This is a genomic window from Pseudomonas sp. FSL R10-2189, from assembly GCF_009600325.1.
GTDB lineage: Bacteria > Pseudomonadota > Gammaproteobacteria > Pseudomonadales > Pseudomonadaceae > Aquipseudomonas > Aquipseudomonas helleri.
Genome location: NZ_WIVZ01000010.1, coordinates 1 through 115,343, shown reverse-complemented (window position 1 = coordinate 115,343; position 115,343 = coordinate 1). Strand labels below are relative to the sequence as shown.

General features: G+C 57.8%; 99 protein-coding genes, 2 pseudogenes and 1 riboswitch (1 of these 102 running past the window's edge). Of the genes and pseudogenes, 45 read left to right on the top strand and 56 right to left on the bottom strand.

The window, feature by feature from the left end:
- The 3 genes from aspS to GHO32_RS10400 form a co-directional block, all read right to left on the bottom strand.
- Positions 1-984, bottom strand: the 5' portion of a protein-coding gene (aspS, locus tag GHO32_RS10410; RefSeq protein WP_048370563.1) for an aspartate--tRNA ligase. The gene continues 792 nt to the left of window position 1, outside the view; 984 of the gene's 1,776 nt are visible here — the first part of the coding sequence; its start codon is at positions 982-984; its stop codon lies beyond the left edge, outside the window.
- 109 nt (positions 985-1,093) lie between these two features.
- On the bottom strand, positions 1,094-1,315 hold the full coding sequence (locus GHO32_RS10405) for an FmdB family zinc ribbon protein (RefSeq protein WP_048370564.1): 222 nt from the start codon (positions 1,313-1,315) through the stop codon (positions 1,094-1,096).
- A gap of 178 nt (positions 1,316-1,493) precedes the next feature.
- Positions 1,494-1,856, bottom strand: a complete 363-nt coding sequence (locus GHO32_RS10400; protein ID WP_123749924.1) for a ribbon-helix-helix domain-containing protein — start codon at positions 1,854-1,856, stop codon at positions 1,494-1,496.
- A gap of 821 nt (positions 1,857-2,677) precedes the next feature.
- On the opposite strand from GHO32_RS10400, the gene GHO32_RS27055 reads away from it, so the two are divergent.
- Positions 2,678-3,280 carry a cold-shock protein gene (locus tag GHO32_RS27055; RefSeq protein ID WP_048370568.1) on the top strand — a complete coding sequence of 201 codons (603 nt, stop codon included), beginning with the start codon at positions 2,678-2,680 and terminating at the stop codon, positions 3,278-3,280.
- A gap of 66 nt (positions 3,281-3,346) precedes the next feature.
- Here GHO32_RS27055 and GHO32_RS10390 read toward each other — a convergent pair whose 3' ends face one another.
- Together GHO32_RS10390 and GHO32_RS10385 are read right to left on the bottom strand one after the other, a co-directional pair.
- Positions 3,347-3,553 (bottom strand): SlyX family protein, encoded by a 207-nt coding sequence (locus tag GHO32_RS10390; protein WP_123749923.1) that lies wholly within the window; start codon positions 3,551-3,553, stop codon positions 3,347-3,349.
- Positions 3,550-3,981, bottom strand: a complete 432-nt coding sequence (locus tag GHO32_RS10385; protein ID WP_368668474.1) for an HIT domain-containing protein — start codon at positions 3,979-3,981, stop codon at positions 3,550-3,552. The genes GHO32_RS10390 and GHO32_RS10385 overlap by 4 nt, the downstream gene beginning before the upstream one ends.
- Positions 3,982-4,769: 788 nt before the next feature.
- Here GHO32_RS10385 and GHO32_RS10380 point away from each other — a divergent pair.
- Positions 4,770-6,050, top strand: a complete 1,281-nt coding sequence (locus GHO32_RS10380; RefSeq protein ID WP_048370573.1) for an OprD family porin — start codon at positions 4,770-4,772, stop codon at positions 6,048-6,050.
- A gap of 263 nt (positions 6,051-6,313) precedes the next feature.
- On the opposite strand, the gene GHO32_RS10375 is transcribed toward GHO32_RS10380, so the two are convergent.
- Positions 6,314-7,156, bottom strand: coding sequence for a mechanosensitive ion channel family protein (locus GHO32_RS10375; RefSeq protein WP_153338262.1), 843 nt, complete (start codon positions 7,154-7,156; stop codon positions 6,314-6,316).
- A gap of 211 nt (positions 7,157-7,367) precedes the next feature.
- Positions 7,368-7,853, bottom strand: a complete 486-nt coding sequence (locus tag GHO32_RS10370; protein WP_153334973.1) for a YajQ family cyclic di-GMP-binding protein — start codon at positions 7,851-7,853, stop codon at positions 7,368-7,370.
- Positions 7,854-8,027: 174 nt separating this feature from the next.
- Between GHO32_RS10370 and GHO32_RS10365 the strand changes: the two genes are divergently transcribed.
- From GHO32_RS10365 to GHO32_RS10355, 3 genes are read left to right on the top strand one after another with little or no spacing between them, the layout of a single operon-like run.
- Complete coding sequence (locus tag GHO32_RS10365) at positions 8,028-8,909, top strand: putative 2-dehydropantoate 2-reductase (protein ID WP_256665562.1); 882 nt, start codon at positions 8,028-8,030, stop codon at positions 8,907-8,909.
- Between the two features lie 47 nt (positions 8,910-8,956).
- Positions 8,957-10,993, top strand: a complete 2,037-nt coding sequence (locus GHO32_RS10360; protein ID WP_153334971.1) for an ATP-binding protein — start codon at positions 8,957-8,959, stop codon at positions 10,991-10,993.
- Between the two features lie 2 nt (positions 10,994-10,995).
- Positions 10,996-11,574 (top strand): cob(I)yrinic acid a,c-diamide adenosyltransferase, encoded by a 579-nt coding sequence (locus GHO32_RS10355; RefSeq protein WP_153334970.1) that lies wholly within the window; start codon positions 10,996-10,998, stop codon positions 11,572-11,574.
- Between the two features lie 157 nt (positions 11,575-11,731).
- Here GHO32_RS10355 and GHO32_RS10350 read toward each other — a convergent pair whose 3' ends face one another.
- The 3 genes from GHO32_RS10350 to secA form a co-directional block, all read right to left on the bottom strand.
- Complete coding sequence (locus tag GHO32_RS10350; RefSeq protein ID WP_368668475.1) at positions 11,732-12,676, bottom strand: Nudix family hydrolase; 945 nt, start codon at positions 12,674-12,676, stop codon at positions 11,732-11,734.
- Between the two features lie 113 nt (positions 12,677-12,789).
- Positions 12,790-14,007, bottom strand: a complete 1,218-nt coding sequence (gene argJ, locus GHO32_RS10345; protein ID WP_048370587.1) for a bifunctional glutamate N-acetyltransferase/amino-acid acetyltransferase ArgJ — start codon at positions 14,005-14,007, stop codon at positions 12,790-12,792.
- 114 nt (positions 14,008-14,121) lie between these two features.
- Positions 14,122-16,875, bottom strand: a complete 2,754-nt coding sequence (gene secA / locus GHO32_RS10340; RefSeq protein WP_153334968.1) for a preprotein translocase subunit SecA — start codon at positions 16,873-16,875, stop codon at positions 14,122-14,124.
- Positions 16,876-17,182: 307 nt separating this feature from the next.
- Here secA and GHO32_RS10335 point away from each other — a divergent pair, with 307 nt between their 5' ends.
- Positions 17,183-17,635: a DUF721 domain-containing protein gene (locus GHO32_RS10335; RefSeq protein ID WP_153334967.1), complete on the top strand. Its 453-nt coding sequence runs from the start codon at positions 17,183-17,185 to the stop codon at positions 17,633-17,635.
- Between the two features lie 63 nt (positions 17,636-17,698).
- On the opposite strand, the gene GHO32_RS10330 is transcribed toward GHO32_RS10335, so the two are convergent.
- On the bottom strand, positions 17,699-19,177 hold the full coding sequence (locus tag GHO32_RS10330) for a helicase HerA-like domain-containing protein (RefSeq protein ID WP_153334966.1): 1,479 nt from the start codon (positions 19,175-19,177) through the stop codon (positions 17,699-17,701).
- Between the two features lie 195 nt (positions 19,178-19,372).
- On the opposite strand from GHO32_RS10330, the pseudogene GHO32_RS27190 reads away from it, so the two are divergent.
- Both GHO32_RS27190 and GHO32_RS27185 read left to right on the top strand, forming a co-directional pair.
- A pseudogene (locus tag GHO32_RS27190) lies at positions 19,373-20,404 on the top strand (cache domain-containing protein); the annotation flags it as partial.
- Between the two features lie 18 nt (positions 20,405-20,422).
- Positions 20,423-21,262 carry a methyl-accepting chemotaxis protein gene (locus GHO32_RS27185; RefSeq protein ID WP_372239793.1) on the top strand — a complete coding sequence of 280 codons (840 nt, stop codon included), beginning with the start codon at positions 20,423-20,425 and terminating at the stop codon, positions 21,260-21,262.
- Positions 21,263-21,275: 13 nt separating this feature from the next.
- Here the strand turns inward: GHO32_RS27185 and GHO32_RS26455 are convergent, their stop codons facing one another.
- Together GHO32_RS26455 and purU are read right to left on the bottom strand one after the other, a co-directional pair.
- Positions 21,276-21,449, bottom strand: coding sequence for a hypothetical protein (locus GHO32_RS26455; RefSeq protein WP_173430627.1), 174 nt, complete (start codon positions 21,447-21,449; stop codon positions 21,276-21,278).
- A gap of 135 nt (positions 21,450-21,584) precedes the next feature.
- Positions 21,585-22,433, bottom strand: a complete 849-nt coding sequence (purU, locus tag GHO32_RS10320) for a formyltetrahydrofolate deformylase (protein WP_048370599.1) — start codon at positions 22,431-22,433, stop codon at positions 21,585-21,587.
- 348 nt (positions 22,434-22,781) lie between these two features.
- Between purU and mvaT the strand changes: the two genes are divergently transcribed.
- Positions 22,782-23,159, top strand: coding sequence for a histone-like nucleoid-structuring protein MvaT (gene mvaT / locus GHO32_RS10315; RefSeq protein ID WP_048370601.1), 378 nt, complete (start codon positions 22,782-22,784; stop codon positions 23,157-23,159).
- A gap of 76 nt (positions 23,160-23,235) precedes the next feature.
- Here mvaT and sbcB read toward each other — a convergent pair whose 3' ends face one another.
- The 3 genes from sbcB to GHO32_RS10300 all read right to left on the bottom strand — a co-directional run bounded on the left by sbcB (position 23,236) and on the right by GHO32_RS10300 (position 25,742).
- A complete protein-coding gene (sbcB, locus tag GHO32_RS10310; protein ID WP_368668476.1) occupies positions 23,236-24,687 on the bottom strand; it encodes an exodeoxyribonuclease I in 1,452 nt (483 codons plus the stop codon).
- 105 nt (positions 24,688-24,792) lie between these two features.
- Entirely contained in the window at positions 24,793-25,152 is a 360-nt protein-coding gene (locus tag GHO32_RS10305) for a PilZ domain-containing protein (protein ID WP_123749911.1), read from the bottom strand.
- A 215-nt stretch (positions 25,153-25,367) separates the two neighbouring features.
- Positions 25,368-25,742: a tol-pal system YbgF family protein gene (locus GHO32_RS10300; protein ID WP_123749910.1), complete on the bottom strand. Its 375-nt coding sequence runs from the start codon at positions 25,740-25,742 to the stop codon at positions 25,368-25,370.
- A gap of 154 nt (positions 25,743-25,896) precedes the next feature.
- On the opposite strand from GHO32_RS10300, the gene pyk reads away from it, so the two are divergent.
- A complete protein-coding gene (gene pyk / locus GHO32_RS10295) occupies positions 25,897-27,348 on the top strand; it encodes a pyruvate kinase (protein ID WP_123749909.1) in 1,452 nt (483 codons plus the stop codon).
- A 151-nt stretch (positions 27,349-27,499) separates the two neighbouring features.
- On the opposite strand, the gene GHO32_RS10290 is transcribed toward pyk, so the two are convergent.
- On the bottom strand, positions 27,500-28,438 hold the full coding sequence (locus GHO32_RS10290; RefSeq protein WP_368668477.1) for an iron-sulfur-binding ferredoxin reductase: 939 nt from the start codon (positions 28,436-28,438) through the stop codon (positions 27,500-27,502).
- Between the two features lie 305 nt (positions 28,439-28,743).
- Between GHO32_RS10290 and GHO32_RS10285 the strand changes: the two genes are divergently transcribed.
- The gene (locus GHO32_RS10285; RefSeq protein ID WP_153336322.1) at positions 28,744-30,267 is read left to right on the top strand and encodes a fumarate hydratase; all 1,524 of its coding nucleotides are present in this window, start codon (positions 28,744-28,746) and stop codon (positions 30,265-30,267) included.
- A gap of 184 nt (positions 30,268-30,451) precedes the next feature.
- On the opposite strand, the gene yiaY is transcribed toward GHO32_RS10285, so the two are convergent.
- Complete coding sequence (gene yiaY, locus GHO32_RS10280) at positions 30,452-31,600, bottom strand: L-threonine dehydrogenase (RefSeq protein WP_153336321.1); 1,149 nt, start codon at positions 31,598-31,600, stop codon at positions 30,452-30,454.
- A gap of 148 nt (positions 31,601-31,748) precedes the next feature.
- Here yiaY and GHO32_RS10275 point away from each other — a divergent pair, with 148 nt between their 5' ends.
- The 4 genes from GHO32_RS10275 to GHO32_RS10260 all read left to right on the top strand — a co-directional run bounded on the left by GHO32_RS10275 (position 31,749) and on the right by GHO32_RS10260 (position 37,134).
- On the top strand, positions 31,749-32,774 hold the full coding sequence (locus GHO32_RS10275; protein ID WP_153336320.1) for a DUF4917 family protein: 1,026 nt from the start codon (positions 31,749-31,751) through the stop codon (positions 32,772-32,774).
- Between the two features lie 199 nt (positions 32,775-32,973).
- Entirely contained in the window at positions 32,974-33,513 is a 540-nt protein-coding gene (locus tag GHO32_RS10270) for an RNA polymerase sigma factor (RefSeq protein WP_153336319.1), read from the top strand.
- Entirely contained in the window at positions 33,510-34,460 is a 951-nt protein-coding gene (locus GHO32_RS10265) for a FecR domain-containing protein (protein WP_153336318.1), read from the top strand. Before GHO32_RS10270 ends, GHO32_RS10265 begins: the two co-directional genes overlap by 4 nt.
- Positions 34,461-34,581: 121 nt before the next feature.
- Entirely contained in the window at positions 34,582-37,134 is a 2,553-nt protein-coding gene (locus GHO32_RS10260) for a TonB-dependent receptor (RefSeq protein WP_153336317.1), read from the top strand.
- Between the two features lie 219 nt (positions 37,135-37,353).
- Here the strand turns inward: GHO32_RS10260 and GHO32_RS10255 are convergent, their stop codons facing one another.
- The 7 genes from GHO32_RS10255 to GHO32_RS10225 form a co-directional block, all read right to left on the bottom strand.
- Positions 37,354-37,665, bottom strand: coding sequence for a ribbon-helix-helix domain-containing protein (locus GHO32_RS10255; RefSeq protein ID WP_048370622.1), 312 nt, complete (start codon positions 37,663-37,665; stop codon positions 37,354-37,356).
- A gap of 15 nt (positions 37,666-37,680) precedes the next feature.
- The gene (locus tag GHO32_RS10250) at positions 37,681-38,262 is read right to left on the bottom strand and encodes a DJ-1/PfpI family protein (RefSeq protein ID WP_048370625.1); all 582 of its coding nucleotides are present in this window, start codon (positions 38,260-38,262) and stop codon (positions 37,681-37,683) included.
- 117 nt (positions 38,263-38,379) lie between these two features.
- The gene (locus GHO32_RS10245; RefSeq protein ID WP_153336316.1) at positions 38,380-39,597 is read right to left on the bottom strand and encodes an SAM-dependent methyltransferase; all 1,218 of its coding nucleotides are present in this window, start codon (positions 39,595-39,597) and stop codon (positions 38,380-38,382) included.
- 218 nt (positions 39,598-39,815) lie between these two features.
- Positions 39,816-40,625, bottom strand: a complete 810-nt coding sequence (locus tag GHO32_RS10240; protein WP_153336315.1) for a hypothetical protein — start codon at positions 40,623-40,625, stop codon at positions 39,816-39,818.
- A 3-nt stretch (positions 40,626-40,628) separates the two neighbouring features.
- Complete coding sequence (locus GHO32_RS10235) at positions 40,629-41,213, bottom strand: 2OG-Fe(II) oxygenase (RefSeq protein ID WP_323370175.1); 585 nt, start codon at positions 41,211-41,213, stop codon at positions 40,629-40,631.
- The gene (locus GHO32_RS10230; RefSeq protein WP_048391811.1) at positions 41,194-41,745 is read right to left on the bottom strand and encodes a hypothetical protein; all 552 of its coding nucleotides are present in this window, start codon (positions 41,743-41,745) and stop codon (positions 41,194-41,196) included. Before GHO32_RS10230 ends, GHO32_RS10235 begins: the two co-directional genes overlap by 20 nt.
- 50 nt (positions 41,746-41,795) lie before the next feature.
- Positions 41,796-42,023 (bottom strand): LuxR C-terminal-related transcriptional regulator, encoded by a 228-nt coding sequence (locus tag GHO32_RS10225; protein WP_082158194.1) that lies wholly within the window; start codon positions 42,021-42,023, stop codon positions 41,796-41,798.
- A 561-nt stretch (positions 42,024-42,584) separates the two neighbouring features.
- Between GHO32_RS10225 and GHO32_RS10220 the strand changes: the two genes are divergently transcribed.
- Together GHO32_RS10220 and GHO32_RS27180 are read left to right on the top strand one after the other, a co-directional pair.
- Positions 42,585-47,336, top strand: coding sequence for a dermonecrotic toxin domain-containing protein (locus GHO32_RS10220; RefSeq protein ID WP_153336314.1), 4,752 nt, complete (start codon positions 42,585-42,587; stop codon positions 47,334-47,336).
- A complete protein-coding gene (locus GHO32_RS27180) occupies positions 47,305-47,400 on the top strand; it encodes a DUF1589 domain-containing protein (protein ID WP_153336313.1) in 96 nt (31 codons plus the stop codon). The genes GHO32_RS10220 and GHO32_RS27180 overlap by 32 nt, the downstream gene beginning before the upstream one ends.
- A gap of 2 nt (positions 47,401-47,402) precedes the next feature.
- Here the strand turns inward: GHO32_RS27180 and GHO32_RS10210 are convergent, their stop codons facing one another.
- From GHO32_RS10210 to GHO32_RS10195, 4 genes are all read right to left on the bottom strand, one after another.
- On the bottom strand, positions 47,403-48,131 hold the full coding sequence (locus tag GHO32_RS10210; RefSeq protein WP_153338292.1) for a hypothetical protein: 729 nt from the start codon (positions 48,129-48,131) through the stop codon (positions 47,403-47,405).
- Positions 48,132-48,349: 218 nt separating this feature from the next.
- Complete coding sequence (locus GHO32_RS10205) at positions 48,350-48,964, bottom strand: TPM domain-containing protein (RefSeq protein WP_153337021.1); 615 nt, start codon at positions 48,962-48,964, stop codon at positions 48,350-48,352.
- 30 nt (positions 48,965-48,994) lie between these two features.
- Positions 48,995-49,738 (bottom strand): YgcG family protein, encoded by a 744-nt coding sequence (locus GHO32_RS27050; RefSeq protein ID WP_153338291.1) that lies wholly within the window; start codon positions 49,736-49,738, stop codon positions 48,995-48,997.
- Positions 49,739-49,851: 113 nt separating this feature from the next.
- Positions 49,852-50,460: a LemA family protein gene (locus GHO32_RS10195; RefSeq protein WP_048370634.1), complete on the bottom strand. Its 609-nt coding sequence runs from the start codon at positions 50,458-50,460 to the stop codon at positions 49,852-49,854.
- 264 nt (positions 50,461-50,724) lie between these two features.
- Between GHO32_RS10195 and bglX the strand changes: the two genes are divergently transcribed.
- Both bglX and GHO32_RS10185 read left to right on the top strand, forming a co-directional pair.
- Positions 50,725-53,016: a beta-glucosidase BglX gene (gene bglX / locus GHO32_RS10190; RefSeq protein WP_153335766.1), complete on the top strand. Its 2,292-nt coding sequence runs from the start codon at positions 50,725-50,727 to the stop codon at positions 53,014-53,016.
- Positions 53,017-53,713: 697 nt separating this feature from the next.
- Positions 53,714-56,587 carry a ribonucleoside-diphosphate reductase subunit alpha gene (locus tag GHO32_RS10185; protein ID WP_048370638.1) on the top strand — a complete coding sequence of 958 codons (2,874 nt, stop codon included), beginning with the start codon at positions 53,714-53,716 and terminating at the stop codon, positions 56,585-56,587.
- Between the two features lie 106 nt (positions 56,588-56,693).
- Here the strand turns inward: GHO32_RS10185 and GHO32_RS10180 are convergent, their stop codons facing one another.
- The 6 genes from GHO32_RS10180 to GHO32_RS10155 all read right to left on the bottom strand — a co-directional run bounded on the left by GHO32_RS10180 (position 56,694) and on the right by GHO32_RS10155 (position 61,870).
- Complete coding sequence (locus GHO32_RS10180) at positions 56,694-57,653, bottom strand: hypothetical protein (protein ID WP_153335765.1); 960 nt, start codon at positions 57,651-57,653, stop codon at positions 56,694-56,696.
- Positions 57,637-58,647, bottom strand: a complete 1,011-nt coding sequence (locus tag GHO32_RS10175) for an HEXXH motif-containing putative peptide modification protein (RefSeq protein WP_153335764.1) — start codon at positions 58,645-58,647, stop codon at positions 57,637-57,639. Before GHO32_RS10175 ends, GHO32_RS10180 begins: the two co-directional genes overlap by 17 nt.
- Positions 58,648-58,660: 13 nt before the next feature.
- Entirely contained in the window at positions 58,661-59,587 is a 927-nt protein-coding gene (locus tag GHO32_RS10170; RefSeq protein WP_153335763.1) for an acetamidase/formamidase family protein, read from the bottom strand.
- Entirely contained in the window at positions 59,571-60,170 is a 600-nt protein-coding gene (locus GHO32_RS10165) for an ATP-dependent Clp protease proteolytic subunit (protein WP_153335762.1), read from the bottom strand. Before GHO32_RS10165 ends, GHO32_RS10170 begins: the two co-directional genes overlap by 17 nt.
- A gap of 29 nt (positions 60,171-60,199) precedes the next feature.
- The gene (locus GHO32_RS10160) at positions 60,200-60,748 is read right to left on the bottom strand and encodes an FkbM family methyltransferase (protein ID WP_153335761.1); all 549 of its coding nucleotides are present in this window, start codon (positions 60,746-60,748) and stop codon (positions 60,200-60,202) included.
- A gap of 852 nt (positions 60,749-61,600) precedes the next feature.
- Complete coding sequence (locus GHO32_RS10155) at positions 61,601-61,870, bottom strand: short-chain dehydrogenase (RefSeq protein WP_153335760.1); 270 nt, start codon at positions 61,868-61,870, stop codon at positions 61,601-61,603.
- A 639-nt stretch (positions 61,871-62,509) separates the two neighbouring features.
- On the opposite strand from GHO32_RS10155, the gene codB reads away from it, so the two are divergent.
- The 4 genes from codB (at position 62,510) to GHO32_RS10135 (ending at position 67,374) form a co-directional block, all read left to right on the top strand.
- Entirely contained in the window at positions 62,510-63,760 is a 1,251-nt protein-coding gene (gene codB, locus GHO32_RS10150; RefSeq protein WP_153335759.1) for a cytosine permease, read from the top strand.
- On the top strand, positions 63,757-64,980 hold the full coding sequence (locus tag GHO32_RS10145) for a PucR family transcriptional regulator (protein ID WP_153335758.1): 1,224 nt from the start codon (positions 63,757-63,759) through the stop codon (positions 64,978-64,980). The genes codB and GHO32_RS10145 overlap by 4 nt, the downstream gene beginning before the upstream one ends.
- Complete coding sequence (codA, locus tag GHO32_RS10140; RefSeq protein ID WP_048370657.1) at positions 64,977-66,218, top strand: cytosine deaminase; 1,242 nt, start codon at positions 64,977-64,979, stop codon at positions 66,216-66,218. The genes GHO32_RS10145 and codA overlap by 4 nt, the downstream gene beginning before the upstream one ends.
- Before the next feature lie 127 nt (positions 66,219-66,345).
- A complete protein-coding gene (locus tag GHO32_RS10135; protein WP_153335757.1) occupies positions 66,346-67,374 on the top strand; it encodes a hypothetical protein in 1,029 nt (342 codons plus the stop codon).
- A gap of 95 nt (positions 67,375-67,469) precedes the next feature.
- Here GHO32_RS10135 and flgE read toward each other — a convergent pair whose 3' ends face one another.
- The 6 genes from flgE to GHO32_RS10105 all read right to left on the bottom strand — a co-directional run bounded on the left by flgE (position 67,470) and on the right by GHO32_RS10105 (position 72,989).
- Positions 67,470-68,798 carry a flagellar hook protein FlgE gene (gene flgE / locus GHO32_RS10130; RefSeq protein ID WP_153335756.1) on the bottom strand — a complete coding sequence of 443 codons (1,329 nt, stop codon included), beginning with the start codon at positions 68,796-68,798 and terminating at the stop codon, positions 67,470-67,472.
- Between the two features lie 10 nt (positions 68,799-68,808).
- A complete protein-coding gene (flgD, locus tag GHO32_RS10125) occupies positions 68,809-69,534 on the bottom strand; it encodes a flagellar hook assembly protein FlgD (RefSeq protein ID WP_153335755.1) in 726 nt (241 codons plus the stop codon).
- 15 nt (positions 69,535-69,549) lie between these two features.
- Positions 69,550-69,993, bottom strand: coding sequence for a flagellar basal body rod protein FlgC (gene flgC, locus GHO32_RS10120; RefSeq protein ID WP_048370663.1), 444 nt, complete (start codon positions 69,991-69,993; stop codon positions 69,550-69,552).
- A 3-nt stretch (positions 69,994-69,996) separates the two neighbouring features.
- A complete protein-coding gene (gene flgB / locus GHO32_RS10115) occupies positions 69,997-70,404 on the bottom strand; it encodes a flagellar basal body rod protein FlgB (RefSeq protein WP_153335754.1) in 408 nt (135 codons plus the stop codon).
- 779 nt (positions 70,405-71,183) lie between these two features.
- Complete coding sequence (cheR, locus tag GHO32_RS10110) at positions 71,184-72,011, bottom strand: protein-glutamate O-methyltransferase CheR (protein WP_153335753.1); 828 nt, start codon at positions 72,009-72,011, stop codon at positions 71,184-71,186.
- 45 nt (positions 72,012-72,056) lie between these two features.
- Positions 72,057-72,989 (bottom strand): chemotaxis protein CheV, encoded by a 933-nt coding sequence (locus GHO32_RS10105; RefSeq protein WP_153335752.1) that lies wholly within the window; start codon positions 72,987-72,989, stop codon positions 72,057-72,059.
- 75 nt (positions 72,990-73,064) lie between these two features.
- Here GHO32_RS10105 and flgA point away from each other — a divergent pair, with 75 nt between their 5' ends.
- The 4 genes from flgA to GHO32_RS10085 all read left to right on the top strand — a co-directional run bounded on the left by flgA (position 73,065) and on the right by GHO32_RS10085 (position 75,649).
- Entirely contained in the window at positions 73,065-73,835 is a 771-nt protein-coding gene (gene flgA / locus GHO32_RS10100) for a flagellar basal body P-ring formation chaperone FlgA (RefSeq protein ID WP_178113871.1), read from the top strand.
- 140 nt (positions 73,836-73,975) lie between these two features.
- Entirely contained in the window at positions 73,976-74,305 is a 330-nt protein-coding gene (gene flgM, locus GHO32_RS10095) for a flagellar biosynthesis anti-sigma factor FlgM (protein ID WP_048370670.1), read from the top strand.
- Positions 74,306-74,354: 49 nt separating this feature from the next.
- Complete coding sequence (locus tag GHO32_RS10090) at positions 74,355-74,822, top strand: flagella synthesis protein FlgN (protein WP_048370672.1); 468 nt, start codon at positions 74,355-74,357, stop codon at positions 74,820-74,822.
- Positions 74,823-74,956: 134 nt separating this feature from the next.
- Positions 74,957-75,649 carry a flagellar brake protein gene (locus GHO32_RS10085; protein WP_153335768.1) on the top strand — a complete coding sequence of 231 codons (693 nt, stop codon included), beginning with the start codon at positions 74,957-74,959 and terminating at the stop codon, positions 75,647-75,649.
- Between the two features lie 63 nt (positions 75,650-75,712).
- Here GHO32_RS10085 and GHO32_RS10080 read toward each other — a convergent pair whose 3' ends face one another.
- On the bottom strand, positions 75,713-77,056 hold the full coding sequence (locus GHO32_RS10080) for an MFS transporter (RefSeq protein WP_153335750.1): 1,344 nt from the start codon (positions 77,054-77,056) through the stop codon (positions 75,713-75,715).
- Positions 77,057-77,302: 246 nt separating this feature from the next.
- On the opposite strand from GHO32_RS10080, the gene GHO32_RS10075 reads away from it, so the two are divergent.
- A complete protein-coding gene (locus GHO32_RS10075; protein WP_048370819.1) occupies positions 77,303-77,569 on the top strand; it encodes a hypothetical protein in 267 nt (88 codons plus the stop codon).
- On the opposite strand, the gene GHO32_RS10070 is transcribed toward GHO32_RS10075, so the two are convergent.
- Entirely contained in the window at positions 77,563-78,324 is a 762-nt protein-coding gene (locus GHO32_RS10070; protein ID WP_048389530.1) for a FadR/GntR family transcriptional regulator, read from the bottom strand. The genes GHO32_RS10075 and GHO32_RS10070 overlap by 7 nt on opposite strands.
- A 268-nt stretch (positions 78,325-78,592) precedes the next feature.
- On the opposite strand from GHO32_RS10070, the gene GHO32_RS10065 reads away from it, so the two are divergent.
- The 9 genes from GHO32_RS10065 (at position 78,593) to GHO32_RS10025 (ending at position 87,325) form a co-directional block, all read left to right on the top strand.
- Positions 78,593-79,333 carry an SDR family oxidoreductase gene (locus GHO32_RS10065; protein ID WP_153335749.1) on the top strand — a complete coding sequence of 247 codons (741 nt, stop codon included), beginning with the start codon at positions 78,593-78,595 and terminating at the stop codon, positions 79,331-79,333.
- Between the two features lie 133 nt (positions 79,334-79,466).
- Positions 79,467-80,315, top strand: coding sequence for a fumarylacetoacetate hydrolase family protein (locus GHO32_RS10060; RefSeq protein ID WP_153335748.1), 849 nt, complete (start codon positions 79,467-79,469; stop codon positions 80,313-80,315).
- 13 nt (positions 80,316-80,328) lie between these two features.
- Complete coding sequence (locus GHO32_RS10055; protein WP_153338290.1) at positions 80,329-81,606, top strand: L-fuconate dehydratase; 1,278 nt, start codon at positions 80,329-80,331, stop codon at positions 81,604-81,606.
- A gap of 33 nt (positions 81,607-81,639) precedes the next feature.
- Positions 81,640-82,503 carry an amidohydrolase gene (locus GHO32_RS10050; RefSeq protein ID WP_153335746.1) on the top strand — a complete coding sequence of 288 codons (864 nt, stop codon included), beginning with the start codon at positions 81,640-81,642 and terminating at the stop codon, positions 82,501-82,503.
- Entirely contained in the window at positions 82,500-83,276 is a 777-nt protein-coding gene (locus tag GHO32_RS10045; protein ID WP_153335745.1) for an SDR family oxidoreductase, read from the top strand. The genes GHO32_RS10050 and GHO32_RS10045 overlap by 4 nt, the downstream gene beginning before the upstream one ends.
- Positions 83,277-83,400: 124 nt before the next feature.
- Positions 83,401-84,627: a sugar MFS transporter gene (locus tag GHO32_RS10040; protein WP_153331591.1), complete on the top strand. Its 1,227-nt coding sequence runs from the start codon at positions 83,401-83,403 to the stop codon at positions 84,625-84,627.
- Between the two features lie 49 nt (positions 84,628-84,676).
- Positions 84,677-85,993, top strand: coding sequence for an MFS transporter (locus tag GHO32_RS10035; RefSeq protein ID WP_153335744.1), 1,317 nt, complete (start codon positions 84,677-84,679; stop codon positions 85,991-85,993).
- Positions 85,994-86,224: 231 nt separating this feature from the next.
- Positions 86,225-86,332, top strand: a riboswitch (cobalamin riboswitch).
- 27 nt (positions 86,333-86,359) lie between these two features.
- Positions 86,360-86,572 (top strand): CbtB-domain containing protein, encoded by a 213-nt coding sequence (locus tag GHO32_RS10030; protein WP_048370696.1) that lies wholly within the window; start codon positions 86,360-86,362, stop codon positions 86,570-86,572.
- Positions 86,573-86,587: 15 nt separating this feature from the next.
- Positions 86,588-87,325, top strand: a complete 738-nt coding sequence (locus GHO32_RS10025) for a CbtA family protein (RefSeq protein WP_153335743.1) — start codon at positions 86,588-86,590, stop codon at positions 87,323-87,325.
- Positions 87,326-87,394: 69 nt separating this feature from the next.
- Here the strand turns inward: GHO32_RS10025 and GHO32_RS10020 are convergent, their stop codons facing one another.
- The 6 genes from GHO32_RS10020 to GHO32_RS09995 all read right to left on the bottom strand — a co-directional run bounded on the left by GHO32_RS10020 (position 87,395) and on the right by GHO32_RS09995 (position 98,414).
- Positions 87,395-88,810, bottom strand: a complete 1,416-nt coding sequence (locus GHO32_RS10020) for an efflux transporter outer membrane subunit (RefSeq protein ID WP_153338289.1) — start codon at positions 88,808-88,810, stop codon at positions 87,395-87,397.
- A complete protein-coding gene (locus tag GHO32_RS10015) occupies positions 88,807-91,935 on the bottom strand; it encodes an efflux RND transporter permease subunit (protein ID WP_153338288.1) in 3,129 nt (1,042 codons plus the stop codon). Before GHO32_RS10015 ends, GHO32_RS10020 begins: the two co-directional genes overlap by 4 nt.
- A 5-nt stretch (positions 91,936-91,940) precedes the next feature.
- The gene (locus tag GHO32_RS10010; protein ID WP_153336780.1) at positions 91,941-95,006 is read right to left on the bottom strand and encodes an efflux RND transporter permease subunit; all 3,066 of its coding nucleotides are present in this window, start codon (positions 95,004-95,006) and stop codon (positions 91,941-91,943) included.
- A 10-nt stretch (positions 95,007-95,016) separates the two neighbouring features.
- Complete coding sequence (locus GHO32_RS10005) at positions 95,017-96,153, bottom strand: efflux RND transporter periplasmic adaptor subunit (RefSeq protein ID WP_368668485.1); 1,137 nt, start codon at positions 96,151-96,153, stop codon at positions 95,017-95,019.
- Positions 96,154-96,379: 226 nt separating this feature from the next.
- On the bottom strand, positions 96,380-97,435 hold the full coding sequence (locus tag GHO32_RS10000; RefSeq protein WP_153336781.1) for a hypothetical protein: 1,056 nt from the start codon (positions 97,433-97,435) through the stop codon (positions 96,380-96,382).
- 40 nt (positions 97,436-97,475) lie between these two features.
- Positions 97,476-98,414, bottom strand: a complete 939-nt coding sequence (locus GHO32_RS09995; protein WP_153442827.1) for a DMT family transporter — start codon at positions 98,412-98,414, stop codon at positions 97,476-97,478.
- 370 nt (positions 98,415-98,784) lie between these two features.
- Between GHO32_RS09995 and GHO32_RS09990 the strand changes: the two genes are divergently transcribed.
- Positions 98,785-99,186, top strand: coding sequence for a VOC family protein (locus GHO32_RS09990; protein WP_153336783.1), 402 nt, complete (start codon positions 98,785-98,787; stop codon positions 99,184-99,186).
- Between the two features lie 40 nt (positions 99,187-99,226).
- Here the strand turns inward: GHO32_RS09990 and GHO32_RS09985 are convergent, their stop codons facing one another.
- Positions 99,227-100,498, bottom strand: a complete 1,272-nt coding sequence (locus GHO32_RS09985) for an MFS transporter (RefSeq protein WP_153336784.1) — start codon at positions 100,496-100,498, stop codon at positions 99,227-99,229.
- Positions 100,499-100,624: 126 nt separating this feature from the next.
- A complete protein-coding gene (locus GHO32_RS09980; RefSeq protein WP_153336785.1) occupies positions 100,625-101,581 on the bottom strand; it encodes a LysR family transcriptional regulator in 957 nt (318 codons plus the stop codon).
- 98 nt (positions 101,582-101,679) lie between these two features.
- Between GHO32_RS09980 and GHO32_RS09975 the strand changes: the two genes are divergently transcribed.
- The 7 genes from GHO32_RS09975 to GHO32_RS09945 all read left to right on the top strand — a co-directional run bounded on the left by GHO32_RS09975 (position 101,680) and on the right by GHO32_RS09945 (position 109,885).
- The gene (locus GHO32_RS09975) at positions 101,680-102,420 is read left to right on the top strand and encodes an SDR family oxidoreductase (protein WP_153336786.1); all 741 of its coding nucleotides are present in this window, start codon (positions 101,680-101,682) and stop codon (positions 102,418-102,420) included.
- Between the two features lie 106 nt (positions 102,421-102,526).
- On the top strand, positions 102,527-103,375 hold the full coding sequence (locus GHO32_RS09970) for an ureidoglycolate lyase (RefSeq protein ID WP_153336971.1): 849 nt from the start codon (positions 102,527-102,529) through the stop codon (positions 103,373-103,375).
- 39 nt (positions 103,376-103,414) lie between these two features.
- Positions 103,415-104,386, top strand: a complete 972-nt coding sequence (gene denD, locus GHO32_RS09965) for a D-erythronate dehydrogenase (RefSeq protein WP_153329106.1) — start codon at positions 103,415-103,417, stop codon at positions 104,384-104,386.
- A gap of 140 nt (positions 104,387-104,526) precedes the next feature.
- A complete protein-coding gene (locus GHO32_RS09960) occupies positions 104,527-105,903 on the top strand; it encodes an MFS transporter (RefSeq protein WP_153336972.1) in 1,377 nt (458 codons plus the stop codon).
- On the top strand, positions 105,900-106,784 hold the full coding sequence (locus tag GHO32_RS09955) for an NAD(P)-dependent oxidoreductase (RefSeq protein ID WP_153338286.1): 885 nt from the start codon (positions 105,900-105,902) through the stop codon (positions 106,782-106,784). Before GHO32_RS09960 ends, GHO32_RS09955 begins: the two co-directional genes overlap by 4 nt.
- 22 nt (positions 106,785-106,806) lie before the next feature.
- Positions 106,807-108,591 (top strand): IlvD/Edd family dehydratase, encoded by a 1,785-nt coding sequence (locus GHO32_RS09950; RefSeq protein WP_153336840.1) that lies wholly within the window; start codon positions 106,807-106,809, stop codon positions 108,589-108,591.
- Between the two features lie 112 nt (positions 108,592-108,703).
- A complete protein-coding gene (locus GHO32_RS09945) occupies positions 108,704-109,885 on the top strand; it encodes a fumarylacetoacetate hydrolase family protein (protein ID WP_153336839.1) in 1,182 nt (393 codons plus the stop codon).
- Between the two features lie 99 nt (positions 109,886-109,984).
- Here the strand turns inward: GHO32_RS09945 and GHO32_RS09940 are convergent, their stop codons facing one another.
- The 5 genes and pseudogenes from GHO32_RS09940 to GHO32_RS09920 all read right to left on the bottom strand — a co-directional run.
- Positions 109,985-110,212, bottom strand: coding sequence for a hypothetical protein (locus GHO32_RS09940; RefSeq protein ID WP_153336838.1), 228 nt, complete (start codon positions 110,210-110,212; stop codon positions 109,985-109,987).
- Positions 110,209-111,397, bottom strand: a pseudogene (locus GHO32_RS09935) (colicin E3/pyocin S6 family cytotoxin). The gene GHO32_RS09940 and the pseudogene GHO32_RS09935 overlap by 4 nt, the downstream one beginning before the upstream one ends.
- A 206-nt stretch (positions 111,398-111,603) precedes the next feature.
- Positions 111,604-112,953: an MFS transporter gene (locus GHO32_RS09930; protein ID WP_153336842.1), complete on the bottom strand. Its 1,350-nt coding sequence runs from the start codon at positions 112,951-112,953 to the stop codon at positions 111,604-111,606.
- A gap of 166 nt (positions 112,954-113,119) precedes the next feature.
- Positions 113,120-114,775, bottom strand: a complete 1,656-nt coding sequence (locus tag GHO32_RS09925; protein ID WP_153336837.1) for an ABC transporter ATP-binding protein — start codon at positions 114,773-114,775, stop codon at positions 113,120-113,122.
- Positions 114,772-115,343, bottom strand: a 572-nt coding sequence (locus tag GHO32_RS09920) for an ABC transporter permease (RefSeq protein ID WP_153338285.1), incomplete at its 5' end; no start/stop codon positions are given. The genes GHO32_RS09920 and GHO32_RS09925, both read right to left, overlap by 4 nt.

The following is a 115,343-nucleotide window of genomic DNA, read 5'->3' as shown; positions in this document are numbered from 1 at the left end:
ACCCGGCACACGCAGGGCGGCAATACGGCATTTAGGGTCGTTGGCCGGGCCGCTGAACACCTTGAAGTCCACTTCTTTGAGCTGGTCGGCAACGTCAACCAGTTCCAGCGGGTTACGCAGGTCTGGCTTGTCGGAACCGTAGCGACGCATGGCTTCTTCGAAGGTCATGTGCGGGAATTCACCGAACTCCAGATCCAGCACTTCCTTGAACAGGTTGCGGATCATGCCTTCGGTCAGGCCCATGATGTCTTTTTCGTCGAGGAAGCTGGTCTCGATGTCGATCTGAGTGAACTCAGGCTGACGGTCGGCACGCAGGTCTTCGTCACGGAAGCACTTGGCGATCTGATAGTAACGGTCGAAACCGGCCACCATCAGCAGCTGTTTGAACAGTTGCGGCGACTGCGGCAAGGCGAAGAAAGAACCGGCGTGGGTACGGCTTGGCACCAGGTAGTCACGCGCACCTTCAGGGGTGGCACGGGTCAGGATTGGTGTTTCAACGTCCAGGAAGCCGTTTTCGTCCAGGTAGCGACGAATGCTGGTGGTCATGCGCGAACGCAGACGCAGCTTGTCGAGCATCTCTGGGCGACGCAGGTCGATAAAGCGATAACGCAGGCGGGTTTCCTCGCCAACGTCAGAGAATTCGTTCAATGGGAACGGCGGAGTCTCAGCTTCATTCAGGACTTCCAGCTCGTAACCCAGCACTTCGATCATGCCCGAGGCCATGTTGGCGTTCACAGCACCGGCCGGACGCAGGCGAACCTTGCCGGTCACCTTGACAACGTACTCGCTGCGCACGCGGTCGGCAGCAGCGAAGGTCTCAGCACGATCCGGATCGAACACAACCTGCGCCAGACCATCACGATCACGGATATCGAGGAAAATCACCCCACCGTGGTCACGGCGACGATGAACCCATCCGCAAAGGGTAATTTCCTGGCCTTCCAGGCTTTCGTTCAATTGGCCGCAATAATGGCTGCGCATCATGGTAGTGGTTTCACTTCTCGTAATTCGTCATTCGGTGGAGGTCTTGCGCACCGTCGGTGCTGGTGTGACTGCAAGATCCCGCTTGTGTTCAGAGGGCTTTCGCTCAACCTCAGTCGGACTTGTCGCCGCCTGCCAGATTCTTTTTCGCGCCCGTCTTGAAGTCTGTTTCATACCAGCCTGTTCCGCTTAGGCGAAAGCCAGGCATGGACAGCAGTTTCTTCAGCTCAGGCGCCTGGCAGGCAGGACAATCAACCAGTGGCGAGTCACTGATCTTTTGGATGGCTTCCAGCTGATGACCACAGGAAGCACATTGGTAATCGTACATGGGCATTGGCGTGTCTCGACAATCCGTTAGCGGCAACCCGTCAGGGGCCACACAGCAAAGCGCGAGATTATATCTGGTAAATCGAGCCAATGCAGCCGCATGAGCAGCCTTAACACCTCAAAGAAAGCCTGAATATAGAAAGATTGCAAGCCACTGAACACTTAATGACGCCCAACACCGCACATCACCCTACCCATATCTGTTCTGGCAGCACTCCCCGGGCAGAGCGACCACCCTTCATCAGGTGCATCACACAAACCACTCGAATCAGGCCGCTGAAATTCTTCACGCCACCGTGACGCAAATGAATCTCTCTATCGATATACGACAGCAATGCATTGATTGAGCAATGGTTACACTGAGAAATATCTGACAGCACTTCCCAGTAAATCTCTTCTAGTCGCAAGCAGGTCGCAAAACCATTTAACCTGACAGACTTCGACAGTGGCTGAGCCGAGCCCATACCAAAGTCCAGAATCACCGGATCAATTCTAGCTCTCTGCAATAAGCGCCCACCACCACCTGCTTGCCGTATTAAACGCCCCATATATAAAAGCCTCCATCACAACGCCTAAGAAATAATTAATAGCGATTCAACATGAACACACCCTCATAAAACATTATGCAAAACTTCTTATCCAGCAGACTTAACCCGCATCTCTGTAGGAGCACTCTCGGCAACCATCCTGAATCCGCCCCCACCCTTCCTGCACGCCCCTGAAATCAAGCCCCTGCACTGCAGCCCTCGGTCGTACGGACACAGCCAGGACCCTTGAAATCCTGTATACCCACACATTCAGATACCTTGCCTTGAGGACAATAAAGGACTGCACAACAATGATTCATACCCACTAGCACTTCCATTCAACGATATTTAAATAGTACAACCAGACACCCATACACAATCCTTTATAGGAACTTGCCCCACCCCTTAACAACAATCCATTAACAACGCACACCCTTATTACAGATAACCTACATGTCATAAGCCACGTTCAATACTTTATCGACCCACAAAAAAATCGACCAACGGTCATTGGCTCTCGGACATTTGCCTCCAATTTTAAGTTTGACCCATTCCAACACGACACAAAGAAGTGGACTACAGCGCTCTAGAACAAGGCCTTCGCCATTAGTACGCATTTTCCGGGCCTTCTCGTGCAAACACTGCGCTCGACCTCTCAATACGCTTAATTTGAGAAGGCCCAAGCTTTGCTGTTAAATAGGCAGCGTGTCGCCTTCGCCAAGCCTCTGGCGACGGTGCATAGGCTGATATCACGTGCGTGTCCAGCGCCTCCATTTTTTTCAGAAGCGAACCGCGCGCTATCAGCTCTTCCTTGCGATCCGTCTTAACGTGAGTTAATTGAAATGTTGAAAATCGTTCACCTACTAACGGGCGCAGCTGCTTTGCTGCTGTCCTTCATTCCCAGCCTGCAATCCGATGCTGTCCCTTACCTCCAACACGCTGATGCTCTTTACCTGGCTTTTCTTGGCCTGCTTAACCTGGCACTGGCGCCAGTCATTCCATACTGGAATAAAGGCCCACGCCATCAACTGCAAAACCTGGTCAGCGCCTTGCTGGTGCTCTCTGTTGTCCTGCAAACCCTCACCCTGTTCGGCCTGCTGCTGCCGATCGGCGACCAACCAGCGATCTTGATCAGCCTGGTACCTGCTGTGATTGCTGTAGCCCTGCACTTGATCGTGAGCTTCTACAAATCGTCACCTTCGTCCACTGCACAAACCTACGACATGACCAACCGCGATACAGGCACTGTAAAGTGGTTCAACACCTCCAAGGGTTTCGGTTTTATTTCCCGAGATTCCGGCGATGACATTTTTGTCCACTTCCGCGCCATCCGTGGCGAAGGCCACCGTGTATTGGTGGAAGGGCAACGTGTTGAGTTCTCGGTGATGAACCGTGACAAAGGCCTGCAAGCTGAAGATGTGATCGCAGCATTACCGCGCCGCTGATTTCAGCCTGAAAAAAAACCGCGAGCAGCCTGGCTGTTTCGCGGTTTTTTTATGCCTGCTGAACACTCAGTAGTGCGGTGGTGGCGCCTCGTCCTCAAACGCCTCGAATTGCCCGCCCATTTCTTCCTGGCGTTTGAGCAAGGCCGCTATCTGCAGTTGCAGTCGATCAACCGCGTTTTGCTGCGACACCAGCACATCATTCAATGCCTGAATGGTGTCGTCCTGAAATGCCAGGCGGCTCTCCAGATCCATCACTCGCTCTTCAAGGCTCACTGCTTACCCTCCACAAACGTGAAATCAGCGTCCAGGACCGCTTTAAGCTTGTCCCGGATCACTTGCACATCAGCCTCACTGTAAGGTTTGGCAGGGTGCTTGCCCCATACCGGGCCTGGCCAAGCCGCATCCGACGCGTACCGGGCAATCACATGCATGTGTAACTGGCTGACCACGTTACCCAATGTGGCCACGTTCATTTTGTCAGCCGTGAAAAGCTCTTTAAGCACGCCAGCCAGCGCAGTGGTTTCAGCCCACATCAATGGCTGATCAACGTCATCCAATTGAAACAGCTCACTGATACCCTCGCGGCGCGGCACCAAAATGAACCAGGGGTAATTCGAGTCATTGGAAAGCAACAAGCGGCACAAAGGGAAATCCCCAATCAGCCAGGTATCCTCTTGAAGGCGTGTATCCAAAATGAACACGGGGTGCTCTCCTGTTTAACAAATAAATTAAGCTCCACTCAAGGCCGGGCCAGACCCGCCTGCCCTGCGAGCGTCAGATGTGCAGGATACCCTTGATTGCCTTCAGCATCACACCGCCCTCGTCCCGGTACGCAAGCCGATGGCCGACGGGCACTGTCCCTGACCCAAGCATTCTCCAGACTCTCACGCACCAAAACGGCACAGACCGAGTGGTTTTAGTGCACCTAAACGTCACCTGCTACCCACACCGGGGTGAAGCGGTAACATTTTGCACATCTTTGGGGCTGCAACGCCGCCTCCGGGTGCATGCAACGCGCCCTTCAAAGCAGGCCAGCGCTAACCTCAACCTCGCTAAACCGGGCCTGTCAGCCCGCCAAATGCCAGATAATTTTTTTTCATGCTCAAAACCTGACTTGAGCATGCTTGTTGCATATACACGGTACAGGTCGACAGGGGCGCGGCAGGGGAGCTGCGACCCGACGATAAATAACAAAAAGTTGAGCCGTCAAAAAGGGGAGCTTGAATAAGGGGCCAGCAGACTATTTGGCTGTCCCGTTCAGAAAAACAGCTTGAGCAACCTGCGAGGCACGACACATAGCTGCCAAAGAGCGACATGTAGAGTGTATTTCGTGACTTAGCTGTAAAGAAGCTGAAAGCTTTTGAAGGCAACTATAGCCAATAGGGTCGGCGTGATATAAGTTTGCGCCGACACAAAAAGAAAGAGCCGCCCAGATAATAATTCAGGTGGGACGGCAGTACTCTTCCTAAAACCAAAGGAGCAAATCACGATGCGCGTGATGAAGTGGAGCATGATCGCCCTGGCTGTTTCAGCCGGAACTACACAGTTCGCAATGGCTTCGTCCCAGGACGATTCCAAAGGTTTTATTGAAGACAGCACGCTGACTTCCAAAACTCGCATGTTGTACATGAACCGTGACTTCAAAAATGGCGCTGGCAACATTGCCAAACCAGGTGGCGGCTACAAAAGCGGTTACCGTGAAGATTGGGGTCTGAGCGAACTGCTCAACTACTCTTCGGGCTTCACCCAAGGCACCATCGGTGTCGGTGTTGATGCATTCGCCATGGGCACCCTGCGTCTGGACGGCGGTGCTGGTCGTCAAGGCAACGGCCTGTTCGCTTCCAAGAGCGACGGTTCGCCAGAAGACACTCAATCCAAGGCCGGCGGCGCTATCAAATTCCGCCTGTCCGACACCGTCCTGAAGTACGGCAACCAGTTCGTTGCAAGCCCGGTTTTCTCTACCGATGACAGCCGTTTGCTGCCTGAAGTGGCGACCGGTACTTTGATTACTTCCCACGAAATCAAAGGCCTGGAACTGAGCGCAGGTCGCTTCACCGCCATCAGCTCGCAGACCGGCATGTACCATGACAGCCTGCACCTACCAGCGGCCAACATCGCTGGCGCGACCTATCAGTTCACCGACAACTTCGTCGGCGGCCTGGCAGCGTCGGACGTTGATGACTACTTCAAGAAGCAGTACATCAACCTGAACTACACCTTCCCGATCGATGATTCTCAAGCCCTGAACTTCGACTTCAACGGCTACAGAACCTCGAGCCAAGGCCAGGAACTGGCAGGCAACGTTGACAACAAAATCTGGAGCTTGGCAGCGGCCTACAGCATCGGCGCTCACAAGTTCACCCTGGCTCACCAGCGCTCTACCGGTGACAGCGGTTACTACTACGGCGTAGACGGCGGCGGCACCATTTTCCTCGCCAACTCCGTGCAATACTCCGACTTTAACGGCAGAGACGAGCGTTCATGGCAGGCTCGCTACGACCTGAACATGGCCACCTATGGCGTGCCAGGCCTGAGCTTCATGGCTCGCTACGTTAAAGGCGACAACATCAACACCGACACGGGCGAAGGTAAAGAACACGAGTTCAACTTCGAGAGCAAATACGTGATGCAAGAAGGCCCGGCCAAAGACCTGTCCTTCCGCCTGCGTAGCGCTGTTTACCGCAACAACGGTAACTACCACGCAGACAGCGGCAACACTGACAACAACGACGTTCGTATCATCGTTGAATACCCACTGAACATCTTGTAATAACCGCCTTCGGGCAGTCATTACCCGCATTGTTCAGTAAAACCCCGCACCTGTTCAGGTGCGGGTTTTTTTATTGCCTGAGGGTTAAGCTTATATATAGGAAGCTAACTAACAAGCATAAATGCAAGCAATTATCACTCACTTAAAGCTGACTTCCGAGTCCACCATCAGATATGTCTTACTCCCCCCAGAAACAATTAAAGGGACCGAAGTCCCCTTAATTATTTTTGTGCCTATTAAATAGCTGACTATCGAATTAACAATTAGCCCGCAGACACTTCCTGCACAACGCGAACGACACGTTGCGGAAACGGAATATCAACACCCTGCGCTTTTAAACGGTCGCGGGCATGTTCGTTAAACATGAACAAGACATCCCAGTAGTTGGGCGTATCGACCCATACACGCAGCGACATGGTGATTGCACTGTCGCCCAAAGCGGTCACAACCACGGCTGGCGCAGGCTCTTTCAGCACCCTAGGGTCATCAGCCAGGGCCAGCAAGACCTCACGCACCTTCTGCAAATCTGCCTCGTAATCGACACCCACATCAAACACCACCTTGCGTGTCGGCTGGCGGTTGTAGTTGGTGATGATGCCGTTGGACAGGTTACCGTTGGGCACGATAACGGTTTTGTTGTCACTGGTGCGCAGCACTGTGTGGAAGATTTGAATGCTGTCGACGGTCCCGCTCACGCTTTGCGCTTCGATCCAGTCACCGATCTTGAACGGGCGGAACAGCAATATCAGAACCCCGCCTGCAAAGTTGGCGAGACTGCCTTGCAGCGCCAGGCCAATGGCCAGGCCGGCGGCACCGATAGCGGCTACAAATGAGGTTGTCTGGATACCAATCATCGAGGCAACGCTGACGACCAGCAGCACCTTGAGAATGATGTTGACCAGGCTGCTGATAAAGCCTTGCAGCGCCAGGTCAGCCTTGCGCAACGCCAGCAACTGCCCCAGCTTGGCGGTCAAGCGGTTAATCAACCACCAACCTATCGCCAGGGTGACCAGCGCCAGCAGCACACGGCTGCCGTATTCCATGATCATTGGAATCCAGGCCTGCGAGGTCTTGATCAAGTGATCAAATTCAGCGTTCAGATCCATTTATCTCTCCTAATACCGATTTCCGGTGACGTTATTCAGGTTCTGTACCCAATGTTTCCATGTTCAGTGATGCCACAGGCCGGTGCCGCACCTGCGCGTCACTTGAAGACATGTCGTACAGACCCAAACGATTGAACGCTCACGCTCAATCGTTTAAGCCGCGCCCAGGAAAATCGGACGTCGATGATCGCCACAGGTTCCCTGGCAGTGATCAGTCGCGGAAGTTATTGAACTGCAGCGGCATGTCAAACGTCTTCGCACGCAGGGCAGCAATGGCTTCTTGCAGGTCATCACGCTTCTTGCCGGTGATACGAACCTGCTCGCCCTGAATGGCTGCCTGCACCTTCAACTTGGCGTCTTTGACGTGAGCAACGATCTTTTTCGCCAGCTCTTTATCAATGCCTTCCTTGAGCACCGCTTCTTGCTTCATCAGCTTGCCCGATGCGTAGGCATCCTTGACTTCAAGGCACTGCACGTCGATTTTGCGCTTGACCAATGCCAGCTTGAGGATCTCAATCATGGCTTCGAGCTGAAAATCCGCCTCAGCGGTCAGACTCACCGTAAGGTCTTTTTCTTTGAACTCAAAGCTGCCTTTGCCTTTGAGGTCATAACGACGGTCCAGCTCCTTGACGGCGTTCTCGACTGCGTTGGTGACTTCGTGTTTGTCCAGTTCGGATACCACGTCGAACGACGGCATGTAATTTCTCCACTCTAAAGGGCGCGCGCAACACAGATGGAGCGCGCCTGACCTGACAGTTAAAATGCGCGGGCATTATAGCGGTTCTTCCACGTCATTCACTTGCGAGCACACATGCCATCTTTTAACTGCGGATCAGCCCCTACTCGCTGGCACATTCTGGGTGCTGGCAGCATGGGCACACTGTGGGCCGCCCGTCTGGCGAGAGCGGGTTTGCCGGTTACGTTGATCTTGCGCAACGCAGCGCGCCTGCACGCCTACGAAGCCGCCCACGGTTTAACTCTAGTTGAAGGCGAGCAAACCCACCTGCTGCCCGTCACCGCTCAGTTACCTGAGGCAGACGAGCCGATTGAGCGTTTGCTGCTCACCTGCAAGGCGTATGACGCCGAACACGCCATCGCACAGATTGCCCACCGGCTTAAACCCAGTGCCGATGTGGTGTTGTTGCAAAATGGCCTGGGCAGCCAACAAGCGGTGGCAGCCAGCGTGCCCCAGGTACGCTGCATTTTTGCCTCCAGCACGGAAGGCGCATTTCGCGAGAACGACTGGCGCGTGGTGTTTGCCGGAGCAGGCCACACCTGGCTGGGCGATAACAGCCAGGGCGACGCACCGCACTGGCTCGAAGACCTGCAACGCAGCCACATCGCCCACGAATGGAGCCCGACTATTCTCAGCCGCTTGTGGCGAAAGCTGGCGCTCAACTGTGCGATCAATCCGCTGACGGTGCTGTACAACTGCCGAAATGGCGGCTTGCAGGCGCACCGCGCCGAGGTCGACACCCTGTGTGACGAGTTGGCTGCCTTGCTTAAGCGCTGCGACCAGGCCGAGGCGGCAGACAATTTGAATACCGAGGTGCATCGAGTGATCCAGGCCACGGCCAACAACTATTCGTCAATGCACCAGGATGTCGCCCAAGGCCGGCGCACCGAAGTCAGCTACTTGCTGGGTTACGCCTGCGAAGCGGCACACCAGCGACAGTTCGCCGCGCCGCATTTAAACGCCCTGCATCAGCGACTGATCGACCACCTGAAGCAGCGCGGATTGCCCTGCAACTGAGGCCCGCGCTACCCTGCGACTTCGTTCTTCTTTATGCGGTTAATGCGATGCCCTTGCGCCAGCGCCTCGAAAACCTTCCGGTCGGCCAGAAGTTGCTGGCCGCCCTCCTCGTCCTGCTGGCGACCGTACTGGTGGTGGCCAACTTGACCTTCATCACCGCCGCGTACTGGATTTCACACGAAAGCACCGCCCCGCAGGCCTTGCAAACCCTGGGGCGGCTGGCGTCCAACCCCAATCTGATCCTTGAATCTCTGGACTCTGCGCAACAGGCTGATGCGCTGCTCGATGAAATAGGCAGCTACGCGCCCCTGCGCGCTGCGGCCATTTACGACAGCTCAGGGCATTTGCTGGCACAACTTCAACATGGCGAGCACCTGCCACTGCCCGAGCACTACCGCCAGCTTGAAGCCTGGAGCCTGACCGAGCTGCGCAGCCATTTGATTACGCGCTTGCACCACGGCGATAAACCCGCAGGGCACTTGTTGCTGATCGCCAGCAGCGAATTACCCGCCGCGTTTTACACCGGCACACTCACCGCGAGCCTGGGGATTTTGATCTTCAGCATTTTGCTGTGGCTGGTAGTTTCACGGCAAATCAAGCGGCTGATCACCCACCCCATCCATCGCCTTGAAGAGCTCTCGCGCCAGGTCACCCGCGAAGAAAACTACGCCTTGCGCGCAGCACCGGGCAATCACGATGAAATCGGCAGCCTGGCGGAAGCATTCAACACCATGCTGTCGCGTATCGAAGCGCGCGAACAAGAGCTAAAACGCGCCCGCGACGAGGCACAGGCGGCTTACGACCAGGCCCAGACCCTGGCCGAAGAAACACGCCACACCAACCGCAAGCTGGAGCTTGAGGTACAGGTTCGGAGCAAAATCGAGAAAAAACTGACGGGGTTCCAAAACTACCTCAACAACATCATCGACTCGATGCCCTCCGCCCTGATTGCGCTGGACGACCAGCTCTACGTCACCCAGTGGAACCAGGAAGCCAGCGCCCTGTCCGGTACAAAACTGGATGAGGCCATGAACCAGCCGATCTACCTCGTCTTCGAACCACTCAAACCTTTTTTGCCGCAGCTTAAAGACACCATCGAAACCCATCGCGTGGCCAAGATCGAACGGGTGACCTGGACCCAGAACGACGAAGTGCGCCACTATGCCCTGACTTTTTACCCGCTGACCGGCAGCAGCGGGCGCGGTGTGGTGATCCGGATCGACGACATTACCCAGCGCCTGTCACTGGAAGACATGATGGTGCAGTCGGAGAAAATGCTATCGGTGGGCGGACTTGCGGCCGGCATGGCCCACGAAATCAACAACCCCCTGGGGGCGATTCTGCACAACGTGCAAAACATTCGCCGGCGCCTGTCCAGTGACCTGCCGAAAAACCTGGAAGTTGCCGAACAGACCGGCATTACCCTGGATGCAATCAGTCACTACTTGCAGGCCCGCGAAGTACCGCAGTTGCTCGACGGCATACTGCAGGCAGGCGCCCGCGCAGCGAAAATCGTCACCCACATGCTCAGCTTCAGCCGCCGCAGCAACCGACAAATGAGCCCGTGCGATTTATCGGCGTTGATTGATCAGGCCATAGACATTGCCAGCAATGACTTTGACCTGGCCCTGGGTTTTGACTTCAGGGGCCACGACATTGTTCGCCAGTTCGACCCCGAGCTCGGCCCCGTGCCCGGCATTCCCAACGAACTGGAGCAAGTGCTGCTCAACCTGCTGAAAAACGCAGCCCAGGCCATTCATCAGCGCCCCGCCAACACCGAACCCGGGCGCATCATTTTGCGCACCAAACTCAATCCGCCCTGGGCGGAGATTCAAGTGGAAGACAACGGCATCGGCATGCCCGAACAGGTACGTAAACGTATCTTCGAGCCGTTTTTCACCACTAAAGAGGTCGGCCAAGGCACCGGGCTTGGCCTGTCCGTTTCGTATTTTATTGTCACCAACAACCATAAAGGGCAGATGGAAGTGCACTCCACATTAGGCCAGGGCACCTGTTTTACCCTGCGCCTGCCACTGGCGGGCAACCTGCTGCCTTCTCACGAATCAACCACCGTGGAACTGTAAACATGGGTTTTCGCTTGTCAAAGATCTACACCCGCACCGGCGACAAAGGCGAAACAGGCCTTGGCGACGGCCGACGCGTGCCCAAGGATCACCCGCGGGTAGAAGCCATCGGCGAAGTCGACACGCTCAACAGTCAGTTGGGCCTGCTGCTGGCCGGGCTCAGCGCCCATAGCGTCGAGTGTTCGGGGCTAAATGAGGTGATAGAAGTGCTTGAACCTTGTCAGCATCGACTGTTCGACCTGGGTGGCGAACTGGCCATGCCGGTGTATCAGGCGCTCAACAGCGCTGAAGTCGAGCGTTTAGAGGCGGCGATTGACCGCTGGAATGAAGAGTTGGGCCCGCTGGAAAACTTCATTTTGCCCGGCGGCTCCACCTTGATCGCTCAAGCCCACATCTGCCGCAGCCTGGCCCGCAGCGCCGAACGCCGCTGCCAGCAACTCAATGCACTGGAGCCATTGGCGGGGATGGGTCTGGCGTACATCAACCGGCTGTCAGACCTGCTGTTCGTGGCCGCGCGTTTGATTGCCAAACGCCAAGGGATAGCCGAGATCTTGTGGCAGGCGGCGGCCAAGCCCGCCTGAGGCACGCACGCCTTCATTGTGTAGCCGCTGCCGAGGCACGAAGGCTGCGATCTTTTTACGGCTGCTTCGCACCCGGACGTAGCCTCGCAAAGCTCGTCAACTGCTACAGAGATCACGTGCCCCGCACGATCTTTTGATCTTCAACGTCGCACAGAAGTTAATCCTGCGGCCAGAACGCGCGGATTCCGGCAACGCCTTGTGCGCCGATGCTCCATGCCTGCTGGCGATCGTCCGGCCCCAACCCGCCCAGCAAAAACACCGGCTTGTTGAAGTTGGCGATCAACGCCTGCGCCTGCTCCCAGCCCAAAGGCTGCGTATCCGGGTGGGTCTGGGTCGGTAATACCGGCGACAAGGTCACAAAGTCCACGTCCATCTGCTCAGCCAACGCCAGTTCTTCTGCGTTATGGCAGGAAGCCGCCAACCAGCGCTCTTTGGCCAACGGCCGGCCTTTGGCGGCGTATTTGCGCAATTGCGCCGCGGTTAAATGCCAACCCGCCGAAGGAAAATCACCCAGCCATTCCAGCGGACCTTTGAGCATCAGTTGCGCCTTGCCCGCACACAACCCGGCCGCATCCACCGCCAAATCGCGGTACTTGGGATCGTAACCATTGGGCGCACGCAATGAAACCAGCTTGATACCGCCTGCAATGGCCTTCTGCAAACCGCGCAACAACTCCGGCGTTTCCAGCCCGTCCGGGGTAATCAGGTATTGATCCGGCAAACGCGCAGCCGCCACTATCGGCTGATTCGCTGCCGGGAACTCATAACTGGCCAAGTCTCGCGCCGAAGCCCACGCCAATGGCTGACCTTCTGCGCCATGAGGCTCGCCCGTGAATTGCGAAACTTCCCACACATCAAGCAGGACCTGCTTGTCCGGGTAATCATGCTGAACCTTGATCAACGGTCGCGCAGCGCTCACCGTAATCCCCAGTTCTTCTTGCAGCTCACGATTCAACGCAGCCTCGACCGACTCCCCTGCCTCGACCTTGCCGCCAGGGAACTCCCAGAGCCCGCCTTGATGCTGAGTATCAGCGCGACGGGCAATCAGTACCTTGCCGCCTTCGCCACGGATAACGGCCGCAGCCACATGAATTCGTTTCACCCTTGTACTTCCTCTAATCCGGCCTGTTGCCAGGCTTTAAACGCCAAGCCTTGGTATCTGCTCCCTCCAATGATCGACGCGAGCATGGCCTGCATGCTCGCGCAGAACAGTGATCAGGTACGGTATTCAGCGTTGATTTTCACGTACTCGTGGGACAAGTCTGTGGTCCAGATGGTTTCGCTGGCGGTGCCGCGACCCAATTCGATGCGAATGGTGATTTCTTCACGGGCCATCACCGCCGAACCTTGCTCTTCGGTGTAAGTGGCTGCGCGTGCGCCGCCGCTGGCAATGCACACTTCGCCGAGGAACACGTCGATTTTGCTCACGTCCAGGTCCGGCACACCGGCACGCCCAACGGCCGCCAAAATACGGCCCCAGTTCGGGTCAGAGGCAAACAGAGCAGTCTTGATCAACGGCGAGTGAGCCACGGTGTAACCGACGTCCAGGCACTCCTGGTGGTTACCGCCGCCATTCACTTCAACGGTGACGAACTTGGTCGCACCTTCGCCGTCACGCACGATGGCCTGGGCCACGTCCATGCACACTTCAAACACCGCCTGCTTCAAGGCCGCGAACAGCGGGCCGCTGGCTTCGGTGATTTCTGGCAGGTTGGCTTTGCCGGTAGCAATCAGCATGCAGCAATCGTTGGTCGAGGTGTCGCCATCGATGGTGATGCGGTTGAACGACTTGTTGGCACCGTCAAGCAACAGGTTTTGCAGGACATCACGGGACACTTTGGCGTCAGTCGCGATGTAACCCAGCATGGTGGCCATGTTCGGCCGAATCATGCCCGCACCTTTGCTGATGCCGGTGACGGTGATGGTCACGCCTTCATGCTCAAACTGACGGCTCGCCCCTTTAGGCAAGGTGTCTGTGGTCATGATGCCGGTGGCTGCTTCGGCCCAATGGTTTTCCGACAGGTCGTCCAGCGCGGCTTGCAAAGCGCCTTCGATTTTCTCAACCGGCAGCGGCTCGCCGATCACACCGGTGGAATACGGCAGCACTGCGCTGGCATCTACACCCGTCAGTTCAGCCAGCTTGGCGCAGGTGCGTGTGGCCGCGATCAGGCCCGGCTCGCCGGTACCGGCGTTGGCATTGCCGGTATTGGTCAGCAGGTAGCGCACAGGCCCCTGAACACGTTGCTTGGCCAAAATCACCGGCGCGGCGCAAAAAGCATTCAAGGTGAACACGCCTGCGACGTTCGAGCCTTCAGCGCAGCGCATGACCACGACATCCTTACGCCCAGGACGCTTGATACCGGCGCTAGAAATACCCAGCTCAAAACCGGCCACCGGGTGCAAAACAGGCAAAGGACCAAGACCAACAGCCATGACGCGCTCCTACATAGAAATGACAGTTCCGCCAATGGGCGGGAATTCAATGGTAAAACGCCGCGACGGCTAAAGCCGGTCGCGGCGCAGGTGTTTCAGCAAATGAAGCGGGCTTTAGTTGATTTGCCCGTGACAGTGCTTGTATTTCTTGCCCGAACCGCAGTAGCACAGCTCGTTGCGGCCCAGCTTCTGGTCATTGCGCACCGGCTCGGACGACGTCTCGACATCAGCGATGTCTGCACCTTCAAGCACTTGGGCCATGGCATCAGGCTGATCAAGGCCTGGCGCTTCGGCGTGCTGGAACTGCATGCGCGAAGCCAGCTCTTCAGCTTCTTGACGCAGACGGGCTTCTTCTTCAACCGGGTCTTCGCGACGAACCTGTACGTGGGACAGTACACGGATCGAATCACGCTTGATCGAATCAAGCAGCTCGGAGAACAGGTTGTACGACTCGCGCTTGTACTCTTGCTTCGGGTTCTTCTGCGCATAGCCGCGCAAGTGGATACCGTGACGCAAGTGGTCCATGGTCGACAGGTGGTCTTTCCACAGGTCGTCCAGAACACGCAGCACAATTTGCTTCTCGAACGTGCGCAGGGCTTGCGCGCTGGCCTGTTCTTCTTTCTCGTTGTACGACGCCAGCAGCTCGTTCAGCAGCTTCTCACGCAGGGTTTCTTCGTACAGGTGATCGTCTTCGTCGAGCCATTGCTGGATCGGCAGTTTCACGCCGAAGCCGCTTTCGATGGCTGCTTCCAGACCGGCAATGTCCCACTGCTCAGGCAACGATTGCGGCGGGATGTGCGCGCTGACGGTGCTGTCGAGAACGTCCTTGCGGAAGTCAGCAATGGTTTCGCCGATGTTTTCAGCCGCCAGCAACGTGTTACGCATGTGATAAATCACTTTACGCTGTTCGTTGTTAACGTCATCGAACTCCAGCAATTGCTTACGGATGTCGAAGTTGCGACCTTCAACCTTGCGCTGAGCCTTTTCGATCGCGTTGGTCACCATGCGGTGCTCAATCGCTTCGCCAGACTGCATGCCCAGGGCCTTCATGAAGTTCTTCACTCGATCAGAAGCGAAGATACGCATCAGGCTGTCTTCCAGCGACAGGTAGAAGCGGCTGGAACCGGTATCACCCTGACGACCGGCACGACCACGCAACTGGTTGTCGATACGGCGCGATTCATGGCGCTCGGAAGCGATGACATGCAGACCACCCGACTCCAGCACTTGCTGGTGACGTTTTTGCCAATCGGCTTTGATCTGGGCAATTTGCTCTGGCGTCGGGTTTTCGAGCGAAGCCACTTCGACTTCCCAGTTACCGCCCAACAGGATGTCGGTACCACGACCGGCCATGTTGGTGGCGATGGTCAGTGCGCCCGGACGACCGGCCTGGGCAATGATTTCAGCTTCTTTTTCGTGGAACTTGGCGTTCAGTACCTTGTGCTCGATGCCTTCCTGCTTCAGCAGGTTGGACATGTGCTCAGAGGTTTCGATGGTGGCAGTACCGACCAGTACCGGGCGGCCTTTTTCCATGCAGTCCTTGATGTCGGCCACGATGGCGGCGTACTTCTCGTCTGCGGTCAGGAACACCAGGTCGTTGTAGTCTTTACGCGCCAGCGGCTTGTTCGGCGGGATAACCATCACCGACAGACCGTAGATCTGGTGGAATTCGAACGCTTCGGTGTCTGCCGTACCGGTCATGCCGGACAGCTTGTTGTACAGACGGAAGTAGTTCTGGAAGGTGGTCGATGCCAGGGTCTGGCTCTCTGCCTGAATGTTCAAGCCTTCCTTCGCTTCAATCGCCTGGTGCAGGCCTTCGGACAGACGACGACCCGGCATGGTACGGCCGGTGTGTTCGTCGACCAACAATACCTGACCGTCTTCAACGATGTATTCGATGTTGCGATGGAACAGCTTGTGAGCGCGCAGAGCAGCGTACACGTGGGTCAACAGGCCCAGGTTGTGCGCCGAGTACAGGCTTTCGCCTTCGGCCAGCAGACCGATCTGGGTCAGCATGTCTTCTACAAACTGGTGACCGGATTCGTTCAGCTCGACCTGACGGGTCTTCTCATCGATGGTGTAGTGGCCAGGCTTGGTGACTTCGCCTTCCACTTCTTCGATGTGTTGTTCAAGACGCGGGATCAGCTTGTTGATTTCGGTGTACAGCTTGGAGCTGTCTTCGGCCTGACCCGAGATGATCAGCGGCGTACGCGCTTCGTCGATCAGGATGGAGTCGACTTCGTCGATTACAGCGAAATTAAGCTCGCGCTGGAATTTTTCTTCCATGCTGAAAGCCATGTTGTCGCGCAGGTAATCGAAGCCAAACTCGTTGTTGGTCCCGTAGGTGATGTCGGCGGCGTAGGCTTCACGCTTTTCCTGTGGTGGCTGGAAAGGCGTAACAACACCGACCGAAAGCCCCAGGAACTCATAGAGCGGGCGCATCCAGTTGGCATCTCGACGTGCCAGGTAGTCGTTCACAGTGACCACATGCACGCCCTTGCCGGACAATGCATTGAGGTAAACGCCCAGGGTTGCTACCAGGGTTTTACCTTCACCGGTACGCATTTCTGCGATCTTGCCTTCGTGCAAGGTCATGCCACCGATCAGCTGTACGTCAAAGTGACGCATGCCCATGATGCGCTTACCGGCTTCACGGCAGACCGCGAACGCTTCAGGCAACAATTGATCGAGGGTCTCACCTTTAGCTATGCGGGCCTTGAACTCTTCGGTCTTGGCGCGCAATTGCTCATCACTCAGAGCAACCATTTGCTCTTCGAAGGCATTAACGACCTGTACCGTCTTGAGCATGCGTTTAACTTCGCGCTCGTTCTTGCTTCCAAAAAGTTTCTTTAACAAAGGCGCAAACATATCGGCAGGATCTTCCACACATAGGGATGGAGGGCGGCCCCGAGAGTCGCCCGAGCAGCCCTGATGGCCGCATGCGAGCGAGCATTCTACCCGGAAACGGCGGTGAGGAAAGTGGCGTTATTCCACGATACTGGTACAGCGTTGTGACGGGGCCTGACTAAAATAAGCCCTTTTTGCGGAACTTCAACCCATGCGGTGCAGAAGTTACCTATTGATTTTGCAAATAAACTTAACCGTTTCAGGTCTGTGTCGAGGGAAATGGCGGTTTCTGCTAGGATTGCCATTCAGTTTTCTCAGGTGTTTGATCATGGCATTTCGCCCACACCCAGCACGTGCACCCGCCGTTCTGCTCCGCGAGGCCAAGCCCCTAAAAGCCATTTTCGGCCATGCCAAGCGCCTTGCGCACCTGCAACGTCTGCTTGAAAGCCAGCTCCAGCCTGCCGCCCGCGAACATTGCCACGTGGCGTCCTGGCGTGAAGGCAGCTTGTTGTTAATCGTCACCGATGGCCATTGGGCCACGCGTTTGCGCTACCAGCAAAAACGCCTGCAACGTCAATTGCAGGCCTTTGACGAGTTCGCCAGCCTTACCCGGATTTTGTTCAAAGTGCAGCCGCCGACCGTGCAGGCCAAAGTCGGCGGGCACACCCATGACCTGTCAGTGGATGCCGGGCAAACCATCCAGGCCACCGCCGAAGGCATCAACGACCCGGCCCTGCGCGCAGCCCTTGAGCGCCTGGCCAGCCACGCCCGCCCCAAGTAAATGCAAAAAACCGTAGTCGCTGACGAGGAACGAGGCTGCGATGCGGGCCGCAGGACCGCCGCTTCATTTACGCTTGCCATTCCCCAGCAACGACCCCAATAACCCGCGCACCAATTGACGGCCCATCTGGCTCGCGGCCTGGCGTGCCATCGATTGCAGGGCTTTGCCGGTACTCGTCCCCAAAAACTCACCGGCCTGATCCAGCAAGCTCGGTTCATGGGGCGCCGCCGGGGCTTGCCCTTCTGGCGCCTGACCTTTGCGCGCCTGCAGCACTTCGTAGGCCGATTCGCGGTCTATCGGTTTGTCGTAACGCCCCTGCAACGGCGAACTGGCAATCAAGGCCGCCCGCTCGGCCTCACTCAGCGGCCCGATGCGCGACTGCGGCGGCGCAATCAATACGCGCTGAACCATCGCTGGCGTGCCCTTTTCTTCGAGCATGCCCACTAACGCCTCGCCCGTACCCAGTTCGGTCAACACCGCCAACGCACTGAATGCCGGGTTCGGGCGAAACCCGTCGGCCACCGCCCTCAGCGACTTTTGCTCTTTGGCGGTGAAAGCACGCAACCCATGCTGGATACGCAAGCCCAATTGCGACAGCACGGTGTCAGGCAAGTCCGCCGGTGATTGCGTGACAAAGTACACGCCTACCCCTTTGGAACGAATCAACCGAACCACTTGCTCCAAACGGTCTTGCAGCGCCTTGGGCGTATCGGCAAACAACAAATGCGCCTCGTCGAAAAACAGTGCCAGCAAGGGCTTGTCGGCGTCGCCACGCTCCGGCAATTGCTCAAACAGCTCCGCCAACAGCCATAACAGAAAGGTCGCATACACCTTGGGCGCTTCGTGCACCAGGCGGCTAGCATCCAGCAAATGGATGCGACCACGACCATCGCTGGCAGGCTGCAAGAGGTCTTCGAGTTGCAGCGCAGGCTCACCAAACAACGACTCGGCACCCTGCTGCTCCAACGTAGCCAAACGGCGCAATAACGCCTGGCTGGATCCTGTCGTCATCAACGCTGCGTCTTCGCCCAGCACGTCCGGGTTCTCACGCAGATGCCCGAGCAGCGCCTTGAGGTCTTTGAGGTCCAGCAGCAACAAGCCTTCGCGATCAGCCACTTTAAACGCCGCGTACAGCGCAGACTGCTGGCTGTCGGTCAGTTCAAGCAAACTGCCCAGCAGCAGCGGCCCCATTTCGCTCAAGGTTGTGCGCAACGGATGGCCCGTTTTGCCCTGGATGTCCCACAGGGTGACCGGGTACGCCTTGGGCTGATAATTCAGCCACGGCATGCTGGCAATGCGCTCTGCAATTTTGCCTTGGGGATTACCCGCCGCGCCCAGCCCACACAGGTCGCCCTTGATGTCGGCGGCAAATACGGCAACCCCCGCATCGCTGAATTGCTCAGCCAAACGTTGCAGGGTGACGGTTTTACCTGTCCCCGTGGCACCCGCCACTAAACCATGGCGATTGGCCAAACGTAATGACTGAGCAATGGGCTGGCCCGCAAGGTCAGCGCCGAGTACAAGAGCAGAAGAGTCAGGCATTTTGCCACCTTTGATTAATCTTTCACGGGTCCGCGTCGATACCCTCTTAATGCTAGACCAGAAAATTCCTGATTTAGCGTAGGAAAGCCCACTTATAAATACTCAAATCGCTTCTGTTCTAGCCGTGATTTGTAGAGTGCGCGTTTTACAGCGTGTAGGCCTCACATTTATAGAACTTAGCGGACCCTTCTAGCCATGAATAAAAACCTGCGTTTCAGTCATAAAATCCTGCTGGCTGCGTCCCTGATTGTCATAGCCGCGTTCTCGCTCTTTGCCTTGTACAACGATTACTTGCAGCGCAATGCCATCCGCAACAACCTCGACAACTATCTGCATGAGATGGGCAGTGTCACCGCCAATACGATTCAGACATGGCTCGGCGGGCGGATTCTGCTGGTCGAAAACCTCGCACAATCGTTGGCCATCAACCCCGAGCCCGCCCAGGCCGCCAGCTTGCTGGAGCAGAAGGCGCTGACCAGCACCTTCATGGCCGATTACTTTGGTGATAACCAGGGCGCTTTCACCATTCGCCCTGACAGCAAAATGCCCGACGGTTTCGACCCGCGAACCCGCCCTTGGTACAAAGACGCCGTCAACAGCAGCAGTGCCAGCCTGACCGAACCGTACATTGATGCGGTCACCGGTCAGATGATCATCTCGATTGGCAGCGCCGTGAAAAAAGCCGGGCAGACACTGGGCGTGGCCGGGGCTGACCTGAGTCTGCAAACCATCACGGACACCATCAATGCCTTGAACTTTAATGGCCTGGGCTATGCCTTTCTGATCAGTGGCGACGGCAAGGTCCTGGTTCACCCGGACAAAACCCTGGTCACCCAGTACCTGAAGGATATTTACCCGCAGGACACGCCGCCTATCAGCAGCGCGTTCAGCGAGATCCAGGCCAACGGCAAAACCCGGATCGTGACCTTTACACCGGTCAAAGGGCTGGGGAACGTCAACTGGTCGATCGGTCTGTCCGTGGACAAAGAAAAGGCCTTTGCCGCACTGAACACATTCCGGACATCGGCAGTGATTGCCACGGTGATCGCCGTGATTTCGATCATCGCCCTGCTCGGCCTGTTGATCCGCTTGCTGTTGCAGCCCCTGCACATCATGACCCGCGCCATGCAGAACATTGCCGAAGGTGAAGGCGATTTGACCCGCCGCCTCGACGTAACCTCCAACGACGAATTCGGCACCCTGGGCAGTGCGTTCAACGACTTTGTAGAGCGCATTCACACCTCCATGCGCGAAGTGTCCTCGGCCACCGCGCAGGTTAATGAAGTGGCCCTGCGCGTGGTCAGCGCCTCCAACTCGTCAATGCTCAATTCTGACGAACAGGCCAGCCGCACCAACAGTGTTGCCGCTGCCATCAACGAGCTGGGTGCTGCCGCCCAAGAGATTGCCCGCAACGCCGCCCAGGCCTCGCAACAGGCCAGCGACGCCCGCGGTCTGGCAACCGAAGGCCAGCAAGTGGTTGAACGCAGCATCAGCTCCATGCAGCAACTGTCGCAAATGCTCGGCACGTCCAGTGGCCATATCGAGTCGCTCAACGGCAAGACCGTGAACATTGGGCAGATCCTCGAAGTGATCACCAGCATCTCGCAGCAAACCAACCTGCTGGCCCTCAACGCCGCCATTGAAGCGGCCCGCGCCGGAGAAGCCGGACGCGGTTTTGCCGTGGTGGCCGATGAGGTGCGCAACCTGGCACACCGCACTCAAGAGTCAGCACAGCAAGTCCAGGCGATGATCGAAGAGCTACAAATCAGCGCCCGCGCCTCGGTCAGCACCATGGATGAAAGCCAGCGCCACAGCGAAGACAGCGTCGAGATCGCCAACCTGGCCGGTGAGCGGCTGGTCAGCGTGACAGAGCGTATTGGCGAGATTGACGGCATGAACCAGTCCGTGGCGACCGCAACCGAAGAGCAAACCTCGGTGGTTGAGTCGATCAACATGGACATTACCGAGATCAATACGCTGAATCAGGAAGGGATTGAAAACCTGCAGTCCACCTTGCGCGCCTGCACCGACCTCGAACAACAGGCCGCTCGCCTCAAGCAATTGGTGGGCAGTTTCCGTATCTAAGCAATAAATGGACTTACGGCTTGGGGTCAGCTTCAGCGTCTTGCTGTAGTTGCTCCCAAAGCCTGGCGGCGTCAGGAAAATCAGTGCCATCCTCGGGGCTGAGGGCGTCCGGGTCGTAACGACTCAAACAGCCCTCACCCACCGTGGCCGGGGCGCTGGAGGTAGCCTTGTCGAGTGGATCAGTCATGGCGAATCCTCCAGCGTCCAATCTGTAGAAAATCCGTGGGAGCGGGCTTGCTCGCGATGCAAACGACTCGGTTTGTCAGACGCACCGGGCAGACACTATCGCGAGCAAGCCCGCTCCCACAAAAACCTTCTCGCATCAAAACACGACGGTTTTGTTGCCGTGTACCAGAACGCGGTCTTCGAGGTGATAACGCAGGCCACGGGCCAGCACCATCTTCTCGACGTCACGGCCGAAACGCACCATGTCTTCAATGCTGTCACTGTGGCTGACACGAACCACGTCTTGCTCGATGATCGGACCTGCGTCCAGCTCTTCGGTGACGTAATGGCACGTCGCGCCGATCAGCTTCACACCGCGCATGGACGCTTGGTGATAAGGCTTGGCACCCACGAAAGACGGCAAGAAGCTGTGGTGGATGTTGATGACTTGACCGGCGTATTCGCTGCACAGGTCGGGCGGCAGAATTTGCATGTAACGCGCCAATACCACGACTTCAGCCTCGTGGTGTTTGACCAGACGCGAGACTTCGGCAAACGCCGGTTGCTTGTCTTTCGGGTCAACCGGTACGTGGTAAAACGGAATGCCGTGCCACTCCACCATGCTGCGCAAGTCATTGTGGTTAGAGATAACGCACGAAATATCGCAGTCCAGCTCATCGCTGTGCCAGCGGTGCAGCAAGTCTGCCAGGCAGTGAGATTCACGGCTGGCCATCAATACCACGCGTTTTTTCTGCGCAGTATCGGTAATACGCCACTGCATCGAAAACTCTTCAGCGATCGGGGCAAATGCCTCGCGAAACGCCTCAATGCCAAACGGCAAAGAGTCGGCACGAATTTCGTGACGCATAAAGAACCAACCGCTTTGGTCGTCCGAGTGGTGGCTCGCTTCAGTGATCCAGCCATTGTGGGAGGCCAGGAAATTACTGACCTTGGCGACAATGCCGACGCCGTCGGGGCAGGCGATCACCAACCGAAAAGTGCGCATGAGGGGAAAACTCCAAAACTTTACTAAGGCCGCCATTCTAGCGAGTGCGCAGCAAAACTACAGTATTCGTTGAGCCTTATTGCCTGTGCTACGGGGTCGCGGTGCAAAAGCGTCGGCGCCAACAGCGCCGTGGCCTGCATTGAATTTATCGATCCGTTGATACTATTTATTAATGACTTTGATTAAGCCTGGGTATCGACCTATTTAACCGGCTACATAGTGCAGACAGACAAAAGTTAATGAATAAAAATTTAAATTAATCTGACATTGGATATTTACTTGCTGAAACTGTCTGACTATTATTGCGCCACTGTCTCCCTGTCACCACTTCAGCATAAGGTAAGCCTCATGTCCTTGATCAACGAATACCGCGCTACAGAAGAAGCCATCAAAGAACTGCAAGCTCGCCTGAAGAACCTGTCGGAAGACGACAAACTTCAAACCGAGCTGGAATTTGAAGGCAAACTGCGTACGCTGATGGGCGAATACCAAAAGTCGCTGCGTGACATCATCGCGCTGCTGGACCCAGAAGCCAAAGCAAGCAAAGCACCACGTGGTGTTGTTAAAACCACCGGCACCAAACGTGCCCGCAAGGTTAAACAATACAAAAACCCGCACAACGGCGAAGTGATTGAAACCAAAGGTGGCAACCACAAAACTCTGAAAGAGTGGAAAGCCAAGTGGGGCAGCGACGTGGTTGAAGGCTGGGCAACTTTGCTCGGCTAAGTGATTGCGAACACCTCGCGTGTTCAGCAGCACCCATAAAAACGCCAGCTTGCTGGCGTTTTTTATTGCCCGGCATTTAGTCTGTTTCAGTGGCCGGAGTTACCAGCCCTACTCGCCGGCTCACGTCCTGGGCGTAACGCTGCCATTGCTCCAGCAGCCTCAGTTGCGCAGGTGTTGCGCTGCGTGCCAGGCCTTCTACGGCCTCGTTGAACTGGCTCAGGGTCAACGGCGCGCCAAAGGCCGGATCCGTCAAACGCTGTTGGCAAAACAATTGCCAACGCTCATGTTCTTGCTCACTCAAGGTCGCTGGAAAGTTTCGCGCACGGTAACGGAATAATAATTCGGGCAACCGCTCGTCATCAAAAGGCCACGTATCTTTACCCAACTGCTCCGGATCACTTAAGCGTACTTGCTCACACAACCGGCGATCGCGATCACCGAGAAAACCGTCATACAGTTGCTGCTCCGGGTCCTCACTGGGAGTGAAGTCTTCGCGGGCATAAATAACATTTAACTTTTGCTGCCAAACTTCCTGAGCCTCTGTCAGCACCCGGGCACGTGCTTGATAATCCGCCATGTCCAACTGCAAACGCTGCTGGTCCTGTGCACGCACAACAGTTAACGGGGCGACGACCGGACAACGATTAACGTGAATCAGCTTAAGTCCAATGGGTAATTGACCTTCGGCTAATTCTTCGCGCCGCGTATAAAGCAGTGCACGAAGCGATTCAGCCTCCAGGTCCATTAAAGGCTGCGGATCAAAATGCAGGTCATAGACAATCAATGCATTACGGTTTTTGGGATGCCAGGCCAAGGGTAAAACCACACCGATATAATGCCGCGCCGCCGAAAAACGCCCCGAGATATGCACCATGGGTTGCAACAATCGAACTTGATCCAGCACCCGTTGTTTAGTTCGTAGTTGAAATAACCAGTCATACAGTTTCGGTTGTTTTTCACGGATCAGACGCGCCAATGCGATGGTTGCACGCACATCGGACAGCGCATCGTGTGCCTGGCCGTGATCAATGCCGTTGGCGGCCGTCAAACGCTCAAGCTTGAGCGTCACCCGCCCGTCTTCTTCGGGCCACACAATGCCTTCAGGGCGTAGCGCATACGCCGCACGCACAACATCAATCAAATCCCAACGACTGTTGCCGCCTTGCCATTCACGCGCGTAAGGATCGAAGAAGTTGCGGTACAGACTGTATCGCGTGACTTCGTCATCAAAACGCAAGGTGTTATAGCCCGCCCCGCAGGTGCCTGGCTGCGCCAATTGCGCATGGGTGCGAGTCATGAACTCGGCTTCGCCCAGGCCTTTGTCTTCCAGAACGCCCGGCGTAATGCCGGTGACCAGACAAGCCATGGGGTGCGGCAGGATATCGTCGCTGGGCTGACAGTACAGATTGAGCGGCTGGTCTATCTCATTGAGCGCAAAGTCGGTGCGGATCCCGGCAACCTGCACCGCACGATCATTGCGCGGATTGATGCCGGTGGTTTCGTAGTCGTACCAAAAAATGGAAGTCACGGGGTGTTCCTGAGCAGTATTCCCGCTCAGTCTAGGCGTTCAACGCCAGGCAAGACCAGCCCGAAGCCATCAGGTCAAGCCGCTGGTCTTGCCTGCGCCAGCCCGTCAGGCAGAGGCTTGTCTGGGGTGAAAGCTGAAATAGTGGTGCAAGTCGTCGATCAGCGCGAGGTACTCCTCAGGCGGCTGATAGAGGATAAAACCGGAGTCATAGACGTTGGGCGTGACATCTTCCCGGCACCACAGGCATCGGGCAACAAGGTCGATCAAGTGCACCTGGCCATCACTGCCGGGCAGCTTGAAGCGCAGCTGAAAGTCGGCCTCGACCAGCAGAGGCAAGTGGCTGATCAACACCAGACCGCCCTCGGAGGCATTGCCCAAATACCCCATGGGCTTGTCCGTGAAGCGATTGAAGACCTTCAGGAAAGATGTCAATTCGTGACGCTGGATGCGACGCTCAGTAACCATATTGGATTCACTTGTAAAGGCCCGGGGTAACTGCCCGGAAGGCCGCACACCAAAGGGCTGCCGACCAGGCACTGAGTCTTACGGTGCTGCGTACCGATTCAGGTAAAGCATAGTCAATAAATAATCGAGTGATAGCCATGCGCCATCAATTGCCGCCAAGATCCCGGCACGCAGGGGTTATGGCCCTGTGGCGCGCACTCAACACTCAACACGCCTCAGATCTTCGCCGGCAGGGCTTGAGCCTGACTGGGGCCAGGAATGAACTTGAGAATACGCAGCGTTTCGATCCGAGCCTTGGCTCGATAGGCGTACTCGCTCTTCGGGAACTCGTTGATGATGTATTGATAGGTCTGGGCGGCATCCAGGTAAAACTTTGTACGCTCAAGACACAGCCCGCGCAACATTGCCGTTTGCGGCCAGATATAAGGACGGCTGCGGCTGTCACGGTCTACTTCTGACAGCTCAAGCATCACCGCTTCACAATTACCGCGGTCATACGCCCGGTAGGCATTGTTCAAATGATGGTTCATTGACCAGCGGGTACAGCCAGCAACACAGCTGACTGCCACTAAAATAAGTAAAAAGCGCATGGGCATCTCCTGTTCTCAACAGTGTATCGACCCCTGCGCCAAATTCTTCATAGCCTGTGCACCACAACTTAAGTCGAAAGTAGTGCAGAGGAACAATGACTACAGCCAAAGACCATAGTAGCCTTTGGCAGCGCTTGAACTCAGGAGTCTTTGCATGTCCGTTCGTCGAACTAAAATCGTTGCCACACTTGGCCCTGCCAGCAATTCCCCGGAGATGCTTGAACAGCTGATCCTCGCTGGCCTGGACGTCGCCCGTCTGAACTTTTCCCACGGCACTCCCGATGAGCACAAGGCTCGCGCCAAGCTGGTGCGTGACATCGCTGCCAAGCACGGCCGCTTCGTCGCGTTGCTGGGTGACCTGCAAGGCCCGAAAATCCGTATCGCCAAATTCGCCAACAAACGCATCGAACTGAAAATCGGTGATCGTTTCACCTTCTCCACCAGCCACCCGCTGACCGAAGGTACCCAAGACGTTGTTGGCATCGATTACCCGGATCTGGTCAAGGACTGCGGCGTCGGTGACGAACTGCTGCTCGATGACGGTCGCGTGGTCATGCGCGTTGAAACCGCCACGGCAGACGCCCTGCACTGCGTGGTATTGATCGGCGGCCCGCTGTCGGACCACAAAGGCATCAACCGCCGCGGTGGTGGCCTGACCGCCCCTGCGCTGACTGAAAAAGACAAGGCGGACATCAAGCTGGCTGCCGAAATGGAAGTCGACTACCTCGCCGTGTCGTTCCCGCGTGACGCCGCTGACATGGAATACGCCCGTCAACTGCGTGACGAAGCCGGCGGTACCGCCTGGCTGGTGGCTAAAATCGAACGCGCTGAAGCCGTGGCCGACGACGAAACCCTCGATGCACTGATCAAAGCCAGTGACGCGGTCATGGTTGCCCGTGGCGACCTGGGCGTTGAAATCGGTGACGCCGAGCTGGTGGGCATCCAGAAAAAAATCATCCTGCACGCACGTCGCCACAACAAGGCGGTGATCGTTGCGACCCAGATGATGGAGTCGATGATCCAGAACCCGATGCCAACGCGTGCCGAAGTGTCCGACGTTGCCAACGCCGTTCTCGACTACACCGACGCCGTGATGTTGTCGGCCGAAAGTGCTGCCGGTGCTTACCCACTGGAAGCCGTGCAGGCCATGGCGCGTATTTGCGTCGGCGCTGAAAAGCACCCGACCAGCAAAACCTCCAGCCACCGCATCGGCAAGACCTTCGAAAGCTGCGACCAGAGCATCGCGCTGGCGGCCATGTACACCGCCAACCACTTCCCTGGCGTAAAAGCGATCATCGCCCTGACTGAAAGCGGTTACACGCCGTTGATCATGTCGCGCATCCGTTCTTCGGTGCCGATCTACGCGTTCTCCCCGCACCGCGAAACCCAGGCCCGTGCGGCCATGTTCCGTGGCGTCTACACCGTACCGTTCGACCCGGCTTCGTTGCCGCCAGAACAAGTCAGCCAGGCCGCTATCGACGAACTGCTCAAGCGCGGCGTCGTAGAGAAAGGTGACTGGGTCATCCTGACCAAGGGCGACAGCTACCACACCATCGGTGGCACCAACGGCATGAAGATCCTGCATGTCGGCGACAAAATGGTGTAAGCCCTAACCGGCCCCACACCCAAAGCCCCGCTCGAGCAATCCGGCGGGGCTTTTTTATAACAACCCGCACCGTTCCTGTGTAGGAGCGAGCTTGCCTCGCGATCTTTTGACCCTAAAATATCTCAGCCTTCGCGCCTCGACAGCGCCTACGTCAGCTGCGGGTCAAAAAGGCATCGGCCAACAGTTGATTGCGCGAAAGCCCGGCCAAAAACAGCCGTTTGGCAAACGCTTCAACCGTGTCCGGATGGCCGCAGACCAAGGCGTGGGTCTGCCGCGCTACCACACGCAATTGCAACAGATAGTCTGCCAACTCGCTGCGCAGCACCCACTCAAGCGTCAGGTTGGCATGTTCCGCCGCCAATGCTTGCAACTGCGCCCTGAGATAAAACTCGCTGTCATCGCGGGCCACGTGCACCAGCCGGATCGGCCCTTGATGATCCTGGCGCAGCGCCTCGCGCAGCACGCCAAACAGAGGCGCCAGCCCGGTACCCGCCGCCATTAGCCACAGCGGTTGCTCTTGCCAGTCCGGGTCGTAACGCAACGCCCCGCCCCGCAATTCGCCCAAACGCACAGGGTCACTCACCTTGAACTGGCGGGCCGCGTCGGCAAATTCGCCGGGGTGCGCGCAATCGACATGGAACTCCAGAAAGCGGTCTTCATCAGGCAGGCTGGCCAACGAATAAGGCCGGGCGATGCCGCCGGACGTCCACAGCACCACATGCTGCCCCGCTCGATAGCGCACAGGGCGCTGCGCCACCAAGCGCAGGCGCAACACCGTGGTGCTGAGCCAGTCGACTGCCGCCACCTCGGCGGGCAGGCCGTCGCGTTGCGGGTCGAAGGCTTCTATATGCAGGTCAGCGCTCACCTGGCACTGGCACGCCAGGCGCCAGCCTTGCTCACGCTGGGCACGGCTCAGCGCCTCGGGCTTGAGGTCAAGGGGCTCACCCTGCACACAACGCACCAGACAGGCATGGCAACTGCCCGCCCGGCAACTGTAAGGCACAGACACGCCCGCCTGATTCAAGGCATCCAGCAAATTGCAGCCATCAGCAACTGACCAGTGTTTGTCAGCGACGTGTAACTCGGGCACTTCTGGCCTCCTGTGGGTAATTAGTCTTATAGACGCTAGGGCCGGGCGAGTCGCTTGACCCACCTCAGTGCGCCCAGCCCCCGAAAAGCGAAGGTCCTGCGGCCCTTATCGCAGCCTTCGGCAGCGGCTACAAGTTTTGCCTGCTCAGGTGTAACAAAGACAGGGGCGGGTTATACTGCCGCGCCTTTTTTGTACCGGTCATGCGTGCCCGGTACATCTCTCAAGTTGTTTACGACAGACCGAAACACCCAGGTCGCAAACACCTTATTGATTGAATGTTCCCGTCTTATAGAGGAGCGCGACCCATGACCGTGATCAAGCAAGACGATCTGATCCAGAGCGTTGCTGACGCCCTGCAATTCATTTCTTACTACCACCCCGTTGACTTCATTCAGTCCATGCACGAAGCCTACCTGCGCGAAGAATCGCCAGCGGCCCGTGACTCGATGGCGCAAATCCTGATCAACTCGCGCATGTGTGCCACCGGCCACCGCCCGATTTGCCAGGACACCGGCATCGTCACCGTGTTCGTGCGTGTAGGCATGGATGTGCGCTGGACCGGCGCCACCATGAGCCTGGACGACATGATCAACGAAGGCGTGCGTCGCGCTTACAACCTGCCAGAAAACGTCCTGCGTGCCTCCATCCTGGCCGACCCGGCCGGTGCTCGCCGCAACACCAAGGACAACACCCCGGCAGTCATCCACTACTCCATCGTCCCGGGCAACACCGTGGAAGTGGACGTGGCGGCCAAGGGCGGCGGTTCCGAGAACAAGTCGAAAATGGCCATGCTCAACCCGTCCGACTCGATCGTTGACTGGGTGCTCAAGACCGTTCCGACCATGGGCGCGGGCTGGTGCCCACCGGGCATGCTCGGCATCGGCATCGGCGGCACGGCTGAAAAGGCGGCAGTGATGGCCAAGGAAGTGTTGATGGAGTCCATCGACATTCACGACCTGATCAAGCGCGGCCCGAGCAACCGTATCGAAGAGATGCGTATCGAGCTGTTCGAGAAGGTCAACCAACTGGGCATCGGCGCCCAGGGCCTGGGCGGTCTGACCACCGTGCTCGACGTTAAAATCATGGACTACCCGACCCATGCCGCTTCCCTGCCGGTGTGCATGATCCCGAACTGCGCGGCCACCCGCCACGCACACTTCGTGCTCGACGGTTCCGGCCCTGCCGAACTCGAAGCGCCACCGCTCGACGCCTACCCGGAAATCGTCTGGGAAGCTGGCCCGTCGGCGCGCCGTGTCAACCTCGACACCCTGACCCCGGAAGACGTACAAAGCTGGAAGCCGGGTGAGACCGTATTGCTCAACGGCAAAATGCTCACCGGTCGCGACGCGGCGCACAAGCGCATGGTCGAAATGCTCAACAAGGGCGAAACCTTGCCGGTCGACCTCAAAGGCCGCTTCATCTACTACGTTGGCCCGGTTGATCCGGTAGGCGACGAAGTAGTGGGCCCGGCAGGCCCGACCACCGCTACGCGGATGGACAAATTCACCCGCCAGATCCTCGATCAAAGCGGCCTGCTGGGCATGATCGGTAAATCCGAGCGCGGCCCGACTGCCATCGAAGCGATCAAGGAACACAAAGCCGTGTACCTGATGGCCGTGGGCGGTGCAGCCTACCTGGTTGCCCAGGCGATCAAAAAATCGCGCGTGGTGGCATTTGCCGAACTGGGCATGGAAGCGATCTACGAGTTCGACGTTAAAGACATGCCAGTGACCGTGGCAGTCGACAGCAAAGGCGAGTCGGTGCACATCACCGGCCCGGCGATCTGGCAACAAAAGATCCACGACAGCCTGGCCGTAGAAGTGCAATAAGCACGTCCACGCTAGACACAAAAACGGCCGGGTGAATAACCCGGCCGTTTTTTTATGCGCGCCTCCTTGTGGGAGCGGGCTTGCTCGCGATTCAAGCGATACGGTTTGCCTGATGAACTGCGGCGACGCCTTCGCGAGCAAGCCCGCTCCCACAGGTTTTCAACAGTCCAAACCCGCCCTGCGCTTAAAACGCGTTACGGAAGATCTCTTCAATCTGCGCCTGATCAGCCTTGCGCGGGTTAGTGAAGCCGCACGCATCTTTAAGCGCATTGGTGGCCAGGACCGGGATGTCATCCAGTTTGGCGCCCAGATCACGAAGGCCCGCCGGGATTTCTACGTCCTTGGCCAAAGTACGAATTGCCGCAATGGCCGCCTGTGCGCCCTCTTCCGGGCTCAGGCCGCGCACGTCGGCGCCCAGCGCGTGGGCCACGTCCGTCAGGCGCTGCGCACAAACATTGGCGTTAAAGGTTTGCACGTGAGGCAGCAACACCGCGTTGCACACACCGTGCGGCAGGTCGTAGTAACCGCCCAACTGGTGCGCCATGGCATGCACAAAACCCAGCGACGCGTTGTTGAACGCCATGCCCGCCAGGAACTGCGCATACGCCATGTTTTCACGCGCTACCAGGTCTTTGCCGTCACGTACCGACTGACGCAGATTGTGGCTGATCAACTCCATGGCCTTGATCGCACAGGCATCGGTGATCGGCGTGGCCGCCGTCGACACATAGGCTTCAATGGCGTGGGTCAAGGCGTCCATGCCAGTAGCGGCGGTCAGGCCTTTAGGCATCGCCACCATCAATTCAGGGTCATTGACCGACAACAGCGGGGTCACGTTACGGTCCACGATGGCCATTTTTACGTGGCGCTCTTCATCGGTAATGATGCAGAAACGCGTCATCTCACTGGCCGTGCCGGCCGTGGTGTTGATCGACACCAGCGGCAATTGCGGCTTGGCCGACCGATCGACGCCTTCATAATCACGGATATGCCCACCGTTAGTGGCACACAGGGCAATGCCCTTGGCGCAGTCATGGGGCGAGCCGCCGCCCAGTGACACCACGAAATCACACGCGTGCTCCTTGAGGACTTTCAAACCGGCTTCGACGTTAGCAATGCTCGGGTTGGGCTTGGCCCCGTCAAAAATCACCGATTGCACGTCCTGCAACGCCAGCTTTTCAGCAATCAACGTCGCCACCCCGGCCTTGGCCAACCCCGCGTCCGTAACAATCAACGCCTTGCGAAAACCATAATTGCGAATCGCGGCCATGGCTTCGTCCAGACAGCCGTTGCCCATGATGTTTACCGCAGGGATGAAAAAGGTGCTGGTCATCGAGAGTCCTCAGCGCGGGCACTGCCCGCAACGCTTGTTGTGTCGGTGAGGGTAGCTTCCTCCAATCAAATGGCGCAGATGTTGACTTGGCTCAACGGTTGAGCGTGATAAAGTCCCGCACCGCCCCAGTATCGAGACACAAACAGACATGACCCCCTTCCAGGAATTTGATGCCGAACTAGAAGACTGGAACACGCTCAGCGCCAGCCAGCCTTGCAGCGGGTTGCTGCTGGGTAACGGCGCGAGCATGGCCGTGTGGCATGACTTTTATTACGACTCATTGTTTGAGAAAGCCAAAAGCGTCAGCGAAAAGCCCCTGTGCCAGACCGAACTCGGCGTGTTCGAGGCCTTGGGCACGCGCAACTTCGAGCACGTGCTCAGCGCCCTGAAAACCGCGAGCAAGGTCAACAAAGCGCTGGCGATCAACTCGGCCTCGCCGCGCAAACGCTATTACGCTATCAAAGAAGCCCTGATCAACTGCACCCAGGACATACACATCCCGTGGCGTTTGATGCAGGCCGACACCTTACGCTGCTGGCAGCAGGAACTGGCCCGCTACGCCACCGTGTACTGCTCCAACTACGACCTGCTCACCCCGTGGGCGGTGATGCAGGCGCCCAAGCAGTTCAATGACCTGTTTGACAACCCAAGCGCCACCTTTGAGTTGGGCAACGCCCTGGGCAAAGGCAAAGCCACGCGGGTGCTTTACCTGCACGGTGCCATGCACCTGGTAAAGAACCAGGAAGGCAAGGCACGCAAACTCAACACAGACGAAGCCACCTTGCTCAGCAGCTTTGCGGTCAACCATTCGATCAGCGCCCTGGATGATGTGCCGCTGTTTGTCAGCGAAGGCAGCAGTGATGACAAGCGCAAATCCATTCGCTACTGCGACTACCTGAGCTTTTGCCACGAACAACTGATGGCCCACAAAGACGCGCTCTGCCTCTTTGGCCACAGCTTGAGCGAGCAAGACCAGCACCTGATCAACGCCCTGCGCCAGGCGCCGCTGAAAACCCTGTGCATCTCGATTTACCCGCGCAGCGAAGCGTTTATCCGCTTCCAGAAAAACCACTACGCGGCGCTATTTGCCGACAAAAAGCTGACATTGCGCTTCTACAATTCAAAAACTCACCCGCTCGGCTCCAGCAAACATTCAGTCCCGGTGGAACACTGAGTTCCCTGTAGCCGCTGCCGCAGGCTGCGATGGGCTGCGCAGCGGCCCTGTTTTTTCACCCACCACGAAGGTCCTTCTGCCCTTATCGCAGCCTGCGGCAGCGGCTACAGAGTGTGCGGTATTTAAAAAATCGAGACAAATAGCAATAATTCTCGATACCATTCGCGACTTACTGCATCGTTTTCCTACAGGGATGTATATGTCTCGCCTCAAACCCGACCCGCTGGCGGCCGAATCCTTTCGCGAGTTCTATACGCAAATTCTGCACTTCCTGCGCAAGCGTACCGACAACGCCAGCGATGCCGCTGACATGACTCAAGATGTGTTCACGCAATGGCTGGGTTATCAGGACCGGGCCAAGGTCGAGCAACCGCGGGCGTTTCTGTTCCAGGTGGCGCGCAACCTGCTGCGCGATCACTGGCGTCGGCAGCAGGTACGCCATGAGGCACACAGCGAGCACCTGCAACCAGTAACCGAGCCTTTAAGCGACGAGAGGGATGAGCCCATGGCCGCTGCCCAGCGCCTGCAACGCCTTGAGCAACTCAAAAGCGTACTCGCCGAACTCTCGCCCAGACGCCGCGAAGCCCTTATGCTGCACCGCTTTGAAGGCTTGAGCCAAGCACAGATAGCCGAACGCATGGGGATCTCCGTCAGCATGGTGGAAAAACACATTGCCTTTGCCTTGTTGCACTGCAAGCAGCATTTACACCGGGATAGCGGCAAGGAACAGCCAAAATGAGCCCTTTTCACACGAGCGACACCGACAGCATCGACGCGCAAGCCGCCCTGTGGTTTACCCGTAACCGTGACGCGCACAACGCCCCCGTAGACCCGGCGTTCAGCACCTGGCACGCGGTCCCGGCGCATGCCCGGGCCTACGCTGAATTCGAAGCCTTGTGGGCCGACCTGGGTGAACTTGAACACCTGAACAAGCCCGTGCCGTTGCCCGTCAAAAAACCTTCACGCACCGGTTACGGCTTCGCCATGGCCACGGCGGCCGCGATTTTATGCGCCCTCTTCGCCCTCAATCTCGGTGCGCCGGTTGCGCTTTATCAACAACAAGTGGCCACGTACCGCGAAGGGGCAAAAACCCTGCTGCTGCCCGACGGCAGCACGCTGAACGTCAACGCCAATACCCAACTGCGAATCGATTTCACCGCTCAGGTGCGCAACATTTACCTGGAGCAAGGCCAGCTCTACATCGACGTTGCGCCTAACAAAGAACATCCGCTGGTGGTGCATGCCGGTGACGCGCAGATCAAAGTGGTGGGCACCGGCTTTGATGTCCGTCGCAGCCAGCGCCAACTGGAAGTCAGCGTCGCCCATGGCCAGGTGGCGTTTATGCCCGATGCCAAGACCTCGACCTTGCTCGGCGCCCAACAACAAGCCACCTACGACTACGCCAAAGGCACCCTGCAAACGCACACGTTGAATGCCAATGACGTGGGCAATTGGCGCAGTGGCCACTTGTCCTTTCGCAATCGCGAGCTGGCCAGCCTGGTGGATGAACTGGATCTGTATCGCCCCGGGGTCATTGAATTGGCGAGCGGGCCACTCGAACATTACAAGGTCTCGGGCAACCTCAATACCGCCGACCCACTGGCGCTGGTCAAAGCCCTGCCCGCCCTGATCCCGGTGAAAACCGTGCTGCTGGACAGCGGAAAAATCAGCATCGAACCGCGCTAAAAAAATAACTGCGAATATTTTGCATTCGCATATGTGGTTTTTCATGCCTGCCGCGTCTTCCTCCGGTCTGCGTTGCTAACGCACGCCTTTTTTGGCCTTTGTTGCCGCTCTGGGGGATTTCATGTTTCGCGCACCACATCACTTCTCGTATTTGTGCACCCGCCCGACCTTGCTCGCCGCGTGCATGACGTTCAGCCTGTATGCCCAAGCCGACTCGATCCAACTGCAACTGCCTGCGCAATCGCTGGCCAGTTCGTTGAGTGACATCGCGCAACAAGCGAACATCGCCTTACTGTTCGACGAAGCGCTGCTGCGCAACATCAAAGCCCCGGCACTGAGCGGCGACTACAGCCCGCAAGACGCCATCCAGCGACTGCTCAAAGACACCGATTTCAACCTGATCCTGGTGGACAAAACCTACGTGGTGCAGCCCAAAGAGCAAGGCACCACCACCAGCAACAGCCTCGAACTCGGCGCGCTCAGCGTGGTGGGCAGCGGTAACGAGGTCGACTCCAGCAACGTCGGCAAGTCGACCATGACCCAGACCGAAATCAACCGCTACCAGGCCAATAACATCCCGAGCCTGCTGTCCACGTTGCCCGGCATCTACCTCGGCGGCTCGCTCAAACCTGGCGGCCAGACCATCAATATCTGGGGCCTGGGCGAAGCCGAAGACGTGCAATTGACCGTCGACGGTGCGACCAAAAGCGGCTTTGAGCGCTACATGCAAGGCACGATTTTTGTCGAGCCCGAGCTGATCAAGCGCCTCGAAGTCGAAAAAGGCCCCCACGACGTACGCACCGGCAACGGCGGCTTTGCCGGTGCGGTGCGCATGATCACCAAAGATGCCCCGGACCTGCTCGAAGACGGCAAAAATACTGGTGGCATGCTCAAGTACGGCTACAGCAGCAACGACCACCAACAGGTGTACAGCGGCGCCGTGTACGGGCGCACCGACGATGGCCGCGCCGATGCGCTGGTGTATTACACCAAGCGCGACGGCGACGACATGAAGCTGGCAGGCCACATGCCCGACCCGAACAACAACTACCCGGTCAACCCCAAACGCCTGCCCAATACCGCCCAGGACCTGGACGCGCAACTGCTCAAGGTCAACCTGCACTTCAACGAAGAACACAGCCTGGGAATGACCTACTCCCATGTGAACAATGCGCTGTGGGTGCCCTTCTCGGCGATCAGCTACCCGACCCCGCCCAGCCAGGCCAACATCGACAAATACGGCTATGACGGCGCCACCCGCAGGTTTTTGTCCAACCGTTCGACCATCGACAACACCTGGACGAGCCAATACAAGTACCAGCCCGTCAACAATCCGCTGATTGATCTGGAAGTGAAGCTCTCGCACTCCAAAACCGAGCAGACCGACAAGCGCGGCGAAAACGCTTTCTTCCAGCCCGCCAGCGGCGGTCGCAAGATGGACACCGCCTACACCGACAACATGCTCCAGATCGAAAACGTCAGCCTGATCCCCACCGGCCCGCTGAACCATGCGGTGACCACTGGCGTGCAAGTGCGCAAGCACACGCGCGACGTCGACATGTGGATGCCCGGCGGGATTTACGAGTCCGAGAAATACAACTACGGCCACTACCAGCCAGGCTTTATGCCCAAGGGCAAAGTCGACACCAACAGTTTTTATGTTCAGGACGCCATTACCTGGGGCGATTTCACCCTGACACCATCGCTGCGTTACGACCATGTACGCAACCGTGGCCAGGAAAACGACGCGCCCCTGTATAACCAGGCCGATTTGGGCCACGACTACAGCAACCAGACCTACACCGGTTGGTCCCCGCGGCTGTCAGCCTTCTGGAAAGTCACCCCCAATACCGCCTTGTTTGTCGACTACAGCAAGACCTGGCGAGCACCGGTGATTGATGAACAGTATGAAGTTCAAGGCACGGGCAACCGCACCACCACCAGCCTGGACCTCGACCCTGAGCGCATCACCGGCTGGCGTGCAGGCAATATCACCAACTTCGATCATATTTTTAGCGACAGCGACCATGCGCTGATCCGCACCACGTTGTTTCGCAACAAAATCGACAACGAGATCTTCAAGGCCACCGGCGTCGGCTGTGCCCAGCAAACCACCGCAGGCGGCATGTCCAAGGAATGTGCAGGCATGCTGCCCATGTCCAACTACCGCAACATCGGCAGCGTGACCATCAAGGGCTTTGAAATTGAGAGCTTTTACGACTCGACCTACGTTTTTGGATCGCTGTCATACGCCTGGATGACCGGCAAACACGAAGGTGCTTACACCAACCCGTGGGGGCCTGATGTGTGGGCGCGGGACATTCCGGCACCTAAATGGATTGCGGTGCTGGGCACCAAAATCCCGAGCCTCGATGCTCGCGTGGGCTGGAAAGGTGAGTTCGTGCGCAAGACCGACCGCCTGCCAAGCGACAAATACGGCCCTGGCCCGCTGACCGCTCTGGGGGACAGCTACTACAACCAATACGCCAACGACGACTACAACGTGCAGGGCCTGTTCGCTGAGTGGAAACCCCAGCAACCGTACCTCAAAGGCACCGAAGTCAACTTCACCCTGGACAACATGTTCAACAAAAGCTATCGCCCGATGCTCAGCGGCGCCAACGCCTACAGCCAGGGCCGCAACGCCAAAATCAGCATCACGCGGTTCTTCTGAGCCATCCAGACCTCGCGATCTTTTGATCGTTAAAAGATCGCGAGGCAAGCTCGCTCCTACAGCCCCGTCGATGTACCCCAACCTGTAGTCGTTGACGAGCCTGCGAGGCTACGTCCGGCTGCGCACAAGATCAAAAGATCGCGAGCAAGCTCGCTCCTACAATTGCGTGCACACCCCAACGCCCGTAGCACGGCTGCGCAGCAGTCGTAAACCGGTGCTCTACGCATGCCCGCTGCTGCGCGGCACCACCGTCAATTCCGGGGCTTGCACCCGGCGCTGGCTCAAATAACGTGTGCAACTGACCCGCAAGAACGAGGCGAAATTGACCACTTCGCCGCGATAATCCATCACTTCTTCATACAGCTTGGCCACCAATTGGTTGGTGGTCAGGCCATCCGCTTCTGCGATTTCGGTGAGGATGTCCCAAAACTGGTTTTCCAGGCGCAAGGTGGTGACCACGCCACAGATACGCAATGAGCGCGAGCGCGATTCATACAAGATCGGGTCGGCTTTTACATAGAGCTCACACATGGTCACGCCCTCTTCTTACAAAGTGATCCGGGTGCCCAACAACCCCAGAAAAGCCGCCAGCCAGGTCGGATGCGCTGGCCAGGCCGGTGCCGTGGCCAGATTGCCCTGCACATGGGCCTTGGTCACGTCGATATCAATGTAAGTCCCACCCGCCAGACGCACTTCTGGCGCGCAGGCCGGGTAGGCGCTGCATTCACGGTCTTTGAGCGTGCCTGCGGCAGCGAGCAATTGCGCACCATGGCAGACCGCAGCAATCGGTTTGCCCGCCTTGTCGAAATCGCGCACCAGTTCCAGAACCTTTTCGTTCAAGCGCAGATACTCCGGCGCACGGCCGCCCGGTATCACCAGCGCGTCATAGTCGCTGGCCTTGACCTTGTCGAAATCAAAATTCAGGGCAAACAGGTGACCTGGCTTTTCGCTGTAGGTCTGGTCACCCTCGAAATCATGGATTGCGGTGCGCACGGTCTGGCCAGCTGTTTTACCGGGGCATACGGCATGCACCTGGTGACCGACCATCAACAGCGCCTGAAACGGCACCATGACTTCGTAGTCTTCGACGTAATCGCCAGCCAGAATCAGAATTTTCTTTGCCGCCATGGTGCGTGCTCCTTACAGGTAAGACCTTGGGCCAATAAGAGTAGCCAAGGTAAACCCTATGCGCCTGCACGGGTAATAGCCAACTACTACGTACCCGAGCAGACGCTTCGCGCACGCTTACTTCAACAAGCCATCAGCCTGCAGCAAGGTTTCAAGGCAGTGCTCTTGAATGGTGTAGAACGCCTTGAGTTCCTGAATTTTCACCAACAACTGCGCCGGGTCTTGAGGTTCGGCACGTTTGACCGCGAGGATCATTTTGTTTTTGTTGGTGTGTTCCAGCGAGATGAACTCAAACACCTTGGTTTCATAGCCGCAGGCTTCAAGGAACAACGCACGCAGGCTGTCGGTGACCATTTCGGCCTGCTGGCCCAAGTGCAAGCCGTATTGCAGCATCGGCTTGAGCAGCGCCGGGCTCTGGATTTGCAGGCGGATCTGCTTATGGCAGCACGGCGAACACATGATGATCGCGGCCCCGGAACGGATCCCCATGTGGATGGCATAGTCGGTGGCAATGTCGCAAGCATGCAGCGCGATCATCACGTCGATCGGGGTCGGTGCAAAACTGCGCACGTCGCCGTGCTGGAAGCTCAGGCCCGGGTGCTCCAGACGCCGGGCAGCGTTGTTGCACAACGTGACCATGTCTTCACGCAATTCAACCCCGGTGACCAGGCCCTCAGCTTGCAGGCTGTGACGCAGGTAGTCGTGGATGGCAAACGTCAGGTAACCCTTGCCTGAACCGAAATCCACCACTTTGACCGGCTGATCGAGCTTGAGCGGCGAGCTGCTCAAGGCGTGGGAAAACACCTCAATAAATTTGTTGATCTGCTTCCACTTGCGTGACATCGCCGGGATCAGCTCTTGCTGCTTGTTGGTGACGCCAAGGTCCGCCAAAAAAGGCCGTGTCAGGTCCAGAAAGCGATTTTTCTCACGGTTATGCTCAGCCGACGGCACTTCCCGCGCTTGCTGGCTTTTGCCTTTAAACAACGAGCTTTTGCCTTTTTTGCTGTACTCCAGCTGCACTTCGTCGGTCAGCGTCAACAAATGCGCATTTTTGAACGCTTCTGGCAACAACCCGGCAATCGTTGCAACGGCCTCGTCGAGGGCAAAGTTCTTGGTGATGTCACGGGTTTTGTAGCGGTACACAAACGACAGGCAAGGCTGATCCTTGACCGTGACTTGCTTGATGATGACCCGCTGCAACTCGGCCTCCGGGCCGACATATTTGGCCAGCACCAGCTTGATAAACGAGTTTTGCGCCAGGCCGGTTTCCAGCAGGTTCAAAAATTGCGCACGATGGTCCGGCACAGACGGGGCGGTGGTAGCAGTCACTGACATTGAAAAAAGTGCCTCGAGGGGTGCAGGAGGGGGGGGATCAAAAAAACAATAGCGCTATTTTAGGCGGGTTGGCGCTTGAGGGCACGGGATAATTTATGGTGCAGGTCGTCGAAGAAACAGAAAGTATCGGAGCGTCGGGCTTAACACGTACGATGTTCGCAGAGGCTCCAAAAAGTATTAATTATATTAATTTATGCATTGCTCAATTAAACAACCCACTACATATAACCGTCACTTGTACCCGTGCAACATCCGTACTGATCCCCCGCATCGTATGTATTTCCGTCAACAATAATACTGATCCCCACATTTGCCACATCATGAGGAGGCGGAATAATAACAGGCCCCGACGGAGCGGGAGTGCCTCCGGACGCAGTGCCACCAGCACCAGCACCAGCACCTAGATCGGAAACGGCCACTGGATAGGGTAACAGCTCGTCAGTATCTGATATCCAATGACAGGAGAGCATCATATTGGCGTAGGCCATCCTGATCGTGTTTCGATCAACAATCTTCATGTCTGGGGCACACATATAGTCGAGGTAATTATCGGAAGGGTTATTACTGAAAAAGTTCTCAGCAGCAGTAACTATCTGATTAAATGTATTCGACTTATGTATTGATAGCAAGCCAGTACCAACGCTCACTATTGCAGCTCCTCCAACAAGCACCCCCCCTGCACCCGCCAAAAATGCTACAGTTCCAATAATACCTGCAACGTTACCTATCAAACTATAGACATCCCCCCCTTCAATTTCACGACCATCTCTTACATCTATTCCGAGCTTTAGAAACGTGATTGTACCTGCAACAATATTGGCGGGCATACTAATAATGGGCACATAGGGCCCAGCCAATTTCGTCACAGACATTACACTTGCTATAACAGCACCTGTTTGCGCTGTCTGGCTAACCATTACCATCCCTTGATTATTCGTTACGAACTGATCTGAAATTGCAGTTGCTCCAGAAGCAACTGTAACACCATCATTGATCACACCCACAATCACTTCAGCCTTTCCTGCCATATCCTACTCCTTGATTATTGTTTTAAAAGCAAGTGTCATCCTGACCTGATCACATTTGATAGAAGGCGAACGTGCAGCATGGGGAATTCTCCCATCAAAAATTACTGCCCTCCGCGATTTTGGAAGTACCGCTCTCACGATATGTTCTTTAGCATCATCGTAAAACACTAACTCGCCACCCCAGGATGTCGGCCAATACTCATTGCAAAAAATAATAACAGTTAACCCTGGATGAACTTTATTATCTCTATGAATAATCGTATCTTGACCGAAGGTTTGTCCGTTCGCGTACACACCTAGCAAGGTAGTTTTAAATGTGTGCAGCTTCAGAAATCGCTCCCAAACGCCGTTCAGAAAACACCAAGGTTGATTGCCATTTAATTCTTCGAGGCTTGACTGCCCCAGAGGACGACCTTTACCCGCAATAAACACATGCCAGCAAGGTCTTATAAACGGTAGTGCTTCGTAGTTAGGCCAATTGTATCTCCACACCGCTCCCTTAAGTTGTGCATTGACTTCTACCTCTTCAGCCTCTGTCAAAAATCCATCAACCACATAAATACAATCATCAACTTTTTCTATCTCCACTAACCACCCCTCTATATAAGTATCTATTCCATACCTCACGCACCAAAAAATACAGACAACCTATAACACACAGGCCAAACCAAAAAGCCATAAAGTAATACCCGCCATTGATATATCGCTGCCCCCATTCAATCTGCTGCCGGCTGACTAATAATTTAAGCCCATCATCATAGATACCCCAAACAAAGGGATTACTGCTCTCAGCGTCTAAGGCTACCCATATGCTGTCACCCTTGCGAACATTTGAATGCATTACATTTTTATGCACCATTTCCAGCCTGTGCTTGTAATCTCCATCATCTGAACTCACACGCAAGTACAAATCAACCTGCCCTCTGGAAATATAGAGAGGTTGGGTAACCTGCGCACTTCGCAACACTAAACGCTTGGGCACAGGGGGGATATCCACTATCGCATTCCACGTAAAAATAGCGACACCTGCCAATGCCAAACCCATCAAGAAAAAGACAATCAGTTCAGCAGGCTTCGAAACATACGCCACAGGCGGCATATAAAAAGAAAACTTTTTCACTTCACCCTCATACCACAATCACTTTAAACCATTCAACTGCAGCGACAACCCTACGAGTGTAGGGGGTCCTGCAAACCCAGACACCCAACAGATAAATACCCACTGACCACCATCAGCCGCATGCGGTTCTCCACCCCATATTTAAGAAGCAGAGATGAAACATGATCCCTCACTGTAAAATCACTGATACATAAGGACATCGCAATTTTTTTATTTGAATACCCCTGCACCAACAAACCCAGAACGTCTTTCTCCCTACATGTAAGCTCTACTTCCATCTCCCAACCTCACGCTTTAAACAGACAGAACCTAAAACCTCCGAGAACTACCACAACAACAAAACCCGGCACACATTAAATCTACCAACCTACGCTATCCATCATTTCGAAAAATGACAACAAGAAAAATGACACTAACTAAAAGCCAGGCGTATAACCAGCACAAACTAAAGACACAAAGAATAAACTTACATAAAAACCAGAAAACCCATATGAGTTTTAGCGCGCAAGCCTGGAACCACCTAGGAAACTTCAGACTTGCAATTATTCGCTTACAACCCACTACAACACCACTCACCGACTCGGCAAATGATTAAGCGTACCGGTTTGGGGTTTGGTGCAGTTTCTGTTCAAGAAACTGGAGCAGCGCCAGGTTGCTGGCTCGCCAGTGACGAATCCGGACCGGGATCAAGGGGCACGTTTTTTTTCGCAATCCGGGCCGTGCATAGCTATGTACCGCGTCTGTGCCCCGGCCATTGCGTTAAATCAAGGCCTCGATCTTCGCCGGATAAATCCCGGCGCAGAAGCCTTGTTTTTTGATCCCTGACGCAATGGCACCTCATGAAAACACTCTCATCGACACCCGATTTCCTGGCGCGTTTTGTCGCCCTTGGCAGCTTCCCTCAAGACCAGTTTTTACCGCGCCCAACCTTTAAAAACGTGGTCGCCGAAGCCTTCAAGCAGGCCATGCTGGAGGCATACCCCGGGCTCAAGGCCGATGTGTCACACGCGCACATTAGCCAATCACTGCCCTCGGCCGATGCTCAACCCGCCCCGGCACCCGATCCACCCAGCACCTGGCGACTGATCGCGCCATCGACCCTGCTGATTCAAGGTTTTATCGATCAGCGCACACTCAACCTGTCAGCGGACAGACACCGCCTCACCATTGATCAGAAAGTCGAAAATCCCGCGCCCTTGAGCGTGAGCATGGCAACCCTTGAGAAGCTGCTCAATGAGTGGGCCCCTCAGGTGATCGATGTTTTCGCCCAAGCCTTGATCCATTTCTGGAGCACCCCCTCACCCGCCGGTGTCAGCCCCTGGCTATGGTTGAGCCGGGTGCTGCAAGTCGGCTTGAGCGCCACCCACAACGACACCCATCGCCAGCCCGCATTGACTCAGGAACAGTCAGCCGGGCTGGGCGCCTTGTCAGGCTTCGCGGACAAAGAGCAGCGATTGAAGCTCACGATGGAAACCCCGCTGCACGCTTATCTGGTCAACATCGACACCACCGATGCCCAAGGTCCGCGGCGCTTGCAGATCCCGGGGCTGGCACTGATTACCCGCAGTATCGGTGAGCGCCTGATCGTCATGGCCTGGTCACTGGCCGACGGTGTTGAACTGTTTGACTCACTGCAGGACTTCGCCCTGTCACTGCCCCGGCGCATACCGGGCCTGGCAGATGACAGCCCGGTGGTCTGGAGCTTGTATGAACCTGAAGGCCATTTTTTTCAGGCGTTGGCCCACACCCTGCTCGACAAGACCCTGCACACACTCACGCAATTGGGCGAGACCGCCCGGGCAGAACGCTGGAGCGCAGCCCGACTGGCCCAAGCGCTGGATGAAGAGGCGCTCATGTTTCATTTGTTCAGCCCGCAAGAGTCCACAGATTTTCAGCAACTGCTCAACACTCTCCCCCAATGGTTGACCACCGCATCGCGCTCAGACATTCGCGCCTACAGCCACCTGCTGGCTGATCAAGTGGCGCAACAACAGATTGCAGAGGGCAAAACCTTCCTCGATGACATTCCCTCGCTGCTGGATTTCGCAGTGCAAACCCTCACTGCACGGCTCAAGCAAAACCACCCGGACGACCCTATAGACGTCGCCAGCATCGACATCCACGATATTGCCATCCAGGACCTGCAAATGGCCTGGCTAACAGAAGACGTCATGCCGCTGGCCGAGTTCGCACTGACCTACGTGGGCGGTAAACCGGCGGCGTTTATCGAAGTCAAAGAACGTAGCGGCCGGCCTTTGCCCACTTGGCTGAACGCCAGCTACATCAAAAATCTGCTGGAAGAAATCGACATCGGCTCGCTGTACATCAGCCTGCTTAAAGCCAACCTGGTGGACGATACGGCGCAAGTGACCCGCCGCCTGACACTGTTCAAGTCTCAGTTAAAGGCGCAACTGCCGCTGCTGGCACTGGAGCATAAAATTCGCGGCACTGGCGGGTTCACGGAGGCTGGCTGGCACCTCGTGGCACGTCTGATGGGGTCTAATGCCGTGCCACGCAACAACCTGGACTGCATTCGACAACTGGCTTTCACCTTGTACGACGGCGCCTCTGCCAACCTGGTCAGCAATATGTTTGTACTGGGCTCCAGAGATCTGAGCGCCGGGCCTTTAGTGCTGTTTCGCCCGTTCGCCACCGATTCACTGCTTGAGTTTGCCAGCCGCGAGGCGCTGATGACGGCCATCCAGCAACCCGGCGAACTCCAGGATCTGACCTTGGCCTGGTTATCTGACTCGGTGCGCAGTTACTACGCCGATGGCGGCTTTGAACGCCCACATCTCGAAAGCGTGGTCAATCAGGGCTTTCTCGCCTTGTTGCCACGAAGCCCTGCCCAACTGGTAGATCTGATAATTCAGGGCGACCCGCTGGCTTATGCCTTCGACAGCCACGTCGAGGCCCTGATCACGCTGTCGGACAAACAGACCGTGTCCAGCTCCGAGCGGCGCTGGATTCTGTTCAAGCGCTACGCCTGGATGCTGTTCAACGGCCTGACGTTTTTTGTCAGCGGCCCGTTGCAAAAAGCCGCCTGGGTTTTCCAGACCCTGGTCAGCATCGACGAAACGCTGCAAGCCCGAATCGAAAGCGACCCCGAGGCGGCCAAACAAAGCGTGATCAGCCTGCTGCTCAATCTGAGCCAGGCGCTACTGCACGAAGGGCTGAGTTTTCACGCAGCCCTCAATGCACGCTCGCGCCTGCAAGCGGCCCCTGACCTGCCCATGCCAGCGCCTCTGAAACTGCCCACCACATCCGTCCTGAAAGCCCCGCCAGCCAACACGCCGAAACAGGCCGTGAGTCGAAAAACCGGCCCTGATCCTGATGCCCAGGCCGTCAGGTCCTATTCGGCACTGGACTTCTCCTGGTTCAACGCTCAACCCCGCCCATCAGCCAGTCAACGTGCCGCCCTGGACACCTTCATCAGCGATCTCGAGGTGAGCAGCGGCACGGCCATTGAAGTCGGTCCGCTAAAAGGCCTGATCAACTTCGAGAACAACACGTACGCCGTCATCGATAAAAAAACCTATCGCGTCAGCCGTCAGGATGATGGCGTAGTTATTCAGGACGCCAAACAACCGACCCGCTTGGGACCCTGGTTGATGAGCGATGACACCGGCCACTGGGACTTCGACCTGCGACTCAAACTGCGCGGCGGAGGGCCTAAAAAGCGCATTGCTGTCATGCGCGAAGAAAAAAAACAGGCACTGATGCAATTGATCGCCGAAGAAGCTCGACTGATGACTGAAAAACAGACCCGTGACCGGGTACTGACGCTCACTGAAAAACTGATGGCAACGCCCACCGGTCGCGAAGCAACCTTCTTCGAGCGATATGAAACAGAGTTCACGCAATGGAGTAGCAGCGCCCGTGAGCTGATCAACGTTATCCAAAAGATGAACGACATCACCCCCGTCCCCTCCTTTGAGACCAAAATACAGGCGTTGTGGGGCGAACTGACCCATAAACTATTCAAGATGCAAAACTTCCTCGAAGACCAGCGCAAGGAACTGCCACTTACGGCATTTAGTGAACTGTTCAAAACCCGGCTGGACGATGCCATTACGCAATTGGGGACAAATAATCAGCAGCCTTATCTGGAGATCATCGAACATCTCAAAAAAGCCGAAATACTCGAACGCAAAGCGTTTGATATCGCAGTTCAGGAATCAGAAGGGATAGAAGAAGTCAGTAAATATCCCATACCGCGCAAGTGGCGGATGGCAGACCTGTTTCAGGAGGAGGACAAGTTTTTTTTCGACCGTCACTGGTCTGTCATTTATATGCAAACGCTGCTGGAACTGGTCTTGAACCGCGCCGCCAGCGACCTCAACGCCGAAGAACTGCACGCCTTCAACTACCTGAACACCGATGCCTTCGTCAATATGGGCTGGTCACAGTTAAGGCTGCGCCTTCAGGAGGGGCAGGTCAGCGACGAGCATATCGAGTTTTACGAGTCGGCCATCACCCTCTACCAAGGTTTGACGGCAACCTGCGAAAACCTGATCGCGCTAAAATCGGAACATTTTCGCAACGAATACCTGCCTTCCTTAGTGGCAGCAATCAAACCGCTGAAGACGTTTGCCGAGATGCAACTGTCAAAGGTGATATGGGAGTCTGAAAGCTCAAGCTCAAGCTCAGAGTCTGATGAGCCGCAACCCGGCCCCAGCTGGAAAATCACACTACCCACCGTCAAGGCAAAAGCCGGCGCCCTTCAGCAAAAAGTCTTCAAGACCACAGAAAAACAAGTGCTGGTGGGGGTGGTCCGCGAGCCCAGCCCTGACGATCCAACCGAAATTGTCGATGTGGTCGATGCCTTCAGCCAGATGAAAGTCAGTTCTTACCGGCGCGGGGCGAGCGATGAATGGGAGCAAATCGAAAACCTCAGGCCTGCCACCCCCTCCCTGATTTCTCACGCCAAATCCCTTGCCCGACTGGAAGCCGACGCCATCAAATTGCTGGGCCGAGTCGAGGCCAGCATTCAACAGGCCCGTGCGTTTGCCAAAACCTCGAAAATCCCGATTGAAATCGAAGAAATACTCGAATTCAAAAGCCAGTCACTGGACGAAACCGCGAAACACATGCAAACCCTGCTGTCGGCTGAAGGACCGGACGTCGAGCCGCTGTCGCACAGCCAAAGGGGGATCGCCAATGGGCTGATTGCTCAACTAGAGCTCAATTCAGTGCGACTACGCGCTGAAGGTAAACGTTTGCGTATCAGCCTGATTACCGACTTGCCCCCCACTGCGGCGAATATTGACTACCTCAAAGCCCAAGACCAGGTGGAGATTGTGCGGCTGGGTAAACGTCGCCCGATGAGCGGGCCAAGAAAGGATTACGTGCAGGAATATGAGGTCCGCAGTCGCGATGGCAAAGCGTTGTGGTACGCGCACTTTCATTACAGCTCGCCGGATACTCCCCCAGCAGCCTTTACCGCCGCGCATTTGAAATCGGAGGCGCAGCGCTTTATGAGTGCGCAGGCCTTGTATGCGCAGGCAGGGTCAACGACCGATGTGATTCAAATTTACCGCAGCAAGATCACCCTGGTGCTTGCGGAAAAACTGTTTCTGGCGGTCCAGTAAACGTAATGAAGGCGCCGTACTGGCGCCTTCACGTTGTTACGGCACAGCAAATATGGACAGTTAAACTTATTTTTTTGGAAGCTTAAACGTGAGGAAGACTGTCTTCACACTAACGGTATCGGCACCACTAAGCACCTGCGCTGTAACATGGCCCACGCCTTGTTCTCCAGGACGCGCATTATTGACTGCAGTACATGTTGCCTTGCCATGAGCGTCTGTGCGTTCAACTGGAGACTTAGTAGATATTGATAGGCTTTCTACTCCCCAGCTTACCTGTGCATCAACCAATGGGGCGCCCGATAATTTATATGCATGAAGCGTGCATTGAATTTCTCCATCGTGTTCCACCGTTTCAGCGGACACAGTTATATGGGTGACACCATTAAAGGCCTCAAGAACAACATTATCGATCGTCACTGCACGCTCTGAAGTGGTAAAGACTAAATCCACCTTGGTCACTCCGGTGACTTGATGATCGACACTTTTGACGAACGTCTCACCGTCAGAAACAGTTTCCAGGCTATCGATGCGTTTCCCATTTACCAAAACATAACCGTCGTTGACTCCTTTACGCCGGACTCTATAAGAAAATGTCAGTTTGTAATTTTCGCTTGGTGACAGCCCTTTCACTATTTGCATTGCACTGTGTTGGTTGGCTGCCGAAAGAAGTAGCAGCCCATCCACTACCCGTACTTCCCCCCCGGTATTCGAGGCCCACCCCTCAGCACCCGCAGAAAAATCACCGTTGGTAATAAGGTTAACGGCTGTGTGTTTACTTGCTTTCGGCTTCTTCATTTTACTTGCGCTCCGCATGCTTTAATAGTGACAGCGAGCGCTCAATCTAGCAGCCGCCTCGGATGCTAACTACTGTCACAAATAACAGTTCCGAGCGAATTAAATGGCCGTTGGTCGCCTGCCATTGTTACCAGCGTCTGCTAACAAAACGGTAATTAGTACCCCGTTAAACATCGCCGCCATTAATATTAATTGTCGGCGATGTTCTGACTGGCGTACTACAGCACCACTAACCGATTCGGCAATTGATTACGTGTGCCGGTTTTGGGGACGTGTTTCTCGAGCAGTTCAGCACTGGCTTCGATACAGGCGATGAAGCCCTCTGCGGTATGGCCGAGTGCAACGCGGCGCACGAAATCGCTGACGATGCTGCCCCAATCGCTGTTGTCCAGGCGCTGGGAAATGCCTTCATCAACGATGATCTCGACGTAGCGCTCGGCTTCACTGACAAAAATCAGCACACCGGTACGGTCTTGGGTGTGGTGCAGTTTTTGTTCAAGAAACTGGCGCCGCGCCAGATTACTGGCCCGCCAGTGGCGAACCCGCGCCGGGATCATAAACGTGGTCAGCACCGGGATGCGGAAGATCAAACTGAGAAAGACAAAAGTGGCCCATTGCAGCATGAGCAATGTGTAGATCGTCATGTCGCTGTCTATAAAATGCACCAGCGCCGGTACCACCAGAGCGATCAAGCTGGCCCAGAGTAAGGGGATGTAGCTGTAATCGTCGGCGCGCGGTGCGAGCACGGTGACGATTTCGGCGTCGGTGCGCTGTTCAGCGCGTGTCACGGCCTCTTCAACCTGCCGTTTTTGCTCTTGCGTGAGTAAAGCCATAGGTGTCGATGCCCGTTTTAAAAAAATGAATTACCAGCCGCCCGAAGCGCCGCCGCCACCAAAACTGCCGCCGCCTCCACGAAAGCCACCGCCGCCACCGCCACGTCCAAAACCACCGCCGCCAAAGCCGCCGGAACGCGAGCCGCCACCTCCCCCGGAGTTGCAAATGCCATAGAACTGGCACGCCGCGACCACCACGACGAACGCTAAAAACAACAGCAGCACCACACCGGGATGTTCAGCCAAAAAGTCATCGCCGCCGCCCTGCCCGCTGGCGTAAGCAGGCTCAGCCAACGGCGCGCCGCCCAGCACCTGAAGCATGGCCGCCACGCCGTCGCTGATGCCCTGGCTGAACTGTCCGGCTTTAAACGCCGGGGTGATCACCTGGTTGATGATGACCGACGCTTGCGCATCGGTGAGGCGGTCTTCCAGGCCGTAGCCGACTTCGATGCGAAGTTTACGGTCATCCCGGGCGACGATCAGCAACGCGCCGTTGTTTTCATCCTTTTTGCCAATGCCCCAGGCGCGGCCCAATTGGTAACCAAAGTCTTCGATGGGCTCGCCTTGCAGGTTTGGCACCGTGACCACCACCACTTGCTCGCCGGTGGCTTTTTCGTGGGCTTCGAGGGTCTGTGTCAGTTGTTGACGCGTGGCGGGGTCGAGCATTTGACCGTCGTCCACCACCCGCCCGCTCAGTGTCGGAAAAGTCAGCGCCTGTGCGCTGGCTATAAATAGCCAAAGCAGCAGGCCCACGCCCAGTTTTGATACGCGCATCAGCACCTCGTGTGGTTATTGATACGGTAGGAGCGAGCTTGCCTCGCGATCTTTTGATCTTTAAAAGCAAAAGATCGCGAGGCAAGCTCGCTCCTACAGTAGGGGGCAAGCTGTTAGAACTTCACCTCGGGGGCTTTGTCGGCATTCGGGGTGGTGGCTTCGAAGGTCGCACGCACCGGCAAATCGCTGTACATCACCGCATGCCACAGGCGGCCAGGGAAAGTGCGGATCTCGGTGTTGTAGCGCTCAACCGCGAGAATAAAGTCCCGACGGGCCACGCTGATGCGGTTTTCAGTGCCTTCAAGTTGCGACTGCAACGACAGGAAGTTCTGGTTGGACTTGAGGTCCGGGTAGCGCTCAGACACTACCATCAAACGGCTCAAGGCCCCGGTCAGTTGGTTTTGCGCGTCCTGGAACTGCTTGAGTTTTTCCGGGTTGTCCAAAGTACTGGCATCGACCTGAATCGAGGTGGCCTTGGCCCGCGCCTCAATCACTGCCGTGAGGGTCGCCTGTTCTTGCTTGGCCGCGCCCTTGACCGTCTCGACCAGGTTGGGGATCAAGTCGGCACGCCGCTGGTACTGGTTCTGCACTTGCGACCAGGCCGCCTTGACCTGCTCATCCAGCGTCGGGATGGTGTTGATCCCGCACCCCGCCAGCACGCTGCTGAGGGCCAGCAATGCGACAACCTTCCAGCCCATCCGTTTTACGCTCTGTATGTGCATGCATCGACACTCCGTTTTAATTCCATTGCGTTCATTGACCCGCCAACCCGCTTAAAACTCCCTGACAGCGCGCCAATATCTCCCGGCACCACTGGATTGCGCACGGCGAATCAGCTAAAAGACTGCATCCTGCGCAGGAATACTCACTTTAACGATAGGATATTTCCTTAAGTTGAGTAGCTCATGCGCCTTTCCCAGAACAATATCGCTACGAAAGCGCGGGCCTCCCTTCGCGTTAACCAAGCGGCCGCGTAGAAGAATCTCATGAGAAACCTGTGTTTGCTGGGCCTGGCCATCAGCCTGGCCAGTCCTTCGGTATGGGCCCAAACCCCGACAGCGCCGCTCCCGCCCAAAGACGTTTTTGTCGCAGACCTGATGAAGCAAATGACCGAAGCCGAAAAAATCGGCCAGTTACGCCTCATCAGCATTGCCACCGACATGCCGCGCGAACTGATCCGCAAGGAAATCGCTGCCGGGCACATCGGCGGCACCTTCAACTCGGTGACCCGCGACGAAAACCGGCCCATGCAAGACGCTGCCATGCGCAGCCGCCTGAAGATTCCGATGTTTTTTGCCTACGACGTGATTCACGGCCATCGCACGATTTTCCCGATCAGCCTGGCCCTGGCGGCCAGTTGGGACATGGACGCCATAGCCCTGAGCGGGCGTGTTTCTGCCCAGGAAGCCAGCGCAGACGGCATCGACATGACTTTTGCGCCGATGGTCGACATTGCCCGCGACCCGCGTTGGGGGCGGACCTCGGAAGGTTTTGGCGAAGACACTTATCTGGTCTCGCGCATCGCTGACGTCATGGTTAAGGCTTATCAGGGCCTCTCCCCCGCCCTGCCCGGCAACATCATGGCCAGCGTTAAACACTTCGCGCTGTACGGCGCTGTTGAAGGTGGACGGGACTACAACATCGTTGATATGAGCCCGACACGCATGTTCCAGGATTACCTGCCGCCCTATCATGCCGCGATAAAAGCCGGGGCTGGCGGGGTGATGGTGGCGCTCAACTCGATCAACGGCGTGCCGGCCACCTCCAACATGTGGCTGATGCAAGACCTGCTGCGCAAAGACTGGGGTTTTAAAGGCGTGGCCATCAGCGACCACGGCGCGATTATTGAGCTGATCAAGCATGGCGTGGCCAAAGACAACCGCGAAGCTGCCAAGCTGGCGATCAAGGCCGGTATCGACATGAGCATGAACGACAAGGCCTACGGCGAAGAGCTGCCGGGCCTGCTGAAGTCAGGCGAAGTGCCGCAGAGCGATCTGGACAATGCCGTACGTGAAGTGCTCGGGGCCAAATACGACATGGGCCTGTTTGCCGACCCGTACCTGCGCATCGGCAAGGCCGAAGATGACCCGGCCGACACCAACGCCGAAAACCGCCTGCACCGCCAGGAAGCCCGCGATGTGGCACGCAAGAGCCTGGTGCTGCTGAAAAACAACAACCAGACCCTGCCGCTTAACAAGCAGACACGCATTGCCCTGGTCGGCCCGCTGGCCAACTCCAAGGTCGACATGCTGGGCAGTTGGTCCGGCGCCGGGGTGCCTGCGCAATCGGTGACCGTGTATGAGGGCCTGCAAAAGGCCATGGGCCAGCAAGGCTCGGTCACCTATGCGCGGGGCGCGAACATCTCCGACGATCCAAAAATCGCCGAGTACCTGAACCACATCAATACCGGCGGGATCGACGTCAAAGACGACCCGCGCCCGGCCCAAACAATGATCGACGAAGCGGTCAAAGCCGCGCAGCACGCTGATGTGGTCGTCGCCGTGGTGGGTGAGTCGCGAGGCATGTCCCACGAGTCATCGAGCCGCACCTCGCTGGACATTCCTGACAGCCAACGCGCCTTGATCAGCGCACTCAAAACCACCGGCAAACCCTTGGTCCTGGTGCTGATGAACGGCCGCCCGCTGTCGATCGAGCAAGAACAGGCGCACGCCGATGCCGTGCTGGAAACCTGGTACAGCGGCACCGAAGGCGGCAATGCGATTGCCGACGTACTGTTCGGTGACTACAACCCGTCTGGCAAGCTGCCGATCACCTTCCCACGCTCTGTTGGCCAGATTCCTAGCTACTACAGCCACCTGAGCATTGGCCGCCCCTTTACGCCGGGCAAGCCGGGCAACTACACCTCGCAGTACTTCGACGCCGAGAACTCACCGCTGTACCCGTTCGGCTATGGCCTGAGCTATACCGACTTCAGCCTGTCGCCAGTCACGCTGTCGTCGAAAACGTTGAAGCCCGGGGGCACCCTCACCGCCAGCGTCACGGTCAAAAACACCGGCAAGCGCGATGGCGAGACGGTGGTGCAGTTGTACCTGCGTGACGTCACCGCCTCCATGGCCCGCCCGGTCAAGGAGCTGAAGAACTTCGAAAAAGTCATGCTCAAGGCAGGCGAGCAGAAAGTGGTGCGCTTCACCCTCAGCGAAGACGACCTGAAGTTTTACAACGCGCAATTGAAGTACGCCGCCGAGCCGGGCGAGTTCGACGTGCAAATCGGTCTCGATTCACAAAACGTGCAGCAAAACAGCTTCGAATTGTTGTAACCACACGCAATAACCGAAAAGGTCTGCAAGGGCCTTTTCGGCCCCTCTTTTAAGCATTTTGTGCTTGACCTTTATGATCTTTGCGCCCGCCTGAAAATGCGTTCGGACAGGGCTGTTTTTTGTGGTAGGGTTCGCGCCCTCAAAATTCAGACGGCTCGATTGGGTGCTGCAAAATTCAGTGACAAGCGGTTCACTCCAGCGTCTATGCGGCCTACATGGTTTATCAACCCTTCATACACACTTTACGCACAGAGTTATCCACAGGTCGTACATTGCACAGCGCCACTAAAACGCATATCTTGTATCTGTCGCGCCAAAAACACCTACATATAGGGTTTTAGGCCAATAACCCAACACAACTCAGACGAGAATTTCAAGCCCTTTTCTCGCGCCTGTCGGGTTAAACCAAACGCAGTTCTCAAAGTCCAAACCGCTCATGCGGATGGCAACCGTTTTCCGGCTCCACAGCAGGAAAGCGGCCCGGGTGTTGCAGTAAAAATACTGTCACCCACGAGGAATACGGTTTGAGGCTGCACGCACAGACCAAGACTTCGGCACGGAAGCGGCTTAACCCCCCCTTTCTGTACGTCCCGAGGTTGTTATGCCCGGTTCATGATCGGTTGTAGTGCTTCAGGACGGAACGGTGGGCCCCCAAAAGGAGCCCAAATAAACATAGAGAATGTGGAGACACCCCCCCATGCAAACCGACACAGCTCGCGAGAACTCGCAGGGTTCCGATTCAAATCTGGATCTGTCTGCGACCGCGCCAGGCCAATTGCGCGTGATCAAACGTAACGGAACCGTAGTTCCTTACACCGACGACAAGATCACCGTCGCCATCACCAAAGCGTTTCTCGCAGTTGAAGGTGGCAATGCTGCTGCCTCGTCACGAATCCACGACACCGTTGCGCGCCTGACTGAACAAGTCACCGCGACCTTCAAGCGTCGCATGCCATCGGGTGGCACGATCCACATCGAAGAAATCCAGGACCAGGTTGAACTGGCCCTGATGCGCGCCGGCGAGCAAAAAGTCGCGCGTGACTACGTGATCTACCGCGACTCGCGCGCCAAAGAACGCGCCACTCGCGCCCCGGCCGAAAGCGCCGTGGTTGCTCACCCGACCATCCGCATCACCCGCGCCGACGGCACGTTCGCGCCGCTGGACATGGCCCGCCTGAACACCATCGTCAGCGAAGCCTGCGAAGGCCTGGCAGAAGTCGATGGCGACCTGATCCAGCGCGAAACCCTGAAAAACCTGTACGACGGCGTGGCCCTGAGCGACGTCAACACCGCCCTGGTGATGACCGCCCGTACCCTGGTTGAGCGTGAGCCCAACTACTCGTTCGTGACCGCCCGCCTGCTGATGGACACCCTGCGCGGTGAAGGCCTGGGCTTCCTGAACGTTGCCGAAAGCGCTACCCACCACGAAATGGCTGACCTGTACGCCAAGGCACTGCCGGCTTACATCGCCAAAGGTATCGAATTCGACCTGCTGAACCCGGTGCTGGCCACCTTTGACCTGGAAAAACTGGGCAAGGCGATCAATCACGAGCGCGATCAGCAGTTCACCTACCTGGGCCTGCAAACCCTGTACGACCGTTACTTCATCCACAAGGATGGCGTGCGTTTCGAACTGCCGCAGATTTTCTTTATGCGCGTGGCCATGGGCCTGGCGATCGAAGAGAAGCAAAAAGAAGACCGCGCGATCGAGTTCTACAACCTGTTGTCGTCGTTCGACTACATGGCCTCGACCCCGACCCTGTTCAACGCCGGTACTCAGCGTCCTCAGTTGTCCAGCTGCTACCTGACCACCGTGCCGGACGACCTGTCGGGCATCTACCACGCGATCCACGACAACGCCATGTTGTCCAAATTCGCTGGCGGCCTGGGCAACGACTGGACCCCGGTTCGTGCTTTGGGTTCGTGGATCAAAGGTACCAACGGCAAGTCCCAGGGCGTGGTTCCGTTCCTCAAGGTTGTGAACGACACCGCCGTCGCCGTCAACCAGGGTGGCAAGCGCAAAGGCGCTGTCTGTGCCTACCTGGAAACCTGGCACATGGACATCGAAGAGTTCATCGAGCTGCGTAAGAACACCGGTGATGACCGTCGTCGTACCCACGACATGAACACCGCCAACTGGATCCCTGACCTGTTCATGAAGCGCGTCTTCGATGACGGCAAGTGGACCCTGTTCTCGCCGTCCGAAGTACCGGACCTGCACGACCTGACCGGCAAGGCCTTCGAAGAGCGTTACGAGTACTACGAAGCCCTGACCGAGTACCCGGGCAAGGTCAAACTGTTCAAGACCATCCAGGCCAAAGACCTGTGGCGCAAAATGCTGTCCATGCTGTTTGAAACCGGCCACCCATGGCTGACTTTCAAAGACCCGTGCAACCTGCGCAGCCCGCAGCAGCACGTGGGCGTGGTTCACAGCTCGAACCTGTGCACCGAGATCACCTTGAACACCAACAAGGACGAGATCGCTGTATGTAACCTGGGCTCGATCAACCTGCCTAACCACATCGTGGACGGCAAGCTGGACACCGCCAAGCTCAAGCGCACCATCGACGTCGCCGTGCGCATGCTCGACAACGTGATCGACATCAACTACTACTCGGTGCCGCAAGCGCGCAACTCGAACTTCAAGCACCGCCCGGTAGGCTTGGGGATCATGGGCTTCCAGGACGCGCTGTACCTGCAGCACATCCCTTACGCCTCGCAAGCCGCTGTTGAGTTTGCCGACAAGTCGATGGAAGCAGTCAGCTACTACGCGATCCAGGCGTCCTGCGACCTGGCGGACGAGCGTGGCGCTTACGAGACATTCCAGGGTTCGCTGTGGTCCAAAGGCGTGTTGCCACTGGATTCGCAACAGATCCTGATCGAGCAGCGCGGCCAGAAGTACATCGACGTTGACCTGAACGAATCCCTGGACTGGGCACCGGTTCGCGCCCGTGTACAAAAAGGTATTCGTAACTCCAACATCATGGCCATCGCACCGACCGCCACCATCGCCAACATCACTGGCGTGTCGCAGTCGATCGAACCGACGTATCAAAACCTGTACGTGAAATCCAACCTGTCGGGCGAATTCACCGTGATCAACCCGTACCTGGTTCGCGACCTCAAGGCTCGCGGTCTGTGGGATTCGGTCATGATCAACGACCTGAAGTACTACGACGGTTCCGTGCAGCAGATCGAACGCATCCCGCAAGAGCTCAAAGAGCTGTATGCCACCGCGTTTGAAGTCGACACCAAGTGGATCGTTGACGCGGCCAGCCGTCGTCAGAAGTGGATCGACCAGGCTCAGTCGCTGAACCTGTACATCGCCGGCGCATCAGGCAAGAAACTCGACGTCACCTACCGCATGGCCTGGTACCGTGGTTTGAAAACCACCTACTACCTCCGTGCCCTGGCGGCGACCAGCACCGAGAAGTCCACCGTTAACACGGGCAAGCTCAACGCAGTATCGAGCGGCAAAAACAGTGAAGACGTAGCAGCAGCGCCTGCTGGCCCGGCCCCCGTGCCAAAAGCCTGCGCGATTGACGAGCCGGATTGCGAAGCTTGCCAATAAGCTGAATGGCCAGGCGGCTTGACCGCCTGACTAAAAACCCCCGTTAAGCCCTGGATACAGTTGGGTTTGGCGGGGGTTTTGTTTTTTGGGGTTGTCACCCAAGCTATTAACGGCTAGCACGCTTAACATGCTTACGTTGTTCAACGGTAAGAACTATCAACACACAGGCATTAAAAAAAATAACCGAAGCTACGATGCTATCGACTGTTATTTTAAAAAAAACACTTTGGATAAGCACCGCAAACGCGGGTGCTGCAGATAAACCTATTGTAGTGAGCGATGCACCTAACCACGCAATTGCGAACTGCAAGGCAACCTGAATCAAGAACATAAAAGACGATAGCAACACCACATCAACCCAAGCGACCTCGATCGTTGAAAACAAATCAAATTTTAGACACAGACCAAAACAGCAGAACACCACCAAAATACTCCGTAAAGCATTAACCTTTATTGGAGACTGCTTGAGAACACCGAGCCTCGCTGACACGCGCGTGTTTATATAGATAGATATACCGCACAGTATAGACAAGACAATACCAGCATTAATACCAGCCCCGTAACCACCTGCTCCGGAGACTGCAATACCACCTCCAGCACTGGCTATAAAAACGGCACTTAAAACGACAAGAATCGAAAGCAAGATATTGAGTACACTCAACCGAACACCCTGCGTAAAGGGCAATATTATCGCCCCCACAGAGACCGCAATTGAGGAAAAAGCCCCCGGAAGCAAATATTTGATAGCCCAAAAACCAGACACCCAGCTTAGCAGCGTAAAAAAATTTATTAATCCATACAAATAGACACAACGAATAAAGCCTGGACGCTGCCTAAAATCGGTAAACACACAACTGAATTTAACGCCTGAGCGCAGCCAGTCCTTCAGCATCAAACCCGCCATAAAAATCAATGACAGCAACGAGAAGCAAAACATCAAAACAAACGGATCAATCTCACGATACAAGAAATACGCTGAATAGATCATCCTAAAAGCATCGCCGCTTAAAAATACTAACAACGCGACTACGCCTCCCACCACGCCACCTTTAAATTGTAATCTCACATCCCTCTACCATTTCCTGACACGATTTAATTAACGACTTCCCATAGACTGTAAGCTCTGCATGTTCATAGACAACACCCAGCGTCTGGAAAAACTTATCCTTAAATGAAGCCTCATTACCACGCTCATTATAATTTGTTCTAACTTTACTAAAATCCAAAGCACTTGGATCAGCTTTATATATCTTTTCAAACACATAAATAGTTCGTGCCAGCACAAAGGCAGCATGATAAATAGCGCTGAGTGGTCTAGCCTGTTTGCGAAAAGGGGTCGGATACAATCTGTCATTATGATTTTCAAAAAGCGGATCATGCACCCAATGCGCATATAATAAATTGTGTGCTGACTCGTGAACCACGTGCTCTATGTACCTAGAGACAGTATCGCGCACTGAACACGAACCCACATAAATCATACCCAAGGCATTAAAATTAGTTCCCGCCCGACAGTATCCAGACTGAAAAATTCTAATCTCATCTACGACCTGCGTCATTTCAGCATACAACGCATCGTCCGCACGCCTAATGATATCAAGCGCATGAATCATCAAACTCCTGGATACCAGAAATTCGCTCTCACTACCAATCTCCTTTGGCAAAGCAACATTGGCATCCGCGTCATCATAAGTCTTTCTAATATCTGAATAGACGACAGAACTGCATATTTCATTTTGCAACCCCGACGACATTAAAAAGGGAAGTACCTCTAGATTAGAGTGGCGCTCGATACTTGAAAAATATAATAACCTTTCACTTAAACTCTTGCTAACCTCCTCTCCACGCACGTAGTAACTCATCAACGTTTCATGGGCTGCAAAAAAGAAAGGAGGCGCTTTAGGGCAGTTACGATACTCTGAAATCAACCCAAAAAAACAGCTGTCTTCCTGACCAATAGATCTCAACAAATATTCAAAACTTGCCCACAACCTCGCCGAAACATTTTCGAACAGTGTAGTCGCCACCTGCACATCAGGAGCAGCACTAATAGTGTACATCGCGGACACCTCTTTATTTTTTTATAAAAACCGCCGATTCAACACCCACCACTACAACATTCGGGACGCCCAATTTCATCACGTGCAGCGAAGCACAATGCCCAAGTAAAAGCCGGGCAACAGACTCTGCCATACCATTACCGAGCAGCGCCTCAAATGCATATCCATAGGCAAGACGAACACTGGCATTAAAATTTTCGTTCACGCCCAAAAAATAAATGAAGCCCCCAACATCAATATGCAAGCAACTGTGCAGCGGCTGACTGCATTTATCTACAGAAAATACAATTTCACCGGACACTTCAATACCCGAGCCGCCCACCTCACCCATACCCTGATTAAAATGAATATCTCCCATATAAAAGAACGCGTTGTCATGGGCAACAGGTAAAAACAGGGTGGCTCCCTTTTTAAAAAAGGTGCAGTCGACGTTGCCGCCATATTCATCAGCGTCAATCGATGACAAACCCTCCCCCTTGCCCACTGGGTCAGAGCAACGAATACACCCGATCATCAACTCTTGCCTGACTGAAAGCAGGCTCAACCCTGTGTCGCTCTGGCTCACAGGAATGCCACGATCTCCAGTGATCTGCCAACAAATGACCTCCTCTCCCACCACAGGCTGGCTGTATTTTTCATTTATAAACTCTGGCAATATGCCTTGCGAAGACAACCCAACATTCCGAGTAATTCGGATATCCAAGACCGTTATAGCAAGCACATCACCACACTTGCTTCCCTCTAAGAAATACGGACCTGACAACGGATTAAAGTAAGTGCTGACACGATCCAGGCACTCATCAAACCCTAAGTTATCAATCGTTCTCGTCGCGTACGCACGGCCTGGTTTCAAAGAATAGAAATCACTCTCTCGCCCTGAAAACGACTGATAATATTTTTTCTGCCGTGGCAGATCGTCTACTTCACTTATTAATTTCATTTTCCTTTACGACAATTGAGTGAACGAGCCCATACTCAACAGCCTCTTCTGCACTCAGCCAAAAATCCTTATCCGTATCAATTCTGACTTTTTCTATAGGCTGCCCTGTTGCGTCAGAAAAAATCCTGTTAAGTCTTTCTTTCATCTCTATAATTTCTTTTGCATACGCTTCAAAATCCATCGCTTTACCTTGAAAACCACCTGAGGGTTGATGAAGTAAAAAACGGGTATTGGGCAATGAATAGCGATTTTCTTTATCCGCAGCAACATAGATAAGTGCACCCGCACTTGCCACCCAGCCCGAGCCAATGGTGATGACCACCGGCTTAATAAAGCGTATCGCATCAAATATCATATCCCCTGACTCTACATGCCCCCCAGGCGAGCTAATAAAAACAATAATTGGCTCATCACTCATATAGGCAAGCGCATGCAGTTGCTGCACGGCATCCTTGGCCATTTTGGTATTTATCTCTCCTGTAATAAATATTTTTCTTGCCGCAATCGTGCTGTCTAACAACTTGGAACTTAACGAATCCATCCCTCCCGACTCACGATCCTTCTTCTCACTTAAATGGGGCATCACACATGACCTCTCAGGAAAAATCACTGTCAGATAAGACTCAATTTTTTAATCATGCCGTCCATTATCCATTCACTGTCTTCCCCCTCCTCAACATCAACACCCATCTCCTGCAAGTAACGCACATACTCATGACAATAAACGCTCCCGCCCAACTGATCGCAGCGCTTTAATGCATGCACGGCAAAGTCATACGACTTGTAAACACAATGGAAAATACAGGCCAACTTAACCAGACGATTCGAAACACCCCAAAATTCATCATCATCGAGCCGATGAAAATAAAATGCATCAGCCCATAACCATTGATTGATTCCATTTACCGAACTGCCGTCTACTTTCACACCACGAGGTGATCGAGTACCGTAGCCGGTAAAACAGTGAAACGTGAAGTCGCGCTCAGCTAAAAAAACATCTACATCACGAAACAAAGGCTGCCCTACATATTTTTCTACAAAAGAAACTTCTATATGTATACCCAAGAGATTTTTTATATTTCTACCTCCTGACTTTAAGACTTCCAACTCATACCCTTGCACATCGATATCAAGATAATCGAAATGTGCATCAGAAAACACAACATCGAACCCATAGGTCTTAATAGTTTTATCTTCTCAACCCTATAAAAAAACTCCATGCCGGAATAGAACTCCAGACATGCTTTATTGGGAGCCAACATCGATGAACACGAGGCTAATTGACAGACATGCATCTCATGGATACCCCCATCGCCGATCGCCACATTGTGGATCTTATCGATTGCTCTATTCGTCAACCACTTATTAGCCTTAGCATCCGGCTCCACTGCCGTTACGACACAGGCATTACTATCTACTAACGCCTCATAATGAAACCCCTCCGGAACAGCGCGGGCACCTACGTCAATTATTTTTATCTTGTTTGCGGACAGGTCAAACGGAAATTTCATAAAGGGCCTCATATACGGAAACATGCAGGCGTGCCTGCCTCATAAAAGACACGCCTGCAAACCATGAGAAGGACTTGTACTAATTTGTCACTGCCAGAACGACCTTTCCATTTTTCCCATTCAACCCAAATATTTTTTTCAGGTCAATTTCTTGAACAGCGGGTACTTTTTTGCTTTTACATTTGCTAGCCATAACGCACCTCATAAATTTTAGTTATGCAGCGGTACATTTACGCAAATTACAAATAAAGCTATAACTCACTATGCAAGCAAGGTCAAAATATCATGACCAATTTCAGACATTTCCTACGCTCACACTTACCCACTCAACTTCAAGACAGAGGTTAAATTTCTTACAGAAAAATCTCACCCCCCTCATGAAATATAGTTAACCATCACCCTAAACCCTTATAGCTCTTGCCTTTAATACAACTCTTTATGAAATCTTTTATTAAACGTACAAGAGCCGAGCTACTGCGATGGTATTTACGCAGCCTTTTGTTCAGGCAGGCTGCAAACGCCAGCTCACCACATTCATCAGGTCGCAGCCATCACGCAGCAAGAGCATGGCCGTGGTTGCCAGGTGTTTGAGGTCGACCGCGTCGGCCTGCTCCATCTCGCGGCTGGAAAAGGTTTCCATCAATTGGGTAACCGCCAGCACACGGGCCATGGCGTTGGCATGCAACACATCCAGCGGCGCGTTGCGGTCAATCAGTAGGGCGGGAATGGTGCAGTCGATAGCAGTTAACGGGATGTAGGGGGATGCAGTCATGAGTAAAGCTCCTTGTTGCTGATTGGAGCCACCCACATTCGTCGCCAAACAAAGGTAGGTGGCAGCTGTACGCAGGTTGGCGAACCGGTAGAACAAGGAATACCGGCAGATCCAAAGATCTCCCACGCACAGCTGCCATAAAGCAGCGCGATGCAAAATACACGCTCTGCCATATATCACAACAACTACACGCAACCATTGTTCATTCCCAAGTCGCCAAACCCGGTCGCCAAACGGCGAGCAACGACTATAGGCGTCGCCCCCTCGGCCCGGCAATTGGCAAACCTGTGCGAAACATCCGGGAAAATCGTGAGCCACGTAACCCTGCCACCTCCTGTAGGAGCGAGCTTGCCTCGCGATCTTTTAAAAAAGATCAAAAGATCGCGAGGCAAGCTCGCTCCTACCGGGGGGGTTACCTTTCTCCCCGCCTAAAACAGTGCACGCGCGCTTCAAAATAAAGCAAAATGCACACCATCCTTATAAAAATACAACTCGGTATGTGCACTTTGAACACCCTTCATTATTACTTCTGCCCGCTTTTATTCAGCATGTTGCCACCTAGTAAAATAGGCCCGGTAATTGCTTTGGCCCAGCCAGGCCACGGACCACGGCCAACCCACTAAAGGCGGAGAAAATCTCATGAGTTCACACGGTGAATTTGCGTTGAGCGAAGCACCCAGCACTGCTCGCAAGGGCCTGCTACCGATATCGATGGTGTTGTTCAGTTTTACCTTTTTCACCGGCACGATGTTCGCCGGCGGCAAGTTGGGCATGGCGTTCAATTTTGTCGACATGCTGTGGATTGCCGCTATCGGCAATGGTTTGCTGGCCCTGTATGCCGCTGCGCTGGCGCTGATCGCATCGCGCAGCGGGCTGAACACGGTGTTGATGGGGCGCTTTTGCTTTGGCGAGGCCGGTAGCCGTCTTTCGGACTTTATCCTGGGGTTCGCCGAACTGGGCTGGTACGCCTGGGGCGCGGCGACGGTGGCGATTGTGCTGGTCAAAATGCTCGGCCTGGCCGAAGGCTTTACCGTCCCGCTGATGATCGTGTTTGGCTTTGGCTTCAGCATCACCGCCATCATCGGTTTTAAAGGCCTGGATGTGCTGTCACGCATTTCAGTGCCGTTGATGCTGGTACTGATGATTGTCTCGATGGCCCTCGCCACCCAGCACGTCGGCGGTTTCAAGGCGCTGGCAGCGGTGATCCCGCATGAAACCATGACCTTCTCGGCCGCGATCACCATGGTCTTCGGCACCTTCGCCAGCGGCGCCACACAAGCCACCAACTGGACGCGCCTGTCGCGCACCGGGCGCATTGCGGTCATCGCCAGCGTGGTCAGTTTTCTGCTCGGCAACGGCCTGATGGTGGTCGCCGGTGCCTGGTGCGCCATCGTTTACCAACAGGCCGATATCGTTGAAGTGATGATGCTGCAAGGCTTGTCGTTTGCCGCAGTGATTATGCTGTGCCTCAACTTGTGGACCATTCAGGGCCCGACCATCTACAACGTGTCGGCCGCCGCCTGCCACTTGGTGCGCACTGAACGTCGCCGCACGATGACCCTGATTGCCGCCGCCATCGGCGTGGTGCTGGCCATCGGCGGCATGTATGAAATGCTGATTCCGTTTCTGGTGCTGCTCGGCTCGGTGATCCCGCCCATCGGCGGCGTGATCATGGCCGACTTCTGGTATCGCCATCACGGCAAGTACCCGCAACTGGCCTCGGTCAGCCTGCCACGCTACAACCTGCGGGGCCTGGTGTCGTATGCCGTGGGCGCCGTGCTGGCCTACTCATCGCCCTGGATCGCGCCGCTGGTGGGCATTGCCGCCTCGGCCCTGTGCTACGTGGTGCTGCTTGAGATTGGCAAACACCGCACGCAGGAGGCGGTTTGAGCCTCACCGTTGAAGAAATTCTGGCGCTGCCCGGCCTTGAAGAAATGGCCGTTCGGGCGGGTGCCCGCAACCTGCATCGCACCGTGCGCTGGTCGTACGTGGCCGAGAACGAAAGCATTGGCGAGTGGGTGATGGGCGGCGAGTTGGTGTTTGTCACGGGGATCAACCACCCCCGCGATGAAGCCAACCTGCTACGCCTGGTGCACGAAGGTGATGCCAGCGGCATTGCCGGGCTGGTGATTCTGACCGGCGAGGCGTTTATCCGGCGCATCCCCCAGGCCGTTGTAGAACTGGCCGAGCACTATGGCTTGCCGCTGATAGAGCAGCCGTACCTGCTGAAGATGGTCATCGTCACGCACCTGATCGGCACGGCGCTTGTGCAAATGGCCCAGGCCAAGCGCTCGCGCCATGACATTCTGGCGCAGTTGCTCAGCGGCGATTACCCGAGCCTCGCCACCGCCCGCCAACGTGCCGCGCATTTAAAGCTGCCGCTGGACAGCCCGCGACGCCTGGTAGCGTTGCGCCTGTCGGCGGTTGCTACGCTGTTTGACAGCCACGCCCCGGATGAAGCCGAGCGCTTGCTGCAACTGATTCGTCAGGGCGTCCAGGACCACCTCGACGCCTGGAGCCGTGCCCTGCCAGATGCGCTGCCAGTGGTGGTGCAAGGCGATCTGTTTATCTTGCTGCTGGCCGAGCACGACAACGTACGCGCCGACCTGGCCCGCCTCTCTCAGCAGTTGCAACCGGTGATCGGTGACCTGGCGCTGTTTATGGGGCTGGCAAGCAAGGTCGACGCCTGTGAGCACTACCCTCAAGCCCTCAATCAGGCCCGTCAGGCGCTGGACGTTGCCGAGAACCTGCGCCCGGCCACCGGCCTGTGCGACTTCAACGAACTGGGGGTGCTGCGCTTGCTGCAGGCCATTGGCGATCGCTCGGTGATCGACCTGTTCGTCAAGCAAACCCTCGGGCGAATGATCGAAAGCCGCCGCAAACAGCCCAACAGTTTGATCGACACCCTGGACGCCCTGCTCCAGGAAAACGGCAACGCCCTCAAGGCCGCGCAGCGTTTAACCATCCACCGCAACACCCTGAACCAACGGATTCAACGTATCGAGCAGCTCAGCGGGCAATCGCTCGATGATCCACTTTTTAGAATGAACGCTTCGGTCGCCCTGCTGGTATGGCGCATGACCGAAGCCCAACGACAGGACCGACCATGAACATCATCAACGCCACCTTGCGCAAAACCCCAGGCCTGTACACGGTCAGCTGTGAAGGCGAGCGCATCAGCGCCATCACCCTGCAAACCGGCAGCGTCGCGGCACAACCCGGCGATATCGACGCTCAAGGCCAATTGGTGATCGCACCGCTGGTTGAGCCGCATATCCATCTGGATGCAGCGCTCACCGCCGGCCAACCCGAATGGAACCTCAGCGGTACGCTGTTCGAAGGCATCGAGCGTTGGGCCCAGCGCAAAGAAACCATCACCCACGAAGACACCAAGCAGCGCGCCCACACCACCATTCGCATGCTGGCCGAAAACGGCATTCAGCACGTGCGCACCCACGTCGACGTCACCGACCCGACGCTCGCAGCGCTCAAGGCCATGCTCGAAGTGCGCGAAGAAGCGCGCCACCTGATCGACCTGCAAATCGTGGCCTTCCCCCAGGAAGGGATCGAGTCGTATGCCAATGGCCGCGAACTGATGACCCGCGCCGTGGAGATGGGCGCAGACGTGGTGGGCGGGATTCCGCACTTTGAAAACACCCGCGATCAGGGCGTCAGCTCGATCAAGTTTTTGATGGACCTGGCCGAGCGCACCGGTTGCCTGGTGGACGTGCACTGTGACGAAACCGACGACCCGCACTCGCGCTTTCTCGAAGTGCTGGCCGAAGAAGCTCGCGTGCGCGGCATGGGCAGCCGGGTCACGGCCAGCCACACCACCGCCATGGGTTCTTACGACAACGCTTACTGCTCCAAGCTGTTTCGCCTGCTCAAGGCCTCGGGCATCAACTTTGTCTCGTGCCCGACCGAAAGCATCCACTTGCAGGGCCGTTTCGACACCTTCCCCAAACGCCGCGGCGTGACCCGCGTGGCCGAACTGGACCGCGCCGGCATGAACGTCTGCCTGGGCCAGGACTCGATCAAAGACCCGTGGTACCCGCTGGGCAACGGCAACATCCTGCGCGTGCTGGATGCCGGTTTGCACATCTGCCACATGATGGGCTTTGAAGACCTCAAGCGCTGCCTGGACCTGGTCACCGACAACAGCGCGCGCACCCTCAACCTGGGCGAAGGCTATGGCATTGCCGTCGGCCGTCCGGCCAATCTGGTGATCCTCGACGCAGAAAATGATTACGAAGTGTTGCGCCGCCAGGCCAAGGCTCGCGTCTCGATCCGCGCCGGTAAGGTGCTGATGAACCGCGTTCCTGAGCGCGTTGAGCTGATCGGCGCCTGATCAAGTCCTGCCAGCCGCCGCCCCGGGGCAGCGGCTGGCGGGTTATCGAGCCCTGCACGTTTACGGCATAATGTGCACCGCTGGACAACCCGACCTTGGGCTAACGCACACTAAAAAGCATGGATGTATGGATTCCTCCCACCTTTTGTATCTGCTGTACGGCGGTAATGCCGTTTACCGCCAAGAAGCCAAACTCAGCATTCTGTCGGCCCTGCGCGAACGCCGCGTGCCCGACAGTTTCACCATCACGTTAATGACCGACGAGCCCCAGACCTTTGAAGGCTGGCCCGTCACAGTCATCGCCCTGAGCACCGAGACACTGGCACAGTGGAAAGGCGCCTACGGCTACACCCATCGCCGCAAAGCCTGCGCTATCGCCGCTGGGGCCAAACTCGCGGACAAAACCATCTTCGTCGACACCGACACGGTGTTTTTCAAAGACCCGGCCCTGCTGTTTGAACGCATCAGCGATCAGCAGTACTTAATGGATGAATTTGAGTGGGAGTGGGCTGAGGCCAAGTTGCGCGCCGACTACGTGGCGTTTTCAGATGAGCTGATCGCCAACGGCAAAGCCCCTGCCGACAGCCTCAAGCTGTATAACAGCGGCATTTGCGGCATGACTCGCGCCAATGCCGGGGCGCTGGACAAGGCCATCGCGCTGATTGATGAATGGAACCGGCATTACGCCAAGCTGCACACCATCGAGCAGATCGCCGTGTCCTTTGCCATGGCCGGCACGAACGTGGTGACTGCCAATGACTGCATCCACCACTACTACTCCAAAAAACGCTATCACCACACGATGAACCAAGGGTTCTTCGAGCATCACGGTGAAAGCTACCACGCCGAACTGCCAACGCTGGCAGCCACGGTGCCGGTGCACTTCCCCAAGCCGTCGTTGCTCGCCAAGGTCAAGGCGCAACCGCGCCTGATCGCCGTCAGCAAGGCGTTCAGGCCAGCGGCCAAGTTGATGATTCAGGGGCAAAAAGTGGCCACGGCGGAGTATCTGCAACCTTATTGCCGCAAAGCCCTGTGGGTCAGGGCGATTGAGTTGCTGCAGCAAAAGCACGCAACCGCCCGGCAAATCGAGCATTTGATCAAGATCTGCATCGCCCCGGCGCATCAGGCCGAGTTCAGGGCGTTGCTTAACGGCTAGAGCTGTAAACCCCTGTAGGAGCGAGCTTGCTCGCGATCTTTTGATCTTTTAAAAGATCGCGAGGCAAGCTCGCTCCTAAGGTTTGCCGGCGGTTATCAGGTCATCTGGATGATGGTCTGCATGATGGTGCTTTGGGTCGAGATGGTTTTGGCGTTCGCCTGGTAGTTGCTCTGAGCCTTGATCAAGTCGACCAGTTCGTTGGTCAGGTTGACGTTGGAGTCTTCCAACGAGTTGGAGGCAATGGCGCCCAATGTACCGGTTTTCGGCACGTCAAAACCGGCCTGGCCCGAGGCGTAGGTTTCTTTCCAGGCGGTGCCGCCCACTGGCTGCAATCCCTGCTCGTTGGTAAAGCTGGCCAGGGAGATCTGGCCAATGGCACGGCTCTGGTTGTTGCTGAAGTTGGCGAACATCACGCCCGAACCATCAATGGTCAGGTTGTTGATATGGCCGGTCGCGTAGCCGTCCTGGGTCGGCGGGTTGCGGGCGGTGTCGGTGTTGTACTGAGTGGTATTGGCCATGTTGATGGCAATGCCCTTGTCGTTGGCCGCCGCACCATTGGACACCCACGCACCGTTCACGGTCGCGCCCGGCATCCAGTTACTGATGGTCAGCGTGCTGCTGACGATCGGGTCCTCGCCCGCCACCGGGTTTGGCGTGGTCACACTGACCAACCCGCCGCTGGAATCAAAGGTCATGGTCGAAGCCACGGGCGCCTTGGCGTTTTCGCCGGTGGCTACGCTGCCATCGGGGTTGCGGCCGTCAATCAGGGTGTAGGTGTTCCAGGTGTTGGAGCCGGTCTTGACCATGTACTGATCCATCGGGTGCGGGTTGCCCTGGGTATCGTAAATGGTGGTGCTGAATTTTTTGCTGTAGGACGACGTCTCATTCGGGTCGAACGGCGTGGTGGTCTGGTTGATCACGTCCGACGTGGAGTTCAGGTTGATCGTCGAGTCCACTTTGCTGCTGGCCTTGGGGGCCAGGTTCGAGGTGTCGATGCGCAGATCGGTCAACACGCTGGTGTTGATCACGCCGTTGGCGTCAACGCCGTAGCCTTGCAGGCGCGCCGTGCCATTGGTGTTGGTCACATAGCCGTCTTTGTCGGCCTTGAACGTACCGGCACGGGTGTAGCTCAGGGCGCCGTTGTCGCTCAGCACGAAAAAGCCGCTGCCTTCAATGCCCATGTCCAGCAGGTTGCCGGTGTTGTTGACCGCACCCTGGCCAAAATTTTGCGACACGTTGGCCAGGTTGACGCCGCTGCCAATGGTCTTGCTGCCCACGCCCAGCTTGCTGGCCGAGTACACGTCCGCGAATTCGGCGCGTGAAGACTTGAAGCCCGTGGTGGCGACGTTGGCAATGTTGTTGCCGGTCACGTCGAGTTGTTTGTTGGCTGCATACAGGCCGCTAAGGCCGATATTGAATGACATATGTCTCTCCTTAAAGGCCTATCGTCTGGACTTTTGATATACCAATGCTGCCCAACCCGGCGAGGTTGAGCATAATTTCGCCACCGGTTTTGCTCAGGGTCACGCTGTTGACCGTGGCTGGCAGGTAGGTGGTCAACGCTGTTGTACCGGCGTCGGTTTTGGTCGAGGCGCTGAAGGTGTAAGAGCCCTTCTCCAGCAGCTCGCCCTCGGCGTCTTTGCCGTCCCAGGTGAAGTCGACATTGCCGGCCTTCTGCACACCCAGGTCAATGGTTCTGACCACTTCGCCGTCGGCATCCTTGATGGTGATGGTCGGCCGCGAGTCCGCGTCTTTAACCACCACAGTGCCGTTGAACGGCTTGCCGCTCGACGGGTCGACATAGGCTTCGCCCGTTTGCACGATCACCGAGCGACCGACCAGCGACGACGCTTGCAACGCTTGCGAAGACTGCAAGCCGCCCGACAACGAGGTCACGGTATCGTTGAGGGTGGTGATGCCTTCCAGGCTGCTGAACTGCGCCAACTGCGCGACGAACGCGGTGTTGTCCTGCGGGTCGAGCGGGTTCTGGTTTTTCAGCTGGGTCACCAGCAGTTGCAAGAACGCATCCTTGCCCAGCGACTGGTTACCCGTCACCGCCTTGGACGCTGCGCCCACACTGGTATCGGTGGTGGTGGTCCGGGCAGAGTTGGCGAGGATCTGATTGAGGGTCAAACCACTGGTGGTATCGGTCACGCTCATGAGTGTCGCCCCTTATCACTGACCCAGGGTCAGGACCTTCTGCATCATGGTTTTGGCGGTGTTCATCATTTCTGCGTTGGTCTGGAACGAACGGCTGGCAGAAATCATGTCGGCCATTTCTTCAACCACGTTGACGTTGGGGTAGTACACGTACCCTTTGGCGTCGGCAGCCGGATGGTTGGGTTCATAGCGTGCTTGCAGCTCGCTCTGGTCTTCGACCACGCCCAACACCTGCACGCCCTGGCCGGCAGCGTCCTGATTGTTGAACAGCGAGTCGCCGTTACCGCCCTGCGCGCCCTGGAACATGGTGGCAAACACCGGGTGCCGGGCGCGGTAGGTCTGATCAATGCTCGACGACACGGTTTCGGCGTTGGCGATGTTACTGGCGACGGTGTTCAGGCGGGTGGTCTGAGCACTCATGCCGCTGCCGGCAATGTTGAAAACACTGGCTAGGGACATGACTTACTCTCCGCGCAGGGCTGACATCAGCCCTTTGAATTTGCTGTTGAGCAGCGTAAAGCTGGCCTGAAAGTTGACCGCGTTTTCGGCGTAGTTCGACTGTTCGAGCTGAGCGTCTACGGTGTTCTGGTCGATGGACGGCTGCATCGGCGTGCGGTACTGCAGCGATTCTTCGCCACTGCTCAGGCCTTGCGCTTCGATATGACGGCTGTTGGTCATGTTCAAGGCAAAGGTGCCGTTCTGGTTTTTATCGTTTTGTGCGGCGAGCACAGACGCGAAATCCAGATCCCGAGCCTTGTAGTTCGGGGTGTCGGCGTTGGCGATGTTATTCGCCAATACTTCCGCGCGCTTGGCGCGAAAGCCCAGGGCTTGCTCATGGATACCGAGCGCTTTATCGAAGCTGATGCTCATGTCGGGAAACCTGTGTGGACTGGCCTGAGCGTGTACTTCAGGCATTACATGACATGAACAGAGCAAACCCCGTGCCAGTTTGCGCAGGCCCGTGTTTCAAGGGGTTGCGGTGGGATGGAAAGCGGCAACGGCGCAAAAGCGGCAACGGATTTCCGCTGTCTGCCGCTTTTCTGCCGTTTAGAGAACGGCAAACCCCCTGTAGGAGCGAGCTTGCCTCGCGATCTTTTGATCTTGGCGTGTAGCCGCAGCATCGAGGCGCAGGGTTTTACGACTGCTGCGCAGCCGGACGTAGCCTCGCAAGGCTCGTCAACTGCTACAGGGGTGGTGTGCACCAACAGTCTGTAGGAATGTCCGCCCCGTCTACGACGCCGCGCTGTCGCGTAGCAAACAGGCCACCGATTATCTTCAACCCCCCCAATCGGTTCCCTCTCCTTCGGGAGAGGGCTAGGGTGAGGGTTGCTCTTGTTTTTTGTACATATCCGTTGCTGCGGCAACGGCCACTTAGGGTTCCGGCCTTACGCCGCGTCACTTTGCAAAAGCGGCAAAGTAACCAAAACGCTTTTGCCCCAACCCCTCGGTGCCTCGCTGTGGCTCGGCATGCCCTCACCACAGGCCTTGCTACGTGGGCCCGCCGCGATCGGCCATCCCTGGCCGTGTCGCGGCTAACCCGGCGTCCTGCCGGGTTACCCACTGCGCAAAACCTGCGTTCGGCCAGCGTGGTTTAACGGGGCCTCTTAGATCAAAAACCAGATCAAGATCAAAAGATCGCGAGGCAGCGTTTATTTGGCCTGGTAAATGATCCCCGGGCTGCACTGGACCATCTGGTAATGGTCCGGCAAGCCGTTCAACGCTTCGGAGGCGCCGAGGAACAGGTAGCCACCCGGTTTCAAGGTGCTGTGAATGCGTAGCAGGATGTCTTTTTTCACTTCAGCCGAGAAGTAGATCAGTACGTTGCGGCAGAACACGACGTCGAATTTGCCGAACCCGGCGTAGCTGTCCAGCAGGTTGAAGGGGCGGAACTCGACCCGGCTTTTGATCGGCGCCTTGATCATCCAGCGCCCCGGCCCTTTGGGCTCGAAGTAACGCTGCAAGCGCTCTTGCGACAAGCCGCGGCCGATGGCCAGGTTGTCGTATTCGCCGCTTTTGCAGATGTTGAGCATCGAACTGGACAGTTCGGTGGCAACGATTTGCACGCCCGCTTTCAATTGCCCCAGGTTGCTGCGCTCGAACTCATCAATCGCCATCGACAGCGAGTACGGTTCCTGCCCCGACGAGCACGCCGCCGACCAGATGCGCAGGCGCTGGCCCGGATGGGCCTTGATCAGTTCGGGCAGGACTTTGTTTTTCAGCACTTCAAAGGGGTAGGTGTCACGAAACCACAGGGTTTCGTTGGTGGTCATGGCATCGACCACCTGCTCGCGCAAGCCACTGCGCGGCTGGCTCTGGATGCGCTGAATCAGCTCGCCCAGGGTTTTGATCCCCTGCTGCTCCATCAGTTTGTTAAGACGGCTGGAGACCAGGTATTGCTTGTTTTCACCGAGCAAAATGCCACAGGCTTTTTCCAGGAAGACCCGGAATTGTTCAAAATCCAAATTAGCCGTCGACAAGTGATCGTGCCTCTAAAAACCTATTGATCGCCACGGGCATTGCCCCTAGCTGTGATCTGCTGCCTTGATCCGGTCAACAACCCGGGATGCCAGGTCATCAGGGCGGAACTTGGCCAAAAAGTCATCCGCACCGACTTTCTTGACCATCGCCTGATTGAAAACACCGGACAACGACGTATGCAGAATAATGTGCAAGTCTTTCATCCGCGGATCGTTACGGATCTCGGCGGTCAGGGTGTAGCCGTCCATTTCGGGCATTTCGATGTCCGAAATCATCATCAAAAACTCGTGCGCCGGGTCCTTGCCTTGATCAACCAGCGTGCGCAGGTACTCCAGCGCCTGGCGCCCGTCATTGAGTGAAACCACCTCAACCCCGACCGATTGCAGGCAACGGGCAACCTGTTTGCGCGCCACCGACGAATCATCCACGGTCAGCACCCGCAACGACAGGGCCTTTTCCTGGGTGTCGACATCCACCACACCGTGGGAAATGGTCTCCGGTGAAGGCGACACTTCGGCCAGCACTTTTTCTACGTCGATGATTTCGACTAACTGATCCTCCAGTTGAGTCACAGCTGTCAAATAATGGTCACGTCCGGCGCCCTTGGGTGGCGGATGTATAGCTTCCCAATTCATGTTGACGATGCGCTCCACCGAGCGCACCAAAAAGCCCTGAGTCTTGGTGTTGTATTCGGTGATGATCACAAACGGATTGCTCTGGTCTTTCAGAGCGCCCGCGCCGGTGGCCATCGCCAGATCGAGAATCGGGATGGTTGCACCGCGAATGCTGGCCACACCGCACACCACCGGGTGGGATTTGGGCATCAACGTCAGCTTGGGGCATTGCAGCACCTCACGAACCTTGAACACGTTGATCCCGTAAAGCTGCGGCCCATCCAGACGAAACAGCAACAGCTCCAGGCGGTTTTGCCCGACCAGTTGAGTGCGCTGGTTAACCGCATCCATCACCCCAGCCATACTCAGCTCCTTTAAAAATCGTTAAGTTGCGACACGCTGCCCGGTAAACGGCACGGGCTTTGCTATTTATCCGCCATGAAGCCGAAAACGACAAAAACCTGCCACCGATCACGCTTTCAGCCCTTGCGTCGCTGCGCACTGCGCCTGCTCGCGCCCGTGTGCCTGCTGAGTGTAGGCACACCTGCCGGTGCCGACACGTTTACCTCACCTGACCAGCTTATCGGCGTGACCCAGGGGTTTCTTGAGTTCACCGTCGAAGACTATTTGGCCACGGGGCAAATTGAGGGCCGCTACGAGATCCAGGTCAATCAGCTAGACCCGCGCGTGCGCCTGGCGCATTGCGACAAGGATTTGACAGCCACCCTCGAAAGCCCTGCCCAGCCCATGGGCCGCGTGACGGTCAGGGTACGCTGTGAAGGTAGCTCGCCGTGGACCATCTTTGTACCGGCACAGGTCAAGTTATTCCGAGATGTGGTCACGGTCACGCATCCACTCAAGCGCGGGGCGATTATCGACTATGGTGATGTGACCTTGCGCGAGCGCGATGTCGGCCTGATCAGCCAGGGGTATCTCACCGCCGTGGAGTTGGCGGTGGGGCAAAAACTGCTGCGCCCGGTGGTTTCCGACCAAGTGCTGACACTCACGCACCTGGAGCAGGCCGCAACGGTGCGCAAGGGTGACCACGTGATTATCAGTGCCCGCAGTGGCACATTAAGTGTCAAAATGCCCGGCGAAGCGCTGTCCGATGGCGGCCTCAGCGAGCAGATCCGGGTTAAAAACCTGAATTCTAACCGGATCATCAAGGCCCGCGTGACGGCGCCAGGTCAGGTTGAAGTCGCGTTGTAGAGCGCTTGGTGTGTTTCTCTCAGCCGGCGTTGACACAGATCAGTACAGCGTTGTGTGAAGCTATGATTAATCGGGCCTAAAGTTTTCTCGGGTTTGGCCGAAAACAAGGCAAGCGTCCAAATACCCAGAGGTTTTTCGTTATGGTTATCGACTTTAGTCGTCTCAACAGCGCCCCGCCCCTGCCCGGCAGCACGCGCAGCAACGCCAACCAGGAAGCAGGCAGCGCCACGCAAGCGGCCCCTGCAGCCAAAACCGCTGAAAACACCGGCACCGAAGCCGCGAGCGGGGAATCTGTGCACCTGAGCCCGCAAGCTCAACAGTTGCAGAAAGTCAGCGATTCGCTGCGCGATCAGCCAGTGGTCAACAAAGAACGTGTGGCCGCGTTGAAACAAGCCATTGCCGAGGGCAGTTACACCGTCGACAGCAACAAGGTTGCCGGCAAACTGCTGAATATCGAAGCCGAGCGCTAGGCCCAGGGCCGGTGCCAGGCTTTTGGACGCCTAATTCCTAGAGCCCGACATGCACGACGAGAATCTGCTGCAACTGATCAATGACGACCTGGCACCTGCCGAGCAACTGCTGGGCCTGTTGCAGGACGAATCTGTCGCCCTCAAGGGGCGCGACATGGTGCTGCTGGAAAACATTCTGGCGCGCAAGCATTCATTGGTTATCTTGCTGGAGCAGCATGGCCGCAAACGCAGCGAAATCCTTGCCAGCCTCGGCTTGCCGACCAATCGCAGCGGCCTCGAAAGCCTTGCCAGCCACTCCAGCGTCGGCGATCAATTGCTCAGCCAAAGCGAGTTGCTGAACCAGTTGCTGGCTCAGTGCCACGCCGCCAACCAGGCGAACGGCCAGTCGATCCAGACCCAACAGGCGATCACCGCCAACCAACTGCGCATCCTCCACGGCGGCGAAACACCCTCGCTGTATGACGCGCGCGGCACCACCTCGCTCCTCAACAAACACCGCGCTTACAGCCAGGCCTGAGCCTGCACTATCTACACCCGCAGCATGATGGCAGAATGCCCTTTTTTGCGTGTTGCCGTTTTTTGTCTGGAGATTGACGACCCGTGCTAGATGCCCAAGATGCTCCGCAACCACCCAAGGTGCTGACGACGCCGATGGAGATCGCCTCAAATTTGCGGATGCTGCAAGAGAGCCATGACCCGCTGATGATCACCTTCAACGACCGTACCCAACGTTTTCAGAGCTACATGGTGGATGTAGACCGTGACAACCAGCTCATGACCCTGGACGAGATGGTCCCACGGGACGGCGAGCGTTTTCTGGCGGCGGGCATTCCTTTTCGGGTCGAAGGTTTCCACGACGGCGTGCGCATTGCCTGGGAATGCAACACCCCGCTGAGCATCGACGACAGCGGCCCGCACCGTTGCTATCACGGCGCGTTGCCCAAAGAAGTGATCTACCACCAGCGCCGCAATGCGTTCCGCGCGGCGCTTAAACTGGCGCACCTGGTGGACGTCAACGTGGCGGGCGACAAGCTCGGCAAAGCGATCAAGGGCAAATTGCTGGACGTGTCAGCCACCGGCTGCAAATTGCGTTTTGAGGGCGACATCAGCGAATTCATCCAGCTGGGCCAAGTGTACGAGCGCTTCAGCGCCGCCCTGCCCTTCGGCCACATGACCACCCCGGTCGAGTTGCGCCATTTGTACTTCGAAGAGCGGCTGAACATCACCTTTGCCGGCATGCGCTTTCACAACATCAGCGGCGCGGTTCAGCGCCAGGTCGAGCGTTTTGTCTACCAGTTGCAGCGCGATGCCCGCCGGTTCGACAAGGATGACGATTTTTACTGAGTGCCCGGCCTGATCTTGCCCGCGATCTTTTGATGTTTAAAAGATCGCGAGGCAAGCTCGCTCCTACAGTTTTGGGTCGACCTCGGGGCCACCGAATTCCGGGGCAACTTCAGGCTCGATTTCTGGCTCAATCTCAGGCTCGGCCCCTTCCACCATTTGCTCCTGCACCACCTGCTCATCGACCCGTGGGTCAAGCGCTGCGGCCAAGGGCGAGGTGGACATGCTGTCCGGCATGGCAACGTGTTGCAACGGTGCGTCGTCAACCTGGTGCAGGTTGGTGACCGCGTTCGGGCGAATGCGCCACACCAGGATCAAGCTGGTAAAGCTGAAAAACGCATACAGCATATGGCTGCCCAGCACTTTCATCAGCACCCCGGCCACCAGCGGGCCAACGCTGGCACCCACGCCGTAGGTAACCAGAAGCATGGCGGTCAGCGACACCCGGCGCTCGCCTTCGATGTGGTCGTTGGCGAAAGCCACCGCCAGCGGGTAGATGCAAAATTGCAGCAATGCACTCAAGAACCCCGCCACAAACAGCACCTCGACAGGCACCTGCGGGAAGATCGCCAGCGGCAACGCTGCCGCACACAGCAAAAGCGCAAACACGCGAATCAGCAGCGGCCGGTCATAGCGGTCCGACAACCAGCCCAGCGGCCATTGCGCCAACAATCCGGCAAAAATACAGCAACCCATGTACCAACCGACCAGCTCGGTAGACAACCCTTGTTGTGAGGCGTACAGCGGCGCCAGGCCGTAGAACGCACCAATCAACAGGCCTGCGCCCATCACCGCGATCAGCGATTGCGGCACCCGCTTGATAAAGAATTTAGGGTCCATGGGCGCGGGCCGCAACGGCGCCGGGTGGATGCGGCGGGTCATGGCCACGGGCACCAGACACAAGGCAAAACACATGGCCACCAGCATCAGCAGTTCGAGGCCCAGTTGCGGGTGAACCACCAGAATCAGTTGCCCGAGCACCAGCCCCAAGTACGAGGCGATCATGTACAGGCTGAACACCACGCCGCGCTGTTTGGCGTCGGCCTGCTCGTTAAGCCAGCTCTCGATGACCATGTACTGGCACATCATGCCAAGGCCGACGATCAGACGCAGCAGCAGCCAGATCGGCAGCCAGTCGGTCAACCCGTGACACAACACCGCCGCGCCGACGATCCCGGCGCAAGTGGCGTACGCCCGGATATGCCCCACGCGGGCAATCAGCCGGTGCCCAAGCTTGCCGCCCAGCACCAGGCCAAAATAGTTGGCCGCCATCAAGGCACCGACCCATAAGCCGTCGACGTGATCGGCAGCCAGGCGCAAGGCCAGGTAGGTGCTCAACAAACCTGAGCCGATCAACATCATCAGCGAGGCAAAATACAACGCTCGAAACGACTTCCAGATTTGGCGCATTGGCTTTCCGTACGGCTCCTTGTGCATGGTCCATGGATTCAAACAGGCAGTGGCGACCTGAACGACTAAGCCCAAGCCACCAAAATACGCAGTACACCTTCAAAAAAACAAGTAGTCGCTGCCGCAGGCTGCGAAGGGTTGCAGCGCAACCCGTTGCCCAAACCCTGGATACCACCCCCGGACGTGAGATACATTCAAGCCGCGATCTACCAAAACAGCAGCCCCTCAACCGACAAAGGGTGCCACTTGAATAAAAATCAAAAATTGCGAACCTTCGACCTGATCCGTGAAGCGGTACTGCCTGAGTACCGCGACCGTGTAGACGACTACCTGACCTTGTACGAGCACGCGTTGCATGCTGAACCTGCCGACGCCGAGAAGTTGCATGCCATGGCCCATGAGCTCAAAGGCTACTTGCGCGGCCTCAACACCACTCGCGTGATCGGCATGGCCGATTTTGAAGCACTCGACCGCCGCGTCACCGAGTCCTGGCTGGAGGTTGAGCCTTACTGAGCGTTGCGGCTGAAGATGCGGATCACTTCATCCAGATGCTCGGCCATGGCCTGACGCGCCGCATCCGGGTCGTGTTGCTCCAGTGCCTGAAGCACGCGCCGGTGCTCGTCCTCCGAGCGGTGCGGCATGTCATCTGAGGTGTAGTGGCTTTGCAGGCGCTGGAACATGCTGCCGTAGCTGTGCCCCAGCAAGTGCTGAATCATCAATGCGTAGGCCGGGTTGTCCGACGCCTGGGCAATGCGGATATGAAACAAGCGGTCGCCGGGGTGCGTGTGCGAACCCTCGCGGTTGTCTTGTACGTTGCGCTCAAACGCTTCGCGGATCCCGGCGAGTTCTTCATCGCTGGCGTTCACGGCCGCCAGCGCCGCCGCTTCAGGCTCGATCAAGCGCCGCGCCTGGAGCAAGGCAAACGGCGGGATTTCGGCACTGAAATCCACGGCAATGCCCAGCTCCGGATCCAGTTCGCGCCATTGATCACGGGTGGCCTGGGCCATCACCGGCTCATTGGACACCGCCTGCACGGGCGGCTCACACACCAACACGCCGTTGCCGACGCGCACGTCCACCAGGCCGATCACTTCCAGGGCAATCATTGCTTCACGCACCGATGCCCGGCTCACGCCCAATAACTTGGCCAATTCGCGTTCGGCGGGTAACCGACTGCCCGGCGGGAATTCACCGCTGTCGATCAAGGCCCGCAACTGATCGGCGATCTGCCGATAAAGTCTTTGGTTATCAATAACTTGGAATGGCATCGTGAAATTGACTCTGGTCTGTGCAACGGCTCGCGAGCGCTTTTTGAAAAAAAAGTCACTTGTTGAAGCGTGAGGTGCATGCTAAAAAAGGTTCAATGGCCTGACCATTGGATGGATAACGTACAGCGATCATAGCTAAAAACGTCTCCCGCCGCTGCGTCGTTTTGCCAGTTGCTACGCCCGAAATGGCCTGACCATTAGTCCAAAAGACACAATGGCGAAGGGTTCAGGCCAACAATAAAAACAATCACATCGTTACGGAGTACCCATGGATCTTTCCGGCAAACGCGTGCTGATCACGGCCGCAGCCCAAGGCATTGGCCACGCCAGTGTCCAGGCATACCTCGCCGCTGGCGCCGAAGTCTTCGCCGCCGACATCAATGCTGGCGCCCTCGAGGCCCTTGCAGGCGCTCACAAAATTGTTCTGGACGTCACCGATGCAGCCGCCATTGAGCGTCTGGCCAACGAGCTTGGACCGCTGGATGTGCTGTTCAACTGCGCAGGTGTGGTGCACAGCGGCAACATCCTGGAATGCAGCGAAAAAGACTGGAACTTCGCCCTCGACCTCAACGTTACCGCCATGTACCGCATGATCCGCGCCTTCTTGCCGGGCATGCTGAGCAACGGCGGTGGCTCGATCATCAACATGGCCTCGGTGGCCTCCAGCGTCAAAGGCGTGCCAAACCGCTTTGCCTACTGCGCCAGCAAAGGCGCGGTGATCGGCCTGACCCGCTCGGTGGCGGCAGACTTTGTCAGCCAGAACATCCGCTGCAACGCCATCTGCCCCGGCACCGTCGACTCCCCTTCCCTGCGCCAGCGCATCCGCGAGCAAGCCGAACGCGAAGGCCGCAGCGTGGACGAGGTGTACGCCGCCTTCGCCGCGCGCCAACCCATGGGCCGCATCGGCACCGCCGAAGAAATCGCCCAATTGGCCCTGTACCTGGGTTCAAGCGCCAGCGGCTTCACCACCGGCACCGCACAAATCATTGATGGCGGCTGGAGCAACTGACAGCCCTTTTTTGACTGTGTGGGAGTGGGCTTGCTCGCGATGCTGGCGACTCGGTTTGTCTGAAGCATTGCGCTGAGGCAATCGCGAGCAAGCCCGCTCCCACACATGTGATTACCTATTTCGAGGACTCTTTATGAAACTGCTGCGCTACGGCGAAAAAGGCCAGGAACGTCCCGCTCTGCTCGATAACAACGGTGATCTGCGTGACTTGTCCGCAGTGGTCACGGATATCGCAGGCGACACCCTCAGCCCGCAAAGCATTGCCCGCCTGCAAGACATCGACCCGTCTACCCTGCCGCTGGTAGCCGGCTCGCCACGGATCGGCGCCTGCGTCGGCCAGGTCGGCAAGTTCATCTGCATCGGCCTCAACTACGCCGACCACGCCGCTGAAACCGGTGCGGCCATCCCGGCTGAGCCGGTGGTGTTCAACAAGTGGACCAGCGCCATCGTCGGCCCGAACGACAACGTCGAGATCCCGCGCAATTCACGCAAGACCGACTGGGAGGTCGAGCTGGGTGTGGTCATCGGCAAAGGCGGCCGCTACATCAGCGAAAGCGACGCCCTGGAACACGTGGCCGGGTATTGCGTGATCAACGATGTGTCCGAGCGCGAGTTCCAGCTGGAACTGGGCGGCACCTGGGACAAAGGCAAAGGCTGCGACACCTTCGGCCCGCTTGGCCCATGGCTGGTGACCCGTGATGAAATCGCCGACCCGCACCAGCTCGACCTGTGGCTGGAAGTCGACGGCAAGCGCTACCAGAACGGCAACACCCGCACGATGATTTTCCAGATCCCTAAAATCGTCAGCTACCTCAGCCAGTTCATGAGCCTGCAACCCGGCGACGTGATCTCTACCGGCACCCCGCCCGGCGTCGGCCTGGGCGTCAAACCCGAACCTGTGTACCTGCGTGCGGGCCAGCACATACGCCTGGGCATCAGCGGCCTGGGCGAACAAAACCAACGCACCGTCGACGCCGAATAAGCCGGAGAACGCCATGACTACCATTACTGCTGTACGGGTTGAAGACATTCGCTTCCCCACCTCGCAATCGCTGGACGGCTCGGACGCGATGAACCCGGACCCGGACTATTCCGCGGCCTACGTCATCCTCGAAACCGACACCACGAACCTCGAAGGCCACGGCCTGACCTTTACCATCGGCCGTGGCAACGAGATCTGCTGCGCCTCGATCAAGGCCCTCGCAGGCCTGATGGTCGGTCTCAAGCTAGAGTGGATCGCCGAAGACATGGGCCGCTTCTGGCGCTACGTGACCAGCGACAGCCAACTGCGCTGGATCGGCCCGGACAAGGGCGCCATCCACTTGGCCACCGGGGCGGTGGTCAACGCCGCCTGGGACCTCTGGGCCAAGGCCGAAGGCAAGCCGGTGTGGCGTCTGGTGGCCGACATGAGCCCCGAGCAACTGGTGCGCTGCATAGATTTTCGTTACATCACCGACTGCATCACCCCTGACGAAGCCCTGACCCTGCTGCGCGAGCGCGCCCACGGCAAAGCCGAACGTTTGGTCCTGCTCGAAGCTCAAGGTTACCCGTGCTACACCACCTCGGCCGGTTGGCTGGGCTACGCCGACGAGAAGCTCCGTCGCTTGTGCCAGGAAGCCGTCGACGCGGGCTTCTCGCACATCAAATTAAAAGTCGGCCACGACCTGCAAGACGATATCCGCCGCGTGCGCATTGCCCGCGAAGTGATCGGCCCGGACCGCAAGCTGATGATCGACGCCAACCAGGTCTGGGAAGTCGACGCGGCTATCGACTGGGTGCGTGAGCTGTCGTTCGCCCAGCCGTGGTTTATCGAAGAACCGACCAGCCCGGACGATGTCGAAGGCCACCGCAAAATCCGCCTGGGCGTCAGCCCGGTCAAGGTCGCCACCGGCGAAATGTGCCAGAACCGCATCGTCTTCAAGCAACTGATCATGCGCGAAGCGATTGACGTGGTGCAGATCGACGCCTGCCGCCTGGGCGGGGTCAACGAAGTGCTGGCCGTCATGCTGATGGCCGCCAAATACAACTTGCCGGTCTGCCCGCATGCCGGTGGCGTGGGCCTGTGCGAGTACGTGCAGCACCTGTCGATGATCGATTACCTGTGCATCGCCGCCACCCATGAAGGCCGCGTGGTGGAGTTTGTTGACCACCTGCACGAACACTTCGAAGACCCCTGCGTGATCCGCGACGCCGCCTACATGCCGCCACAGGCGCCGGGCTTCTCGATCCAGATGAAAGCCGCCTCCCGCGAGCAGTACCGCTACCGGGGCTAAACCAGCGTTTTGAAGGGACGGAGTACAACAACAATGTCGTCCACACAGCCACCACGCCTGGATGCGCATCAGCACTTCTGGCGGTATGACGCAGCCGGTTACCCGTGGATCAGCCACGACATGCCCGGCTTGCGCCGCGACTTTATGCCCGACGACCTGCGCCCCTTGCTCGATCAGGCCGGGCTCGACGGCTGCATTGCCGTGCAAGCCCGCGCCTGCGAAAGCGAGACGGACTGGCTGTTGCAATTGGCCGGGCAATACCCGTGGATTCGCGCGGTGGTGGGCTGGGTCGACCTGTGCGCCGCCGACCTTGAACACTCGCTGGAACGCTGGGCGCAGGCCTCGGTGCTGCGCGGGTTTCGTCATCAGTTGCAAGACGAACCCGCGCCTGCCGAGTTCATGCAACGGGCAGACTTCAACCGTGGCCTGGCGACGTTACAGCGCCAGGGCAAAGTCTATGAAGTGCTGATCAAGGCCTGCGACCTGAGCGCCGCAACGCAGCTGTGCCAGCGCCATGACCAGCATCACCTGGTGCTCGACCACCTCGCCAAGCCAAACGTGCAGGCCAACAACCTGCGCCAATGGGCTGAGCAACTGGCGCCGCTGGCCGCGCTGCCGCATGTCAGTTGCAAGCTGTCGGGGCTGGCGACCGAGGCCGATTGGCAGCACTGGCAGCCCGAGCAACTGACTCCGTACCTGGACACCGCACTGCACCTGTTCGGCCCTGAACGCTTGATGTTCGGTTCCGACTGGCCGGTGTGCCTGCTGGCCAGCGACTACCGCACCACCCACACCCTGGTCGACAGCGTATTGCAACACCTGAGCGCCGCTGAACAAGCGGCGATCCGGGGCGCCAACGCTTGCGCCGTCTACGGGCTTGAAGGAGTGACACGATGAATCTGCATCTGCAAGACAAGGTCTTTATCGTCACCGGCGGCGGCTCCGGCATTGGTGCCGCCATTTCCCTGGGGCTGGCCGATGAAGGCGCGGTCCCGGTGATTTTCGGCCACAGCCCGCTGTCGGATGAACTGGCCCGGCAACTGGATCAACGCGGCGCACAAAGCCTGTTTATTCAAGTTGAACTGCGCGACGAAGACGCCTGCCGCGCCGCTGTCGCCAGCGTTCTGCAACGCTTCGGGCGCATCGACGGGCTGGTCAACAATGCCGGCGTCAATGACAGCGTGGGCCTGGACGCCGGGCGCTCGGCTTTTGTCGAGTCGCTGGAAAAAAACCTCATCCACTACTACCTCATGACCCACCTGTGCGTCGACGCGCTCAAGGCCAGCCGTGGGTCCATCGTCAATATCAGCTCCAAAACCGCCCTCACCGGCCAGGGCGGCACCAGCGGCTACACCGCCGCCAAAGGCGCGCAACTGTCGCTGACCCGCGAGTGGGCCACCTCGTTGCTGGCCGATGGCGTGCGGGTTAACGCAGTCATCCCCGCCGAAGTCATGACCCCGCTGTACGAGCGCTGGATCAACAGCTTCGACGACCCGCAGGCCAAGTTGGCGAGCATCGTCGAGAAAATCCCCCTCGGCCAGCGCATGACCACCGCAGAAGAAATCGCCGACAGCGTGCTGTTCCTGTTATCGCCCCGCGCCTCCCACACCACCGGGCAATGGCTGGTGGTCGACGGTGGCTACACCCACCTGGACCGGGCACTGACATGAGCCGTATCAGCCTCACCTGATCTCTGTAGGAGCGAGCTTGTCTCGCGAGCTTTTAGACGATCAAAAGATCGCGAGACAAGCTCGCTCCTACGGCGCTTTAACAACAATAAGAAGGAGATGCGTCATGTCACTCAAGCACTCGAACGTCGCCGCGCCACCCTTTACCAAGGCGGTGACGTCTTACCGCTGGGCACTGATTCTGGTCACCTGCCTGTTCTTTCTCTGGGGGTTGTCGTATGGCTTGCTGGACGTGCTCAACAAGCACTTCCAGGAAACCCTGCACGTCAGCAAGGCCCAGTCCGGCTTGCTGCAAAGCGCGTACTTCGGCGCCTATTTTCTGATCGCCCTGCCCGCCGGGTTCTTGATGGACAAGTACGGCTACAAGGCGGGCATTCTGCTCGGCCTGTGCCTGTATGCCTGCGGTGCCCTGCTGTTTATGCCCGCCGCAGCCGCGCAAAGCTTTCAATTCTTTTTGTTCGCGCTGTTTGTGATTGCCTGCGGCCTGGGCTGCCTCGAAACCGCTGCCAACCCGTATGCCACGGTGCTGGGCTCACCCGCCGGGGCTGAGCGGCGCTTGAACCTGGCGCAGTCGTTCAATGGCCTCGGGCAGTTTTTTGGCCCCTTGATCGGCGGTGCGCTGTTCTTCAGTGGTGCCAACAGCACTGACACCACCCAGTCGCTGCAAATGACCTATCTGGTGATTGCCTCGCTGGTGCTGCTGGTCGCCGTGCTGATCGCCCGCACCCCGCTGCCGGACCTGCGCGAGCAAGAAGTTCAGGCCCAGCAACTGAGTGATAAAGGCCTGTGGCAACACCGTGAGTTTGTCACCGGGGTTATCACCCAGTTCTTTTACGTCGGCGCGCAAGTCGGCGTCGGGGCGTTTTTTATCAACTACGTCACCGAGCACTGGGCGCAGATGGGCAGCCAGCAAGCGGCGTATCTGCTGTCGGTGGCCATGCTCAGCTTCATGTTTGGGCGCTTCTTCAGCACCTGGCTGATGGGCCGCGTCAACGCCCAGCGCCTGTTAATGATTTACGCACTGATCAACGTGGCGCTGTGCGCGGTGGTGGTGCTGGGGGTTGAAGGCGTGTCGGTGGTAGCCCTGGTGGCGACCTTCTTCTTTATGTCGATCATGTTCCCGACCCTGTTTGCCATGGGCGTGAAAAACCTCGGCGCGCATACCAAGCGCGGCAGCTCGTTCATGATCATGGCCATTGTCGGCGGGGCCCTGTTGCCCTACGTGATGGGCCTGGTCGCTGACCACTCCTCCACCGCTGTGGCGTACCTGTTGCCCATGGGCTGTTTTGTCATCGTTGCGGCCTACGCCCGCTCCGCCTTGAGAGCCCGTTAATCGCTGTCCCTGTTGTTGAACTCCACAAAAAAAATAATCGGAGCCACCCATGTCCAATCCTGTGTTGAATCAGGCGCTCAGCAAGATTCGCTGGCGCATCCTGCCCTTTGTCGCCTTGATGTTCGCCATGGCGATTATTGATCGTTCCAACATTGGCTTTGCCAAACATGCCTTGCAGGCAGACACCGGCCTGAGCAACGCCGCGTTCGCCTTGGGCGCGGGCATTTTCTTTATCGGCTACGCCGTGTTTGAAGTGCCCAGCAACCTGATGCTGCACAAAGTCGGCGCACGCATCTGGCTAAGCCGGATCATGATCACCTGGGGCCTGGTATCGGCTGCCATGATGTTTGCCCACAACGAAACCAGCTTCTACATCCTGCGCTTTTTGCTCGGCGTTGCCGAAGCGGGCCTGTCGCCGGGCGTGGTGCTGTACTTGACCTACTGGTTCCCGCAGAACAAGCGCGGCGCCGCCTACGGCATTTACTACTTCGGCGTGCCGGTGTCGCTGATGGTCGGCGGCCCGGTGTCGGGCTGGCTGCTGGAAAGCGCGCAATTTGGCCTGACCGGCTGGCAATGGATGTTCGTCACCGAAGGCCTCGCCGCCTCGGTCATCGGCGTGTTTGCGCTGTTCTACCTCACGGACAAACCGCGTACGGCCAAATGGCTGACCGAGCAAGAAAAAGCCGCGGTCGAGCACGAACTGGAAAAAGAACACCTGCTCAAGGCCGATACAGGGCCGTCGTCCTGGCGCTCGGCTTTGATCAACCCGACAGTGCTGTACTTCACCCTGATCTACTTCACCATCCAGGTCAGCGTGTACGGCGTGCTGTTTTACCTGCCGACGCGCATCGCTGAACTGCTCGGCACCGGCATCGGTCTGGAAGTCGGCCTGCTGACGTCCATCCCGTGGATCGCCACCGTGATCGTGCTCTACGCGGTCACCCGCTACGCCGACCGCAAAGGCCTGCAAACCCGCTTTGCCGCGCTGATGCTGGCCTTGGCTGCGGTCGGCATGGTCGGTTCGACCTTGAGCGCCAGCCTGCCGCTGGTCATCCTTGCGTTCTGCCTGGCGGCCGCCGGTTTCATCACCGTGCAACCGCTGTTCTGGACCTTGCCGACGCGCTTTCTGAGTGGCGCCGCCGCGGCCAGCGGGATCGCCGTGATCGGCGCCCTGGGCAACCTCGGCGGCTTTCTGGCACCCACGGTTAAAACCTGGGCCGAACAGCAATTCGACAGCACCCATGCCGGCATGTACTTCCTCGCCGCTACGGCGCTGCTGGGTACGTTGATGTTGTTGCGCTCGGCCAGAGCGGCGGGCACGCCGAATCAAAAAGTCGGCGCGGCGCGGGCGGCAACTGCGCCATAAATTGCCAACGCCCTCACCCCAACCCTCTCCCGGAGGGAGAGGGAGCTTTACCGAGGTGTTCTCTGGTTCAGCGCAAAGCTTTTAGTCCCCTCTCCCTCCGGGAGAGGGCTAGGGTGAGGGTTTTTGAAGTTCAGCGCAGTCATGTCAGACCTCATAACGCTCAAGCATCCCTCAATCCCCCCCACATTCCCCTGAGTTTTTCCTTAACCAAGCGCGTACACTGCCAGCGTTGTTTCAGTATGTTACGAAGGAAAGAAGTCGGTCCGAATCCGACGCGGTCGCGCCACTGTAGTCGGCACCTTGCCGAGAGCCAGATCTTCCTTTGCCTTTGCACTCTTGCCGGGACGCGTAATCCCAGAGGTAATCATGGTTTCTAACGCTGCTACTCACTCTGACCTCTCCATTCCTGCCATTCCCCTGCGCGATGTACTGCCGTGGGCGATTTTCGGTGGCCTGTTGCTGTTGCTGGCGATTTATTTCGTCGGTGCTGAACAAGGCGCCACCGCCGTCTTCAAGGGCATGTACGTGCACGAGTTCGTACACGACGGTCGCCACCTGCTGGGCTTTCCCTGCCACTGATCCGAGGGGTTTCACATGACTGGTCGTTTACTCGTCAGGGGCATGCTTGTCGGTCTGTTGGCCGGCCTGCTGGCTTTCAGCTTTGCCAAGGTGTTCGGCGAACCCGAGATTGATCGCGCTATCGCCTTCGAAGAAGGCATGTCCCATTCCCACTCCCACGGTGACGCCGAGGAAGAAGAACCCGAACTGGTCAGCCGCGAGGTGCAAAGCACCTTCGGCCTGTTGACCGGGGTGCTGGTGTACAGCGTGTCGCTGGGCGGCATTTTTGCCCTCGTGTTCGCCTACTCCCTGGGCCGTGTCGGTAACGTCGGCCCGCGTGGCCTGGCGGCCTTGCTGGCGCTGGCCGCCTTTGTGGTGCTGTATCTGGTGCCTGGGCTGGTGTATCCGGCCAACCCGCCAGCCGTGGGCAACCCGGATACCATCGGCAAGCGCACGCAGTTGTTCTTCCTGATGCTGCTGGTGTCGCTGGCCGCCGCGATCATTGCCGTCAGTGCAGGCCGAAAGTTCATTGCCCGCTCCGGTCTGTGGAACGGCGTGATCAAGGGCGTGGCGCTGTACCTGGTGATTGTCTCGATCGCGGGCTTTTTGTTCCCGACGTTCAATGAAGCACCGGACGGTTTCTCGGCCCTGCTGCTGTGGAAATTCCGCGTCGCCTCGCTGGGCATTCAAGCGGTACTGTGGACCGCACTGGGCCTGATCTTCGGCGTCGTCGCCGAACGTTTGCTGCTGCCCAACAAGCCTTACAAAGCGTAACGCCCTGTAGGAGCGAGCTTGCCTCGCGATCTTTTGATCGTTAATAGATCGCGAGGCTCGCTCCTACAATCAGTGGTTCTCCCACCCCCCGCCCAAACTCTGGATCAACGCCACGCTGCCCTGGCTCAATTGCCCTTGGGTGTCGCGCAGGTTCTGCTCTGTCTGCAACACGATCAATTGCTGGGTCAGGACGTTCTGCTGGCTGACGGTACCGGCTTTTAGCTGCGCCTCCTGGCTGCCGAACAATTGCTGATTGCGCGTGTAGATCTGCTGATAGGTATCCGCCTGCACGCGCAGATGGTTGATCGCCGACAGGTTGTCTTCGACGTTCTGCAAAGCCGACAACACGGTGCCCCGATAGGTCGCCGCGTCCTGATCGTAGCTGGCTTGCGCCTGTTGCACCGCCGCTTCGCGGGCGCCGCCGTCAAACAGGGTCGCAGCCAATGCCGGGCCCAGGGTCCAGATGCGGTTCGGCACGCTGAACAGGCTGCCCAGCGCACTGGCGCGATAACCGCCTTCAGCGGTCAAGTCCAGGGTCGGGAAAAACGCCGCGTCAGCCACGCCGATTTTGGCGTTGGCCGCCGCTGCCGTGCGCTCTGCGGCCACCACATCCGGGCGGCGCAGCAACAAATCCGAGGGCACGCTCAGCGGCGGACGCGGCACCGCAAAGGCGTACTGCGCCACCGGCGCCACACTAAATTGCGACGGTGCCTCGCCCACCAGCACCGCCAGGGCATGCTCATATTGCTCGCGCGAGCGCTGCGCGGTCTGCAACGCGGCCACCACGGTGCTGAGTTGGTCTTGGGCTTGCAGCAGTTGGTCATTGGCCGCCGTGCCCTGGGTGTATTGGGCCTGGATCATGTCGAGCAATTGCTGGTTGATCTGCTGCTGTTGCTGCAACAGGCCGATGTCGATGTCCTGTTGGCGCAAGGCCAGGTAATTGCTCGCCACGCTGGCGCTGATGGACAAACGCACCCCGGCCAACAAGGCGTCGGAGGCTTGCGCAGAGGCGCTGCTGGACTCAATGCCGCGTCGCACCTGGCCCCATAAATCCGGCTCCCAACTGGCGGTCAGGGTGGCACTGACTGAGTTTTCGACCCCACCTGCGCTGCTCGCGCCGCTGCTGGAACCGCTGCCGCCCACCCCGCGCGAGCCGGACAGCCCGGCGCCCAGGGTTGGCCACAAACCGGCGCGGCTCGATGACACTTGCGCCTGCGCGCCGCGATACGCCGCCTCGGCGGCAACAATCGACTGGTTGGCCGTGGCCGAGCGCTGGATCAATTGCGTCATTACCGGGTCGTTATAGGCCAGCCACCACTGGCTGTTCAGCGCGCCTTGGGGGTTGGCCACAGCCCGTTGCCACTGCGTGCCCTCTTTGAAGCTCATGGGCAATTGCATGGCCGGTTTTTGATAATCCGGCCCGACCATGCACCCGGCCAGGGTCAGGCTAAGGGTCATGGCCAGCAGCAGCGGTTTGAGGTTCATCGGGTGGTCTCCTTGGGCGCGCGGCGCAGACGTTGCGACAGGCGGTCCAGCCAGAGGTAAATCACGGGTGTGGTGTACAGCGTCAGCACTTGGCTGAAGAGCAACCCGCCCATGATGGAAATGCCCAGTGGGCGGCGCAATTCCGAGCCGTAGCCAGTGCCCAGCACCAGCGGCAAGGCGCCGAGCATTGCCGCCAGGGTGGTCATCATGATCGGCCGAAAGCGGATCAGGCAGGCGCGGCGGATCGCTTGTTGCGGGCTGAGGCCCAGCGCTTTGCCTTCGGTGATGGCGAAGTCGATCATCATGATCGCGTTTTTCTTGACGATGCCGATCAGCAAAATCACCCCCACCAGCGCAATGATCGACAGCTCGGTGCCGGTCATCAGCAAGGCAATCAGCGCCCCCACCCCGGCCGACGGCAAGGTCGAGAGGATGGTCAGCGGGTGGATCAGGTTTTCGTAGAGCATGCCGAGCACGATGTACACCGAGACAATCGCCGCCAAGATCAGCCAGGGTTCGCTGGACACCGACGACTGAAACACCTGCGCCGTCCCGGCAAAGTGCCCGACCACACTGGCCGGCATGCGCAGTTGCGCCACCGCGTCATCCACCAGCGTGGTGGCCTGGCCGATGGACACGCCGGGGGCCAGGTTGAAAGACACCGTCACCGCCGGGAAGGTGCCCTGATGGCTGATGGAAATCGCCGTGCGCGCCACCGACTGTTGCGCCACCGCAGACAACGGGATCAACGTCGCATTGGCGTTGCTCGCCAGGTTGGGCGCGGTGTTGGTCTTGCTGGCCGTCGAGGCACCTTGCGGCAGGTAAATCGATGTGAGCGCAGACGGGTCGGTCCAGTATTCGGGGGCGACTTCCATGACCACGTGGTACTGGTTGGCGGCGCGGTAAAGGGTCGACACCTGGCGCTGGCCAAAGGCGTCGTACAGGGTCTGGTCAACCGCCGACATGCTGACCCCGAGCCGCGCCGCCGTGTCGCGGTTGACCGCCACATTGGCCGCAAGGCTGTTGTCTTGCTGGTCGGTATTGAGGTCTTTGAGCTGCGGCAGTTTATGCAACGCCGCCAGCACCTTGGGCACCCACACGTCGAGGCTGCTCTGGTCGTCGGCAGTCAGCGTGTATTGGTACTGCGCGGCGCTCTGGCGCCCGCCCACGGTGATGTCCTGTACCGATTGCAGGAACAACCGGGTGCCCGGCATGTCGCCCAGGGTTTTGCGGATCTGGGCGATGATCTGGTCGGCGCTGGCCTTGCGCTCACTCAAGGGCTTGAGCGAGATAAACATCTGCCCGGTGTTCACCGAACCGCCTCCGCCGCCCGCGCCGCCGATAAAACCGCCGACCGCTTCCACGTTGGGGTTGAGCAAGACTTTGCGGTTGATCGCCAGAAAGTTCTGCTGCATGGCGCCATACGAGATGCTTTGCGAGGCCATGATGCTGCCGTTCAGGCGCCCGGTGTCTTCCTGCGGGAAAAAGCCCTTGGGCACCCGCACGTACAGCACCCCGGCCAGCACGATCACCAATAGCGTGACCAGCCCCATCAGCAGGGTGTGGTTGATCACCCAACCGAGGGTGCGGTCGTAGAAACGATGAAAACGCGAGTCCGGCGCCGCCTCCGGGTGTTGGGCGGTTGCCGGGGCACGTAAAAACACCGCCGCCAGCATCGGCGTGATGGTCAGCGACACCAGCATCGACATCGCAATCGACACCGACAAGGTGACCGAAAACTCACGAAACAAACGCCCGACAATCCCGCCCATCAGCAGCAGCGGAATAAACACCGCCACCAGCGACACGCTGATGGTCAGCACGGTAAAGCCCACCTCCCGGGCACCGGCCAGCGCCGCCTGCACGCGCGATTCGCCGCGCTCCAGATGGCGCATGATGTTTTCCACCACCACAATCGCGTCATCGACCACAAACCCGGTGGCAATGGTCAGCGCCATCAGCGACAGGTTGTTCAGGCTGTAGCCCATGAAGTACATGACGCCAAAGGTGCCGAGCAGCGACAGCGGCACGACAATGGCCGGCACCAGGGTGCTGCGCCAATCACGGAAAAACGCAAACGTGACCAGCGTCACCAGCAGAATCGAGGCAATCAGGCTGATTTCTACGTCGCGCAACGAGGCGCGAATGGTGGTGGTGCGGTCCATCAAAATGTTGAGCTTGATCGAGGCCGGAATCGACGCTTGCAGAAACGGCAGCTCGGCCTTGACCGCGTCCACCGTCTCGATCACGTTGGCCCCCGGCTGCTTGAAGATCACCAGCAATACCGACGCTTGGCCGTTGTACAACCCATAGTTGCGCAGGTCTTCTACGTCTTCGCGCACGTAGCCCAGGTCGCTGATGCGCACCAGGTCACCATTGTTCTGCTTGACCACCAGCGCGCCGTAGTCCGACGCGTTGTAAAGCTGGTCATTGGCGGCAATCACATTGCCCTTTGCGCCGATATCGATCGTGCCTTTGGGCAGGTTGACGTTAGATGCGGCGATCACCTCGCGCACCTGTTCAAGGCTGATGCCGTAATGGTTGAGGCGGTCCGGGTTGAGCTCGACCCGCACCGCCGGCAAGGCCCCGCCGCCCACCGTCACGTCACCGACGCCGCTGGTTTGCAGGAGCTTTTGTTCGAGCAGGGTCGAGGCCACGTCGTACAGGTGCCCCGGCGTGGCCGCGTCGGAGGTCAGGCTGATGACCATGATCGGCGAGTCAGCCGGGTTGACCTTGCGGTAAGTCGGGTTGCCTGACAGGTCGCTGGGCAGGTTGCTGCGCGCAGCGTTGATCGCCGCTTGCACATCGCGGGCGGCGCCGTCGATGTCGCGATTGAGGTCGAACTGCAAGTTGATCCGGGTCGCGCCCAGGCTGCTCGACGAGGTCATTTGCGTGACCCCGGCGATCTGCCCGAACTGGCGCTCCAACGGCGTCGCCACCGAGGTGGCGACGGTGTGCGGGTCGGCCCCCGGCAACTTGGCGCTGACGCTGATGGTGGGGAAATCCACCTCCGGCAGCGGCGCCACCGGCAGCAGGTTGAACGCCAGCACGCCAAACAGCGCGAGCCCGACCGCCAGCAAGGTGGTGGCGATGGGACGTTGGATAAACGGCGCACTGAGGTTCATCGCGATCAATCCGCCCTGGCTGCGCGGCGACCCCGCAGGCGCTGCCCGAGGTCATGCATCGCGAGGAAGATCACCGGGGTCGAAAACAGCGTCAGCAACTGGCTGAGCAACAGCCCGCCAATGATCGCGATCCCCAACGGGTGGCGCAGTTCAGAGCCAATGCCGGTGCCCAGCGCCAACGGCACCGCGCCGAACAGCGAAGCCATGCTGGTCATCAGAATTGGCCGAAAGCGCAATGCCGCCGCCTGCTTGATCGCCTGCACCGGGCTCAAGCCTTCGCGTCGCTCAAGGTCGAGGGCGAAGTCGACCATCATGATGCCGTTTTTCATCACGATACCGATCAGCAGCACGATGCCGATCAGGCCGATGATGTCGAACTGGGTGCCGGTGACCAGCAGCGCCAGCAACGCCCCCAGCGCCGCCGAGAGCAAGGTGGAGAGAATGGTGATCGGGTGCACGAAGCTCTCGTAGAGCATGCCCAGCATCAGGTACACCACCACAATCGCCGCCAGCACCAGCACGGCCTGATTGGCCAACGACGCCTCAAACGTCGCCGCCGCACCCTGCAACGACACTTGCACCGAGGCGGGCATCGCCACCTGCTGCTCGATGGTCTTGAGCCGGGTCAGGGCCGTGCCCAGGGTGTTGCCCGGTGCCAGGTTGAACGAGATGTCGGCATACGGAAACTGCCCCAGCCGGTTGATCGTCAGCGGCGCCGGCACCACCTGCATGGTCGCCATGCTCGACAGCGGCGCCACCCCGCCGCCGGGGATGTCAACGTAGAGCCCGGTGAGCAAATCCGCGAGGTTTTTGGGTGAATGGTCGGTGGCCATCACCACGTGGTACTGGTTGAGCTGGGTGTAAATGGTCGACACCTGACGCTGGCCGAAGGCGTCATAGAGCACGTCGTCAATCGCCTGCGGGGTAATGCCCAGACGCGAAGCGGTGGCGCGGTCAAACGTGAGCTGGATCTGATTGCCAAACTGCATCGCCTGGCTTTGCACATCGGTGAAGGTCGGGTCTTGCTTGATCGCCGCCATCAGCTTGCCGGTCCATTCCTGCAACACCTGCGGGTCGGTGGCTTGCAAGCCGAGGCGGTAACTGGTGGTGGCTACGCTGGCGTCAAGGGTCAGGTCTTGCACCGAGTGCAGGTACAGCCGGATCCCGGCGACGTCGGCGTTGGCATCGGCCAGACGCCGGATCACCGTGCTGGCGCTGTCGCGCTGCTCACGCGGCTTGAGGTTGATCAGCAAATTGCCCTGGTTGATGGTCGGGTTGGTCTGATCAATACCGACAAACGACGACAGGCTCTGCACCGCCGGATCGCGCAAAATGCGCGAGGCCAGGCGCTGTTGCTCGACCTGCATCTGCTGGAACGAAATAGTCGGCGAGGCCTGGGAAATCCCCTGAATCAGCCCGGTGTCCTGATCAGGGAAAAAGCCCTTGGGCATGACCGTCAGCGTCAGCACCGTGAGCACGGCGGTGAACACCACCGACAGCAGCGCCAGGGTGCGGTGCGCCAGCACCCAGTTCAGGCCGCGCACATAGTGCTGGTTGATGCGATCAAAAAAGTCTTCGCGGCGCGCCTGCGGGTGCGCCTTGAGCATGCGCGCGCACATCATCGGCGTCAGGGTCAGGGTAATCGCCGCCGACATCACGATGGTCACGGCCACGGTCATGGCGAACTCACGGAACAGCCGCCCCACTACGTCACCCATAAACAACAGCGGGATCATCACCGCAATCATCGCCAACGACAGCGAGATGATGGTGAAGCCGATTTGCGCCGAGCCCTTGAGCGCGGCCTGCAATGGCGTATCCCCCTCCTCCAGGTAACGGCTGATGTTTTCGACCATGACAATGGCATCGTCGACCACAAAACCGATGGCAATGGTCAGCGCCATCAAGGTCAGGTTATTCAGCGAAAAGCCCAGCGCATAGGCCACCGCCAGGGTGCCGAGCAGGGTCAAGGGCACGGTCACGGCCGGAATAAGGGTGGCCGCGACGTTACGCAAAAACAGGAAGATCACCAGCACCACCAGCACCACGGCAACCGCCAGTTCGTACTGCACGTCAGTGACCGAGGCGCGAATGGTCTGGGTCCGGTCGGTGAGCACCGCCACCTTGAGCGTGCCCGGCAAACTGGCGCGCAGCGTGGGCAGCAACTGCTGCACGCGGTCGACCACCTCAATCACGTTGGCCCCCGGCTGGCGCTGGATGCTCAGCACAATCGACGGGGTTTCGTTGGTCCAGGCGGCCTGGCGCGGGTTCTCCGGGCCTTGGGTCGAAGTAGCAATTTGTGACAGGCGGATCGCGGCGCCGTTTTTATAGGCGATCACCAGATCGCGGTATTCCTCGGCCGATTGCAACTGGTCGTTGGCACCAATGGAATACGCCTGGAACTTGCCGTCGATGCTGCCCTTGGCCTGGTTGACGTTGGCGGTGCCCAGGGAGGTGCGCAGATCGTCCAGCGACAGCCCGAGGTTATTCAGCGCCGAGGTATTGGCTTCGACCCGCACCGCCGGGCGCTGGCCGCCGCTGATGGTGACCAGGCCAACGCCGCTGATTTGCGAGATTTTCTGCGCCAGCCGGGTGTCGGCCAGGTCTTCGATTTTGTTCAGCGCCAGCACGTCCGAGGTCAGCGACAGGGTCAGCACCGGCGCATCGGCCGGGTTGACCTTGCTGTACACCGGCGGGTACGGCAGGTTGGCAGGCAAGAACGTGACGGCGGCGTTGATCGCGGCCTGCACCTCTTGCTCAGCCACATCCAGCGACAGCGCCAGATCAAACTGCAAGGTCACCACCGAGGCGCCATCCGAGCTGGTCGAGCCCATGGACTTGAGGCCGGGCATCTCGCCCAACTGGCGCTCAAGCGGCGCGGTAATCGACGAACTGATCACCTCGGGGCTGGCGCCGGGGTATTGGGTAAACACCTGAATGGTCGGGTAATCGACCTCCGGCAAGGCCGACACCGAGAGCAGGCGGTAACCCAGAATCCCCAGTAACAGGATCGCGACCATCAACAAACAGGTGGCCACCGGGCGTTCAATAAAGGGGCGAGAGACGTTCATCAGCGGCGACTCACTGTGCGACTACTTTAATGGCCGAGCCGTTGTCGAGCTTGTCTGCACCTTCCGTGATCACCTGCTCCCCCGGCTTGACCGAAGCGTCGAGAATTGCGGTGACATCGCCCACGCTCGGCCCGGACTTGACGTTGCGCAGGCTGGCCTTGTTGCCCGCCACCACAAACACGAAGTCGCCCTGGCTGCCGTGTTGAATGGCCCGGGTCGGCACCACCGGCACTTGATCCAGCGTCTGCGCCTTGAGCCGCGCATTGACGAACTGATTGGGGAACAGTACATGCTCGGCGTCATCGAACTGCGCCTTGACCTTGATCGTGCCGGTGCTGGTGTCGACCTGGTTATCCAGCGCCAGCAGTTGCCCGCTGGCCAACAGGTTTTGCTTGTTGCGGTCATAAGCCAGCACGCTGACAACGCCAGCCGCCTTGGCCTGATTGATCGCCCCCAGGTAGTCCTCGGGCACGGCAAACACCACCGTGGCGGGCTTCATCTGCGTGATCACCGCAATCGCGGAGGTGCTGGCGGTGGTCACATAGTTGCCGGGGTCAACCTGGCGCAACCCGACAATCCCGTCCACCGGCGAGGTGATGGTGCAATAACTCAACTGCACCTCAAGGTTTTGCACGCTGCCCTGATCGGCGGCCACCGTGCCCAGTTGCTGCGCCACCGTAGAGATTTGCGTATCGAGGGTTTGTTGGCTGATGGATCCGGCCTTGATCAACTCGCGGTAGCGCGCCAAGTCACGCTGGGCGTTGCTCAACACCGCCTGATCGTGGGCCAGAATGCCTTGGGCCTGAGCCAGTTGCGCCTTCAGCGCGCGGTCGTCGATGCGGGCGATCACCTGCCCTTTGCGCACCTGCTGGCCTTCCTTGAACTCCACCGAGGCCAGAATGCCGTCGACCTGCGTAATCACCGTCACGCTCTGCGTGGGCGTGACCGTGCCGAGGGCATCGATGTACACCGGCACATCCTGCGGCACCACCGCCACCGCCGCCACCGGCTCGGCCCGCCCGCCCATGCCCATGGGCCGGTCTTTGTGCGCCATGCCGGGCCAATGGGCATACAGCGACCAAGCAATGGCCAGCACAACCAGCGCACTGAGCGCCCAGATAAAAGTGTGTCGTCTGCTCGTGTTCACACGCGTCACTCACCAAAAGAAGGCTGAGTTCAGAGTATCGAAGCGGTGACGCGTGAAATTAAATTCGGTGACAGCTTACAAAGGTTTTACACAGCCCTGACAGGACGCTGAATCTGCGGTGTTTATGCAGTGATTCTGGCTGTTGGTGCAACGTCGGAACATTGGGTGCTGCTGGCATCCTCCATCCTCAGCCTCTGCGCGAGTGACAGAGATGCTCGCTTAGCCTTCAATAGATGAGTTTCGGTGAGTTCACTCCTCTAATTGGAGGAAATGGATTGAAATTGATAGCTTCGTGATCGACGGGATAACCGTGAAACATACCAAAATCGATGGAGCCAAGTTCATACTGCATCGTAGTGAAATACTCAATTGTCAGCCACTTCCACTTTTCGATTGAAGGATCATCAACATCAGTAACTTTTCTCGTTAACAGATCTGGAATCAGTACATCCGTATGATAGTTAGCCGAATACTTTTTCTCAGAAAACCCCTCAGGCACAGTAGACGGCCTCGAAAGATGAGGACACGTATTCTCCGGATCAATATTATGCCAGCTAGTTGACCTCTTATTCTTAAGGCTGATACCGCCGTTCCCTATGGACTGCCATGCCAGCCGCTGAATATTCTTAACTGCCTCATCCAGATCATTTGCAAGCCCTTGACTGACCATATTATTTGCATAATGCCCTACTGAATTTATTGAAATAATTGCCCCACCGGGCACTCTGCGATCATGATTAGCCGTATGATGCACCGTCGTATGAAAAAAATTAATACCCGCCTTATACAAAAACAACTTACCATCCTGTATCAATGGTGCTGCCTCCGTATAGATAACATCTGTATTAACAGGCGCATACTCGTTAAATATCAGATTAGAAAACCCCCTAAACACCTCAACCAAGCTATCTGAAGGAGGCAGATCAATAAGCTTTCTGATATTAAAAAAGTACAACACAGCATCGCTCTTTCCTTTGGAACACGCCTGCTTCCATTCCAGACGGCAAGCTTGAAGGTATGCTTTAAGATGCTCCTGCCCTAACGCAACGTCATTATCATCAATAACATAGACACTTAGCTGAATAGTCTGCTTTCCTGTCGAGGCTAACCTGCCTAACATACAAGGCTGCTTTCGCTTAATCCAACCCAATATGATTTCTTTTTTCTTTTCCTTATCTGACTCTCCCAGCAGCGCTTTATTTACGACATCCAGATCCTCCCCATAAGAATTTGTCTCACAGGATAAATCAGGCAATTTGGATAAAAGCAACGTTACATCCACGTGACACCTCCTAAACTGAGTACCAGCTGGCTTTATATGACTATTTTTTTATGTCATTCTTCAACGTGCTTTCTGAAGCAGCATTTTTAGCAATCAGCACCAGCGCAATTATCGTCAGTGCGGCACCTCCCACTTGTAAAATTGAAAGTTTCTCTCCCAAAAAAACAACAGCGCCAACTACACCAATGATAGGAACAAGGTTTAAAAACATTCCCGCCAAGCCGGCACGAATGTGTTTCAATGAATAAATATAAAAAGAGAAGGCGAGAGCATACTGCACAACTCCCGAAATTAGCGCCAACCCCCATATTTCCAAGGAACTCGGCAATGCCGCGAACGCTTTACTGTCGGGGTAAATAGTCCATTCCAACGGTAACATCAAAATAGAAGCTACCAATGCAAGAGTTTGCTGACAAGCCACTATATAAAAAACGTCCTGCTCTTTTTTGATACGAGAGGACAGAACAACATAGAACGCAGCAGACAGCATACCCAATGAAATCAGGCTCGCGCCAAGCCAGCTTTCTTTAATATTTCCGCCATGTATATCTAACGCAAAGAACAACCCTACCAACATCATTGCTGACAGCACTATAAAATTTATCGACGGTATTTCCTTCAAGAGAAGCATCGCCAGAAGCACAATCATTATCGACTCCAACGATTGTAATAACGAGGCCTCTGACGCTCCCGTAAAAGTCAAACCAATCAGCACCAAGACATATGTCAAACACGGCTCAAGCAAGCCTAATAAACTTAATCTAAACAACACGTCAACCGTCGGGACAGGGGCGTTTCTGAACGCTACAACGCACCAAAGAAACGTCACACTCGCCATCAACTGAACAATTAATAATGTGACAGGATAGAAGTTATCAAGAGCGCCTTTTGACATAACTAACGCGCTCCCCCAACAGATTGCAGCCATGGTTGCGGAGGCTATACCGACTGAAGCGCGACTTGTTTTATTGGGCGCCATTAATTTCGCCTTTCCTCATTTTAAATAAATAGTCTTCCGAATTACTCCCGCCCTACCCAAACCCAGAAACAAGCGTGGATCTTTGAGCTACATTTATGCGCATGATCAACATGTGTCAATACCGTAACCATGCTCTTAACTAGGCCATCTCTGTCGTAATACACCGACAACCCCATGGCAGAGCTAACGAGCCTAATTAATTCGATAAGTTTCAACAAATACTATATGTAGGACTATTTGTAGGACTTGTAGGTGCGCCCTCAGGAACTGAGCCCGATAGAAAACTCGCGGCGCAAAAGTTAGCATCCGTTTAGCCACACAAAAAAATGTGGCCGGACGCTAATCAAAAAATCCTACACAAGGGGAAAGCATGTTCAGTCACATTCAGATTGGCGCACGAAACCTCGACGCCATGATCGCTTTTTACGATGCCGTACTTACCCCTTTGGGATTAGTACGCATGACTGATCATGATGACGGCCCCGCCGGTGCGGGCTGGCACTTGCCCGGTCAGAAATGGCCACAATTTTTCGTGCAATTGCCTTTTAACGGATTACCCGCAACGTCGGGTAACGGCGTACAGGTCAGCTTTGCAGCAAGCTCGCAAGACCAGGTAAGAGCTGCCTGGCAAGCGGCAACCACTTCAGGGGGCACGGATGAGGGAGCGCCGGGGTTGCGGCCTCAGTACTCAGCCGATTTTTTTGGTGCGTACTGTCGCGATCCCGAGGGCAACAAACTCTGCTTTGTCCACGCCGAAGGCCTGGTTCGATAGAGCAATCACCCTCATCGTCGAGCAACCCTGCGCCGCTGAGCTACGCCGTGGCCGCTGTAGCTTTCATATTGGTCACCGGCGCTGAAGGTTCTTTAAGCAGTGCAAAGTAGGCAAACGCCGAGCACAGGGCGACGACCGCGCTGATGATGAAGGCTGATGAGAACGAGCCGCTCTGTTGCACGCTAAAGCCCGTGAGGATCGGCGCAATGGAGCCCGCCAGGTAGCCACCAAAGTTCTGGATCGAACCAAACGAGGCGACTCGCTCAGACGGCACGATGGTGTTGACGATCATCCACGCGGTGGCGCTGGAGATGTTGATGAAGAACATGGTCAGGCACAGCAGCACCACGCACGCAACGACGTTGGTGGTGAAGGCCACGATCAGGGTGAACAGCGCCCCGCCGAGCAAGCCGAGGATGACCATCAGTTTGCGGCTGGCCAACACGCGCATGCCGCGCGCCACCAGTTTGTCGCAACAACGCCCGGCCACGATGGTGCCCAAGGCGCCAAACAGGTAGGCCAGCGACACCACCCAGGCGGTGCGGTACAGGTCAAGGCCGTGTTCGCGCTCAAAGTAGCCCGGCAGCCAGGTCAGGTTGAGCCAGATCATGTAGATCACGCCCATAAAACCGAGAAACGCGCCCCATGTGTTGCGCTCTTTGAACAACGCGGTCCAGCGCAGTTTCGGCGCCGCTTTCTGTTGCACCGCCACCGGTTCTGCACGGCCGGTGGCGGCCATGTATTCGGCTTTGCTTTTGTAGAATTTGAACCAGCACAGCGCCAGCACCAACCCGACGACACCGGTGAGGATAAACATGCCGCGCCAGCCCAGATGGACCATGAACAACGTCAGCAACGGCGGCGCCAGGCACGGGCCGATGCAGGTCGAGGACCACACCCAGCCGGTGGCCGTGCCGCGCTCTTGGGTGTCGAACCATTCGGACAAGGCCTTGGCTGCCGAGGGGAACACCGGCGCTTCGCCAATGCCCAGCAACACCCGCAGGCCGACCAGATGGCCGTAGCTGCTGAACAGGCCAAAGGCCGCTTGGGCCACCGACCACACCATCAACGAACCGCCCAGGGCGAGTTTGCTGCCGAGTTTGTCGATCAACGCGCCGAGGGGTAATTGCGAGAAGGCGTAAGCGATGGAGAAGGCTGAGAGCATGACGCCCATTTGCATGGGGCTGATGGCCAGGTCTTTCTGGATGGTGGTGTTGGCGATGGACAGGGCACTGCGGTCGAGGTAGTTGACGACTCCAATCATAAACAGGAAAAAAATCGTCAGCGTCTTGTAGCTTTTTATTGTTTTCATACGCGCCTCTAGTGAGCGGTGGCGCCCTACCCGCGCAACACATCGGCGGGTGGGCGACTTGCACTCTAAATGCCCACCTGCGCGCTGCCCAATCACAAGATCCCATCGGTTAATAACCGCGCGTTATCAAGGCGTCTGGCGGGCTCCACGCACAGCATCGGGGCCGCTCAACAGCGCGTCGATAAACGCCTGCATCGACCAGCTCGGCGGTTCGTTGCGCCGGGTGATGATGCCGTAATCAGCCAGCACCAACGGAAACGGTAACGCCAGACGGGTCAGGCGCCCGGCCTGGATTTCCGGTTCGGCCATGGACTCAGCCAGCATCGCGACCACCGGGGCGGTTTGCAGCAGTTGCATGGTGGTTTGCAGCGACACGGTTTCGACGGTGTTTTCCGGGGTTTGCATGTTGGCTTCGATAAACGCCCGCTCCAGCCGCGCGCGCATCGGCGTGCCCGTCGGGTAGACCACCCAGGGCCAACTGCCGAGGTCGGTCAGCGGGGTTTCGCTGGCGCCCGCCAACGGGTGCTGGCTGCCCGTGACCAGACACAGCGGCTCGGGGGCCAACGGCTGAAAATCAAACAATTCACGGTGCCGGTCGAGGGTGAAGCGCGCCACCACCAGGTCCAGCTCCTTATGTTCAAGCATGGTCAGCATGTTGGCGCTGGTGCCCTCCAGCACTTCGATTGTGAGCAAGGGCCATTGTTGCTTGACCTCGACAATCGCCGCGGGCACTGCCACCGCAGCGGCCGCATAGATGGTGCCGACTTTCAAAAAGCCATGCCCGCCCTGGCGCAGATGGTTGATCTGGACCACAAACTGCTGGGTGTCATTGAGGGCGATTTGCGCAAAGCGCGCCACGTGACTGCCAAGGTCCGTCAGCGACATGCTGCGCGGCAAACGCTGGAACACATCAAAGCCCAATTGGTGCTCGATCTCGCGCAGCATCTTGCTCACCGCCGGCTGGCTGATGTTCATTTCCTGGGCCGTGGCGTGCATGTTTTGCGTGCGCGCCAGGGTGTCGATTAGCACCAAATGGCGGAACCGTAACCAGTTGCACAGTTGATTAAACGCGACTTCCGCCATCCGATAACCTCCCGTTATTAAGGCTTGAGAATATCTCATTGGCGATTATCGCAGCGCAACATTAGTGTTGGCCCCATAAGAACAATGGATCCGCACTCATGAACCTCGCCAACAAACGCGTTTTGATTACCGCGGCGGCAAACGGCATTGGTCGCGCTTCGGTGCGGGCCTTGCGCGACGCAGGCGCCACGGTCATCGCCACCGACTTGAACGTCGATGCCTTGCACGACATTCCGGGTATTCAGGCGTTATCGCTGGACGTCACCCAACCGGCAGCCATCGACGCCATTCGCCAGCAAGTCGGCACCCTCGATGTGCTGTTCAACTGCGCAGGCTACGTGCACAGCGGCGCGCTGCTGGAATGCGACGACAGCGCCTGGCAATTCTCTTTCGACCTCAACGTCACCGCCATGTACCGGATGATCCGTGCCTTCTTGCCGGGCATGCTGGACAACGGTGGCGGCTCGATCATCAACATGGCCTCGGTGGCGTCCAGCGTGAAGGGCGTACCGAACCGTTTTGCCTACACCGCCAGCAAAGCGGCGGTGATTGGCTTGACCAAATCGGTGGCGACCGATTACATCAGTCAAGGGATTCGTTGTAACGCCATATGCCCAGGCACGGTGGACTCGCCTTCGCTGCGCCAGCGCATTGCCGAACAGGCCCGTGAGCAAGGGCGTTCGGAGGCTGAGGTGTATCAAGCGTTTGTGGCTCGCCAGCCCATGGGCCGCATCGGCAGCGCCGAAGAAATCGCCCAGTTGGTGGTGTACCTGGCCAGCGATGCCAGCAGCTACACCACCGGCACCACGCAGATTATTGATGGCGGGATGAGCAACTAATTCCCACTGTAGGAGCGAGCTTGCTCGCGAGCTTTTAAAAGATCAAAAGATCGCGAGCAAGCTCGCTCCTACAAAAACAGGTTTCAACTTTAGAACAGGAGCTTTTATGAAACTGCTGCGCTACGGCGAAAAAGGTCAGGAAAAACCCGGTCTGCTCGATGCCCAAGGCAATATCCGAGATTTGTCGGCGCATATCGCCGATGTCGCCGGCAAGGCGCTGGAGCCTGCAAGCCTTGAAGCCCTGAGTAAAATCGACCCGGCCAGCCTGCCGCTGGTCAACGGCTCGCCACGCATCGGCGCCTGCGTCGGGCAGGTCGGCAAGTTCATTTGCATCGGCCTTAACTACGCCGACCACGCGGCTGAATCCGGGCTGGCCGTGCCGTCGGAGCCGGTGGTTTTCAACAAGTGGACCAGCGCCATTTGCGGCCCTAATGATGACGTCGAAATCCCTCGCGGTTCGGTCAAAACTGACTGGGAAGTCGAGCTGGGCGTGGTCATCGGCAAAGGCGGCCGCTACATCGACGAGAGCAACGCCCTGGACCACGTCGCCGGTTACTGCGTGATCAACGATGTGTCTGAGCGCGAATGGCAACTGGAACGCGGCGGCACCTGGGACAAAGGCAAGGGTTTTGACACCTTCGGCCCCATTGGTCCATGGCTGGTGACCCGTGACGAAATCCGCGACCCGCACCACCTCAAGCTGTGGCTTGAGGTCGACGGACAGCGCTACCAGAACGGCAATACCAACACCATGGTGTTCCAGATCCCGGCGCTGATTGCCTACCTGAGCCGCTGCATGTCGCTGCAACCGGGCGATGTGATTTCTACCGGCACGCCGCCGGGTGTGGGCCTGGGGATCAAGCCGGAGCCAGTGTACCTGCGCGCCGGCCAGCAGATGCGCCTGGGCATCGAAGGGCTGGGCGAACAGCAGCAACGTACGGTGCAAGCCGACTGATTACACCGCTCAAACAACTATAAGAAACAGGAGCAACACATGCGCATCCTCATCACTGGCGGTACCGGCTTTATCGGCAAGCAACTGGCTCAACGCCTGGCAGATTTGAACACCCTGACGCTGGAAGGCGAAGCACCGCGCACCATCGAACGCATCGTGCTGTTCGACGCCTTTGCCGGTGAAGACGTACCCAATGACCCGCGCATTGAGCTGGTGACCGGCGATGTTGCCGACCCTGAAGTGATCGCCCGTGTCACCGATGGCGTGGACCTGGTGTGGCACCTGGCGGCAGTGGTCAGCTCGGCCGCCGAGGCGGATTTTGACTTGGGCATGCAGGTGAATTTGCACGGCCTGATGCTGCTTCTCGAAACCCTGCGCAAGCAAGGCACCGCGCCGCGTCTGGTATACGCCAGCGGCTTCGCAGTGTTCGGCGGCAAGCTGCCGGAGGTGGTGGACGACGACACCGTGCTCACCCCGCAATCGTCCTATGGCATGCAAAAAGCCGTCGGTGAATTGCTGGTGGCCGACTACGCCCGTAAAGGTTTTGTGGATGGCCGCGTGTTGCGCCTGCCGACCGTGGCGGTGCGCCCCGGCAAACCGAACAAAGCCGCGTCGACCTTTTTTAGCTCGATCATCCGCGAGCCGCTGGTGGGCCTGCCTGCCGTGTGCCCGGTGCGCCCCGACACGCGCGTGTACCTGACCTCGCCACGGCGCATTGTCGAGTCGATGTTGCTGGGCATGACCCTGTCGCCGCAGACCCTGGGCGGCGAGCGCATCATCCCGCTGCCGGGCGTGACCACCACCGTGGCCGACATGGTCGCGGCGCTGCAACGGGTGGCCGGTGATAAAGCCACACAACTGATTCGCTGGGAGCCGGATGCAACCATCCAGCGTATTGTCGAAAGCTGGCCAAGCAAGGTTGAAGCCCCGCGTGCCCGTGCACTGGGCTTCACCGCCGACCCGGACTTCGACGCCATCGTGCGTGCGCACATAGAAGATACTGCACAGTAACTGACAGCCGCTCTACACCTCCCCTGTGGGAGCGGGCTTGCTCGCGATGATATCGATTCGGTCTACTGCCACACCGCGTCGCCTGGATCGCGAGCAAGCCCGCTCCCACAAACAACAATAAAAAATTGAGGCCGTGCGATATGACCACCACCCCGCTTCCGGATGTCACTGACATCGAGCAACAAACGATCAAGCGCGTCACCAAGCGCATGATCCCCTTTCTGATCCTCCTGTTTGTGGTCGCCTTTCTGGACCGCAACAACGTCGGTTTCGCCGCCCTGCGAATGAACGACGACATCGGTATCAGCCAGACCCTGTATGGCCTGGGTGCCGGTATTTTCTTCCTCGGCTACTTCATTTTCGAAGTACCGAGCAACGTCTTGCTGCACCGCTACGGCGCCCGCGTGTGGATCGCCCGGATCATGGTGACCTGGGGCATCATCGCCGGGGCCATGGGCTTTTTGCAGACGCCGGTGCACTTTGTCTCACTGCGTTTTCTGCTGGGCATCGCTGAAGCCGGCTTCTTTCCGGGGGTGATTTACTTGCTGTCGCTGTGGTTTCCGAGCCGCTACCGGGCACGCATGATCGCCACCTTTTACCTCGGCGTACCCATCGCACAAGTGATCGGCGCACCGCTGTCGGTGGGCCTGATGGAAATGGGCGACGCACTGGGCTTCGTCGGCTGGCGCCTGATGTACATCGTCGAAGCCGTACCGGCAGTGATTCTCGGCGTGGTCTGCTACTTCTACCTCACCGACCATCCGCGTCAGGCCCACTGGCTGACCGATGCGCAGCGCAACTGGCTGATCAACACCCTGGAACATGAAGAGCGCAACAAACCGCTGGTGGTGGGCATTCAACCGAGCAAATGGCAGATGATCCGCAAGGCGTTGTCCAGCCGTCAGGTATGGCTGCTGGCGCTGGTGTACTTCGGCATCACCTCGGGCTCCAACGCCATGAACTTCTTTATGCCCACCGTTCTGGCCTCGTTCCGTGGCTCGTTCGGGCTGGAAATAGGCCTGATGCAAAACGGCCTGATCACCGCCATCCCTTACGCCTTGGCCGCTGTTGCCATGATCTGGTGGAGCCGTCGTTCGGACCGCCTGCAAGAACGTCACTGGCACGCAGGCGGTGCCGCCATGCTCGCTGCTGTGTCCATCGCCGTGGCGCTGTGGCTGAACCAGCCGTGGATCATCGTGATCGGCTTCATCCTGCTGGCCATGGGCGTTTACAGCGCGATCAACGTGTTCTGGGCCGTGCCAGGGCAAGTGCTCACTGGCTTGGGCGCTGCCGCCGGGATTGGCCTGATCAACTCCATCGGTAACCTCAGCGGCTTTATCGGCCCTTACCTGACCGGTTACCTGTTCAACGTGACCGGCAGCTACACCCCGGGCTTCCTGGTGATTGCCGCACTGGTCGGCGCCGGTGGTCTGGGCATGGTGTTGATGCCACGTAACAAGGTGTCGCTGGGCAACGCCGCCGGCGCAACCTCTGCAACCGTAGGAGGCAAGGCATGAGCCTGCAAACCGTAGCGTTTATTGGCACCGGGATCATGGGCAAGCCCATGGCCCGCAACCTGTTGCACGCCGGCTACCCGGTACGGGCCTGGAACCGCTCGGTGGCCAAGGCCGAGGAATTGTCCGCCCAGGGCGCCGAGGTGTTTGCCACCCCGGCCGAGGCGGCCAAAGGCGCTCAGGTGCTGATCTGCATGCTCAGCGATGGTCCGACCTGTGACGAGGTGCTGTTTGGTGAAAACGGCGCCGCCAAGGCCCTGGCGCCGGGCGCGCTGGTAGTGGTGATGAGCTCGATCCCGGTCGACACCGCCGTCGAACACGCCCGGCTGAGCGCCGAACTTGGCTTGCGCTACCTCGACGCCCCGGTGTCGGGGGGCGAGCGCGGGGCCCGTGAAGCGAGCCTGGCAATTATGGTCGGCGGCGAAACCGCCGCCTTTGAACAAGGCCGCGCCGTACTGGCGGCCATGGGCCGCCCGGTGCATGTCGGCCCGGCCGGCACCGGCGAGCTGTCAAAACTGGTCAATCAACTGATCGTGGCCAGCACCATCGCCACCGTCGCCGAAGGCCTGTTGCTGGCTGAGCGCGGCGGCGCCGACCCGTCCAAGGTGCATGAAGCCTTGATGGGCGGTTTTGTCGATTCACCGATCTGGCGTCAACACGGTCAGCGCATGCTGACCAACGACTTCACCCCCGGTGGCCCGGCCAAATGGCAACTCAAAGACACCCGCACCGCCCTCGCCCAGGCGCACAAGCTCGGCTTGTCGCTGCCGGTGGCCAGCCTCGTCGACGGGCTGTTTGCAGCCATGGTCGAGGCCGGTGACGGCGAGCTTGATCACGCCGGATTGATCCGCCAGTTACGCCGCAACAACACTTTGCCTGAATAAAAATAATTTGCTGGAGCCTGCCATGACCGAATCCACCCCACGCCGCCTGCGCAGCCAGTTATGGTTCGATGATCCCAGCCATGCTGACCTCACCGCGCTGTACGTTGAGCGCTACATGAACCAGGGCCTGACCCGCGCCGAGCTGCAATCGGGGCGGCCGATTATCGGCATCGCCCAGACCGGCAGCGACCTGACCCCGTGCAACCGTCATCACATCGAACTGGCCAAGCGGGTCAAGGATGGCATCCGCGATGCGGGCGGGATCCCGATGGAATTCCCGGTGCACCCGATTGCCGAGCAATCACGCCGCCCGACCGCCGCACTGGACCGCAATCTGGCCTATCTGGGCCTGGTCGAAGTGCTGCACGGCTACCCGCTGGATGGCGTGGTGCTGACCACCGGCTGCGACAAAACCACCCCGGCGTGCCTGATGGCCGCCGCTACCACCGACTTGCCGTCTATCGTGCTGTCCGGCGGGCCGATGCTCGACGGTTGGCACAAAGGCCAGCGCATCGGCTCCGGCACGGTGCTGTGGCATGCGCGCAATTTGCTCAGCGCGGGCGAGATCGACTACGAAGGGTTCATGACCCTGACCACCGCCTCGTCGCCCTCGGTGGGCCACTGCAACACCATGGGCACCGCGCTGTCGATGAACGCGCTGGCCGAAGCGTTGGGCATGTCGTTGCCGGGTTGCGCGAGCATTCCGGCGCCGTACCGCGAGCGCGGGCAAATGGCTTATGCCACCGGCATGCGCATTGTCGATCTGGTGCGCGAAGACGTGCGCCCGTCGCAGATCATGACCCACGCCGCCTTCGAAAACGCCATCGCCGTGGCCTCGGCCCTCGGCGCCTCCACCAACTGCCCGCCTCACTTGATCGCCATCGCCCGTCACAGCGGCATCGACCTGTCGCTGGACGACTGGCAGCGTGTCGGCGAAGACGTGCCGTTGCTGGTCAACTGCATGCCCGCCGGTGAATACCTGGGCGAAAGCTTCCACCGTGCGGGCGGCGTTCCGGCGGTGATGCACGAACTGGACAAAGTCGGCCGTCTGCACCGCGATTGCTTGACCGTGAGCGGCCGCAAGATGGGCGAAGTGGTGGCCGATTGTGTGACCGGCGACCGCGACGTGATCCGCTCCTACGAAGACCCGTTGATGCACCGCGCAGGCTTTATCGTGCTCAGCGGCAACTTCTTCGACAGCGCGATCATGAAGATGTCGGTGGTCGGTGAGGCGTTTCGCAGCACCTACCTCAGCGACCCCGAGCGGCCCAACAGTTTTGAAGCGCGGGCCATCGTCTTTGAAGGCCCGGAAGACTATCAGGCGCGCATCAACGACCCGTCACTGGACATCGACGAGCGCTGCATTCTGGTGATTCGCGGCTGCGGCACCGTGGGTTTCCCCGGCAGTGGCGAGGTGGTCAACATGACCCCGCCGTCCGCCATGATCAAGGCCGGTATCGACTCGTTGCCGTGTATGGGCGACGGTCGCCAGAGCGGCACCTCGGCCAGCCCGTCGATCCTCAACATGTCCCCGGAATCGGCGGTGGGCGGCGGCCTGGCGTTGCTGCGCACCGGTGACCGCCTGCGCGTCGACCTCAATGCGCGCAGCGTCAACCTGCTGGTGGACGAAGCCGAACTCGACGAACGTCGCAAAGAACCGCTGCCACCGCTGGCCCCGTCGCAAACCCCGTGGCAGGAACTGTACCGCCAACTGGTCGGCCAGTTGTCCACCGGCGGCTGCCTGGAACCGGCCACCCTGTACTGGCGCGTCATCCCGGAAAACGGCCCGCCGCGCCACTCTCATTAACCTTCCCAACCCCCTGTAGGAGCGAGCTTGCTCGCGAGCTTTTAAGATCAAAAGATCGCGAGCAAGCTCGCTCCTACGGGGGGCGTTCGCCCAAAATTCGAGGATTGCCCCCATGAACACGCTGCAATTGAACATTGAAAACTCCCTGCCGCACGACTGGCAACGGGCAACCCTGGTCGGTCGCGTGTGGCTCCCCGGCGAACGCGGCGGCCCGGCCGTGGTGGTGATTCGTGACGGCGAAGTGATCGACTGCAGTGCGCACTTCGCAACCCTCAGCCTGTTGCTCGACCATGATCAACCCCTGCAAGCGGTGCGCGAAATCAGCGGCACGTCGCTGGGCTCGATCGAGGACCTGCTGGCCAACAGCGGCGAACAGCGCGACCCGGCAAAACCGTACCTGCTGGCGCCCACCGACCTGCAAGTGATCAAGGCCGCAGGCGTGACGTTTGCCTCCAGCATGATCGAACGGGTCATCGAAGAAAAAGCCGGTGGCGATGCCCTGCGCGCCGAAGAAATCCGCGCCCTGGTGCAAGCGGCCATCGGCGATAACCTGCGCGACCTCAAACCCGGCTCGCCCGAGGCGATGCGCCTCAAGCAGGTGCTGATCGAGCAAAAAATGTGGTCGCAATACCTGGAAGTCGGCATCGGTCCGGACGCCGAGATTTTCACCAAGGCGCCAATATTGGCCGCCGTCGGCAGCGGCAACGCGATTGGCATTCACCCCGGTTCCAGCTGGAACAACCCTGAACCTGAAGTGGTGCTGGCCGTCGACAGCCAGGGCCGCATTTATGGCGCGACGTTGGGCAACGACGTCAACCTGCGCGACTTCGAAGGCCGCAGCGCGCTGCTGCTGAGCAAAGCCAAGGACAACAACGCCTCGTGCGCCCTGGGGCCGTTTATCCGTTTGTTCGACGAGCATTTCAGCCTCGACGATGTGCGCAACTGCGAAGTGACTTTGCGGGTTGAAGGCCAAGACGGCTACGTGCTCAACGGCAAAAGCTCAATGAACCAGATCAGCCGCGACCCGGCCGACCTGGCCGCGCAAACCCTCAACGAAAACCACCAATACCCGGACGGCTTCGTGCTGTTTCTCGGCACCCTGTTTGCCCCCACCGACGATCGCGACCATCCCGGCCAAGGCTTCACCCACAAACCGGGCGACGTAGTGAGTATTTCATCGCCGACATTGGGCGCTCTGCACAACCGCGTGACCACCAGCGACCAGGCCCCGCGCTGGACGTTCGGCGTGGGCGACTTGATGAAGAATTTGGCCGAGCGCGGGTTGTTGGGGTAAGGCAACATCCACTACTGAAAGGGGCCAACTGCGGCCCCTCTTATGTGGATCTTTTACTGTCAGGCGCCGGTGCCCGGGGGTTGAGTTGACAGCCTCTGACTATTCACAACTGCTTAGATACAGATTCAGACCGTCAGGAAAGCTAACCAATGCCAGATTCGATATTTCCTCGGCTTGAGCGGGTGAAATGGGAAAGTCTGCGCCAATACAATCTGTGCTCTCGCTCCACTTCATAACAGGCATTAAATCTTGAACAGACAGATTTACTTCGTGTTCATAAACAAGTTCATCTTTGCCTTTCTCGAATCCCATCACTAAAAATTTCATGGCTCAATTCTCCGTGTCTTATCAGCTGGTTTAGTTTGCTCACCCGTTTCTGGATTAAATTCACCTAAATGGTGTCCGCGTTTATTGAATTTCTCCAGAGCTCCATGTTGGCGATCCCATTCATAAATGAAACCTTCAGAATCACGCCACCTCGGGCGTAGCCCGCCTCCACCTTGGACTGATGTTTTGGGGCTTCCACGCTTTGCAGTTGGAAAAGCGGCTAAAGGTCCTTTGGGTGTTGGATGGTACTTATGCCCCGGCACACTCAACACAATATAAAGCGGTGCCACCCCCGAATCAGCCGGGAACACCAGGATGAAGTCCTTGTAGTCCGGCGGGTAGATCGGGTTGACGATGATTGTGTCGGCGCTCTTGGTCGGCGGGAAGATCCAGATAGGCGGTATGTGAGGAGCGCCTTTTAACGGCGGGATGCCGAGCGTGTCGTGTGGATCTGTCGCAGGTGTCCAGATCAGTTCGACACCATCACCAAAGTCCGCCACGTATTGCGAGCCGCGCTGGCTGAACTGGATAACGTCGATCATTTCCCATTCGGGTTTTGTGCCGGTATAGAAGCCATAGCCCTTGAGCGCGCCATCAGCCTGTTGTTCAACGTACAAGCGCATGCGGGTACGGGCTTGCTTGAGTGAGCGCAGTTGGTCTTCGGTGTACAGGGCGCTGTCGGCAAGATCAGACGGCCAGAAAAAAGGCTACCAAGCCTGCCAAAAGACTCGCAATCATGGTTCCGCCGGCCGTTGCTGCGACTCCCAAGGCCAAACCGCCGACACCTGCCAGTACAGCACCACTGATGATTTCTAGCGGGACTAACCCAGAACTGTCTGCCTGACGGGCACCCAAAATTGCGAAATGGCCGTAATCGCTCAGGCTGTCGACGGGCACAAAGCCCGTGGGGTCGGTGTAGTTGATAACCGCATCGGGCAGCTTGCTGCACTTGGCGAATACACAGCCCCGACGCTCAGGTTTCTGCGAGCTCTGCTGAGCTACCGATTCAGCCCGGCGTCGCTCCATGTAGGCATCTTGTCGGGCCTGAATGGCCTCGTAGGCCTTGATACCGTCGTCGCGTTCTTTGAGTTCGGCGGGGGTCATGTCGTCAAAGTACGAAGCCCCTTGACCACCATCGCCACCCACACGCCGACGTGTTTGCGTCACGCCTTGCTTGTTGCTCATAAGACGCCTTCCTGTAGGAGAGCGCCGCACGGTATCGGCATGAATAGGCGCTAGAAATCAGGCGGGTCGGCAGTGCGTGTAGGCTTGGGGAGTTTCTATTGAGGGATTTGGCGCACGACACACCACGTGTAGGAGCGAGCTTGCCTCGCGATCTTTTGATCTTTTAAAAGATCGCGAGGCAAGCTCGCTCCTACAAGGGATATGGGTTAGTAGACTGCTTCGCCCGCACCGGCGGCGAGGCGGCGGAATATCAGCGCTGAGGCCATGCAGGCGATGCCGCAGAGCACCAGCATGGCGGCAACATCGCTGGTTTGCGGCACGCTGTGCCCGCGCAGGTTCATCAACACGCCCAGCAGTGAGGCCATCAGACCCACCGACAGGCTCATGCTTAATTGCACGGTCATGGCCGACAGGCTGCTGGCGCGGCTGCTCAGTGCGGCAGGCACGTCGGCGTAGGTCAGCGCGCCGAGGGTGCTGTATTGCAATGAACGAATCACCCCACTGCCAAACAGCATTAGCACGATGACGCTGTAGGGGGTGGCGTCGGTAAAACTCGCGCATGAGGCCAGGGTCAGGCCGGTCAATACGGCGTTGATCACCAGCGTGCGGCGGATGCCGTAACGGCGCACCACGCGCACGGCCAGCAGTTTCATCGCAAAGGCCCCGGCACCTCCGGCCAACGTCAGTAACCCGGCGTGCAACGGGCTCAGGCCAAAACACAGCTGGAACATCAGCACCAGCAAAAACGGTAACGACGAGGTGCCCAGACGCAGCAGGTTGCCGCCCCAAAAGCTGATGCCGTAGCTGGGGATGCGCAGCAGTTTCAGGTCCAGCAGCGGCTCGGCGCAGCGTTGTGCATGGCGGATGTATAACGCGCCGCAGAGCACGCCGACAGCGATCATCAGCGCCACCCACAGGTGCGGCAACAGGCCGTGGCCCAGCGCTTCGAAGCCGAACACCAGCGCCGCCATGGCCACCGCGCTGAGCGCCAGCCCGCGTACATCCAACCCCTGCTCGCGCACGCCGGGGTAGTACGGCACATGGCGCAGCACCAGCACGATGCCGACCAAACCGATGGGCACATTGATCAGGAAGATCCAGTGCCACGACCAATAGGTGACCATCAGGCCGCCCAACGGCGGGCCGAGCATGGGGCCGATCAACGCCGGGATGGTCAGGTACGACAGGTTGCGCAGCAGGTCTTCACGGGGTGACCAGCGCAATAAAATCAACTGCCCCACGGGCACCATCATCGCCCCCGCCGCGCCCTGGAGCATGCGCGCCAGGCACAGTTGCAGCAGTGAGTTGGAGGCGGCGCAGGCCAGGGATGAAGCGATAAACAGCGAGATGGCGATCACGAATAATCGACGCGGCCCGTAGCGGTCAGCCACCCAGCCGCTAACCGGCACACACAGCGCAGCCCCGAGCATGTAGAGCGAAACCACCAGGTTCATGCGGATGCTCGGCGCGCTGAAGTCGCTGGCCATTTGCGGCAAGGCAGTCATGACGACGGTGGAGTCGATCAGTTCCATGCACAGCGCACAGCCAATGATCATCGGCACGCGCCGCGATAACGGGCGCGTGTGCGGGAGGGTTTGGGCGATGGTCACTCAGGGGGTTCTCGATGAGGATACGTTTTGCACGGTTTCGCCCTGACGGCATGGCACATGCCAGATCAAAAGATCGCGAGGCAAGCTCGCTCCTACAGGGCGTAGAACGGGGTTAGATGGCCAATTTAAGGAAGTCGAAGGCCATGCGCCGGCCGCTTTCCAGGTGCGGGATGGCGTCCAGCAGGGCTTGGGTGTACGGGTGTTGCGGGTGGTCGAAGACGTCGCGCACGCGGCCGCTTTCGACGGCTACGCCGTCTTTCATTACCAGCACGTCGTCGCTGACGTGGTTGATCACGCCCAGGTCGTGGGAGATGAACAGGCAGGCCAGGCCCAGGCGCTGTTTGAGGTCGTCGAGCAGTTCGAGGATTTGCGCCTGCACCGAGACGTCCAGCGCCGAGACCGGTTCGTCGCACACCAGTATCTGCGGCTGCGCCGCCAGGGCGCGGGCAATGGCGATGCGCTGGCGCTGGCCGCCCGACAGTTCAATCGGGCGGCGCTCGAGCATTGCCGCGTCGAGTTTGACTAAAGCCAGCAGTTCTTCGGCGCGCCGGGGCCATTCGCTGCGCTTGTGCCCGGCCACTTCCAGCGCTTCGTTGAGCACACGGCGCACGCTGTAGCGCGGGTCGAAGGAGCTGAGCGGGTCCTGGAACACCACTTGAATGCTGCGCCGCAGTTGGCGTTTTTCTGCCGCAGACAGGCTCAGCCATGGCTGGCCTTTGATATGGATGTCGCCGCTGTCCGGGGTTTCCAGACCGAGGATCATCCGTGTGAGGGTGGTTTTGCCCGAGCCGGACTCACCAACGATGCCCAAGGTTTTGCCCCGGCGCAGTTGCAGCGACACTTGGTTGACCACGGTGCGATCTTTGCCGTCCGGCCCCTTGAAGGATTTGCTCAAGCCGTTGACCTGCAACAGCGGCGGCGTTTGCTCGGCCTTGGCCGTGACGATGCTCAGCGGGGTACGCGCCGCGCTTTGGTTGCGGCGAAAGTGCACCGCCCTGCCCGTGCGCAGCAAGTATTGGGTGTAGGGATGCTGCGGGTCGTGCAGCACGTCGTCGACGTTGCCCTGCTCGACGATGATGCCGTTATGCATCACCGCCACCCGGTTGGCCAGCCGCGAGACCACGGCCAAGTCATGGCTGACGATCAGCATCGCGGTGCTCTCGCCGCGCAGGGATTCGAGCAAGGTCAGCACTTGCGCCTGCACGGTGGTGTCGAGGGCCGTGGTGGGTTCGTCGGCGATCAGTAAGCGCGGGTTGCAGGCGATGGCCGAAGCAATCAGCGCCCGTTGGCGCAAGCCGCCGGACAATTGATACGGGTACTGCCGCGCGCGTAATTCCGGCTCGGGCACGCCCACCGCGCGCAGCAGTTCGATGACTTTGGCGTCACGCTGCGCCCGGTCGAGGTCGGTGTGCAGCTGCAGCGGTTCAGCAATTTCCTTGCCCACCAGCCGCAACGGGTCGAGGGAACCCAGGGCGTCCTGCATGACAAAGCCGATTTGCGCGCCGCGTATTTTGCGCCAGGTGCGTTCATCAAACTGACGCAGGTCCTGCCCGGCAAACGCCAGTGTGCTGGCCTGGACCTGCGCACGGGCTCCGGTGAGCCCGGCGAGGGTGCGCGAGGTCACGCTTTTGCCCGAGCCGGACTCGCCTACCAGCGCCAGGCACTCGCCGGGATGCACCTGAAAACTCACGCCCTTGAGGGTCGGCGCCGCGTGCGCGCCAAAGCGTACGTGGAGGTTTTGCACATCGATCAGAGGTTGTGTACTCATGCCCGTTTCCCTTCGCTGCGACGCAACAGTTCGCGGCCGATCGCGCTGATCGAGACCACGGTCAATGTGATTGCCAGGGCGGGCCATGCCACCAGCCACCAGGCGTTGGCCAAATAGTTGCGGCCCATGGCGAGCATCCCGCCCCACTCCGGCGCTGGCGGCGCGGCGCCAAAACCCAAAAAGCTCAAGGCCGCGCCGTTGACGATGTTGCCGCCAATGCCGATGGTGGCCAGGATCAATATCGGTTTGATCGCGTTGGGCAGCACATGCCGCAAGATCACTAAATGCCGGGGCAGCCCCAGCGTGGTGGCCGCTTCGACGTAACCGGCGCCGCGCACCACCAGGGTTTGCGCCCGCACCAAACGCGCATAACGCGGCACGTTGGCAATGCCGATAGCGAGGATGATGTTGAGCTGGCCCTGGCCGAAGAAGGTGATGATCACCAGCGCCAGCAACAGGTCGGGAAACGCCAGCAGCACGTCGATCACGCGCATGACGGCGCCGTCCAGCCAGCGCGGGCCGAGCCCCGCCGTCAGGCCCAGCAAAGTGCCCAGCAGCAGGCCGACCG

Excerpts from the sequence above, each read along its gene's own strand:
- GHO32_RS10305 (WP_123749911.1), bottom strand. The coding sequence starts at position 25,152 with ATGGTTACTGAGCGTCGCATCCAGCGTCACGAATTGACATCTTTCCTG.
- GHO32_RS10090 (WP_048370672.1), top strand. The coding sequence starts at position 74,355 with ATGCACGACGAGAATCTGCTGCAACTGATCAATGACGACCTGGCACCT.
- GHO32_RS10400 (WP_123749924.1), bottom strand. The coding sequence starts at position 1,856 with ATGGGGCGTTTAATACGGCAAGCAGGTGGTGGTGGGCGCTTATTGCAG.
- GHO32_RS09955 (WP_153338286.1), top strand. The coding sequence starts at position 105,900 with ATGAGCCTGCAAACCGTAGCGTTTATTGGCACCGGGATCATGGGCAAG.
- flgB (WP_153335754.1), bottom strand. The coding sequence starts at position 70,404 with ATGAGCATCAGCTTCGATAAAGCGCTCGGTATCCATGAGCAAGCCCTG.
- GHO32_RS26455 (WP_173430627.1), bottom strand. The coding sequence starts at position 21,449 with ATGACTGATCCACTCGACAAGGCTACCTCCAGCGCCCCGGCCACGGTG.
- GHO32_RS10165 (WP_153335762.1), bottom strand. The coding sequence starts at position 60,170 with ATGCCCCATTTAAGTGAGAAGAAGGATCGTGAGTCGGGAGGGATGGAT.
- GHO32_RS27050 (WP_153338291.1), bottom strand. The coding sequence starts at position 49,738 with ATGCGCGTATCAAAACTGGGCGTGGGCCTGCTGCTTTGGCTATTTATA.
- GHO32_RS09925 (WP_153336837.1), bottom strand. The coding sequence starts at position 114,775 with ATGAGTACACAACCTCTGATCGATGTGCAAAACCTCCACGTACGCTTT.
- denD (WP_153329106.1), top strand. The coding sequence starts at position 103,415 with ATGCGCATCCTCATCACTGGCGGTACCGGCTTTATCGGCAAGCAACTG.
- codA (WP_048370657.1), top strand. The coding sequence starts at position 64,977 with ATGAACATCATCAACGCCACCTTGCGCAAAACCCCAGGCCTGTACACG.
- flgM (WP_048370670.1), top strand. The coding sequence starts at position 73,976 with ATGGTTATCGACTTTAGTCGTCTCAACAGCGCCCCGCCCCTGCCCGGC.
- GHO32_RS09995 (WP_153442827.1), bottom strand. The coding sequence starts at position 98,414 with ATGGCGCCCAATAAAACAAGTCGCGCTTCAGTCGGTATAGCCTCCGCA.
- GHO32_RS09950 (WP_153336840.1), top strand. The coding sequence starts at position 106,807 with ATGACCGAATCCACCCCACGCCGCCTGCGCAGCCAGTTATGGTTCGAT.
- GHO32_RS10355 (WP_153334970.1), top strand. The coding sequence starts at position 10,996 with ATGGGTTTTCGCTTGTCAAAGATCTACACCCGCACCGGCGACAAAGGC.
- GHO32_RS10255 (WP_048370622.1), bottom strand. The coding sequence starts at position 37,665 with ATGTGTGAGCTCTATGTAAAAGCCGACCCGATCTTGTATGAATCGCGC.
- GHO32_RS10045 (WP_153335745.1), top strand. The coding sequence starts at position 82,500 with ATGAATCTGCATCTGCAAGACAAGGTCTTTATCGTCACCGGCGGCGGC.
- flgA (WP_178113871.1), top strand. The coding sequence starts at position 73,065 with ATGAAGCCGAAAACGACAAAAACCTGCCACCGATCACGCTTTCAGCCC.
- bglX (WP_153335766.1), top strand. The coding sequence starts at position 50,725 with ATGAGAAACCTGTGTTTGCTGGGCCTGGCCATCAGCCTGGCCAGTCCT.
- GHO32_RS10035 (WP_153335744.1), top strand. The coding sequence starts at position 84,677 with ATGTCCAATCCTGTGTTGAATCAGGCGCTCAGCAAGATTCGCTGGCGC.
- GHO32_RS10335 (WP_153334967.1), top strand. The coding sequence starts at position 17,183 with ATGGCATTTCGCCCACACCCAGCACGTGCACCCGCCGTTCTGCTCCGC.
- GHO32_RS10300 (WP_123749910.1), bottom strand. The coding sequence starts at position 25,742 with ATGCGCTTTTTACTTATTTTAGTGGCAGTCAGCTGTGTTGCTGGCTGT.
- GHO32_RS09960 (WP_153336972.1), top strand. The coding sequence starts at position 104,527 with ATGACCACCACCCCGCTTCCGGATGTCACTGACATCGAGCAACAAACG.
- GHO32_RS10065 (WP_153335749.1), top strand. The coding sequence starts at position 78,593 with ATGGATCTTTCCGGCAAACGCGTGCTGATCACGGCCGCAGCCCAAGGC.
- GHO32_RS10170 (WP_153335763.1), bottom strand. The coding sequence starts at position 59,587 with ATGAAATTAATAAGTGAAGTAGACGATCTGCCACGGCAGAAAAAATAT.
- GHO32_RS10405 (WP_048370564.1), bottom strand. The coding sequence starts at position 1,315 with ATGCCCATGTACGATTACCAATGTGCTTCCTGTGGTCATCAGCTGGAA.
- GHO32_RS10105 (WP_153335752.1), bottom strand. The coding sequence starts at position 72,989 with ATGGCTGGGGTGATGGATGCGGTTAACCAGCGCACTCAACTGGTCGGG.
- GHO32_RS09990 (WP_153336783.1), top strand. The coding sequence starts at position 98,785 with ATGTTCAGTCACATTCAGATTGGCGCACGAAACCTCGACGCCATGATC.
- GHO32_RS10285 (WP_153336322.1), top strand. The coding sequence starts at position 28,744 with ATGACCGTGATCAAGCAAGACGATCTGATCCAGAGCGTTGCTGACGCC.
- GHO32_RS10135 (WP_153335757.1), top strand. The coding sequence starts at position 66,346 with ATGGATTCCTCCCACCTTTTGTATCTGCTGTACGGCGGTAATGCCGTT.
- GHO32_RS10210 (WP_153338292.1), bottom strand. The coding sequence starts at position 48,131 with ATGAAGAAGCCGAAAGCAAGTAAACACACAGCCGTTAACCTTATTACC.
- GHO32_RS09980 (WP_153336785.1), bottom strand. The coding sequence starts at position 101,581 with ATGGCGGAAGTCGCGTTTAATCAACTGTGCAACTGGTTACGGTTCCGC.
- GHO32_RS10015 (WP_153338288.1), bottom strand. The coding sequence starts at position 91,935 with ATGAACCTCAGTGCGCCGTTTATCCAACGTCCCATCGCCACCACCTTG.
- GHO32_RS27055 (WP_048370568.1), top strand. The coding sequence starts at position 2,678 with ATGTTGAAAATCGTTCACCTACTAACGGGCGCAGCTGCTTTGCTGCTG.
- GHO32_RS10025 (WP_153335743.1), top strand. The coding sequence starts at position 86,588 with ATGACTGGTCGTTTACTCGTCAGGGGCATGCTTGTCGGTCTGTTGGCC.
- GHO32_RS10245 (WP_153336316.1), bottom strand. The coding sequence starts at position 39,597 with ATGTCAGTGACTGCTACCACCGCCCCGTCTGTGCCGGACCATCGTGCG.
- codB (WP_153335759.1), top strand. The coding sequence starts at position 62,510 with ATGAGTTCACACGGTGAATTTGCGTTGAGCGAAGCACCCAGCACTGCT.
- GHO32_RS10040 (WP_153331591.1), top strand. The coding sequence starts at position 83,401 with ATGTCACTCAAGCACTCGAACGTCGCCGCGCCACCCTTTACCAAGGCG.
- GHO32_RS10265 (WP_153336318.1), top strand. The coding sequence starts at position 33,510 with ATGAGCCCTTTTCACACGAGCGACACCGACAGCATCGACGCGCAAGCC.
- GHO32_RS10050 (WP_153335746.1), top strand. The coding sequence starts at position 81,640 with ATGTCGTCCACACAGCCACCACGCCTGGATGCGCATCAGCACTTCTGG.
- GHO32_RS10360 (WP_153334971.1), top strand. The coding sequence starts at position 8,957 with ATGCCCTTGCGCCAGCGCCTCGAAAACCTTCCGGTCGGCCAGAAGTTG.
- GHO32_RS10225 (WP_082158194.1), bottom strand. The coding sequence starts at position 42,023 with ATGGAAGTAGAGCTTACATGTAGGGAGAAAGACGTTCTGGGTTTGTTG.
- GHO32_RS10365 (WP_256665562.1), top strand. The coding sequence starts at position 8,028 with ATGGGCACACTGTGGGCCGCCCGTCTGGCGAGAGCGGGTTTGCCGGTT.
- GHO32_RS10330 (WP_153334966.1), bottom strand. The coding sequence starts at position 19,177 with ATGCCTGACTCTTCTGCTCTTGTACTCGGCGCTGACCTTGCGGGCCAG.
- GHO32_RS10275 (WP_153336320.1), top strand. The coding sequence starts at position 31,749 with ATGACCCCCTTCCAGGAATTTGATGCCGAACTAGAAGACTGGAACACG.
- secA (WP_153334968.1), bottom strand. The coding sequence starts at position 16,875 with ATGTTTGCGCCTTTGTTAAAGAAACTTTTTGGAAGCAAGAACGAGCGC.
- GHO32_RS10060 (WP_153335748.1), top strand. The coding sequence starts at position 79,467 with ATGAAACTGCTGCGCTACGGCGAAAAAGGCCAGGAACGTCCCGCTCTG.
- GHO32_RS09940 (WP_153336838.1), bottom strand. The coding sequence starts at position 110,212 with ATGAAATTTTTAGTGATGGGATTCGAGAAAGGCAAAGATGAACTTGTT.
- GHO32_RS10055 (WP_153338290.1), top strand. The coding sequence starts at position 80,329 with ATGACTACCATTACTGCTGTACGGGTTGAAGACATTCGCTTCCCCACC.
- GHO32_RS09945 (WP_153336839.1), top strand. The coding sequence starts at position 108,704 with ATGAACACGCTGCAATTGAACATTGAAAACTCCCTGCCGCACGACTGG.
- GHO32_RS09975 (WP_153336786.1), top strand. The coding sequence starts at position 101,680 with ATGAACCTCGCCAACAAACGCGTTTTGATTACCGCGGCGGCAAACGGC.
- argJ (WP_048370587.1), bottom strand. The coding sequence starts at position 14,007 with ATGGCTGTTGGTCTTGGTCCTTTGCCTGTTTTGCACCCGGTGGCCGGT.
- GHO32_RS10020 (WP_153338289.1), bottom strand. The coding sequence starts at position 88,810 with ATGAACCTCAAACCGCTGCTGCTGGCCATGACCCTTAGCCTGACCCTG.
- GHO32_RS10070 (WP_048389530.1), bottom strand. The coding sequence starts at position 78,324 with ATGCCATTCCAAGTTATTGATAACCAAAGACTTTATCGGCAGATCGCC.
- GHO32_RS10370 (WP_153334973.1), bottom strand. The coding sequence starts at position 7,853 with ATGCCGTCGTTCGACGTGGTATCCGAACTGGACAAACACGAAGTCACC.
- GHO32_RS10260 (WP_153336317.1), top strand. The coding sequence starts at position 34,582 with ATGTTTCGCGCACCACATCACTTCTCGTATTTGTGCACCCGCCCGACC.
- GHO32_RS10195 (WP_048370634.1), bottom strand. The coding sequence starts at position 50,460 with ATGCACATACAGAGCGTAAAACGGATGGGCTGGAAGGTTGTCGCATTG.
- GHO32_RS10240 (WP_153336315.1), bottom strand. The coding sequence starts at position 40,625 with ATGGCAGGAAAGGCTGAAGTGATTGTGGGTGTGATCAATGATGGTGTT.
- GHO32_RS10220 (WP_153336314.1), top strand. The coding sequence starts at position 42,585 with ATGAAAACACTCTCATCGACACCCGATTTCCTGGCGCGTTTTGTCGCC.
- purU (WP_048370599.1), bottom strand. The coding sequence starts at position 22,433 with ATGCGCACTTTTCGGTTGGTGATCGCCTGCCCCGACGGCGTCGGCATT.
- GHO32_RS10185 (WP_048370638.1), top strand. The coding sequence starts at position 53,714 with ATGCAAACCGACACAGCTCGCGAGAACTCGCAGGGTTCCGATTCAAAT.
- mvaT (WP_048370601.1), top strand. The coding sequence starts at position 22,782 with ATGTCCTTGATCAACGAATACCGCGCTACAGAAGAAGCCATCAAAGAA.
- GHO32_RS10205 (WP_153337021.1), bottom strand. The coding sequence starts at position 48,964 with ATGGCTTTACTCACGCAAGAGCAAAAACGGCAGGTTGAAGAGGCCGTG.
- flgD (WP_153335755.1), bottom strand. The coding sequence starts at position 69,534 with ATGAGCGTGACCGATACCACCAGTGGTTTGACCCTCAATCAGATCCTC.
- GHO32_RS10080 (WP_153335750.1), bottom strand. The coding sequence starts at position 77,056 with ATGCGCCAAATCTGGAAGTCGTTTCGAGCGTTGTATTTTGCCTCGCTG.
- GHO32_RS10270 (WP_153336319.1), top strand. The coding sequence starts at position 32,974 with ATGTCTCGCCTCAAACCCGACCCGCTGGCGGCCGAATCCTTTCGCGAG.
- flgC (WP_048370663.1), bottom strand. The coding sequence starts at position 69,993 with ATGTCCCTAGCCAGTGTTTTCAACATTGCCGGCAGCGGCATGAGTGCT.
- GHO32_RS10030 (WP_048370696.1), top strand. The coding sequence starts at position 86,360 with ATGGTTTCTAACGCTGCTACTCACTCTGACCTCTCCATTCCTGCCATT.
- GHO32_RS27185 (WP_372239793.1), top strand. The coding sequence starts at position 20,423 with ATGCGCGAAGTGTCCTCGGCCACCGCGCAGGTTAATGAAGTGGCCCTG.
- GHO32_RS09970 (WP_153336971.1), top strand. The coding sequence starts at position 102,527 with ATGAAACTGCTGCGCTACGGCGAAAAAGGTCAGGAAAAACCCGGTCTG.
- pyk (WP_123749909.1), top strand. The coding sequence starts at position 25,897 with ATGTCCGTTCGTCGAACTAAAATCGTTGCCACACTTGGCCCTGCCAGC.
- GHO32_RS10085 (WP_153335768.1), top strand. The coding sequence starts at position 74,957 with ATGGAGATCGCCTCAAATTTGCGGATGCTGCAAGAGAGCCATGACCCG.
- GHO32_RS10375 (WP_153338262.1), bottom strand. The coding sequence starts at position 7,156 with ATGGATCTGAACGCTGAATTTGATCACTTGATCAAGACCTCGCAGGCC.
- GHO32_RS10010 (WP_153336780.1), bottom strand. The coding sequence starts at position 95,006 with ATGAACGTCTCTCGCCCCTTTATTGAACGCCCGGTGGCCACCTGTTTG.
- yiaY (WP_153336321.1), bottom strand. The coding sequence starts at position 31,600 with ATGACCAGCACCTTTTTCATCCCTGCGGTAAACATCATGGGCAACGGC.
- GHO32_RS10175 (WP_153335764.1), bottom strand. The coding sequence starts at position 58,647 with ATGTACACTATTAGTGCTGCTCCTGATGTGCAGGTGGCGACTACACTG.
- GHO32_RS09985 (WP_153336784.1), bottom strand. The coding sequence starts at position 100,498 with ATGAAAACAATAAAAAGCTACAAGACGCTGACGATTTTTTTCCTGTTT.
- GHO32_RS10250 (WP_048370625.1), bottom strand. The coding sequence starts at position 38,262 with ATGGCGGCAAAGAAAATTCTGATTCTGGCTGGCGATTACGTCGAAGAC.
- GHO32_RS10155 (WP_153335760.1), bottom strand. The coding sequence starts at position 61,870 with ATGACTGCATCCCCCTACATCCCGTTAACTGCTATCGACTGCACCATT.
- flgE (WP_153335756.1), bottom strand. The coding sequence starts at position 68,798 with ATGTCATTCAATATCGGCCTTAGCGGCCTGTATGCAGCCAACAAACAA.
- GHO32_RS09930 (WP_153336842.1), bottom strand. The coding sequence starts at position 112,953 with ATGATCATTGGCTGTGCGCTGTGCATGGAACTGATCGACTCCACCGTC.
- GHO32_RS10380 (WP_048370573.1), top strand. The coding sequence starts at position 4,770 with ATGCGCGTGATGAAGTGGAGCATGATCGCCCTGGCTGTTTCAGCCGGA.